98 protein-coding genes and 1 pseudogene (2 of these 99 cut by a window edge) are annotated in these 115,343 nt (G+C 45.1%); 35 read left to right on the plus strand and 64 right to left on the minus strand.

Annotation, left to right across the window (positions count from 1 at the left end; translation table 11 throughout):
• Nucleotides 1–763: the 3' portion of an O-acetylhomoserine aminocarboxypropyltransferase/cysteine synthase family protein gene (locus K339_RS0124890; RefSeq protein WP_037301870.1), read on the plus strand. The gene continues 530 nt to the left of window position 1, outside the view; only the last 763 of its 1,293 coding nucleotides appear in the window; its start codon lies beyond the left edge, outside the window; its stop codon occupies nucleotides 761–763.
• 307 nt (nucleotides 764–1,070) lie between these two features.
• Here K339_RS0124890 and K339_RS0124900 read toward each other — a convergent pair whose 3' ends face one another.
• From K339_RS0124900 to K339_RS0124935, 8 genes are all read right to left on the minus strand, one after another.
• On the minus strand, nucleotides 1,071–1,505 hold the full coding sequence (locus K339_RS0124900) for a DUF4395 domain-containing protein (protein ID WP_028526039.1): 435 nt from the start codon (nucleotides 1,503–1,505) through the stop codon (nucleotides 1,071–1,073).
• 13 nt (nucleotides 1,506–1,518) lie between these two features.
• Nucleotides 1,519–2,754: a peroxiredoxin family protein gene (locus tag K339_RS34715; protein WP_051398235.1), complete on the minus strand. Its 1,236-nt coding sequence runs from the start codon at nucleotides 2,752–2,754 to the stop codon at nucleotides 1,519–1,521.
• A 53-nt stretch (nucleotides 2,755–2,807) separates the two neighbouring features.
• A complete protein-coding gene (locus K339_RS34720; RefSeq protein WP_051398236.1) occupies nucleotides 2,808–4,295 on the minus strand; it encodes a tetratricopeptide repeat protein in 1,488 nt (495 codons plus the stop codon).
• A complete protein-coding gene (locus tag K339_RS34725) occupies nucleotides 4,283–4,738 on the minus strand; it encodes a hypothetical protein (protein ID WP_051398237.1) in 456 nt (151 codons plus the stop codon). The genes K339_RS34720 and K339_RS34725 overlap by 13 nt, the downstream gene beginning before the upstream one ends.
• Nucleotides 4,739–4,746: 8 nt before the next feature.
• On the minus strand, nucleotides 4,747–5,541 hold the full coding sequence (locus K339_RS0124920) for an SDR family NAD(P)-dependent oxidoreductase (RefSeq protein WP_028526040.1): 795 nt from the start codon (nucleotides 5,539–5,541) through the stop codon (nucleotides 4,747–4,749).
• 40 nt (nucleotides 5,542–5,581) lie between these two features.
• Nucleotides 5,582–6,394 carry a phytanoyl-CoA dioxygenase family protein gene (locus K339_RS0124925; RefSeq protein ID WP_028526041.1) on the minus strand — a complete coding sequence of 271 codons (813 nt, stop codon included), beginning with the start codon at nucleotides 6,392–6,394 and terminating at the stop codon, nucleotides 5,582–5,584.
• Nucleotides 6,395–6,482: 88 nt separating this feature from the next.
• Complete coding sequence (locus tag K339_RS0124930) at nucleotides 6,483–7,298, minus strand: serine O-acetyltransferase (RefSeq protein WP_028526042.1); 816 nt, start codon at nucleotides 7,296–7,298, stop codon at nucleotides 6,483–6,485.
• Nucleotides 7,299–7,367: 69 nt separating this feature from the next.
• Nucleotides 7,368–9,296: a family 2A encapsulin nanocompartment cargo protein cysteine desulfurase gene (locus K339_RS0124935; protein WP_028526043.1), complete on the minus strand. Its 1,929-nt coding sequence runs from the start codon at nucleotides 9,294–9,296 to the stop codon at nucleotides 7,368–7,370.
• Between K339_RS0124935 and K339_RS38135 the strand changes: the two genes are divergently transcribed.
• Nucleotides 9,295–9,357, plus strand: a complete 63-nt coding sequence (locus tag K339_RS38135) for a hypothetical protein (RefSeq protein WP_374754684.1) — start codon at nucleotides 9,295–9,297, stop codon at nucleotides 9,355–9,357. The two genes, K339_RS0124935 and K339_RS38135, sit on opposite strands and share 2 nt — an antisense overlap.
• On the opposite strand, the pseudogene K339_RS0124940 reads toward K339_RS38135, so the two are convergent.
• The 6 genes and pseudogenes from K339_RS0124940 to gldJ form a co-directional block, all read right to left on the minus strand.
• Nucleotides 9,349–10,206, minus strand: a pseudogene (locus K339_RS0124940) (family 2A encapsulin nanocompartment shell protein); the annotation flags it as partial. The gene K339_RS38135 and the pseudogene K339_RS0124940 overlap by 9 nt on opposite strands.
• A gap of 9 nt (nucleotides 10,207–10,215) precedes the next feature.
• Entirely contained in the window at nucleotides 10,216–10,818 is a 603-nt protein-coding gene (locus tag K339_RS0124945) for a redoxin domain-containing protein (RefSeq protein ID WP_028526045.1), read from the minus strand.
• Between the two features lie 6 nt (nucleotides 10,819–10,824).
• Nucleotides 10,825–12,051 carry a sterol desaturase family protein gene (locus K339_RS0124950; protein WP_028526046.1) on the minus strand — a complete coding sequence of 409 codons (1,227 nt, stop codon included), beginning with the start codon at nucleotides 12,049–12,051 and terminating at the stop codon, nucleotides 10,825–10,827.
• Nucleotides 12,052–12,062: 11 nt separating this feature from the next.
• Nucleotides 12,063–12,944, minus strand: coding sequence for a sulfite exporter TauE/SafE family protein (locus K339_RS34730; RefSeq protein WP_051398238.1), 882 nt, complete (start codon nucleotides 12,942–12,944; stop codon nucleotides 12,063–12,065).
• A 65-nt stretch (nucleotides 12,945–13,009) separates the two neighbouring features.
• Nucleotides 13,010–15,577, minus strand: coding sequence for a TonB-dependent receptor (locus K339_RS0124960; RefSeq protein WP_028526047.1), 2,568 nt, complete (start codon nucleotides 15,575–15,577; stop codon nucleotides 13,010–13,012).
• A gap of 295 nt (nucleotides 15,578–15,872) precedes the next feature.
• On the minus strand, nucleotides 15,873–17,177 hold the full coding sequence (gldJ, locus tag K339_RS0124965; RefSeq protein ID WP_028526048.1) for a gliding motility lipoprotein GldJ: 1,305 nt from the start codon (nucleotides 17,175–17,177) through the stop codon (nucleotides 15,873–15,875).
• A gap of 249 nt (nucleotides 17,178–17,426) precedes the next feature.
• Here gldJ and K339_RS0124970 point away from each other — a divergent pair, with 249 nt between their 5' ends.
• Nucleotides 17,427–18,842 (plus strand): prenyltransferase/squalene oxidase repeat-containing protein, encoded by a 1,416-nt coding sequence (locus K339_RS0124970; RefSeq protein ID WP_037301872.1) that lies wholly within the window; start codon nucleotides 17,427–17,429, stop codon nucleotides 18,840–18,842.
• On the opposite strand, the gene K339_RS0124975 is transcribed toward K339_RS0124970, so the two are convergent.
• The 3 genes from K339_RS0124975 to K339_RS37295 form a co-directional block, all read right to left on the minus strand.
• On the minus strand, nucleotides 18,836–19,846 hold the full coding sequence (locus K339_RS0124975) for a WD40/YVTN/BNR-like repeat-containing protein (RefSeq protein ID WP_028526050.1): 1,011 nt from the start codon (nucleotides 19,844–19,846) through the stop codon (nucleotides 18,836–18,838). The genes K339_RS0124970 and K339_RS0124975 overlap by 7 nt on opposite strands.
• Before the next feature lie 164 nt (nucleotides 19,847–20,010).
• On the minus strand, nucleotides 20,011–20,202 hold the full coding sequence (locus tag K339_RS0124980; protein WP_028526051.1) for a hypothetical protein: 192 nt from the start codon (nucleotides 20,200–20,202) through the stop codon (nucleotides 20,011–20,013).
• A 52-nt stretch (nucleotides 20,203–20,254) separates the two neighbouring features.
• Complete coding sequence (locus K339_RS37295; protein WP_157607738.1) at nucleotides 20,255–20,407, minus strand: lmo0937 family membrane protein; 153 nt, start codon at nucleotides 20,405–20,407, stop codon at nucleotides 20,255–20,257.
• Between the two features lie 193 nt (nucleotides 20,408–20,600).
• Between K339_RS37295 and K339_RS34735 the strand changes: the two genes are divergently transcribed.
• On the plus strand, nucleotides 20,601–21,461 hold the full coding sequence (locus tag K339_RS34735) for a TspO-related membrane protein (RefSeq protein ID WP_211243842.1): 861 nt from the start codon (nucleotides 20,601–20,603) through the stop codon (nucleotides 21,459–21,461).
• Here K339_RS34735 and K339_RS34740 read toward each other — a convergent pair.
• Genes K339_RS34740 through rpoN form a run of 5 tightly spaced genes read right to left on the minus strand, consistent with a single transcriptional unit; the run spans nucleotide 21,400 to nucleotide 28,386 of the window.
• The gene (locus K339_RS34740) at nucleotides 21,400–22,869 is read right to left on the minus strand and encodes a hybrid sensor histidine kinase/response regulator (RefSeq protein ID WP_051398239.1); all 1,470 of its coding nucleotides are present in this window, start codon (nucleotides 22,867–22,869) and stop codon (nucleotides 21,400–21,402) included. The two genes, K339_RS34735 and K339_RS34740, sit on opposite strands and share 62 nt — an antisense overlap.
• 15 nt (nucleotides 22,870–22,884) lie before the next feature.
• Entirely contained in the window at nucleotides 22,885–23,355 is a 471-nt protein-coding gene (locus K339_RS0124995) for a response regulator (RefSeq protein WP_211243843.1), read from the minus strand.
• A gap of 32 nt (nucleotides 23,356–23,387) precedes the next feature.
• Nucleotides 23,388–25,385, minus strand: coding sequence for a PAS domain-containing sensor histidine kinase (locus tag K339_RS36220; RefSeq protein ID WP_051398240.1), 1,998 nt, complete (start codon nucleotides 25,383–25,385; stop codon nucleotides 23,388–23,390).
• Nucleotides 25,386–25,417: 32 nt separating this feature from the next.
• On the minus strand, nucleotides 25,418–26,914 hold the full coding sequence (locus K339_RS0125005) for a sigma-54-dependent transcriptional regulator (RefSeq protein ID WP_028526053.1): 1,497 nt from the start codon (nucleotides 26,912–26,914) through the stop codon (nucleotides 25,418–25,420).
• 35 nt (nucleotides 26,915–26,949) lie between these two features.
• Nucleotides 26,950–28,386 (minus strand): RNA polymerase factor sigma-54, encoded by a 1,437-nt coding sequence (gene rpoN, locus K339_RS0125010; protein ID WP_028526054.1) that lies wholly within the window; start codon nucleotides 28,384–28,386, stop codon nucleotides 26,950–26,952.
• 149 nt (nucleotides 28,387–28,535) lie between these two features.
• Between rpoN and K339_RS0125020 the strand changes: the two genes are divergently transcribed.
• Nucleotides 28,536–30,044, plus strand: a complete 1,509-nt coding sequence (locus K339_RS0125020) for a sensor histidine kinase (protein WP_084332308.1) — start codon at nucleotides 28,536–28,538, stop codon at nucleotides 30,042–30,044.
• Nucleotides 30,045–30,053: 9 nt separating this feature from the next.
• Nucleotides 30,054–30,482 carry a response regulator gene (locus K339_RS0125025; RefSeq protein WP_028526056.1) on the plus strand — a complete coding sequence of 143 codons (429 nt, stop codon included), beginning with the start codon at nucleotides 30,054–30,056 and terminating at the stop codon, nucleotides 30,480–30,482.
• Here the strand turns inward: K339_RS0125025 and K339_RS0125030 are convergent.
• From K339_RS0125030 to K339_RS34750, 3 genes are read right to left on the minus strand one after another with little or no spacing between them, the layout of a single operon-like run.
• Entirely contained in the window at nucleotides 30,479–30,853 is a 375-nt protein-coding gene (locus K339_RS0125030) for a hypothetical protein (protein ID WP_028526057.1), read from the minus strand. The two genes, K339_RS0125025 and K339_RS0125030, sit on opposite strands and share 4 nt — an antisense overlap.
• Nucleotides 30,843–31,208, minus strand: coding sequence for a phage holin family protein (locus K339_RS0125035; RefSeq protein ID WP_028526058.1), 366 nt, complete (start codon nucleotides 31,206–31,208; stop codon nucleotides 30,843–30,845). The genes K339_RS0125030 and K339_RS0125035 overlap by 11 nt, the downstream gene beginning before the upstream one ends.
• Nucleotides 31,209–31,265: 57 nt before the next feature.
• Nucleotides 31,266–31,571, minus strand: a complete 306-nt coding sequence (locus tag K339_RS34750) for a YtxH domain-containing protein (protein WP_051398241.1) — start codon at nucleotides 31,569–31,571, stop codon at nucleotides 31,266–31,268.
• 271 nt (nucleotides 31,572–31,842) lie between these two features.
• Between K339_RS34750 and K339_RS0125045 the strand changes: the two genes are divergently transcribed.
• Nucleotides 31,843–32,205 (plus strand): response regulator, encoded by a 363-nt coding sequence (locus K339_RS0125045; protein ID WP_028526059.1) that lies wholly within the window; start codon nucleotides 31,843–31,845, stop codon nucleotides 32,203–32,205.
• A 103-nt stretch (nucleotides 32,206–32,308) separates the two neighbouring features.
• Here K339_RS0125045 and K339_RS37300 read toward each other — a convergent pair whose 3' ends face one another.
• Nucleotides 32,309–32,647 carry a hypothetical protein gene (locus tag K339_RS37300; protein WP_051398242.1) on the minus strand — a complete coding sequence of 113 codons (339 nt, stop codon included), beginning with the start codon at nucleotides 32,645–32,647 and terminating at the stop codon, nucleotides 32,309–32,311.
• Between the two features lie 26 nt (nucleotides 32,648–32,673).
• Nucleotides 32,674–32,892: a hypothetical protein gene (locus K339_RS37305; protein WP_157607739.1), complete on the minus strand. Its 219-nt coding sequence runs from the start codon at nucleotides 32,890–32,892 to the stop codon at nucleotides 32,674–32,676.
• A gap of 216 nt (nucleotides 32,893–33,108) precedes the next feature.
• Here K339_RS37305 and K339_RS34760 point away from each other — a divergent pair, with 216 nt between their 5' ends.
• Entirely contained in the window at nucleotides 33,109–33,603 is a 495-nt protein-coding gene (locus K339_RS34760; RefSeq protein ID WP_051398243.1) for a ferritin-like domain-containing protein, read from the plus strand.
• A 48-nt stretch (nucleotides 33,604–33,651) separates the two neighbouring features.
• Here K339_RS34760 and K339_RS0125065 read toward each other — a convergent pair whose 3' ends face one another.
• The gene (locus tag K339_RS0125065) at nucleotides 33,652–35,139 is read right to left on the minus strand and encodes a serine hydrolase domain-containing protein (protein ID WP_028526061.1); all 1,488 of its coding nucleotides are present in this window, start codon (nucleotides 35,137–35,139) and stop codon (nucleotides 33,652–33,654) included.
• A gap of 33 nt (nucleotides 35,140–35,172) precedes the next feature.
• Nucleotides 35,173–35,511 (minus strand): DUF6249 domain-containing protein, encoded by a 339-nt coding sequence (locus tag K339_RS0125070; RefSeq protein ID WP_037301874.1) that lies wholly within the window; start codon nucleotides 35,509–35,511, stop codon nucleotides 35,173–35,175.
• 75 nt (nucleotides 35,512–35,586) lie between these two features.
• Between K339_RS0125070 and K339_RS0125075 the strand changes: the two genes are divergently transcribed.
• Together K339_RS0125075 and K339_RS0125080 are read left to right on the plus strand one after the other, a co-directional pair.
• A complete protein-coding gene (locus K339_RS0125075; RefSeq protein ID WP_229598812.1) occupies nucleotides 35,587–36,246 on the plus strand; it encodes an RNA polymerase sigma factor in 660 nt (219 codons plus the stop codon).
• A gap of 230 nt (nucleotides 36,247–36,476) precedes the next feature.
• Nucleotides 36,477–36,962 carry a hypothetical protein gene (locus K339_RS0125080; protein WP_157607740.1) on the plus strand — a complete coding sequence of 162 codons (486 nt, stop codon included), beginning with the start codon at nucleotides 36,477–36,479 and terminating at the stop codon, nucleotides 36,960–36,962.
• Nucleotides 36,963–36,996: 34 nt separating this feature from the next.
• Here the strand turns inward: K339_RS0125080 and K339_RS0125085 are convergent, their stop codons facing one another.
• From K339_RS0125085 to K339_RS0125095, 3 genes are all read right to left on the minus strand, one after another.
• A complete protein-coding gene (locus K339_RS0125085) occupies nucleotides 36,997–39,426 on the minus strand; it encodes a TonB-dependent receptor (protein WP_051398245.1) in 2,430 nt (809 codons plus the stop codon).
• A 963-nt stretch (nucleotides 39,427–40,389) separates the two neighbouring features.
• Complete coding sequence (locus tag K339_RS0125090; RefSeq protein ID WP_028526066.1) at nucleotides 40,390–42,189, minus strand: serine hydrolase; 1,800 nt, start codon at nucleotides 42,187–42,189, stop codon at nucleotides 40,390–40,392.
• A 164-nt stretch (nucleotides 42,190–42,353) separates the two neighbouring features.
• The gene (locus K339_RS0125095) at nucleotides 42,354–43,256 is read right to left on the minus strand and encodes a helix-turn-helix domain-containing protein (protein ID WP_028526067.1); all 903 of its coding nucleotides are present in this window, start codon (nucleotides 43,254–43,256) and stop codon (nucleotides 42,354–42,356) included.
• A 138-nt stretch (nucleotides 43,257–43,394) separates the two neighbouring features.
• On the opposite strand from K339_RS0125095, the gene K339_RS0125100 reads away from it, so the two are divergent.
• Nucleotides 43,395–44,966 carry a Na+/H+ antiporter gene (locus K339_RS0125100; protein WP_028526068.1) on the plus strand — a complete coding sequence of 524 codons (1,572 nt, stop codon included), beginning with the start codon at nucleotides 43,395–43,397 and terminating at the stop codon, nucleotides 44,964–44,966.
• A 39-nt stretch (nucleotides 44,967–45,005) separates the two neighbouring features.
• On the opposite strand, the gene K339_RS0125105 is transcribed toward K339_RS0125100, so the two are convergent.
• The 9 genes from K339_RS0125105 to K339_RS0125150 all read right to left on the minus strand — a co-directional run bounded on the left by K339_RS0125105 (nucleotide 45,006) and on the right by K339_RS0125150 (nucleotide 53,442).
• Nucleotides 45,006–45,635 carry a porin family protein gene (locus tag K339_RS0125105; protein ID WP_037301877.1) on the minus strand — a complete coding sequence of 210 codons (630 nt, stop codon included), beginning with the start codon at nucleotides 45,633–45,635 and terminating at the stop codon, nucleotides 45,006–45,008.
• A gap of 71 nt (nucleotides 45,636–45,706) precedes the next feature.
• The gene (locus K339_RS0125110; RefSeq protein WP_028526070.1) at nucleotides 45,707–46,180 is read right to left on the minus strand and encodes a hypothetical protein; all 474 of its coding nucleotides are present in this window, start codon (nucleotides 46,178–46,180) and stop codon (nucleotides 45,707–45,709) included.
• Nucleotides 46,181–46,215: 35 nt separating this feature from the next.
• Complete coding sequence (locus tag K339_RS34765; protein ID WP_037301879.1) at nucleotides 46,216–46,938, minus strand: YiaD family glycine zipper/OmpA-like lipoprotein; 723 nt, start codon at nucleotides 46,936–46,938, stop codon at nucleotides 46,216–46,218.
• Between the two features lie 228 nt (nucleotides 46,939–47,166).
• On the minus strand, nucleotides 47,167–47,961 hold the full coding sequence (locus K339_RS0125125; protein WP_028526071.1) for a transglutaminase domain-containing protein: 795 nt from the start codon (nucleotides 47,959–47,961) through the stop codon (nucleotides 47,167–47,169).
• Nucleotides 47,962–48,015: 54 nt separating this feature from the next.
• The gene (locus K339_RS0125130) at nucleotides 48,016–48,474 is read right to left on the minus strand and encodes a hypothetical protein (RefSeq protein ID WP_028526072.1); all 459 of its coding nucleotides are present in this window, start codon (nucleotides 48,472–48,474) and stop codon (nucleotides 48,016–48,018) included.
• A gap of 32 nt (nucleotides 48,475–48,506) precedes the next feature.
• Complete coding sequence (locus tag K339_RS0125135) at nucleotides 48,507–50,324, minus strand: alpha-amylase family glycosyl hydrolase (protein WP_028526073.1); 1,818 nt, start codon at nucleotides 50,322–50,324, stop codon at nucleotides 48,507–48,509.
• Nucleotides 50,325–50,438: 114 nt separating this feature from the next.
• The gene (locus tag K339_RS0125140) at nucleotides 50,439–51,641 is read right to left on the minus strand and encodes an AI-2E family transporter (RefSeq protein ID WP_028526074.1); all 1,203 of its coding nucleotides are present in this window, start codon (nucleotides 51,639–51,641) and stop codon (nucleotides 50,439–50,441) included.
• Between the two features lie 172 nt (nucleotides 51,642–51,813).
• Nucleotides 51,814–52,683 (minus strand): sugar phosphate isomerase/epimerase family protein, encoded by an 870-nt coding sequence (locus K339_RS0125145; RefSeq protein WP_028526075.1) that lies wholly within the window; start codon nucleotides 52,681–52,683, stop codon nucleotides 51,814–51,816.
• Nucleotides 52,684–52,710: 27 nt separating this feature from the next.
• Nucleotides 52,711–53,442 carry a 3-keto-disaccharide hydrolase gene (locus tag K339_RS0125150; RefSeq protein WP_028526076.1) on the minus strand — a complete coding sequence of 244 codons (732 nt, stop codon included), beginning with the start codon at nucleotides 53,440–53,442 and terminating at the stop codon, nucleotides 52,711–52,713.
• Between the two features lie 120 nt (nucleotides 53,443–53,562).
• Here K339_RS0125150 and K339_RS0125155 point away from each other — a divergent pair, with 120 nt between their 5' ends.
• Nucleotides 53,563–54,330, plus strand: coding sequence for an NUDIX hydrolase (locus K339_RS0125155; RefSeq protein WP_028526077.1), 768 nt, complete (start codon nucleotides 53,563–53,565; stop codon nucleotides 54,328–54,330).
• 41 nt (nucleotides 54,331–54,371) lie between these two features.
• A complete protein-coding gene (locus K339_RS0125160) occupies nucleotides 54,372–55,757 on the plus strand; it encodes a DUF1080 domain-containing protein (RefSeq protein WP_028526078.1) in 1,386 nt (461 codons plus the stop codon).
• Between the two features lie 48 nt (nucleotides 55,758–55,805).
• Here K339_RS0125160 and ruvC read toward each other — a convergent pair whose 3' ends face one another.
• Nucleotides 55,806–56,393 carry a crossover junction endodeoxyribonuclease RuvC gene (ruvC, locus tag K339_RS0125165; protein ID WP_028526079.1) on the minus strand — a complete coding sequence of 196 codons (588 nt, stop codon included), beginning with the start codon at nucleotides 56,391–56,393 and terminating at the stop codon, nucleotides 55,806–55,808.
• Here ruvC and K339_RS0125170 point away from each other — a divergent pair.
• A complete protein-coding gene (locus K339_RS0125170) occupies nucleotides 56,392–57,390 on the plus strand; it encodes a lysylphosphatidylglycerol synthase domain-containing protein (RefSeq protein WP_051398246.1) in 999 nt (332 codons plus the stop codon). The two genes, ruvC and K339_RS0125170, sit on opposite strands and share 2 nt — an antisense overlap.
• Before the next feature lie 64 nt (nucleotides 57,391–57,454).
• On the opposite strand, the gene K339_RS0125175 is transcribed toward K339_RS0125170, so the two are convergent.
• Together K339_RS0125175 and nuoL are read right to left on the minus strand one after the other, a co-directional pair.
• A complete protein-coding gene (locus K339_RS0125175; protein WP_028526081.1) occupies nucleotides 57,455–59,041 on the minus strand; it encodes a complex I subunit 4 family protein in 1,587 nt (528 codons plus the stop codon).
• A gap of 9 nt (nucleotides 59,042–59,050) precedes the next feature.
• Entirely contained in the window at nucleotides 59,051–61,045 is a 1,995-nt protein-coding gene (gene nuoL, locus K339_RS0125180; protein ID WP_028526082.1) for an NADH-quinone oxidoreductase subunit L, read from the minus strand.
• A gap of 177 nt (nucleotides 61,046–61,222) precedes the next feature.
• Between nuoL and K339_RS34770 the strand changes: the two genes are divergently transcribed.
• The 10 genes from K339_RS34770 to K339_RS0125235 all read left to right on the plus strand — a co-directional run bounded on the left by K339_RS34770 (nucleotide 61,223) and on the right by K339_RS0125235 (nucleotide 70,748).
• The gene (locus tag K339_RS34770; RefSeq protein WP_051398247.1) at nucleotides 61,223–63,160 is read left to right on the plus strand and encodes a BamA/TamA family outer membrane protein; all 1,938 of its coding nucleotides are present in this window, start codon (nucleotides 61,223–61,225) and stop codon (nucleotides 63,158–63,160) included.
• Between the two features lie 149 nt (nucleotides 63,161–63,309).
• The gene (locus K339_RS34775; protein WP_051398248.1) at nucleotides 63,310–63,801 is read left to right on the plus strand and encodes a MarR family winged helix-turn-helix transcriptional regulator; all 492 of its coding nucleotides are present in this window, start codon (nucleotides 63,310–63,312) and stop codon (nucleotides 63,799–63,801) included.
• A gap of 150 nt (nucleotides 63,802–63,951) precedes the next feature.
• Nucleotides 63,952–64,566, plus strand: coding sequence for a YceI family protein (locus tag K339_RS0125195; protein ID WP_028526083.1), 615 nt, complete (start codon nucleotides 63,952–63,954; stop codon nucleotides 64,564–64,566).
• Nucleotides 64,567–64,697: 131 nt separating this feature from the next.
• A complete protein-coding gene (locus K339_RS0125200) occupies nucleotides 64,698–65,837 on the plus strand; it encodes a hypothetical protein (RefSeq protein WP_028526084.1) in 1,140 nt (379 codons plus the stop codon).
• 9 nt (nucleotides 65,838–65,846) lie between these two features.
• The gene (locus tag K339_RS0125205; RefSeq protein WP_028526085.1) at nucleotides 65,847–66,752 is read left to right on the plus strand and encodes a DUF72 domain-containing protein; all 906 of its coding nucleotides are present in this window, start codon (nucleotides 65,847–65,849) and stop codon (nucleotides 66,750–66,752) included.
• A 133-nt stretch (nucleotides 66,753–66,885) separates the two neighbouring features.
• A complete protein-coding gene (locus tag K339_RS0125210) occupies nucleotides 66,886–67,389 on the plus strand; it encodes a QcrA and Rieske domain-containing protein (protein ID WP_229598813.1) in 504 nt (167 codons plus the stop codon).
• 56 nt (nucleotides 67,390–67,445) lie between these two features.
• Nucleotides 67,446–68,348 carry a DUF5777 family beta-barrel protein gene (locus K339_RS0125215; RefSeq protein ID WP_028526087.1) on the plus strand — a complete coding sequence of 301 codons (903 nt, stop codon included), beginning with the start codon at nucleotides 67,446–67,448 and terminating at the stop codon, nucleotides 68,346–68,348.
• A 34-nt stretch (nucleotides 68,349–68,382) separates the two neighbouring features.
• Nucleotides 68,383–68,940 carry a YceI family protein gene (locus K339_RS0125220; protein ID WP_028526088.1) on the plus strand — a complete coding sequence of 186 codons (558 nt, stop codon included), beginning with the start codon at nucleotides 68,383–68,385 and terminating at the stop codon, nucleotides 68,938–68,940.
• A gap of 99 nt (nucleotides 68,941–69,039) precedes the next feature.
• On the plus strand, nucleotides 69,040–69,735 hold the full coding sequence (locus K339_RS0125225) for a 3-keto-disaccharide hydrolase (RefSeq protein WP_028526089.1): 696 nt from the start codon (nucleotides 69,040–69,042) through the stop codon (nucleotides 69,733–69,735).
• 263 nt (nucleotides 69,736–69,998) lie between these two features.
• Complete coding sequence (locus K339_RS0125235) at nucleotides 69,999–70,748, plus strand: DeoR/GlpR family DNA-binding transcription regulator (RefSeq protein ID WP_028526090.1); 750 nt, start codon at nucleotides 69,999–70,001, stop codon at nucleotides 70,746–70,748.
• 25 nt (nucleotides 70,749–70,773) lie between these two features.
• Here the strand turns inward: K339_RS0125235 and K339_RS0125240 are convergent, their stop codons facing one another.
• Nucleotides 70,774–72,066 (minus strand): hemolysin family protein, encoded by a 1,293-nt coding sequence (locus K339_RS0125240; RefSeq protein ID WP_084332309.1) that lies wholly within the window; start codon nucleotides 72,064–72,066, stop codon nucleotides 70,774–70,776.
• A 101-nt stretch (nucleotides 72,067–72,167) separates the two neighbouring features.
• On the opposite strand from K339_RS0125240, the gene K339_RS0125245 reads away from it, so the two are divergent.
• Entirely contained in the window at nucleotides 72,168–72,857 is a 690-nt protein-coding gene (locus K339_RS0125245) for an NUDIX hydrolase (RefSeq protein ID WP_028526092.1), read from the plus strand.
• Between the two features lie 36 nt (nucleotides 72,858–72,893).
• Here the strand turns inward: K339_RS0125245 and K339_RS0125250 are convergent, their stop codons facing one another.
• From K339_RS0125250 to K339_RS0125265, 4 genes are all read right to left on the minus strand, one after another.
• Nucleotides 72,894–74,276: an alpha/beta fold hydrolase gene (locus K339_RS0125250; RefSeq protein WP_028526093.1), complete on the minus strand. Its 1,383-nt coding sequence runs from the start codon at nucleotides 74,274–74,276 to the stop codon at nucleotides 72,894–72,896.
• 91 nt (nucleotides 74,277–74,367) lie between these two features.
• Nucleotides 74,368–75,135 carry an MBL fold metallo-hydrolase gene (locus K339_RS0125255; protein ID WP_028526094.1) on the minus strand — a complete coding sequence of 256 codons (768 nt, stop codon included), beginning with the start codon at nucleotides 75,133–75,135 and terminating at the stop codon, nucleotides 74,368–74,370.
• Nucleotides 75,136–75,193: 58 nt separating this feature from the next.
• On the minus strand, nucleotides 75,194–75,574 hold the full coding sequence (locus tag K339_RS0125260) for a response regulator (protein ID WP_028526095.1): 381 nt from the start codon (nucleotides 75,572–75,574) through the stop codon (nucleotides 75,194–75,196).
• Between the two features lie 226 nt (nucleotides 75,575–75,800).
• Complete coding sequence (locus tag K339_RS0125265) at nucleotides 75,801–79,136, minus strand: TonB-dependent receptor (RefSeq protein WP_028526096.1); 3,336 nt, start codon at nucleotides 79,134–79,136, stop codon at nucleotides 75,801–75,803.
• 307 nt (nucleotides 79,137–79,443) lie between these two features.
• Between K339_RS0125265 and selD the strand changes: the two genes are divergently transcribed.
• The 7 genes from selD (at nucleotide 79,444) to K339_RS0125295 (ending at nucleotide 86,029) form a co-directional block, all read left to right on the plus strand.
• Nucleotides 79,444–80,541: a selenide, water dikinase SelD gene (gene selD / locus K339_RS0125270; protein ID WP_028526097.1), complete on the plus strand. Its 1,098-nt coding sequence runs from the start codon at nucleotides 79,444–79,446 to the stop codon at nucleotides 80,539–80,541.
• Nucleotides 80,542–80,568: 27 nt separating this feature from the next.
• Complete coding sequence (rsmI, locus tag K339_RS0125275; RefSeq protein WP_028526098.1) at nucleotides 80,569–81,243, plus strand: 16S rRNA (cytidine(1402)-2'-O)-methyltransferase; 675 nt, start codon at nucleotides 80,569–80,571, stop codon at nucleotides 81,241–81,243.
• A complete protein-coding gene (locus tag K339_RS34780; protein ID WP_169731897.1) occupies nucleotides 81,212–82,588 on the plus strand; it encodes a lipoprotein N-acyltransferase Lnb domain-containing protein in 1,377 nt (458 codons plus the stop codon). The genes rsmI and K339_RS34780 overlap by 32 nt, the downstream gene beginning before the upstream one ends.
• 3 nt (nucleotides 82,589–82,591) lie before the next feature.
• Nucleotides 82,592–82,804: a hypothetical protein gene (locus tag K339_RS36780; RefSeq protein WP_084332311.1), complete on the plus strand. Its 213-nt coding sequence runs from the start codon at nucleotides 82,592–82,594 to the stop codon at nucleotides 82,802–82,804.
• Nucleotides 82,752–83,195 carry a nucleotidyltransferase gene (locus K339_RS0125285; RefSeq protein ID WP_051398249.1) on the plus strand — a complete coding sequence of 148 codons (444 nt, stop codon included), beginning with the start codon at nucleotides 82,752–82,754 and terminating at the stop codon, nucleotides 83,193–83,195. Before K339_RS36780 ends, K339_RS0125285 begins: the two co-directional genes overlap by 53 nt.
• Nucleotides 83,195–84,043: an inositol monophosphatase family protein gene (locus tag K339_RS0125290; RefSeq protein ID WP_028526100.1), complete on the plus strand. Its 849-nt coding sequence runs from the start codon at nucleotides 83,195–83,197 to the stop codon at nucleotides 84,041–84,043. The genes K339_RS0125285 and K339_RS0125290 overlap by 1 nt, the downstream gene beginning before the upstream one ends.
• 234 nt (nucleotides 84,044–84,277) lie before the next feature.
• Nucleotides 84,278–86,029 carry an SMP-30/gluconolactonase/LRE family protein gene (locus K339_RS0125295; RefSeq protein WP_028526101.1) on the plus strand — a complete coding sequence of 584 codons (1,752 nt, stop codon included), beginning with the start codon at nucleotides 84,278–84,280 and terminating at the stop codon, nucleotides 86,027–86,029.
• Between the two features lie 2 nt (nucleotides 86,030–86,031).
• Here K339_RS0125295 and K339_RS34785 read toward each other — a convergent pair whose 3' ends face one another.
• Both K339_RS34785 and K339_RS0125305 read right to left on the minus strand, forming a co-directional pair.
• Nucleotides 86,032–87,363, minus strand: coding sequence for a M64 family metallopeptidase (locus K339_RS34785; RefSeq protein WP_051398250.1), 1,332 nt, complete (start codon nucleotides 87,361–87,363; stop codon nucleotides 86,032–86,034).
• Between the two features lies 1 nt (nucleotide 87,364).
• A complete protein-coding gene (locus tag K339_RS0125305; protein WP_157607741.1) occupies nucleotides 87,365–87,817 on the minus strand; it encodes a hypothetical protein in 453 nt (150 codons plus the stop codon).
• A gap of 195 nt (nucleotides 87,818–88,012) precedes the next feature.
• Here K339_RS0125305 and K339_RS0125310 point away from each other — a divergent pair, with 195 nt between their 5' ends.
• Both K339_RS0125310 and K339_RS0125315 read left to right on the plus strand, forming a co-directional pair.
• Complete coding sequence (locus tag K339_RS0125310; RefSeq protein ID WP_028526103.1) at nucleotides 88,013–88,594, plus strand: RNA polymerase sigma factor; 582 nt, start codon at nucleotides 88,013–88,015, stop codon at nucleotides 88,592–88,594.
• Nucleotides 88,575–90,098, plus strand: a complete 1,524-nt coding sequence (locus K339_RS0125315) for a porin family protein (protein ID WP_028526104.1) — start codon at nucleotides 88,575–88,577, stop codon at nucleotides 90,096–90,098. Before K339_RS0125310 ends, K339_RS0125315 begins: the two co-directional genes overlap by 20 nt.
• 227 nt (nucleotides 90,099–90,325) lie before the next feature.
• On the opposite strand, the gene K339_RS0125320 is transcribed toward K339_RS0125315, so the two are convergent.
• The 3 genes from K339_RS0125320 to K339_RS0125330 all read right to left on the minus strand — a co-directional run bounded on the left by K339_RS0125320 (nucleotide 90,326) and on the right by K339_RS0125330 (nucleotide 96,332).
• The gene (locus K339_RS0125320; RefSeq protein ID WP_028526105.1) at nucleotides 90,326–92,755 is read right to left on the minus strand and encodes a TonB-dependent receptor; all 2,430 of its coding nucleotides are present in this window, start codon (nucleotides 92,753–92,755) and stop codon (nucleotides 90,326–90,328) included.
• A gap of 11 nt (nucleotides 92,756–92,766) precedes the next feature.
• Nucleotides 92,767–93,522, minus strand: coding sequence for a hypothetical protein (locus K339_RS0125325; protein ID WP_028526106.1), 756 nt, complete (start codon nucleotides 93,520–93,522; stop codon nucleotides 92,767–92,769).
• An 89-nt stretch (nucleotides 93,523–93,611) separates the two neighbouring features.
• Nucleotides 93,612–96,332 (minus strand): TonB-dependent receptor, encoded by a 2,721-nt coding sequence (locus K339_RS0125330; protein WP_028526107.1) that lies wholly within the window; start codon nucleotides 96,330–96,332, stop codon nucleotides 93,612–93,614.
• A 247-nt stretch (nucleotides 96,333–96,579) separates the two neighbouring features.
• On the opposite strand from K339_RS0125330, the gene fbp reads away from it, so the two are divergent.
• Nucleotides 96,580–97,581 (plus strand): class 1 fructose-bisphosphatase, encoded by a 1,002-nt coding sequence (fbp, locus tag K339_RS0125335; RefSeq protein WP_028526108.1) that lies wholly within the window; start codon nucleotides 96,580–96,582, stop codon nucleotides 97,579–97,581.
• An 8-nt stretch (nucleotides 97,582–97,589) separates the two neighbouring features.
• Here fbp and K339_RS0125340 read toward each other — a convergent pair whose 3' ends face one another.
• The 10 genes from K339_RS0125340 to K339_RS0125385 form a co-directional block, all read right to left on the minus strand.
• Nucleotides 97,590–99,635, minus strand: a complete 2,046-nt coding sequence (locus K339_RS0125340; protein ID WP_310586650.1) for a c-type cytochrome domain-containing protein — start codon at nucleotides 99,633–99,635, stop codon at nucleotides 97,590–97,592.
• Nucleotides 99,636–99,785: 150 nt separating this feature from the next.
• Complete coding sequence (locus K339_RS0125345) at nucleotides 99,786–101,240, minus strand: DUF1501 domain-containing protein (protein WP_028526110.1); 1,455 nt, start codon at nucleotides 101,238–101,240, stop codon at nucleotides 99,786–99,788.
• Between the two features lie 162 nt (nucleotides 101,241–101,402).
• Nucleotides 101,403–103,730, minus strand: coding sequence for a PSD1 and planctomycete cytochrome C domain-containing protein (locus K339_RS0125350; RefSeq protein ID WP_028526111.1), 2,328 nt, complete (start codon nucleotides 103,728–103,730; stop codon nucleotides 101,403–101,405).
• An 11-nt stretch (nucleotides 103,731–103,741) separates the two neighbouring features.
• Nucleotides 103,742–105,172: a DUF1501 domain-containing protein gene (locus K339_RS0125355; protein WP_028526112.1), complete on the minus strand. Its 1,431-nt coding sequence runs from the start codon at nucleotides 105,170–105,172 to the stop codon at nucleotides 103,742–103,744.
• 96 nt (nucleotides 105,173–105,268) lie between these two features.
• A complete protein-coding gene (locus K339_RS0125360; protein ID WP_028526113.1) occupies nucleotides 105,269–107,626 on the minus strand; it encodes a DUF1549 domain-containing protein in 2,358 nt (785 codons plus the stop codon).
• A 493-nt stretch (nucleotides 107,627–108,119) separates the two neighbouring features.
• Entirely contained in the window at nucleotides 108,120–109,619 is a 1,500-nt protein-coding gene (locus K339_RS0125365) for a RagB/SusD family nutrient uptake outer membrane protein (protein ID WP_028526114.1), read from the minus strand.
• Nucleotides 109,620–109,630: 11 nt separating this feature from the next.
• Entirely contained in the window at nucleotides 109,631–113,080 is a 3,450-nt protein-coding gene (locus tag K339_RS34790; protein WP_229598814.1) for a TonB-dependent receptor, read from the minus strand.
• Between the two features lie 195 nt (nucleotides 113,081–113,275).
• Nucleotides 113,276–114,358, minus strand: a complete 1,083-nt coding sequence (locus K339_RS0125375; protein ID WP_028526115.1) for a FecR family protein — start codon at nucleotides 114,356–114,358, stop codon at nucleotides 113,276–113,278.
• A gap of 100 nt (nucleotides 114,359–114,458) precedes the next feature.
• Complete coding sequence (locus K339_RS0125380; protein WP_028526116.1) at nucleotides 114,459–115,007, minus strand: RNA polymerase sigma factor; 549 nt, start codon at nucleotides 115,005–115,007, stop codon at nucleotides 114,459–114,461.
• Nucleotides 115,008–115,116: 109 nt separating this feature from the next.
• Nucleotides 115,117–115,343 carry the 3' end of a S66 peptidase family protein gene (locus K339_RS0125385; RefSeq protein WP_028526117.1) on the minus strand. Its footprint extends 799 nt past the window's final position, so only the last 227 of its 1,026 coding nucleotides appear in the window; the start codon falls outside the window, past its right edge; it ends in the stop codon at nucleotides 115,117–115,119.

A 115,343-nucleotide genomic window follows, 5' to 3' on the forward strand; every position in this document is an offset into this window, starting at 1 on the left:
AATTATTGTTGACAATACATTTGGAGCAGGTGGAGCGATTGCCCAACCTATCAAGTATGGAGCCCACGTAGTGGTCTCGTCGGCCACGAAATGGATTGGTGGACACGGAACTACCATGGGTGGGGTCATTGTGGATGCAGGAACGTACAATTGGGGAAATGGTAAATACCCGCAGTTTACGGATCCTTCGCCTAGTTACCACGGTTTAGTGCTGAATGACGTGTTCGGGGTAGGTGGTCCTTTTGGGAACATTCAATTTATCATTCGGGCGCGGGTGGAAGGTTTGCGGGATTGGGGGCCTGCTCAGTCGCCGTTTAACTCGTTTTTATTGCTCCAAGGGCTCGAAACGCTGACATTGCGCGTAGAACGTATCGGTGAAAATGCCCTTGCTTTGGCGCAGTGGCTTCAAAACCAACCGCAAGTGGAGAGCGTGAATTACCTTGGTCTGGAGGAAAATCCTTACCATGAACTGGCGAAAAAGTACTTTACGCGAGGATTTGGCGGGGTACTTTCGTTTAAATTAAAAGGTGGTCGCGAGCAGGCCGAAAAGTTTGTCAACAGTTTGAAGTTAATTAGTCACTTAGCAAACGTAGGTGACGCCAAAACGCTGATTATTCATCCCGCTTCTACGACCCATTCGCAGTTGTCGGCTGAAGAGCAGCGCACGGCGGGTGTTGACCCTAATTTGTTGCGTATTTCGGTGGGTATCGAACATATCGACGACATCAAGGAGGATATAAGTCAAGCACTTAGCCTAGGATAATTTTTTATTGAGTCTTTTTCATAGCCCTATATAGGGAGAGTGAAAGGGAATTTGGGAAATGAGTCAATTTGGGGTAATCGCTTGAATTATCCCAAATTTTATTTTCCAAAGGCCATTCCTCAAACTGAATTAACGGAACGGTCTGACTATCGTCTGACCGATTTAGCGTAATAAACGGTCAGACGATAGTCAGACCGTTTGAGTGTATAAACTGACTAAAATATTGTATAGAATTGGTGGGTTGAATAAAGCAAAAATCCCCGAAGCATTGCTTCAGGGATTTTTTTATTGCAGGCAAGAAAGTAGGCTACTCTAATCCTATTTTGCGCCATACTGGCAACAGCCAATCATACACATAGCAACCTGCGCAAATACCCGCCAAGGATTCAAGTGCGGCAAAAAAAGCCAAGACCCCCGCCACCCAAATCGTTGAAATACCTAGTACTTGTAAAACGGTGATTGTGACCGAGAAAGCAAAGCCAATGCGTGCGGCAAAACGTTTGGGAGGAAAGTAAATAGGTTTGGTTGGAAAAGAAAGACGTTGGACAATCTCGTCACTGAGGTGCGCCAAAGGGCTAAACTTGCCCGCATCAAACGCACGTAAACCAAAATCAACAACCAGTACAATGGGCAAAAACAGCCAGCCAGTGAATAAGTACCCGATGACCAATACCAACACTAAAAAAGCGATGGTACGAACTTTGTATTCGTTAATTTGGGCGATATGTTTGATTTCTGACATGGTAATAATGCGTTTATTTGCCTCCCGCTGCGGCCGTTGATTTGGGTGCTTCCGTGGCAAGCAGTTGATTCACATCAGCGTTAAACTCTTTCACAAATTCTTCGTAGTAAGCGCCTGTGGCAGGGCCTGTATAACCCGTGTGAATCTTGGTGACTTTGCCTGAACGATCAATGTAAATGGTGGTTGGGAAAGACAATACCTCACTGAGTTCGGGCAGCACCGAAGAAGCGTATTTTTTGTCGGCTACGCCCGCAAAAAGTAGGTCATATTCGACACCAAACCTGTTTTTAAGGGCTTCCAAGCGTGTTTTAGCAAAGGCGGGGTCGTTTTTACGTTCGAAAGATAACCCAATGATTTCAACACCTCTCGCGCGGTTGGCTTTGTACCAAGGGGCCAAAAACTGAGCTTCGTCCACGCAGTTGGGGCACCAGCTTCCTAGTACCGTTACAATCACGGCTTTGCCTTGGTATTTAGGGTCTTTGAGCGACACCGTTTTTCCCGTAAACGCATCAGGAAAAGCGAAATGAAGGGTAGAAGCGCCTTCTTTGAGGGTGGTCAAGTGGTAGGCATCAGGAAGGGCAGCTTTTTCATTGCGTACGCCTTTAATGGTTTGATTACCTCGGAAACCAATAAATTCCCCCGTTAGCTCATTTCCCGAAACTTTCCCTCTGATAAGGGTAGGGTTAGAACCACTAAAAGCGGAAAGAAAAAACTCTTCTCCTTTCACCGTGCCTTCTAAATAGCGAAAATCACCCGTGGTGGTCAGGAAGGTGCCCGTTAGTTTGCTCCCAACTTGGTCAAACACCCCCACCACCTGACGGGCGTTGCCTTTATCATCGCCGATGGTCACGTCCCATTTGCCTTTTAAGCTAACATTGGCTACGGGAGTGACTTCGAAGAAACGGTGTTTTTTCCCAAATTCGGCTTTAAACGGAATGCCTGAATCAGTGACACTTCGTTTAAATGCCCCCGAAAGCTGCGTTGGGGAGTCAATTTTGGCGGCTAAGACGGCGTCGTAAACTTCCACGGGAAAGAAAAGGGAATCTCCTTTTTGGGTAACACCTTTCAGTTCAAACCGTTCGGTTCCGTTGAGTAGGTAGGCGGTTTGGCCTTTCAGTTCAAAATTAAAGGGAGCTTCTTGCCCCGCTGGAAAGGCAAAGGTACCTCGCCAATGGCCTTGTTGGGGAGCGACTTGCGCTTGGGCAAGGCTTGCACCAAAGAGGGCGGTAATCATTGTGAGCTTTTTCATACAATTTTGCTGGTTTAAAGTTGATAAGTGCTTGATTATTAATTGTTAAAATGTTAGCTATCAAATCCCATTTCAGTGAGTGCAGCGCGGGCTTTGCTGTCAACGGAGCTTTTGTATTCGTGTTTTTTGTAGGAAATCGCCTTCTCAAAATAGGCTTTGGCTTGTTGGCGTTGTCCTTTTTCTTGGTAGTAATAACCAATCTGCAATGACGCACTCGGCGCGAAATACCAACTTTCCTTGGCCGACAATTGGATGGCTTTTTCAAACGAAGCCAAGGCTTTGTCACTTTGATGCGTACGTTGAAACACTTTGCCCGCTCGGAAATAATACTCGGCGCGCTCTTTGGGCGTTTCTAGGTCTTTTTCAGTGAGCTGGGTCAGCAATTCTGCCGCTTTTTCGTAATACCCACCGTCGGAAGCGTGTTTAATTTTGAGCAGGGTTTTGTTCGGAAGTTGGTGTGTTTTTGAATAGCTTTCGTAGAACTTCTCGGCGGCTTTGTCTGACTCAGCGTAAGCCACCCCCACCGACGGAATCCGAGCCAATGATTGTTGGGCTTTCGTCGAATCGCCCGTGAGCCAATGGCACAACGCTAGTTTGTAATAGGCTTCCTTGAGGTAAGATTTCCCTTTAAATTGGCGAATGTAAAGCGTATATAACCGACTCGCTTCGGCGTAGTCGCCTTTGAGCAAATGGGCGTCGGCGCGGTAGAGCGTAAAAATAGAAAGTGCAGGATAGGAGGGGTCAGATGGTGCTTTTTTGAGCAGTTTCAACGCTTGCTCATTGCGGGTACTTTTGAGCGAAATGGCCGTAGCCAACCAATGAAAACTCAGATTATCCGCTTGATTTTCAATTGTATTGAGCAGCTCGGTGTTTTCGCGTTCGTCAAACTTTAGAACAAATTCTTGAATAAAAAACGACGTAAGCATTGCTTCGTTTCCCCATTCTTTGTCTTTGGTAGCTCGGTGCAATTCAGAAACACCCTGAGCAATGTTTCCCTTTAAACCCAGTAGTTTGAGTACCCAACGGTGATTGTCGGGAACGGAACCAATGACAATATGCAGGCAGCCCAGCGATTTGTACGTTGGTAGAAATTGAGGAAACAGTTTTTGATTTTCTTCCAACAATTTTGCCGCTTGAATCACATTCCAAGCCGCTTTTACCTCATTGCCAAAACGAATGCGAACTACTGCCGACAATAGCTTGATTTCAGCCCGCAAAAACCGATTGTAAGGCGACTGTTCGTCGAGGTCTTCGATGGCGTCGAGGCGTTCATCTTCGTGGGTTAAGAAAGTATTATAAGCATCTTCGGTGTCGGTGTTGAGCAATTGAATTGTTTCGGCATAATGCTCCACGTAAACCCGAAACGGATTGGACGATTTTTCGGACGCGGCCAATTTTTTTGCACTTTCCAGCCGAAGTTTAAATACTTCTTGGTGGGCTTTTTGGAGGTTGGGCGTAAAGTCAAAATCTGCGGCAAATGCCGAAGAAATAGTTGATAAACAGGCTACTAGAAGTGCGAAATAGGTTTTTATACTAAACATAACTCAGTTCTGAATGCTTCGGGTAACACATACGGTTGTAGCGATGCTTCGACTTGGACTTCCAACGTTGCGTTGAACATCGTTGCGGCAACCAATTGAGTCGCAAAACTCACGAGCAAAATGACTTGCTCTTGCGAGTAGCGTTGGGTAAGGGCTTCGTATAACTCATCGGGGATTTTACCGCCTTCGGTGGCTATTTTTGAGCCAAATAAAATCACAAGCAATTCGTCTTCTTCCACTTCTAGTAGGTCGGGATTTTCTCCTAATTCCAGTAAGTTTTTCCTAAAAAAAGCCGAGAAAACCGCGCTTTGAGCGGATTGAGCAATGAGATAGCCAAACATCAAGGCAAGGCGTTTACCGAGCAGCTGGTGTACTTGCGTATATTGCTTATCGACAATGCTATGAATTTCGGAAGGGATAAGGACAGGAATGCTTTTTGACATCGGTTCGGTTAGTTTCGAGGTTCATAGATGTTGGCAGCTACCTTTTCCGTCAGTATTTTGGGGACGTACTTGGGTAGGTGCGCATTGAGGACGTTGAGAAAACCAGGGATGATTTCTGATTTTTTGGCGAACAAACCGTTAATGGCGATTTTGCCTACAGCTTCGGGCGTCATATTCACTTTGGACGCTGTTTTTTTTGTATGTTCACCCATTCTGGCCCGATAGACAAAATCGGTGTCGGTACTCCCAGGGCTGAGGGTCGAAACTGAAAGGTCTGTTTCTCTTAGCTCAAACCGAAGGCTGCGCGTAAACGACAATACCGCCGCTTTGGAGGCCGCATACACCGCTAAGTAGGGGACAGACTGGTAGGCAGTCGTGCTGGCTACGTTGAGCAAATAGGTCTCTCCGTTGTTTTTTAGGATGGAAACAAAGAGATACGAAAGTCGAACGACCGCTTTGAAATTGACATCAACCATGTTGAGTTGTTCCTCGATATTGAGGTCGGTAAATCGCCCCGTCAGTCCAAATCCTGCGTTGTTGATTGCCACTTTTAGCTTGTTTTTGAAAGGAGTTAGCCATTTTTCAATGTTGATGACTGCATCCGCTTCGGATAAATCCTGCACAAAGGTGTGAACACTAAGAGCAGGGTAGCGCCCGCGTAGTTCAGTTTGGGTATATTCGAGCACCTCTTGATCAAAATCGACCAAGAGGAGGTGGTACTGACGCTGCGCAAGTTCGTTGGCGATGGCCTTTCCGATGCCTTTGGCTGAACCTGTTACGAGGGCATATTGGGGTATGTTCATAGGGAAATACGAATGAGTGAATTACGATAAGCGATGGGGCTTATTTGACAACATATTTCGCAAGACGCTGGTAAAAAGGGGTTTTGCTATGTTCATTTTTAGGCACGTATTTTCCTGTCACGATGGGTACATACATGACGCGACGGCGTGACTGTTCGCCCTCAAAAACACTCGCTTCTACCCGATGCCACAAGTCGCCGTCGTGAATGGTCAAATCGCCTGCTTCAATATCGAGGCCTACTTCGTTGACATCGGGCTGGTGATCGATGAATTGTTTTTTGCGGAAAAGCGTCTGAAACACGCCCTGGGTGTGCGTACCCGGTAACACCTTGAGACCCCCGTTGCGGCTTAGGCAGTCATCAAGGTGCGTACCGATATTGAGCATTTTGTGAATCTTTTGTCCTAAAAACAAGTCCCGTGGGCTATCGGTATGCCATCCCATGGAGGTAAACTTGCTGTGTTTGTCTCGAACGTAATGATTAAATACCAGTCCATCTTTTTCGTCTTCACCCACGCGGGCATCGCCGCCGATTAAAGCGGTAAGCGATTGGATACGAGGGTCTTGGATATATTCTCTTAGGATGGGGCTGAATTTGGACGCAAAGCAAATTCGCTGAACCAACGGGCTGCCATCAAGGTCTTTACCAAACTTGAGAGGTACTCCGTTGATTTTTTGTTCGCCATCGGCCAAAATTTGTTCTTCAATTCGCTTGAATTCGTTGAGAAACAACTGAACGGCGTCTTTGGCAATGAAATTTTTGAAGTGCAAAAAACCGTTTTGATTGAAAAACGTGATTTGTTCTTCCGTCAATTTTTCGTTGAATGTAAAGGTCTGAGTGTCTAATCTTTTCATAATTGTATCAGGTTTTTGAATAAATATCAATACTATTGATTTTATAGATTAATTGATAAAAATAAAATGCTAGGCTTAAAAACAAACGTTAGTCAAACACCTCGTCTTTTACTTCGATTCGGAGTTGGTGGGTATTAAAAACGTGCGAATTGGGAGCTACGCTTTTGGTTAAAAATACGCTGCCTCCAATGATGCTGTTTTTACCAATGACGGTTTTTCCGCCCAGAATGGTGGTTCGGGCGTAAATGATGACATTATCTTCTACCGTAGGGTGGCGTTTTACTTCGGCCAGCTCTTTGGCTACTTGCAATGCTCCTAGCGTAACTCCTTGATAAATAGAAACGTTATTGCCGATGATGGCGGTTGCACCAATCACAATACCCGTACTGTGATCAATCATAAACGGGACTCCAATTTTTGCAGCAGGGTGAATGTCCGTTCCCGTGTTTCGGTGGGCATACTCGCTCAAAATCCGTGGCAAAACGGGTACTTTTAAGCGTGTTAATTGATGGGCAATGCGGTAAACAGCAATCGCGTAAAAGCCAGGGTATGAAACGATTACTTCGTGGATGCTCGTGGCGGCGGGGTCAAACTCATAGATTTTGGCGGCGTCGGCTCGCAAATGATGATATACCGTTTCTAATGATTGATAAAAGGCATTTACCGTACCTTCAATATCGGCTTCTGTAGGATCTAAGTAGCTCAATAAAATATTTTCAAGGTCGATTTGATTCTTCTTGAGGATGCCCACGTAGGTTGCTTTTTTGTGCAAACGATTGTTGGGAAAAAGAAACTCAAAAAGGTTAGTCAACCAATCAATCGAATCTTGGATTTTGGGCGTTGCTTCCCATTCGGCTTTGTGCGTATGGTGAAGTTTGTCGATAAATTCCTTTACGTCAGACATAATGAAAAGTTTCAATTCAGAAACCTTATAGGTTTTAAAAACCTATAAGGTTTGGTGGAGAATTTGGGGTTATTTTTTATGTTGTAAACGATAGAGCGTTTCTACCAATGTGTCGATGTCGGCACAGGTGTTGTAGAAAGCCAACGAAGGTCGAACGGTACTTTCCAAGCCAAAACGCCGCAAAATAGGCTGCGCACAATGATGACCCGTACGAACCGCAATTCCTTCTTTATTAAGGGCTTGTCCCACTTCGTCGTTGGTGTACCCCTTCAAGGTAAACGATAAAACACTGGCTTTGTCGGGAGCAGTGCCTACCAACCGAAGTCCTGGGACGTCTTTCAACAAATGGGTAGCGTAGTGTAACAATTGATGTTCGTACTGGTAAATGAGGTTCATCCCTAAGCCCGTGACATAGTCAATGGCGGCACCGAGTCCCACTGCGTCGGCGATGTTTCCCGTCCCAGCTTCAAAACGAGAAGGAGCTGGGTGGTAAACAGTACGCTCAAACGTCACGTCTTTGATCATGTTGCCTCCACCTTGCCAAGGTTGAATCTGATTGAGCAACTCTTCTTTGCCATAGACCACGCCAATACCCGTTGGCCCAAAGACTTTATGGCCCGAAAAGACAAAAAAGTCGGCGTTCAAGTAGCGAACGTCCACGCTCATGTGTGAAACGGACTGTGCCCCATCGACGAGAACTTTTGCTCCAATTTGATGAGCGAGTTCAACGATTTGTTTGGCAGGAGTAACCGTTCCCAAGGCGTTGGAAACTTGCGTAAAAGAAACCAGTTTGGTTCTCGAATTGAGCAACTTAACGTATTCTTCTAAGATTATTTGTCCGTCATCATCCACGGGAATTACGCGCAGGCGTGCGCCTTTTTTCTGCGCCAATTGCTGCCAAGGCACAATGTTGGCGTGGTGCTCAAGGTGGCTGACAATTATTTCGTCACCTGCGTTAATAAATTGTTCTCCAAAACTTTTAGCCACCAAATTAATCGCTTCCGTTGCTCCCCGCACAAATACAATTTCGTTGGTCGAAGCTGCATTCAAAAACGCCCTGACTTTTTCGCGGGCGGCTTCGTAGGCATCGGTAGCGCGAGCAGCTAACTCGTGGGCAGCGCGGTGAATGTTTGAGTTTTCGTGTTCATAAAAATAACTCAAACGATCAATGACCAACTTAGGTTTTTGGGTCGTAGCCGCGTTATCTAACCAAATGAGGGGTTTCCCGTTGACAGTTTCCTGAAGAATGGGGAAATCTCTTTTGATGAGCGCGGCGTCTAACGGGAATTTGGGCGCTGTTTGTAAGCTAGTGCTGGAGGGGGATGTTTGAGATACAGAAGGCAGTTGTGGGACGAAACCACCCTCTAACCCATGCAAAGCATTGCCCGAAAGAAAATAGTAAGGGCTGTCTTTTTGAGGGATTGAAGCAACGTGATTTGTGCCCGAAAGCGCTTCCAATGCCTTTTGTAATTCGGATTCAAACGAAAAATGGGATTGGTAGGGCAACTGTTCTGGGGGTGTTTCCCTTCCCGAACCAATGGAGGAAGGGATAGCGTCACTTTTTAAGTTTTCGTCGGGAAAACTGGTTTGTGGATTCTCCAGATTAATGTTGTTGCCGTGCTGAATCGCTGAGGGCGATGCACCGCTTCCCGCTACGGAGCTAGGAATTCGCCCACCGTTTGAGCTAATGCTGGCAGGTTCAACCACGTGGGGTGATGTCGGTTCTGCACCAGCAGCGACAAAAGCCGTTGGGTCGTGCAGGGTCGGTGAAATTCCAATTCCCCCTAGGGCAGGCGGCGCGGGTGCGCCGTCTGCAAAATAGAAAGGAACCTCATTGGGAGCTCCTGCGTGAACAGGTGCAAGGGCATGAATCGCCTGTTTGGCAAACCCTTGCGCAATCGGATGCTCGCCTGGCAAAGCAGCAAAAAACTGATTTGCCAGTGCTTCCAACGCTGCTACGTCGGGCAGTCCTGTCGAGGTATTAATACTTGTACTCATGGTAGTTGCCGATTTCAACGTCTTCCAAAACTGCAATGGCATCGTCCACCAATACTGCTAACGAGCAGTAAAGTGAAACAAGGTAAGAGGCGATGGCCTTGTCGTTGATGCCCATAAAACGAACCGAAAGTCCAGGGGTTTGCTCGCCTTGTAATCCAGGTTGGATCAGCCCTACTACTCCCTGACGGCTTTCGCCCGTGCGAAGCAAAATGATTTTGGTTTTATTGTTTTGGATAGGAAGCTTGTCCGAAGGAATCAACGGAATGCCCCGCCAAGTGATAAATTGTGAACCAAAAAGGGAAATTGTTGGCGGTGGTACGCCACGGCGGGTACACTCACGACCAAAAGCGGCAATGGCCAACGGATGAAGTAAAAAGAACCCAGGCTCTTTCCAAACTTTGGCAATTAGCTCGTCCAAATCGTCGGGAGTTGGGGCTCCGAGGCGGGTTTTTATTACTTGCGACGGAACGACGCTGTGCAGCAAACCGTATTCTTTGTTGTTGATGAGTTCGCTCTCTTGGCGCTCTTTGATGGTTTCAATCGCCAAGCGCAACTGCTCCGAAATCTGATTGTAAGGCTTGCTGTACAAATCAGAAACGCGGGTGTGAACATCGACAATGGTTTGTACGGCCGACAAGTTATACTCCCGAGGGTTATCAATGTAATCGACAAATGTTTGGGGAAGAACCCGTTCGTCGCGTGCTGAACAATCGACTTCAACGCTGTTGGCGTTTTTGACTTTGTTGAGACGATAAACGCCTGATTCTACAGGAACCCAGTTCAAAAGGCGGGTTAGCCAACGAGGGGTGATGGTCACCATTTGCGGCACGGTGCGGGTCGCAATCGCCAGTTGCCTAGCAGCTACGTCGCCTAATGCCGTTTGTTTGTTTTTGTTGGATGTGTCTGACATAAGATGGATTTATTTTAATGCGATTTTTACGGCCCGTTCAATTTCTTTTTCTGATACAGCATATTCAAAGTCCTTGTCAACGTAGTCATAGACGATGTATCGGTTTCGGCTTATGACAAATGTGGCAGGGAAAGGTACATCTTCCGAAATCCCCGCAATGCGGTCCCAAACGGGTTCAAATTCGGAATAGACCCCCAGCGCTTCACTGATTTTATTGTTTAAATCTTGGACTATGTTAAATTCAATGCCGTAATCTTGGACTGTATGAACAATGTGTTTGAATTGCTCAGTGCTGATAACGAGCATATTAGCTCCTAGTTTTGAGATGGCATCAAATGCTTTGTTGAGGCGGTCGAGGTGGGTTGCGCCGTATTTTTCCCAAGCAGGACTGTATGTACTTAGTACCAAAGGGCCTTCGTTTAGCAAATCGTGCAGATAGAAAAAACTATTTGATTCCAAATAGACGGGCAAGTTTTGCCATACACCTACCTCCGCATTGACCCGAATGTTGGGGAGAAGTCCGCGATTTTTTACGGGCTGTACTTTTTGATAAGAAGTTGGTAATGACGAGATAAAATAATCTTCTCCAATGTTTTTTATGATGGCTCTCATGTTGTATTAAGAATTTGGGAGGTAAATGTTTCCGTAGAGTAAGCGTAGGTATTGGCGTTCGATACTTCGTAGGTAAATCAATGCGGCTACCAACAAGCCCGCCGAAAGTACAAAAGTGGTCGGACTAGGGTAGTAGTAATAAACGACACTCATCAAACTACCAATCCGTAGGTATTCGAGGTAAAATACCCATCGGCGTTGTTCTAAAATGGCACCACTGTTGACCAGAGTCAATAAAATAAATAAAGAGATAGCGAGCTGCACTGGCAGCGGAACGTATTGTTCTAGCAACAAAAACCAAAAGAGTAAAAAGAGCGTAAAAGCCATTTGACCCAGTACATAACCCTTAAATCGGTGCGTGGGAGCTTGTACTTTTCGATGAGATAAAAAAAGGATTTCCGCTTTTGACCTCATTCGTTCATCAAACTCGGCAGGTTTCCCAAATACGACTTTTAGTTTGTTCCAGAACCCTTTTTGTGATGTCACGGCAAGTCCTAGTTCGACAAAAAAGTGAAAGTGTTGCCATAAAAAGCTGTGACTTCCGAGTGGTTTTGTCAAGCCATATACTGGCGCCTCGGTTTCCTTGGCAAACGTTCCAAACAATTTGTCCCAAATGATGAACATATCTCCGTAGTTTTTGTCGAGATACTGTTCATTGGCTGCGTGGTGAACGCGGTGGTGCGACGGCGTTACTAAAATATATTCTAAGATTCCTAGTTTTCCAATGAGCTGTGTATGCGTAAAAAAGGGATAAATTCCGTGAATGATAAGTACGACCGTAATCATTTCCGCTGGAAAACCGATGATGGGAATGATGGTCCAAAAGAATGTTCGGGCTACCGCCTGAATGATGGTGATTCGGGTACCCGTAGTTAAATTAAAATCTTCGCTTTGGTGATGTACGACGTGGGCCGCCCAAAAAATATTTACTTCATGGCCGAGCCGATGGTACCAATACCACAAAAAGTCAGTAAACAACAATAAAAGAATCCAATGAAGCAGTGTCGGTTGGATGTCAAGTAGTGCAAAATGTTGATGCAAATAGTCATAGACAAAGTAAAAACCTCCTGCGGTAAACAGGTCAATTAAGCGTTCGGCAATCCCAACGTTGAGGTTAGCAATGGTTTCATTAAAGTGAAAATACTTTTTCCCTGTTTTTCTAGCTATAAAGTATTCTAATGCAATAAAAAATAAGAAAAGGGGAACAGCAAAAGCAAAGATGTTGATGTTCATGGCGTTGAGCATTAAAACAAAGTCAAAATATTGCGTAGGCTAAGAAGTACAATAACGATTCCAACAATCACCATTAAGATTTTGGGGTTTACTTTCCCGCAAACATAAGCGGCAAAAGGAGAAGCAATAACACCTCCAAGAAGCAACCCGATAACGACACGCCAGTTATCAATGCCAATCATTAGGGTAAACATTCCAGCTCCAGCGGCTGCGATAAAAAACTCTGCGGTATTGACCGAACCAATTGTATAGCGAGGGTCACGTCCGCTACCAATCAAGGTAGAGGTAACAACAGGCCCCCAGCCACCGCCTCCTACAGCATCGACAAAGCCACCAAGGAGTGCCAACGGCCCGACGTATTTGGTTTTTGTTTTGGCTTTTTTCTTACCCAAGGCTTTACGAATGACGATGACACCCATCACAAGTAAGTAGATGGAAATGTAGGGTTTAATCAAATTGCCATCAAACGAACTCAAAATATAAGCACCCGTTACAGCACCTATGATGCCTGGGATGAGCAAAAGTTTGAACAGTTTTTTGTTGACATTCCCAAACTTCCAATGCGACAAGCCCGAAGCACCGCTCGTAAAAACTTCCGCAATGTGTACACTCGCACTGGCAGCTGCGGGAGGCACGCCCAAGCTCAACAACAGTGAAGTAGAGCTGATGCCGTAGGCCATTCCTAGAGCCCCATCAATGGTTTGGGCCAGAAAACCTGCTCCAATAAAAAGGAGGGTTTCGGAGGTAAATAAGTCCTCAAAACTCAGTTTCAGGTTGGCTCCCCAAAGCTGCCATCCTCCCAGACCCACAGCGGCTACTAAGATAAAAGCAAAAAGCCCGAAGAGAAGGTAATCACCTCCAAATACTCTCTTTTGAACGGATGTCTGTGCCATGGTTGTGTTTGTTTAAGGTTTGAACGAGGGTCAAAAATGAAACCCTCGTTCAAAATACGGTGAGATTATAGCGTGTATCGAAGCGTTACGCCGTAGGTACGTGGATCACCCAAAATACCCCCAATTTGTCCAGCACTTCCTGGCGCTACCAAAAGCTGCTCGTAGTAGTCTTTGTTACCTAAGTTTCTTCCCCAGATAAAGATAGACAAGCCATTTGATGCCCTGAAACCTACTCGGCCGTTGAGCAACGCGTAGCCTTCAATGTCTAAGAAAGCCGAAGGAGAAGGGCTTGACGAGAATGTAGAGCGGTAATACACATCAAGACCACCGAAGAAATTGCCTTTTAGTCCCAATAAACTTCCTTTGCCCGTAATTTCGGTACCAAGCGACCCTGCGTATTTTGAAATACCTGGTAACTGACCTCCTGAAACATCTTTGAAAGCTTGAGGGCCACCTACTTCTTCAATAGGAACTGGAGCGTTGGTAAATTTCACGTACTTTCCGTCGGTGTAAGCAAAAGCACCCGTAAATGAGATGTGATTGTTTGCTTTGATGTTTCCATCTATTTCCAAGCCAATTACTCTTACACGTTCTGCATTGGCCAAGTACCCTCTGTTTACCCCAGGTTCAGGGGTTTGTACTTGCGTTTGGTAATCTTTTATGTCGGTATTGTGAAATACGATGTTCAACACGGAGTTGGCAGAAGGCTTGGTTTTTACCCCAAATTCAAGGTGAGAAACTGCTTCTGGTTTAACAGTCGCCAATTCCGTCAATACCCGACCGCTTGCCGTTGGCAAACCACCTACGTTGACACCAATTGGTTTATAGCTCAGTGAATACGTACCGAAAGCATTGACGTTTTTGTTGAATTTGTACTGTACCGTTAACTGGCCAGAAAAATTACCCTCAGAGGCATCAATATCAAAGGTTTGGTTGCTATATACGCCGTTTTTGAGGGCCAATAAAGCGGCATCGGTGGTTTGTAAGCCGCCGTAGGTAACGCGGCTGTAGTTGGCTTTCTTGGTGTCGTTGTTGTATCTAATACCTGGTAAGATGTGCAATTTGTCGGTGATTGACCAGTCAGCTTGCGCAAATAATGCTACGCTGGATGACTTGATGCCGTAGGTAGTTTTGATACCAAAATTATCAAACAAGCCAGGAGTTTTCCAAAGCGCACTGGTAGAGCTTTGGGCAAAACGCCACTGTGCTGAACCTGCTTCTTCGGTATGCACTGGGTCTGTTCTTAGGTCTTGCCACAAACCAAAAGCACCAATTACACCGCTGAGTTTGTCATTGATTTTTCCTGAATATCTGAATTCTTGCGAAAACTGGTCATGGGCAGAGGTTCCTGATGATATGGTGAAAGAAGGCAAGCCAGTGTAGTCACGGTCGTTGAGCGGATCCCACTTCCAATAACGCCAAGCCGTTGTTGAGGTCAAAGTTCCTTTACCGATTTTAAAGTCTGCATTCAAGGACAATCCACCTAATTGGTTGCCAGCTCTTGACGGCGTATCTAAGTCTAATATTCTTTCAAAGGCACTTTGGTAAGGCAATTTATAATTCAAATCGGCAATGATGGCGTTGAATTGACGGTAAGCTGCGCGTTGGGTAGTGACTACTTTGGCGACTGGCCAGCCGTATCCCACTGGTTTTTGGTCGGTGATGTCGGCGATAAAAGTGATGTTTATCTTTTCAGTTGGTTTGTACAAAAACTGTGTTCTGACGCCGATATTGTTGATGTCATTGATGTTGGTTTGGGTGCGAGTATTATAAAACAATCCATCTCTTTGCGTACCCGAAAATGAAACCCTTGCCGCTAGTTTTTTACTCAATGGGCCTGAGATTGAAGTTTTTGCTTGAATGTAGCCGTAATTTCCGTAACTAAGTTCAAAGCTGGCGGTTGGGTCAAAAGAAGGAGCGCGTGAGGTTACGTTGAACGCACCCGCAGTGGTATTTTTTCCAAATAATGTTCCTTGTGGCCCGCGAAGTACTTCTACTTGGTCGATGTCAATAAAATCAAGGGCAGTAGCTGCTGGACGAGCGTAATAAACACCATCAACGTAGTAACCAACCCCAGGGTCGATTCCGTCGTTGGTTAATCCGTATGTTGAACCTAATCCTCTGATATTGAGGGTAGTGTTGCGGGCGTTTGAGGCATAAAACTGAACAGTGGGTACCAATTCTTTCAAACGGTTGACGTTGAATGCACCTTGGTCTTCAACGGATACACCGCGTATTACCGAAATCGGAATGGGAATGTCTTGCACCGACTCTTGACGACGACGCGAGGTAACCACCACGTCTTCAAGTTGGTTAGAACCTGCTTCCAAACGAATCTCAACTTTAGGTTCGTTGACGATAAGTTCGCGGGTTTTGTACCCAATGTAAGTGACAATGAGGGTAAATGGAAGTTTTTGTCCCGTAACGAGTCTGAACTCACCGTTAGCATCGGTAGAAGCACCGTTGGTTGTTCCCTTGATAGAGACCGAAGCACCAATGAGGCGTTCGTTGGTGACGGCATCGATGACGGTTCCTGATAAGGTAGCATTAATAATGGGGGTGTTTTGCGCTTTCGATTGAATTACAATAAATAGTAAGCCTATCGAATAAAGTACATTTAAAACGTGTTTCATAATCGTGGTGAATTGGACAGTTTTTGGTGGTTGTTATGTGTTTTTAAATAAATACTTATACCCTATCGAATATATGTATTATTAGGACTTTTAAATGGCCAGAGATTTTTTTCTCTGGCCATTGTTGCTGGTCGCAAAGGTCTAACAGCGATTAGTTAAATCCAAACATTTTATAAAAAATATTTTTTATATAGATTAGGTGATTTAATTAAAGTGCTTGATAATCAACAGGCTTTACACGAAAAGAGGCGACTTTTCAGCCGCCTCTTTTCGTGTAAAAATATAAAATTAATTACTACTTATTTCTACCTGTCGAAATCATTGCACAACGGAAACCAATCATAGCCGTCGAAGAATCTTGTGATAAGAAACGGCGCGTACCTGGCGACAACCAATAAGCTACGTCGTTCCAAGAGCCTCCTTTATACACACGGAGTTTGTCGTTGATTACTGAGTTGTTACCTTTTACGTCATAGCGTTTTTCTTCGTCCAAGAAACCATCACGACGCAACGGGTTCAAGTCTTTGAAGTCCATTGATGACAACGGGCGATAAACGTCATACACCCATTCGTTTACGTTTCCAGCCATGTTGTACAAACCAAAGTCGTTGGCAGGATATTTATAAACCTCTTCCGTGATAATGGCACCGTCGTTTGACTTACCAGCAATACCCGCATAGTCTCCTTTGGCACGCTTGAAGTTGGCCATCATTTCTCCTTTGTGTTTGCCACGTGGGTTACGGAGTGAAGAGCCATCCCAAGGGTAAATACGTTGGTTCGACTGGTTTTCATCGGCGTACTGTGTACCAATCATTGCTTTGGCGGCATATTCCCACTCCGCTTCGGTTGGAAGGCGATAGTTCGGTAGCACGTAGCCACTTTCTACCGCAGGACGAGCGTTGGTGCTCATCAATGCTTCTGACTCAGCCATGGCTTGGCCTTTTTTCTTCTTACCACCTAGCGACGATTTCTTTGGTTTGCCCGTAGCCTGTTTAGCTAGGTTATCGTTCACAAAGTTTGTACGCCAGATAGAATAGTCGTTTGCTTGCACCCACGAAACGCCCACCACAGGATACATACGGAAACCTGGGTGACGGAAGTAATACGTTACGTACGAGTCGTTGAACGACAAAGGATCGTACCAAACCGTTGTGTCAGGAAGTGCTTTAGAGGCTACCTCAGCCGATGAGTCGCGCTGTACGTAATGGAGGTATTCGAGGTAGTTGAGGTTGGTAATCTCGGTTTCATCCATGTAGAAAGACTGTACACTGACCGTACGCTCACGATTGTCACGAGAGTTCATCACATCCTCTTCCAACGCCCCCATGGTAAAACGACCTCCTTCGATAAACACAAGGTTAGGACCTACCACTTGCGATTTGTAAGGCATTACTGCGAAGCCTTCTGGTTCGGCAGACGTTGCTGCAACACCTTTCTTCCCTTTTTTAGACTTGCCACCGTTTTTGGTAGCAAAATCCACGTTCGTTGCTGTACTTTTCTTGCCTGGATTGAGGCTTGAAGGTTGTTTCGACTTACAAGCACTGAACAGCACTGTGGCTGAGAGCACCCAAATCGCCGCTTTCATACTGAATTTGACCATTTAGATTAAATAGTTAATCGTTATTAGTTATCCTTGTAATCGTTAATTACGAATTTTTGTACCTGAAATGTTTGTTTATTAACTCGGCAAAAGTACAATTATTGCCTTAAAAGAACTAAGAATCCGTCGATTTGTTGTCTATCAATAACTTTGCCAAACTTCAAAAAGGCCATTTTTCTTGTTTTTCCGTTCAAATAACGAATCCTATTTTGACCGTATTGTCATAAGTAAAAAAAGATTTTCAATAAAATGTCTCTTCGCTTTCCTCTGTCACACCTACGCTGTTTGCAGTTTCGCTACTTTTGGCTTGGCATCATTTGTTGGGGGGCAAGTACCACAACTAACGCCCAAACACCCGATTCGATTGCGTTGGAAGTGAAATTTGCCCTTAACTATTTGGAAAAGAGCCAATGTGCGTTCACCATTGAGGGCAAAGAATATGCAGGCGAATGGCCCGCATTCATGCAAATGCACACGCGTTTTGTCTTGTTAGGTACACGCCACAAGTACCGAGACTCAAACAGTTTTACCACAATAGGTATTCATAACCTGTTGGCTGAAATGTATTTGTCGGACACCGCTTTGCAAAAAATTCGCCCCATGCTGCTCAAAGCCTACCCCGAAATTTGTTCGTACGCGACTCATTTGGAATTTAATTTTTGGAAAAAATTGCCACCCAATCGTGACTTACAGCACGGGGCAGAACCGCAACCTGTGCCCTTAGTGCGGCGCCCAACGCAGTATAAATTAAATTCTCGCTATATCAATAATGCTGCCAACGTCGAAAATGATGCCGATGATACGGCTTCGGGGAACTTGGCGATTTGGTACCACAACCGCATTTTTGGAACGAATGACAGCTTGGTAAGTCATCGGCTTTTTGACGCGTTTTTGGACGAAAATCGTAAAAATCGCCATTGGTACAATTACCTATTTAATGGCATCCCTAACTCAAGTGCTTACATGACTTGGCTGGGAAAGGAGGCGGAATTTAAGCGTTGGAATATCTTAAAAACGATTGGACACAACCAGACGTTTTTTCTAAAAAGCAGTATTTGTTACCCAACGCCTTATCAACCCTACATTCCGTACGGTACCAACGACCTCGACGCCGTGGTGAATGCCAATGTACTGACTTATTTGGCAAAAAAAGGAGAACTGACCCAAAGCCGAGGGAGGGTAGGGGCAAAAAATTTTATTGAACACCAGGCAAAAATGCAGCGCTGGCGGCGAGCGGCGACGTATTATCCCAATCGCTACCATTTTCATTATGCGGTCGCAAAAGCGTTGGCTGCGGGCGATTCTTCGTTACGACCAACCGCCGAAATCATGTTAAGTCACCTCGTGGCGTCGCAGCGGGACAATGGAAGTTTTCGGAGTCGTCGAAAAGTAAATCACCGAGATGTGGTGCAGTCGTCGGCTTATGCGCTGTTGGCACTGTTGTATTTTAAAGAAGCAGGAGTCGATGTGCCTAAAGAAAAAATAGGGTTGTTGGTGCAGTTTTTAAGTCGCCAAAAACAGCAGGAAAAAGACCAAATTTATTGGAAAGGGGGCGTGTTTTTTTCGGGAGGAACGGTGGTGCGCAATGTGCTGTACTTTACATCCGATGCCTACACAACGGCACTGATTGCCTTGGGATTTCAGAAATTCCTCCAACTTTATTGAGCGCTTCCTACAGTGGGAGGTGCGGGTTGAATGGTGATTTTAAGCAGGGTTTGGGCGCTACCGATGGCTAATGCGGTGTTTTCGGAAGTAAAAACGGCTTCGTAAATGCTAAATTGGTCGTTGAGTTTTATGCCAAAACGTTTATATTTTCCTGCGTTGTCGCCCAATAAAATTTGGCCGTTACAGGCAGTATAGAGCTCGTATTTGTGGTTGGTCACGCGCCCCCAAACCAAGCCCGAAAGTGGGATTTCGGAACGCTGGCGATTACGATGAACCCGCCCTTTTTTACCAATCCACCCACCCATGGCTACGTACTGGGACGGGCTGTCAAACTGAATTTCGTGAAAAATACTATTGCCTATTTTTTCCTGACGTTTCCATTGGTCGTTTGACAGGGCGTACAAAAAAGTCTTGTTTGGGGTGTACATCAAGGCATATACTTGCTGATTATGAGGATTATACTTAACGCACCAAACCATTTGAAAAGGATTGCTATAGACTTTTTTCCAAGTGCGACCACGGTCAATGGATTTGAGAATAAAACCCAAAGGAACGGTTTTCTGAGAGTGGGCAATGGCCGAATTGCCACCGCAGATGAACGCCGTTGAGTCGTTGACGACGGCCATGTTGTAAAAACAAGCTTTTTCGTAGCCTTTCACCCGTATTACTTCCCACGTTTTTGACACTAAATTGTGTTTATAAATCACTCCCTTGTCGCCGCAAGCAATCAGATTTTGGTCGTCGAAGCGGTCAAACTTATAAATATCAACGTGTTGGTTGGGGTACGAAATGTCGGATAATTGGCCGTGGGCGTCGCTGGCTTTGAGGGTGCCGTATTTTCCGCCAATCCAAAATTGGTTGGCAACGGGAATAATATCATAAAAAGAAGAGTCACTAAAGGACGTTCCTTGTTGGAGAACTTGGATATTAACCTCTTGGGCACAAACGGCCAAGGCGGTTAAGAGTAGGAGGATGATAGACGTTATTTGGGCTGTAAATTTCAACTATACGAGTTTTTTCTTTCCTGCAAAAATACGCAGTGGGCGGTTCTTTCCCAACTATCCTAAAGACAACTTACTGGGCTTTTACCACTATGGAAAGAATAAAACAAAAAAACGCGCTATTCCAAGGCAGATGGAATGGCGCGTTTTCCTTATGGTACTATCTATTAGTGAAGAGCGTGACGCATACGGGTGGCGTTGTTTTTGACTTTGCGAAAGAACAAGTCACGGTGTGCTTGATCTACGTTTGTGTTGAATCCATCCTGTTTGGGATGATAAGTTGAATAAAGCAACGCCGATGAAACTGCAAGTCCGATGAGTCCGACGCCCATGATTATTAACAAAATGAGAGCTTCCATACAATTGAACAGTTTTTAAGTGAAACATCAACAAAAACGTAGTGCAGGGGTGCTAAACCGTTCCTCTACGGATAAGTCCTATGAGAAACGAGATAACGGCAAATACCAAGAGAATGTGAATAAGACCAGAAGCACTGTAGGCAAAAGCGCCAATTAACCAGCCTATTACTAAAATGACAGCGATAATATACAAGAGAGAGCGCATGATTGAAAATAGTTTTGGGTGGAAAAATTGATTGATGCTCAGTGAGTTAAAAACGTCGTTCCAAGGCTAAATAGCCCAAAAAATGGGGAAAATGAGGTAGGTAGTGTGGGGAAATGTGGAAGAAATGCCACAGTTGGGGCAAACAATGGCTTTGGAACGCGTGTTTTACCAATAATACAAAACATGAAAAACTATGAAAGCACAGATGAATAACCTAGGCGTCAAGACTTTACAGTTGCTTAACTGGGTCTTTTTTGTAGTAATGATTGCGGCCAACTACCTTGCCGTAGCGCTACCTTTAAACCATAAAACCACGGGACAGCTTTCTGACCAATATCCCAATTTGTTTGTCCCTGCGCCCCTCACATTTTCCATTTGGGGAGTGATTTATCTTCTCCTTTTTTGGTTTTGTGTCAAGCAAAGTAAGTCGATGTTTCAAAGAAATGTGGGTCCAGCCACGGGCGAAACAGTCAGAAGTATAGGGTTAGGTTTTGTAACGACCTGCTTTCTGAATGCCTCTTGGATTTGTTTGTGGCATTTTGAGTACATCGCCATTTCGGTAGTCGTTATGGTGTTGTTATTGGCCCAATTGGTTCAAATCAACCGTAAAATAGATGGTATTGCCCCTGCGCTTACGCTCGGAAGTCGGGTAGCACTAAAAGCACCATTTGGGATGTATTTGGGCTGGATTTGTATTGCCACCATTGCCAACGTGACGGCCTATTTGGTGAGTTGGGGCTGGACAGAAAACGAAGTGTCGTGGGCAAGTACGATGGTTGTTATTGGGGCCATTGTGACGGGTATTGCACTCAACCTACTGCGTAATGGTTACCTGAGCCTTTCAGTTTTGTGGGCTTTTACGGGCATACTCATTGCACGTCATCAAGCAGCAGAGTACCACCGTATTTTGGTGTGGGCCACGGTGTTTGCTATGCTGCTTGTGGTGGGTGCGTTGGCGATTGAGCTATTGCGGTCGTTGTTCCGAAAAACAATCATTCGGCCATTTCCTCCTCAGCAAAGGACGTATATTTCGCAAGTGGAAACATCACAGTAAAAGTGGTGCCTTTCCCAAGCTCAGATTCGACTTCGACCGTCGCTTGATGCGAATGTAAAATGGTAAGCGTAGCGGCCAATCCCAGTCCTAAACCGTTTGTTTTTGAGGTAAAATAAGGCTCAAACAAACGGTTTAGGTTTTCTGGACTAATGCCCGAGCCATTGTCTTGGACTTTGACAAAACAGGTTTCGTCGGCAGTATGGGAAACGATGGTCAGCACGCCCGATTCGGGTTCCATGGCCTCGATGGCATTGATAATAAGATTGAGTAGGGCAATTTTAATCTTTGACGCATCCAATTCTAAAAAGCACGCTTGTCCAAATTCTTTAACGAGCGTTATTTTTTTCAGATTGATGCGGTCGATGGCCTCAGCGAGCGCTGCTTCCAAAATATCTTGGATAGAAACGTGTTTGAGAATCGTCTCTTGGGGTTTAAACGAATTGAGGAGTTCGGTGATGAGGCCGTTGATTCGGTGGCCGTTACGTCGAATAATGTCCGTAAAAAGGCGCAAATCTTCGTCTTCAAGCTCGGGTTCTAGCTGGTCAAGCGACAAGTGTATGTTGGTAAGGGGATTCCGAACTTCGTGGGCAAGCGTACGTACAAGACGGGCGGTAGAAGCGGCTTTTTCGGCCAATAATCGGTCTCGCTCAAGTTTTTTTCGGGTTGTAATGTCCTGAATAACAATCATAATGTACGGAAGTCCTTCGCTGTCGGTATGTTTGCTGATGTGAAGCGAGCACAGTATCCGTTCATTGTTTTTTCGGATCAAGAGGGCATCGAAATGGTCCAGCGAATCGCGGTGCTCCAGGGCTTGTACGTAGCGATCATAATCAGAAATGGTGACAAACAACTCACGAAAATGGAGCTGTCGAATGTCTCTTTCGTCAAACCCAAGGAGGGTGAGGGCAGCGGTATTGTGGTAAAAAATGAGTCCATTTGGGCGCTTCAAAAGAACCGCATCTTTCATGTGTTCAAAGATGCTGCGCAGCCTGGTTTCGCTTTCTCGCAGCCGCCGAACACTTTCTGCACGCTCCAACGAATACCGAATACACCGATTTAATTTCTCAGAATCCAACTCACTTTTAACCAGATAATCCATCGCCCCAAGACGCATGGCTTCGAGGTCGATGTGCTGGTCGCCTTTGCCCGTAAGTAGCACAATGGGACAGCTTACGCCCCTTTCGAGGGCCATTTTGAGCAAGTCGATACCCGTTTTTGCCCCCAACAAAAAATCAAAAAAACACAGATCGAAGTTATCCTGCGTGAGTTTTTTGATGCCCTCATTGAATGAATTTGCCCAAGTGATGTCAAACTTCTTGGAAGGTATTTCTTTGATATAATCGGAGGTTAAATAAAAATCGTCTTCGTCGTCATCAACGATGAGGAGTTTGAGGGTTTCGGTGCTCATGTGCGTTAAAAAAGCTTACTTACGATTTTGAGGAAGTTGAACAATATCAAGCCAGTAGTGGCCGAGGGTTCGGGCTATTTCGGTAAATTCGGTAAATGTTACGGGTTTGGTAATAAAACTATTTACCCCCAATTGATACGTTTTTAAGACGTCTTGTTCGGCTTTGGACGTAGTGAGGGCAACGATTGGTATGGTACGCAGCGTTTCGTCTGACTTAATTTCCTTGAGAGCTTCGCGACCGTCCATTTTGGGCATGTTGAGGTCAAGCAAAATAAGCGAAGGCCGTGGTGCATCGGCGGGTTCGGCGTATTTGTTGCGTTTTTTGAGGTAATCAAGCAACTCAAGACCGTCGTTTACGAAGCGAATATCTATATAAGAACGGGCTTCTTCAAAGGCTTCTTTGGTGAAAAGTTGGTCGTCTTCGTCGTCTTCAGCGACCAAAATTAATGCTCGATTTTTGCTGTAGTGGGTGTCTTGTGTTTCCAAAATAGTTTTTAAATAGGGTTAATGAGAGGTAGTTATTTGACAGGCAAGTAAAAGACGAACTCGGCGCCTTGCTCTTCTTGGCCTTTGGCTTCGATATATCCTTGGTGGGTTTCCACAATTTTTCGGCAAATGGCCAAGCCCAAGCCCGTTCCTTCGTATTCTGAGCGTCCATGAAGCCGTTGGAAAATCCCAAAAATGCGTTGATTGTATTCGGGCGCAAAGCCAATGCCGTTGTCTTTGACCGAAAATTTATAATAATTAAGCTCGGAATTAAGCTGAGGATTGTACTTTATGTCATTTTTACTGACTGCAACTGCCGAAATTTCAATAATTGGTTTGCTGTCTTTTTTGCTGAATTTCAGGGCGTTGTCGATGAGATTTTGAAATAATTGACGCATCTGAACGGGTTGGGCGTCCACCGTTGGTAAGTCACCAATCGTGATGGTGGCTTGTTTTTCTTGGACTTTCAGTTCTAGGTCTTCAAGTACTTGTTTGATAACCTCTTGTAGCGAAACCGTTTGTGGCGATTCCATCTGACGCGATGCCCGCGAATAGGTCAGAAGCCCTTCAATGAGGTTGTTCATCCGTTGGGCGGCATTGGTCATGCGGCCGAGCAAAAAACGCCCGTCGTCACCGAGACTTTCTTGGTATTTCTTTTCGAGACGTTCGCCAAACGCAATGATTTTGCGCAGGGGTTCTTGTAAATCGTGGGACGCTACGTACGCAAATTGCTCCAACTCACGGTTACTTTTATTGACAGCTTCGAGCTGTCGTTCAAGTTCGCGTTTATAAATTTCAAGCTGAGTGACGTCAATGCAAACCCCAACGATTTTTTGGACTTTCCCGTGTTCGTCAAAATGGCTTTTTGCCCGAATAGAAATGTACTTTAAATCACCATTTTTATCAACCAAGCGGTGGTTGAGTTCGTTGATGGCATTTTGTCCAGCCAATAATTCAGCCGCAAAATCATCAATGGCCTTGATGTCGCTAGGGTGTCCAAACTGATTATAAAATCCTTCGGGAACAGTGTGGCTGGGGCAAGTGCTTGAGTCAATACCTAGCAAGTGAAACATGCCCTCCGACCAGCGAAAACTTTGTTCTCCCAACTGCCATTCCCAACTTCCAAATTTAAAAATAGATTCTGCTTCTTCCATCTGCGCTTGCTGACGTTCGAGCTCGACTATTTTGGTGGCGAGTTCGTCTTCGTAGCGTTTGGTCAGGGTAATGTCCGAAACGGTTCCAATCAGCGAAAAGCTTTGCTCATTAAAAAAAGCATGGGTGCGAAGCAAAACTTGTTTGTGATGGCCATTGGTGTCAATCATCCCGTGTTCTATTTCATAGTACGGGTCTTTGGAAGCGAGGTGGGCTTGGGCAATGGCTTGGACGCGCTCACGCTCCTGAGAGGGAATCAGCTCCGAGTAAGTTTGATACGGAACAAAGCTGTCGGGGTAGTCTTTGACGGACAGCCCCGTAATATCAAAAACACCGTTGGACCAATACACCTTGTCGTTGGCGGGGTAATTGCTTACAGCCCATGAGCCAAACCTAAGCGCGCGTTCGGTATCTTCAATGTGTTGTTGTTTTTTATAAATTGTTTGCTCCCTGAGTTGCGACTGAGTGACGTCTTCGGCAGTGAGAATCAGGTAGTGGTTGTTGCCTTCTTCGTCTTTTTTAAGGACAGTGCCACGGTTACGAAGCGTAAGAATTTCGCCATTTTTGTGGCGAAATCCCATCATAAATTCTACATTTTCTCCAATCTGAAGGTTGTTGAATTTTTCTGAGATTTGCTTTGAGAAATTAGCACGGTCTTCAATAATCATAATCGGCCCAAACGTGTCGCCCATTTCGTGAATATCGTCGAGCGAATACCCCAGCAATTCGGTGACTCGGTCACTGACAAATGCTAACTTGTTGATTTTTAAATCAATCACGTAAATAAGGTCAGGTAGAATACGACAAAGTAATTCTACTTGGCTTCCAATCAAGTCGAGCTGAAATGTTTTAAGCGGATTATCGTAGGGTACGGTCATGGTATCTTAAATGCCAAAAACAGCTAGGAGTCCTAGCTGTTTAAGTTGAGGCTTTTCATTTTGTTATAAAGCGTTTTTCGGTCGATGCCCAAAGCGGCGGCGGCTTTACTTTTATTGAAATTAACCTGCTTCAACACATTCAAAATCATTTCGTATTCGGCTTCCAACGCGGCGGCTTTTAGGTCGGTTTTGTTAAACGCGGCTTTCGCGGCTACGGGTACCGCAACGACGGGTTGGGGCGGTGCATAAATGGGTACTTCCACGGGCGACGACGGTACTGGGGCTACCGCAGGGGGACTGGGTTCCAAAAATAGCAATCGGCTGTAATTCAGCAATTCAAACGGGAGCGTTCGGGCTTCTATCATATTGCCCTCGGAGAGGAGCGTGGAACGTTTGATGACGTTTCGCATCTCGCGGAGGTTGCCAGGCCAAGGGTATTCTTCAAACGCCTGAATCACTTCGGCCGAAAAACCACGGACATTTTTCCCCAATTCTTCGTTGGTTTTATCAAGAAAAAACTGAGCAAATGCCATGAGGTCTTGCTTGCGATCACGAAGTGGGGGAACGTCGATGCTAAACTCGTTGAAACGGTAGTACAAATCTTCGCGGAATTTTCCTCGGCGGGCGGCTTCGATGAGGCGCTCGTTGGAGGCGACAATGATGCGTACGTCCACTTCGAGTTCGCGATTTCCGCCGATTCGGCGCACTTTCCGTTCTTGCACCACGCGCAACAACGACACCTGAACATCGTAGGGCAAATTGCCGATTTCGTCCAAAAAGAGCGTGCCACCATTGGCCATTTCAAAATGACCTATTTTTTGGGTGAGTGCGCCCGTAAAAGACCCTTTTTCGTGCCCAAACAACTCACTCGCAGCCAAGTCACGAGAAATAGCCCCGCAGTCCATGGCCACAAACGGTCCGTTGGCACGCTTGCTCCGACGGTGGATTTCGAGGGCAACGGCTTCTTTTCCTGAGCCACTTTCGCCGTAAACGAGTACGCTATAATTGGTCGGGGCAACCAAGTCAACTTGTTTGTACAAATGCTGAGATTCGGGGCCATTTCCTAAAATGTAGGCAGGAGCGGGGCCGCTGCTTTTTTTACGGGGCGAAGATGGGTTGTTGGTTTCTTCTTCGACCGAAGCCGCCGTAGGCACAATGTGGTGGGTGGGCTGGCTGAGGGCTTTTTTGATGGTCAACAGAATTTCGTCGGGAAAAAGGGGCTTAGTAATGTAATCATAAGCACCCTGTTTCATGACGTTGATGGCCACTTTTATGTCGGAATAACCCGTAATAATGAGCACAGGAACGTAAGGAAACCGCTCTTTGATTTGGGCTAAAATTGTAACGCCGTCCATATCTCCTAGCTTGAAATCCGTCAAAACAAGGTCTGGACGAAAGTCGTCGAGGGTGGCCAAGCCAGTGACACCATTGTGCGCAATGGCCACATCAAACCCATTTTTACTTAAAAAGCGGCGTAAAAGTAAGCAGATGTCGGTGTCGTCGTCGATGACTAAGATTTTTTGTGCCATGAGATGCAAAAACTAATTAAAATCAAGTAAGTACGTTATAAAACTCGCCGCATGGTTGCGGACGGAATATCGAGTAAATCGCGGTATTTGGCAATCGTTCTACGGGCCAATGAATACCCTTGTTGGGCCAAGAGCTCCGTCAATTGGGTATCGTTGAGCGGCTGCGATTTGTCTTCTTGCCCCACCAACGTAACCAAAGCGGATTGAATCTGGCGATTTGAAACTTCTTCGCCGTTGTCGGTTTTAACCCCCTCGGTAAATAAGTCTTTTAAATGAATAATTCCAAACGGTGTTTGGGCATATTTTCCACTTGTGGTTCGCGAAATGGTTGATACATCCATTTTGATGCGTTCGGCAATATCGCGCAATACCATTGGTTTCAAGTACCGTACATCACCCGTTAAAAAATAATCGCGCTGCAAATTAACAATGGTGCGCATGGTTTTGAGCATGGTCGCTTCGCGTTGCAAAATGGCTTCGATTAACCACTGGGCCGCCGAAATCTTTGAGTTGACGTAACTAGCCGCCGAGCGCGATGTGCCCACGGATTTGGCATAATCGGTATTGACCTTCAGCGGAGGAATCCCGCGTGTGTTAAGTCCAACTTCGATGGCCTCGTTTTCGACTGTTATGATATAATCTGGCACAATGGTTTCTTTCAGTACCATGGCCGAACTGCTGCCGCCGTCCACAATTGGGTAGGGGCGGAGGGTACTAATGAGCGCAATTGCCTCTTTCAATTCGTGCTGTTGCAGGCCGCTCATGCGCATAATTTTATCATAATTACGGGCCGCCACTTCCTCAAAAAGGTCATCGACCAGCCACGAAGCTACGCCCGCAGCGGGGCTTTTTTCGCGGGCCAACTGCATCAACAGGCAATCTTTTAAATCGCGTGCGCCCAAACCAATGGGCTCCATTTTTCGAAGGCAATCAACCAAAAAATGCACATCTTCTTCTTCCACAAATACCCCCGTCGTAAACGAAACGTCATCCGCTAGGGTACTTACCGAAGCGGGCAAATAGCCTTGGTCGGTGAGGGAATCTATCAGAAAATCAGCAAGTTGTAGTTGTTTTTCTGAAAAAGGTAACAAGTGAAATTGTTCTTTTAATTCACTTCGCCAATCGGTGGTTTCGACCACTACAGGCGTATATATTTTGTCGTCGTCGGCGGCATGGTCAATGCGCGTCCGATAATCAGGTAAGTCATCGTTGCTAAACTCGTCCCAGTCCATGTAGTCTTGGGTACGGTCTTCGGCTTGTGGGCTCGACGAAAACTCCGCGTCGTTCGCCTCTCCGTCTTGTTCGTCGTTTTGGCGTTCTTCCAAGAGCGGATTTTCTTCCAACTCGTTTTTGATGTACTGCTCAAGCTCCAGAGAATTCAATTGCAAAAAATTGAGCAACTGAATTTGGGAGGGCGAGATTTTAAGCGTTTGCTTTTGCGATTGTAACAGGTTAAAGGCAGGTGCGGCCATGGTGTGGTATGGGAATTGTTCTGTGGTTGTGGTATTAAAAAAATATGCCCAAGTTTCACTTTTGGGTATTTTTTTTGAAAAATGGGGTAGCAAATTTTAGTTAATTCTAAAAAAATGCTGAATTTTGATAGACTTGGTAACAGTTTCGCATGAGAACAAGAGCGCAGAAAATTAAAGTGTGGTTTTTGATTCGTTTTTTACCCAAATTGGGGAAATATTTCCACAGTTTTTCGGGTAAAAAAATTCCCAATTTGAATCCATTGTATTCCGTCCCCAGTGCTCTTTTTACCATTATTTTGGCGACGTCTGTCAGCTTACTTTTATTGGTTTTTTTGAGCTGGGTTACCTTCAATCACTTTGAAGAGATGGGAAAACGGACGAATGATGTGGCGCATTCGTACCAAATCCGATTTGTGAACAAAGAACTAATCAAGACATTAGTTGATATAGAAACAGGTCAGCGAGGTTTTCTACTGTCGCATCAGGAGCATTTTTTAGTGCCTTACCAAAAAGGACTCGATAATATCAAGCAATTTCAAACAGATTTGAGGGAGCTTGTTCGCGACAATGAGGTGCAATTGAAGCGGCTAGATTCACTCGACATATTTATAAAGCAACGTTTGATTTTTATCAAAGGGAACATTGCCCGTGCGCAAGAAAATATCCCAATTGATCTAAAAACCTTGAATCTTGGAAAAGGGTATATGGATAAGATTCGGGCTACCTCGGAGCGTTTTGATCAGCAAGAAAAAGGTTACTTAGATGTTCGCATTGAATTACAAAAAAGTGCTGACCACAATATGTCGCTGTATCTTTTGGGGCTCTGTGGGTTAGCTTTGGCTTTTTTGGCCGTCTTTTTCCGCCTTTTGTACGTTGAATTAAGCCGTCGGATTGGGTTTCAAACGGAATTGGAAAATAAATTATCAGAACTCGAACGTACCAATGCCGAATTAGAACAATTTGCTTACGTAGCTTCGCACGATTTGCAAGAGCCGTTGCGGAAAATTCGAGCATTTAGCGAACGGTTGCAGGTTCGACATGCGCCACAGCTCAACGAAGATGCCCAAAATAGCCTAGTGAAGATAAGTCAGTCGGCGATGCGGATGCAAAATCTCATCAATGACCTCTTGGCATTTTCAAAAGCGACTAACCGAAGGGAAGAAAATTTTGAAAAAGTGGACTTAAATAATGTACTAAAAAATGTACGAGAAGAACTATCAGAGCGAATTGTCCAGAAGAACGCACGCATCATAAATCAGCCACTTCCTGAGGTATTGGGGGTACGAAGTCAGTTTGAACAATTGTTTACTAACCTGATTTCCAACTCAATGAAGTATTGCCACGAGGGAGTTGCTCCGATGGTGACAATTGACTACCAACAGGTAGCGGGGGGAGAAATACCGAATGCGGGCGATTTGCAGAGTGAAAATATATACCACCGAATTACGTTTATAGATAACGGGATAGGTTTTGAACCTCAATATGCTGAGAAAATTTTCGTAATTTTCCAGCGATTACACAGCCGTAACGAATTTGAAGGAACGGGAATTGGCCTTTCGTTGTGCCGTAGAATTGTCACCAATCACAACGGATATATATTGGCCGAACCTCGTCAGGGAGAATCGGGGGCCATTTTTCACGTTTACCTTCCCAAATAACCTAAACGAATGAACAAAGCAATAACGATTCTTATTTGCGACGACGACGAGGACGATGTGTATTTATTGAAGTCGGTCATGGAAGAATGTGGTATAAAAAATCCGATTGTGTATGCAAAAAATGGTCTTGAAGCAATAGCAAACCTCAATTCTCCTGCGTTGCAAAACAGAATTGGGTTGGTACTGCTCGACCTAAATATGCCTAAAATGGATGGGAGGGAAGTGCTAAAAGCCGTAAAATCGGATGGATTGTTACGGCGTATTCCTATTGTGGTTTTGACGACTTCGAGCGCCAGTGAAGACATTGATAATTGCTATTCGATGGGTGCCAATTGTTTTATCACGAAACCTGCTTCGTACGAAAACTTCAACGATACCGTCAAAACACTGCTCAAATTTTGGACCCAACTAAGCCGTTTGCCCGTGGGGGCTAATTAGCGCTTGTCGGTTGCTTTTTTAAACCACCGTAGTCCTTTTTCTAGGAACGACGTGCTGTTGCGTTGAATGACGTTGGCGGCGGCATTTTGAACTAAGAAAGGCACAACTAGCCGAGGCAACCAGCCTGCTTTTTTGAGCAAGCGACGGCGCAGCAACAGGTCAACGCCAATACCAACGCCCACGTAAAGAAGTCCTTTGCGGGGTCTAGCAAACACATCTTTCACGACACCCAAGGCTTGCCGAGCAGGGTTAAGCTCTTGTTGAATGGCTTGTACGCGGGTGTGCATGTGAAGTTGTGACAAGGCCAATTTATTCTTCAAATTGGCGCGTTCGGCCTGAATATCTTCGATGGATTGGATGCTATTTTTCATAATAAAATTGTTTGATAAAGGCATTGACAACAGGAACCCGAATAAATTGGTCTTTGACCCAAAACAGAACGAGTCCTACAATTCCATAAAAAAGACCAACTAGAAAAAAGCCTTTGGCGGGGCTATGAAGCCATTCGCCCAGCAACCAAGCTACTCCTAAGCTGAGAAATAGCAGCACGATGGTGCCAATAGTACCTAAAATCAACAACGACACGACGTGAGAAGCGGCGCGGGCTGATTTTTCAGAGAGGTCGAGAACACCTAAGTTCCAGCGGGCTTCGAGGTAGGTAGTGGCGGCGTCGAGCCAGTCGGTGGCGTTATCTTTGATTTCATGGGCTGATTTGATGACTTCCATGGCGGTAAGGGAAATGACCAAGCGAGCTGCCTCGCTTGGTCGTGATGAATGAAGGAGTTATGATTTGAAAGTGTGGGCCAACTGCCCTGCTTCCGATTCTACTCGGTCTTTGATTTCAGCTACTTTTCCTACTACTTTCGATTTTGCATTTTGCGCGGCGTCTTCTACTTCTTCGGCGACTTGGGCGTATTGTGTACGCCCGTTTTGGAGCGCATCAAGTAAATCCGAAGCGAAATTATTCGCAGTTTCGCGCAGTTTCTCACGGATATCACTTCCTTTTTCTGGCGCAAACATCATTCCGATAACGGCACCTGCTGCGGCTGCCGCAGCTACGCCCAATACTACTTTTGAATTGTTAGTCATGGCAATTATTTGTTTAAATGATTTGTGATGATTTATTCATTTACTGATGAATTCGAGCAATAAGATAAAAACGCTGTTCCAAGGCCGATAAGGGGGATTTGAGTGGAAAATTGAGGCATTTTTACCCCGATTGGGGAGATTATACCAAAACCAGCCCGTATTTCTACGTGTTACTGGCACGGTTTTTTAATGTTAATACATATATTGCTTACAACTACCGTAAGCATACCCACTACTGAAAGATTAGCCTTTTATTTAATGATTTATTGAAATGGATAATGCGAGTTTAGATAAGGTCTATGAGAGAGCATTGATAATCGACGACGAACTAGATACGTGTCTATTATTAGGAATGTTTCTCAAAAAATACGGTATCGTGTCGATGCGGGCCCACAGCCTTGCAGATGGCCTTGCCAAGCTGACCGCCGAAGCCCCTCAGTTGATTTTTTTGGACAATAACCTTCCCGACGGAACGGGCATTGATTATATCGCACAAGTAAGACAGCAAATGCCGCAAGCCAAGCTCGTGATGATGACGGCCATGAGTGCCTTGCGTGAACAAGCCCTGGCACTTGGAGCAGATGGTTTTGTTGAAAAGCCGCTGGATGTGAAGAAGATAGCGAGTGTTCTGTAATGATAGTTTTCTGAATGAGCGATTGGCGTTCATTCTTTTTTTTTGCTAAAAAAAAGCCTGCGAGCATTGCTCACAGGCGTATTTGTTTTAAGACGTTTAGCTATTAAGCTGATACATCTTCTTTGATTTCTTTGGTTTTTTTCGAGATTTTTTCGCCTACCTCGTGGGCTTTTTCTTTGGTTTTATCCCACGCATCTTCGGCCGCGTCTTTGGCATCTTCCCAAATATCTTCGGCTTTTTCTTTTGCATCTTCCCAAGCGTCTTCTGCTTTGTCCTTAAACTGTTCCCATTTGCTGTCGGCTTTTTCAGCAGCTACTTCAGCTTTGGCTTGTGCTTTGGCCACGGCTACTTCCACTTTGGCTTCTGCTTTTGTGGCGGCTTTTTCCATTTTTTCGATGCCTTCTTGGGCGGTTTCTTTGATTTTTTGTTCTGTGGTTTTCATGTTAATTGAGCTTTATGGTTTTACATTTATTTTCCAATGGTGGTGTCACTTTCGGTGACGATGGCGGAGTCGGTAGGCTGCACTTTGCCAAAACGCTGTTCGTCTGGTCGGGTTATAAAACCTGCGAAATACGCGGCTACCATTAACCCAATGCCTACTAATAAGACGGTAAGCGTAATTTTGGAGGCGGAAATCTTCCTCGACTCCGCCGAGTCTCTTGCACTTTCTCTTTCTATGTTATTCATGATTGCTGTCTTTAATTTGTGGTCATAACTGTTTGGTAATGAATTGTATAAAAAATAAATACCATGCTTAGTTGTGAGAAAAAATGAGGTGTATTTTCCCCAATTTGGCCTTTTAGGGACTTTTTTAGCGTCCCAATTCCCCAATGTGCTTCCTAAAAACGGGTGGAACTGTTTTGTTGGCCTATTGAGTACTGATTCACTAAACAAAGCAACGCCATGATACAGAACGAAGTAATAACACGGACGCTCAATGAGCTTTTAAGAATTAATAACGACCGTCTTTCGGGGTATCAAATTGCTGCCTCTGACACCAAAGACGAAGACTTGAAAGTCATTTTTTCGAGTATGTACAACGAAAGCGTCAATTTTGCGGAAACCCTAGCTGCTTACATACGCGAAACGGGTGAAATCCCTGCGAATGAAGGAACGTTGGTAGGGATTCTCCACCAAGCTTGGCTCAATTTTAAAGCGGCTGTGGTGGGTAATGACCGAAACGGTATTTTGGGCTCCTGCGAGTTTGGGGATGAAGCGGCTATTGAGGCGTACCAAGCGGCACTGGAAGTGGAAGACATTCAGGCAAATGCGGAAATCAAAGGAGTATTGCTGGGGCAAAAGGGGGGTATCGAACAATCACTCAAAGTGATTCAATCGCTTCACCATAGCCAAGCCGCAAATACTTACGAACAAGACACGATGAAGCTGATGGAATAAGTGAATTAGGAGTTAAGAATTAGGAATTATCTTATTGTAATTCCTAATTTATTTTTTCCCCATTTCAATGTCGATGATTTGTTTTCCTTTGTCTTTCAAGTAACTCCTTACTAACAGATCGTAGGCTTTGTATCCGTCATCGGCATTGGTAAAAATAATGAGTCCTTCGCGGGTTTTGGGCAAGAGAAACACCAAGGTTTTAACGCCTTCATCGGCTCCTCCGTGCGAAAGCGCATAGTCTCCATTGGCCAATTCATAAATTTCCCAGCCTAGTCCAAAGTATTTGTTTTCTTTGGTTTTAACTTGGTGTTTCACCATTTCTTCGGCGACGGCTTTGCTAATACCCTCGTTGTTGAGTACCGAAACCAAAAACTTTCCATAGTCTTCGATGGTCGTCACCAAGTCGTCGGCGGCACTAGGTGCGGTGGTTTTATTTATTTTGTAAGGAATACCTTGCGTATTATAACCCACGGCAAAACGACTTTCGTTAAACGAGCCATCCCAGTAAAAATGCGTGTCTTTCATTCCAACGGGCTCCAGTACCCATTCTTTGGCAAGTTGGTCCAGCGGCTTTTTAAATTTCTTTTCCAATGCTTTGCGGAGGTATTCCAAACCCTCGCCCGAATACCCATATTTGGTACCTGGGTCGGAGTTAAAGGCTAATTTTTTGGTAGAGTGATTCCAACGCCAGTTTGGAAAGCCCGTTTGGTGCGTCAAAACGTGCCGCGTGGTCAATTGGGCGTGGCGCGGGTCATCTTTAAGGTCGGGGTCAATCCAATAATTGGCCAACGGTTCGTCCAAATTCCATTTCCCCGCACTCACCAAGCGAAGCGTCAAGATGGCGGCAACAGGTTTGGTCAACGATGCCACGTTAAAAAGGGTATTGTAGGGAGCCGTTTCTCCTTTTTTTATTTCCCCATAAACGTTTACTTCTTTCAATTTCCCATCACGAATAATACCTACACCCAGGGCTGGAATGTGATTTTGGGCAAGCCATTGTTTTATTCCTTCTTCGTTTTCAAAGGTATTTGCTTCTTTATCAGCTGCATCGGTGGTTTGGTGGTCGTAGCTAAGGCCGCGTGCAAACCGCCATTTTCCCTCTTCCAATAGCCACAAATGCGTAAATCGGGCAATACTTGCAAAGCGTTCGGTTTGGCCTTTATTGGTTTCATAAAACCGATGTCGTCCCGACTGAATTGCTCCATAAATGACGCCATCTTTAGCCAGTGGATAGACTTCCATGCTGCCTTTGACCAGCTCGCGGCGCGACTGATAACGCTCAGGGTGAGCACAAAGACCATTTTTAAGACTATTGATGAAAGCACGTTTACCCATCGTAATGCCACCTTTGTCGTGGTAAAACTCAAAGTTTTCACTGACGAGTTCTTCCAACGGGCCTAAATCGCAGGTGTTGAAAGTAATGTTAAACATAATACTATCTTGGCCTTGGATGGCCTTGAAAAGATTATCTGTTTGGGCGTTGGCAGTGAAGAAGCAGATGATGCTCGACACAAGAATTAAAGTGATACGTTTCATGGCTGTTTTGGGAAAAAAAATGAATTTGACGTTTTATTTGTTCAACTTTCGTTCGATTAAAAAGCTGATAATTAGGCTTATGCCACCAAAAAGGAAAATCATGGATAAAAAAGCACCTTGTTGGGGGACATCGAAATGATGGTGGGCAAAATTGCCGAACAAAATGCCGACGCCAATGCCAATGAGCAATAAACCATACCTTAGGGTAGCAGATAACGTACTTTTTTGGTTGAAAAACTCAGCCGTAGAAAGTCCGCGTTCCATGAGCGACATGCGTTCGCGGTGGCGGGTCATGAGCAATACGTAAAGAGTTCCGAATACAGAACCAAAGGCCGTAATTGACACAATACAATCTCTTAATATCTCGTCCATAGCAGTTAATTTTTAGGTGACTGCTCATAGGACAGGAGAAGTTCAAGAGTGGTTACAAAATTCTATGGTTATTATGTGAAAATTCTGAAGTGCTTTCTGTATTTTAGAATGAATGTCCCTAAATTCCGCATTATAATTCAAGAATCTGTAACCAATTTTATCAATCGCCTGTCAGATGTAGGAATGGAACAGCAAGACTACAAATACATTGACCAAGTTCTGAAGGGCGACCATCGCGCGTATGCGTATTTGGTGGATAAGTATAAGTACATGGTTTATACGATTGCGGTAAAAATGGTAGAAAATGAAGCCGAAGCCGAGGACATTGCCCAAGAGGTTTTTATCAAAGCGTATCGTCAGCTTTATCAGTTTGAACGACGGTCAAAGTTTTCGACTTGGCTATACACCATTGCATACCGAACGGCGGCATCAAAGTTGAAAGAAAATGCGCTGGATATGACTCCGTTGACGGACGAATTATCGGATACCTATTGGTCGGAAGAAACCTCGACGGAAGCACCGCCGATGGAAGCCTCTGAGCAGCAGCGGTTTGTTAGAGATGCCATTGGCCAATTGCCTAAGTTAGAAGCAGTGGTTGTAACGCTTTATTACTTGGATGAACGTTCGGTTAAGGAAATTCAAGAAATTACGGGTCTGACGGCCGAGAATATAAAAATTAGGCTGTTTCGCGCCCGAAAAAAACTGGAACATTCTTTGCGTTTTTTGTTGGAGTAGGGACGAACTTCTGCATTTAGACTTATTCAATAAAAAAATACTATTTATTGCTCCAGAGGAGCCTAATCTTAGTAGAAAGAAATAATCAGGTCTCAAGCAAAGCCCCATCGGGGTGGCATATTTTACCGAGTATCGGTCATACCGATGGGGCTTTGTTGCCCTTTTTCTACTAAGATATAGCCTCCCTAAGGCTATTTTTTAAATGCGTTTAAGCTCATTAGGAAACTAAGATGATGGAAGAGGAAAAAGAAAATAAACTACAAGAACTTCTGAAAAAAGCCGATTTGGACGCACCAAGCCCGCTTTTTACGGACAAACTTATGCTAAAAATTGACGCAGAAGCAGCGTTGTCGGAAGCAAAAGAACCTGCGCTTCGGGCGTTGTTGCAGCAGCATGGCCTCGAAACAACAGCCCCTGATTTTACGAAAAATGTGTTAACACAAATCGCACCTCCCAAAACCGTATTTAAGCCCATCATACCCACCTACGTGTGGTACATGGTGGCGACTTTTGTGGGTGCATTGCTGGTTTTTGGATTATTTTTTCCACAAAAAAACTCCTCAGGAAGCGTGCCCCGAGGAGTGAAGTGGATTGCCTTCGACGTTTCAAAACTTACTTCTGCCATACCCGACCAATTGTTGCTGGGAGCAGTGGCTGTTTGTGTTTTGTTGTTGGTAGATTATTCGTTGAGGTTCCGCGTGGCCAACCCCACCTAAATCCTCCCCTGTTAGGGAGGACTTTTTTGTTTTCCTACGCTTTTACCCGACTCTTTTCGCTGTCGGAGCCACCTGTTTGGCGAAGGTTGAGCGTTTTTCCTTTGTTGAATCGGTACGAAAAGGAGAGGGTCGCTACGCGGGTATCTAAGTAGCTAAACCAGTTTGCTTCGGCATTGGCAATGTTTCGGATGTCTCCTTTGATTTGATTGGTATAAAATATGTCGCTGACGTTCAATTTCAGCGTGCCTTTGTTCTTCATAATGCGCTTGGAAACCCCTGCCCGAACGTTTCCAATGGGATAAATAAGCAATTGACCTAACAAAAAGGTGGTTTGGTATGAGCCTGCCAACTCCGCCGCCCAGCCGCTTTTGAGTTGAAATTGGTTGGTTGGCACCACAGCCCAGTAAAATCGTGAATCATCCAATTTTTGTCCGTAAAGTGTAGCTTTGAAACCATTGCTAATGTATTCTGTGTAGAGGTTGAGCGACCACCATTTGGCCAACTGAAAGCTGCCGTTTACCGAAATACCGTACGAAATTCGTTGCCCAAAATTCCCAGGGCGACTGTAATAAATGGTGCCACGTTGTTCGTTGGTTTCGGAAATGACGTTTTTGGCTACGCTGTATTGAAGCGTCGTCGTAATGCGTTGTTTGAAGGTGTGTGACAACTCAAAATTATACGAAAAAGTAGGCTGTAAAAATGGATTTCCACCATAGTACGTAAAACGGTCGAGCGGGTAGGAGAAGGGATTCATGTCCTGATAATTAGGACGTTCGATGCGTCGCCCAAACGAAAATCCTAACAAGTGTACCGCCGCTGAGTCCAACCGATACTGCATGTACAGGGTAGGAAACAAGTTGTTGTAATTGCGAGTAAACGTCGAATCTTTGGTTTGTTTATTTCCCAATTGATGCCCGCGAATGTTGGTATTTTCAAACCGAAGTCCCGCCTGAATGGTCAGACGATTCAGCTCTTTGGCGTAATTGAGGTATCCTGCGTTGATGTTTTCGTTGTAGTTGAAGCTATTGGTAAATTCATAATTGGGAAAAAGTTTACCGTCAACTTGGTCAGAAAAATCAGCGACGTTGCCCGTACTGATAAAACTTGTTTTGATGCCCGTTTCAAATTTTCCGCCGCTGATTAAAGGAGCTACGTAGTCGATTTTGGCCGTGCCGATGTCGATGTTTGTGGGCAAAGAAGAAACCAAAATCGACTGACTAACGAATTTATTTTGGGCATCAAAAAGCGAATTGGTAAGCGACTGAGCCGTAGTAGCTTGGTAATGGATATAGTCAACGTTGGTGGAAAGTTCTTTGCCCGTGCTGTCAAGTTTGTAGGCGTAGTTGAGGTTGATGCTTCCGTTTTTTAGGGTTTTGTCCGTTGGGCTGATGGCTTCTACCAAGCTAGTAACTTCGTTGGAGGCGTTGAAAACCTTGGCTTTGTTGGTAACGTCCACGTGCGAAGGATTAATAAAACCCGTAAGAACAACCCCGAATGTGGCTTTTTTAGAGGCATAATAATCAAACCCAACTTTTGCATTATTGCCGCCAATGTTCCGTTGAATGTAGGAGTTTTGGGTAAAAGCAGAAGAAAAAATGGTTGTATTAGGCTGAAAATACCGCCGCCAAATGGTCAAATCTTGGTAGCTATTGTTTTGATTTACACTTAGATTACTAAAAAAATTAAACTTATTGATGCGGTAATTGAAGTTAAAGCTGTTGTTGGAACGACGATACGTGCCTTGTCCGTAGCTCAAGCTGAGTCCGCCATTAAAGCCTTTGATGGTATTCTTTTTTAGACGAATGTTAATCACCCCCGCATTGCCAGCGGCATCGTATTTGGCGGGAGGGTTGGGCATAATTTCGATGGTTTCGACCGAACCCGCGGCCAATGATTTTAGGTAGTTCGATAAATCTTCCGCCGACAAATAAGTGGGTTTATCGTCGATAAAAACCACTACCCCCGTTTTCCCTTTGAGGCGAATGCCGCCGTTGGGGTCAATGGCCAACCCTGGGGATTTTTCCAAAACATCCATGGCATTGGTACCTGCGTTGCTGATGAGGGCATCAACATTAATAACAGTGCGGTCAATTTTGGTTTCTACAAAGGGTTTTTTGCCTGTTACTTTCACTTCGGCGAGCATTTTTTCACCCTCACTGAGCTGAATTGGGGGCAACGCAAGGTCAGATTGCCCCACTTCAAAGGCTTTACTTAGGTATTTTTGATAGGTTAAGTGTGAAATGCTTATGAGGTAAGCGCCTGCTTTGATGTTTAGAAATTCAAAATTGCCGTTAGGCTCAGTAATGGCTGCTTTAACGAATGTGGAATCTGTGGATTTTAACAACGAAATAACGGCGCCATCGAGGGGCTGTTGGGAGGTATTGGCGACGTTCCCGCTGATTTTGACAGTCTGAGCGAGTAAGAAATGAGTGGATAGCAACAGTAGAAGGATAGCTCTTATCATTGGAATTTGGTTTGTTGAAATAATGATGTGTCACTAAAGTTGTGCCAAGATTAAAAATGGTTTGATATACAGGTAGTTGGGTGAATATGTGAATGGCTTCTTGTCCGAAATTGAACAATTTGTGTGCAAAATCGGACGCTGCTCTGTGCCCTTCTCGTGCCTCAGAGGTCGGATATGAGTATCCTCCTGCACGGTTGGTCGTGCCGTTGGTTTCTCCAAACCAACGTAGAGGTTTCTCAAAACCTCGTGAATCGTTATTGAAGGTTTTGAGAAACCTTAGAGGTCGGATATAAGCATCCTCCTGCACGTGTTGGTCGGATATGAGTATCCTCCCGCACGGTTGGTCGTGCCGTTGGTTTCTCCAAACCAACGTAGAGGTTTCTCAAAACCTCGTGAATCGTTATTGAAGGTTTTGAGAAACCTTAGAGGTCGGATATAAGCATCCTCCTGCACGTGTTGGTCGGATATGAGTATCCTCCCGCACGGTTGGTCGTGCCGTTGGTTTCTCCAAACCAACGTAGAGGTTTCTCAAAACCTCGTGAATCGTTATTGAAGGTTTTGAGAAACCTTAGGGGTCGGATATGAGTATCCTCCTGCATGGTTGGTCGTGCCGTTGGTTTCTCCAAACCAACGTAGAGGTTTCTCAAAACCTCGTGAATCGTTATTGAAGGTTTTGAGAAACCTTAGGGGTCGGATATGAGTATCCTTCTGCACGGTTGGTCGGATATGAGTATCCTCCCGCACGTGTTGGTCGGATATGAGTATCCTCCCGCACGTGTTGGTCGGATATGAGTATCCTCCCGCACGAGCAGGTCAGTGCGTGACGCGGTGCAGCCACTGCCCAAAATCATACCCACTTCCGAAAATTTTAAATAGGCAAGCGGCTATAAATACCACTATAAAAACCTTGAATAGCCTGGATTTTACGAGCTGAGAAGTTTCCATCGTTGTGAGGCGTTTAGATTATGCTTTCTTTTTGAGGGCTTTGAAGATACCATTGGGTTGGGTGAGCAAAAACTCCTTTGCATCTTGGCTGAACGAAATCGAATAGCCGTTCAATCCCTTTAGCCGAAATTTCCCTTTACCGAGGGCTTCTAATTCGCGGGTAGGTTGGTTGGGGAGCGATAGGTATAAAATTTCGTTGGCATTAAGGCCGACTTTCATGGCCATACCATTGAGATTATACTCTCCTACGTAGCGTTGAAGGACAACTTTGGGTAATTTTTTGACTTTAGGCAACCACGTAAATTCCAGTGGATGAATCAATTCAGGTTCAAAAGCAATGGAAGCACTGGCGATTTCGGCTTCGGTATTTTGGTTAAATACAATCCGCTGGATACTGGCGTCGGACGCTACTTTGCCATGTTTATCGATAGGTAAGGCGTCAAAAACATCGTGTCCGTAGGGGCGTAAATACCATTGTTGTAACGGAAAAACGGCAAAAAGCGAGTCGTTACGGTTCACAATTTCAAACGTCCCGTATCCTTTGTGTTGAAAGTAACCCTCGTACTCGTCTGCTGGATGCGCGGGCTTGACGTTGGTTTTGGTAAGGCTAGCCATTTGGCTTTTGGCACTTTTGACCGCGTTTTTAGCCGCCATATCGGAGGTGTAAAGGTAGCTTTGCCAATCTTTGTCCGGGAGGCCGAGCATGCGGTCGGCGAGGATGTTTCGAACAACGGACGGAACCCGCGACACGGCTTGGTTGCAGAAAACCACAATGCCTATGCCGTCGGTGGGAAAGAAACAAGTATTGGTCGAAAATCCAGAGATATTTCCGCCGTGCTCGACCCGATAATGCCCGCGATAGGAAGATAAAAACCAGCCAAGTCCGTAATTTTCAAAGTGTAATGAGGGGTTGCTGGCCGAAGGTGCGGCGTCACGTACAATCATTTGGGAACTGATGGCTTCGCGAACGTAGTCGGCAGGGAGAAGGCGTTTGCCTTTGTAAGTACCGTTGTTTGCCCACAACATGACCCATTTGGCCATCTCACTGACGGAAGTGTTGATACCTCCCACCGCCGACATCACATCTAGGTTGAAGTAATCCAAGGGTACAATTTTGTCATCTTCAGAAACGGTATAGCACAACGAACGATCGTCGTATAGCGTCATGCTATCGACCGAAAAAGTAACGTCTTTCATTCCCAAAGGCTGAAAAATGCGTTCCCTTACAAAAGCACGGTAAGATTGCCCAGAGAGGTTTTCGACCATTTTTCCTTGGGTGGCAAACATAAAGTTGTTGTATTGCCATTTTTCACGAAGACCATAATTAGGTTCTAAATACTGAACCCGTTTGAGCAACGTATCAACGGAATTGGTGGAAAATAGCGCCCATGCTTGGTCGTGGCGAGGTAAGCCCGTTCGGTGGCACATCAAGTCACGAACGGTGATGTTTTTGTTCATCTCCTCGTTGTAAAACGACAATTGAGGTAAATATTCGCGGACAGAATGGTTAAAGTCTATTTTGTTTTCGGCCCTCAACAAGCCTAAAGCGGCGCAGGTAAAGGGTTTGGTACAGCTTCCTGCGGCAAATTGGGTGTGTTCGGTGACGGGACGCTTGGTGTCGATATCGGCATAGCCAAAACCTTTAGCATAGATAATTTTGTCTTTTTCCACCACTGCTACGGCAAAACCTGCGCATTTCCATTCGTTGAGGACGCGGGCAAACAGGGTGTCTAGTCCTGCAAAACGGGCGTCGGGAGTGGGTTGTTGGGCAAAGGCAGTGCTTACTAAAAGCGTCAAAAATAGGATAGTTTTCTTCATCGTAGTGTGTTTTCAAACTGTGGGGTAAAACTACGGCGAAGCTGAGGAAAGGGTTTGTCAAATCCTGCTAATTCGTAAAGACGACGGCTTTTTATGGAGAAAATAAATTTTTCACGCAGATGCGCACAGATTGAAAAAACACAGAGGCACGCAGAAATTTAGCGCTAGAAACTTTCTCTTTGAAGCCAACTAGTAGGGGAAATGCCAAAGTGTTTTTTAAAGGCTTTGCTAAACGAATGGATGTCAGCAAAACCAGAGGCGATTGCAGCTTCTGTTACGGATGCACGTTCGCAGTGAAGCAGCTGAGTGGCGTGATTTAGGCGTTTTTGGTGGAGGTACTGGTGGGGAGTTTGGCCAAAAACTTGTTTAAAAAGACGAAAAAAATGATATTCTGAAAGGCAAGCCTCGGTAGCGACGGTTTCAATAGTCAGTGGAAATTGAAAAAGCGCATCGATGCACTCTTTGCCCCGATGAAGTCGGCGATAGAGGTCTTTTTTTGTGGAGGGTTTAAGGCTAGGGATGGAATGAAGTTGCGTAAAAACAGGTATTTGGTCGGCAACGATTAGTTCCGAAAGCTTATAAAAAAACTCATTTTCAATAGGAGCGCTCAATAGGTCATTCTGTAAAAAATCAGTGTGAAGTTGCCGTAAAAGACGCCCTAAGTGGGTGTTAGTGGCCGAATATTGTTGTTCCAAAAAAAGATGTGAGCTAAAAAAATGGCCTAAATTCGCGTCGGGATAAGCCGTATCTGGTCGCTGGCGACTGGCTACGACGTCGGCCAATAACTCAGGTACTATATTGATGCAAATTCCTTTCACAAATTCGCCTTTGTCTATTTCTACGTGACCATCGCTGGTATTGTTAGATAGCAAATAGTTGCCCGCTTCCACGGGGTACGCCTGCCCGTTGAGGGTATAATGTTCGACCCCGTTGAGTACATATTTGATGGCAAAACCGTGGGATTTGATGGGATGGTAAAATTCTTTCAATGACGAAACCACCAGCAAATTGTTGCGGTAATTGACCCCCTCCAGTACATTTTTGTTTTGCTCCGACAAATGAATCATGGCGTTTTAAAGCGATAATTTCTCAAATAAAGTACTTATCCATTGCCAACAACCGATTATTTGATGAGTGGTGTAATTTTAATTTTTATGTACATTTGAACGTCCACCTACCCATCACGCAACAAACCTCTTACAAATATGATTGAACATTTTCCTTTTTTTCTCGCGCTGATTGTCGTCATTTTGTTACTGATTATGCTGGCCGACAGGATAAAAGTAGCATACCCTGTGCTGTTGGTCATCACGGGCTTAATCATCAGTTTTGTTCCTGGTATCCCGAAAATACAAATCAAACCTGAGTTAATATTTATCATTTTCCTGCCGCCGTTGTTGTACGATGCTGCCTTTGCAATGTCGTGGAAAGAACTGTGGCGTTGGAGGCGCATTGTCGGTAGTTTTGCATTTGTTGTGGTATTTCTAACGGCCTTTTCGGTGGCGTTGGTTGCCAATTGGTGCATTCCTGGTATTTCGTTGGCATTGGGCTTTTTGTTGGGTGGTATTGTTTCTCCGCCCGATGCAGTGAGTGCCAGTGCGATTTTGAAGTTTGTCAAATTGCCACGACGAATGTCCTCAATCATGGAAGGAGAAAGCCTACTCAATGATGCTTCCTCGCTGATTATCTTTCGTTTTGCCATGCTTACCGTCGCTACGGGTCAGTTTGTTTGGCACGAAGCCGCGCTAAGTTTTGGGTGGATGGTCATTGGTGGTTCGCTGATTGGGTTAGCGGTAGGGTGGTTGTTTATGAAAGCCCATCAACTATTGCCTACCGAGGCCAACATAGACATTGTGCTTTCGTTTGTGACGCCTTATGTGATGTACATCGCGGCCGAAGAAGTCCACAGTTCGGGGGTCTTGGCGGTGGTGAGTGGTGGGTTGTTATTGGCCAATCGCAGACATCTCTTTCTCTCAAGTTCGTCACGTTTACGGGGGGTAAATGTTTGGCAAAGCTTTGTTTTTGTGCTCAACGGCGTGGTCTTTTTACTGATTGGCTTGGACTTGCCCGAAATCCACGAAGGGCTCGAACAAGAGGGAATCGCTTTCCCGCTGGCCATTGGATATGGCTTGGTCATTACCGCCGTGCTCATCATTGGACGAATTATCGCTTCATTTGGCGCGGTGGTTACGACCAAAATAATGAGCCATTTTATACAAGTAGCCGACCCCAACCCAGGCTGGAAAGCACCCGTTGTTTTGAGTTGGTCGGGGATGCGTGGCGTGGTGTCGTTGGCGGCGGCGCTTTCCATTCCTGTAGAGATAAACGGCGTTCCTTTTCCCCACCGAAACCTTATCTTGTTCATTACGTTTGTGGTGATTCTTACGACGTTGGTACTCCAAGGACTTACACTACCGTGGCTGATTAAAAAACTGGAATTGCCCGATTATGGGGATTATTTGCCCGAAGAAGAAACCGAAGCAATGTTAAAGAGGGGAATGGCCGAACATTCGTTGCAGTATTTTCACCAAAACTACCGTAAACACCTCGTTACGAATGAAATACTACGGACTAAAGTGGCATTTTGGGAACAAAAAAGCCATGAAGAACCTGAAGAACTGACTGAAGAAACCAAGCGCATTTACTTGGATGTATTGGAACAACAGCGGCTTTGGCTACAAAATAAAAACAATACAGATGATAAAATCGACGAAGAAGTTGTGCGAAAACTGTTGCACGGAATTGACCTAGATGAAGAGAAATTGAGGTACTCGTAACAGCGTGGGGAGGATGTAAGCATCCTCCCCACTGGCTATCTAAAAAGTAAAACCTACGCTGATTTGTCCCACGGAATTTTTGGCATTACCCATAAATACCTTGGCGGCATCGCTCGTTGCTACTGGGCGAAGCCCGTAATTGTAGCGCGTACCAATCATTAATTTGCCAAAATAAATACTCAAACCTGCCGAAAGTCCGTAGTCAATTTCGTTGAAATTGCCCTTGCCAAGTTCGATTTGACTTGACCCTACGTCGCTTTTACTTTTGGTGTTGGCATTGAGCAAATAGCCCCCGTAACCACCTGCGTGTAGGTCAACAAAATTGCCAATTTTATACGTTAGCAAAACAGGAACTTCTACATAATCGAGGCTAAAAGTGTTTTCTCCTTGAAAAGTATTGAGAACGTTGTACCTGGCCGTCGTTCCTTTGTTGCTGTACCCAATTTCGGGCTGGAGGTACAATTTGTTTTTCACCAATGGTAATTGGGTAAACAAACTCGCGTGAAAGCCGTAGCGAGGATTGCGGTCGGTGACTTCGTCGATGTACATATTCGAGGCGTTTAGTCCACCACGGATACCTGTTCTTGCTCTGTTTTCGGAGTCTTGAGCGAATGAAGTAAGGGCTGATGCTACAAAAGCAATGGCTAAAATGATGTGTTTGCGATTCATGGCGATTGTTGATTTTAATGTTTAATAATGGTTGAATTTGGGCAAAAGCGGGTTGCGAGTGACCCGTTCCACTAAAATGTATATCGGATTGAAATGGCGGCTTCGTCGCCCCAAAAACCATTGTCCACGCTGAAATTGAGGGTTGGTTTCCAGTCAATGCCGATGTTGATGGGTACTTCACGGAAGTTGTACTCTAGCCCTAAAATCGCATCTAGTCCTGCGATGCTCGACCGCTGATACGGGGCGTAGCCACGGTTTCCTTCCCCCCAAATATAGACGTGGGCTCCCGCGCCATAGATGAAATTGAGGCGATTGACACCCAAAAAGCGGGTGTGTCCTTCGATAAGCCCCGTCAGACCTACACCCCGCCAACGGGTAGAAACAATTCCTTCAAGGGCGACATTCCGCTTGGTAAAGTGCTTGATGGTGATACCGTTGGTAGAGCCTAAACGTAGTCCTACGGCAGTGCGGTAGTCTTGGGCAGAAGCGCTAAAGGCAGTGGTGAAAGCGGCTAATAGCGCGATGATGAAGATGCGAGTTCTCATGGTTTTGGTCTATTAAAATAAGTTAGGTATGGTGATTACTGGGCATTAAAGGCCGATTGAGCGGCTTGTTGTTTTAATTTTTCGTTGGCAAAAATTCCAATTTCTACCCGACGATTTTGCTGGCGTCCCGTTTCGGATGCGTTGCTCGCTACGGGATTTGCTTCGCCCAAACCAATCAGTTTTACCCGATTTGAGGCAACACCTTCGCCTACCAAGAAATTGGATACCGCAGCTGCGCGTTGTTCTGACAAGGTTTTGTTGAAGGCTTCGCTGCCCACGTTGTCAGTGTTTCCTTCAATAAGCAAATTGGTGTGGTCGTCGCTTTTAAGGGTGGCGGCCATTTTTCTCAAATTACCGAGTGTTTCGGGACGAAGCTTGGCCGAGCCAAAGTCAAACAGGAGTTGGTCGTTCATCGTGAGTTTTACACCCTCTCCAACGCGTTCTACTTTGGTATCAGGACCCAAATCTTGGCGAAGTTTTTCAGCCCTCTTGTCCATCGACTGTCCGATGATGGCACCTGTTGCGCCGCCGACGGTTGCGCCAATGATGGCTCCAATGGCGGTATTTCGGTTGTTTTTACCAATGATTCCTCCAATAACTGCTCCCGCTCCTGCACCAATCAAAGCGCCTGACTGCGTTTTTTTGAGCTTGGTTTTGGTCGTTTTTTTCTTCGACGATGTTTGTGCTTGCGAAGGTATATAAAGGCTCGGTGCTAATAATCCGAAACAAAGTAAGTAGGTGATGATGCTCGTTTTCATACTGTGTTGATGTTAAAGATTGACACAGTAAAATCTAAAAAAGCTGTTCCAGTTATTATTGAATTTTATGTTAAATATTTGATGTTCAGTATTTTGCGTTGATTTTTATTAAATTTTTGAGTGAGTAAAAAATGTAGAATATTTTCCCCGTTTTTCCCAAATGGCCACAAAAAAAAGCTACACCAAAATTGATGCAGCTTTCGAAACATATAAAAAGCGGAAACCTTATTATTCTTGAAAAACTTGTACGTTGACCGTGAGCGATTGCAAATTGGCCGCTCCAAACTGTGTGACCATGGCTACGTCGGCGGCATCACGGCCGTAGCCAAGTACGACCCGACAGCCTTGCGTTTGAGGTTGAACAGCATCAAAGGTGTACCATTGATTCCCAACGTACGCTTCAAACCACGCGTGGAGATCCATGTATTCGAGTTGGTCCAAAAAGCCTACCGTCATGCGGGCAGGAATGGACAAACTTCGGCACAATGCAATGGCAAGGTGGGTAAAGTCACGACAAACTCCCACGCGCTGTTGGGCAATATCGAGGGCTGTGGTAGTGGCGTTGGTGGTGCCATATTGGTAGCTAATCGACTGATTAATCCACGTTCTAATCGCTTCCACCTGGGCATAACCCAGTTCAGAATTTCCAACAATTTCTCTTGCCAGATTCTGAATATCAATTAAATCAGATTGGCAATACCGACTAGCCAACAAATACATCATCACTTCATTGGGAAGTTCGGCCACGGGCACGTACGCGGGCAAAGGAAGTGCAGGCGCAAGGTATGGCTGCACAAGTGCTTCAACGTCGGTTGTGATAGTGACATCGCCAGCGGGCAAAATCGCACGTTGACATTGATTGCCGTAAGCATCAATGTATTCGGTAAACTGCACACTTGGCTGGATATTAAATTGCTCTTTTACAATAGATTGCCCGTCGTGGCGATACGGGCGAAGCATCATCTGAACAGGAACAGGCTGGGGAATTTGGTAAATGAGGGTACTTTGGCCTTGGAGTTTCATGAGAGGAAGTGAAAAAATCCAGCTCCTGAATGGAGCTGGATAGGGGTGTAATGGCTAGTTCTCAAAATCTTTTTGCATGGCGTCAATGCGGTCGTTGAGGTCGCGTTTAAACTGCTTCCAGTCGCGCTTAACGTCTTTTTTTACCTCCGCCAAATCATCGTTAAGGTCGTTCAAGTTTTCTTTCAACTTGTCACGTCTTGCTTCTAATTTATCTTTTTCTTTGGCCGAAGCCTTTTTGATTTTTGCGTTTAGCTCGTCAAGCTCACTGTTGATGATTTGGCGGCGATTTTCAATTTTAAGCGATAGCTCTTCGCGCGCTTCTTTTATTTCTTCCGCCGTTTCTTCTTTGGCTTCTTTTACGTCTTCGGCTACGTTGTCAGCCGCATCTTTTACCTCATCTTGGGCATTTTGTACGTTGTCGGCTACATCGCGTTTTTCTTCGCGTGAGCAGCTTGACAATGAGATTGTTCCGAATGCCAACATGGCGGCGACGATGATGGTTACTTTTTTCATGATTTTGTGATGTTTATGAGTGAAAAGTGTATTTAATCCAATGAATAAATCAGAGCGCAGTAAGGCCCGAGTGGAATATTAACGAGTAAATTTTCGTCGTTATTGGTCTTGTTTGCGATTACGTCGCTCGCAAAATGATTACCAAATTCGGCATCATATCCCTCCCAGTCGCTGTTAAATTGAAGTCGCCAAAGTCCTTGTTTGGGAAATCGGAGCGTCAAGGGGTTAATAGCTTTTTGGGAAAAATTGATAATGACGATGGTATTATCTTTACTACCGCCATTTTTGAAACGGTAGAAGGCAATGATTTTCTGTTCGCGGTTGAGATAGAACGGTATGGCATGTTGACCAGTTAGTCCCGCCGTGGTTTGTCGTTGATTCAACCGCAAATGAATGAGGTCTCTATAAAGTTTTGAAATACCTTTATGCGCCGAAAATAGGCTCCAATCAATCGGGTCGGTATCATCAAACCATTTGTCTTCGAGCAATGCCTGTCCTTGAAAAAGCATCGGAATGCCTGGCGAAGTGAGTGTAAGCACGGCCCCTAAAATGGAACGTTTCTTGGCATACCAGTTATCGACGTCGCCTTCTCCCGCAATTTCCTGAACGACCCGCGCCTTGCCGTTGGCTACCTCATCGTGCGATTCGGTATAAATGACCCTTTGAAAAGCGTCGTTGTTGTATTTGTGCGTAATAGCATGGACAATTGCATCCATGTTTCGGTCGGCGTCGTGCATGGCAATGATGGCCTCTCGTACGGGATGGACAAACTGGGCATCCCATTGGCTACTGTACCCAAGCCCACCGTTTGTGACACTATCGGTGATGGATGAAAGGGTGTGGAGGTCTTCGGCAACGGTAAATTTGTGGGGAAATTTTTCCCTGATTTCCGAATTAATCCACTGTATCAATGAATAGCCTTCTGCTAAATCGTTGTCGGGATTTCCGTCGGCGTTGACATTTCGCATGTACGGAATCATGTCCATTCGGAGGCCATCCAAACGGTATTCTTCGAGCCACATCAGGGCGTTGTCACGAATATACTGGCGCACTTCTGGCCGACCGTAATCGGGACGGGTGTCTCCCCAAGGGGTATTGGCTCGCCAATCGTTGTAAAAATAAATTCCTCCAAGATTGTTTTCACTCCAGCCATCAAACTGCCATAAGTCCATGTCAGTGGGGCCAAAATGGTTATAAACGACGTCCAAAATAACGGCAATGCCTTTTTCGTGGGCGGCTTTTACAAAACTTTTTAATCCCAATGGGCCACCATATTCCGACTCCACGGCGAAGGGATGCGCGGGGTTATATCCCCACGAGTATCCGCCAGGAAATTCGGCAATGGGCATAATTTCTACGGCATTGATTCCTAGTGCTTTAAGGTAGTCGAGGCGTTCGATAGCTGAATAAAAATCGCCAATTTGACCTTCTCCTTTTACGTTAAAAGTCCCAATGTGCAGTTCATAAATGACCATTTCGTTCCAGTTGTGCATTTGAAAAGAGTCGTCATTTTCCCAATCAAAATGTGGGTCATGCACGATGCTGTTGCCAACCGAATTAGTCAATTGTCGGGCATAAGGGTCGTTACGCATCAATTCGCCCACCTCGGTGAAAAGCACGTATTTGTATTCTTGTCCAATTTTTGCGTCTGAAACATTGACCGACCAATACCCATTTTCTTCGTGCGAAAGGGGCATTGCTTCATTGTTCCAACCGTTGAAATCTCCAACTACCGATACTGCTTTGGCGTTGGGAGCCCAAACCCGAAACGAAACACCTTCCGAATGTGGTACGGCTCCCATGCCAGCAATGGTACTTGCTTGTATGTCTGAGATTTCAATTGTTTTCATGGCGTAAGTATTGTTTTCTAGTGGTTTACAATCTTGCTATTTGATATAAAAATCGTATGCCAAGTCTATTCGATACCAATATTGGGCAAAAATTGGGGAATTTATTCCCCGATATTACGATGCTTTTTTGACGGGTTTTTTCTTGTGGAAAATAGCTTTTACTTCATCGGTAGTTTCGTGGATGGTTTCTACCAGTTCCCGTTCAAGGGCCTGAATTTTGGTGCTTTTCAGTTCGCGTTCTTTGTCCACCTCAGGTTCTCCCAAGACGTAACCGTAGGGTTTTAGGTAAGAAACCGAGTCAAAAATGACTTTCAGGATGGCTGTCAGTGGTAAAGCGAGGGCCATTCCTGCAATACCCCACAGCATTTCGCAGAGAAACAAAGCGACAATGGCAGCCAGTGGGTTGATGCTGATTTTGGAGCCTACGATGTAGGGTGTAATAAAATTTCCTTCTAAAATTTGGACAAAGAAAAAGATGCCCGCCACGCCAAGGGCATACATGGGTGATTCTTTGGTGACAAGTGCCACCACGATGGGGAGAATAGAGCCAATGAGTATTCCAAAGTACGGAATGATGAGCAAAATGGCCGCCAAAAAACCAAAGAAAAAGGCCGATTGAATACCCAAAGCCAACAGGCCAATCGAATTGAGCATACCTACAATCAGCGTCACCAGAAACAAGCCGTAGAGGTAGTTGTGTACTACTTCATAAATTTTGCTAAAAACGCCGTTCAGCTTCGACTTTGGGGTGTGACTAAAAACCTTGTACAAAAACTGCGTAAGCATGTTGCGGTAGTACAACACAAAAAAGATAAAAACGGGAACTATCGCGAGCATTCCGAGCATCGACCCCGTGGTTGTAACGGCCGACCCTACCATATCGCCGCTTTTGGAGCTTAGGTTTTGGGTATATTCTTGCAGCTTATTGACTTGCATTTTGTGCGAAATCTTCAAATGCTCGTATGCCCATTGCTGCATCTGCGCCGCATACGATTCTACCTTGGAAAGCATCTGAGGGAGCATTTGCATAAATTCGTTGACCTCGTACCCAATCACAAACCCAACCCCTACAAAAACAGCCGTAAAGGCTAAAATAGCGAGGGTGATGGCAAAGGCACTCGGAAGTCCTTTTTTTTCGAGCCATTGGGTAAGGGGAAACATGGCCATCGACAAAATGATGGAGAAGAGCAGCAGGGTAACAATAGACCCCAAAACGTGCATCCAGTACACCAATAATGTGATACTGAGCAATACGAAACCCAAGCGAGCAACGTACGGAAGCTGAAACGTGGTAGGCGGTGTGGTAGTCGGTGGCATACGAGTAAAGGTTAAAAGACCTGTACTGTATGCTTAAATCATTGTTCCACTGTTTTTTGGGAAAAGTTCGTAGATGTTTTTCCCCAACTTCCCGAAAGTTTAAAACTTTCGGGAAGGTTACTCGCTAAGGGACTCCTACTATGTATTATTTGATTTTGGTATCATTTGATTATCAGATTGATAACGTCTTCATGTAGGTTGCATCATTTTTCAAACTGGCTAAAGGAGATACTGGATACTGTTCTTGTTCAACAATATAGTGCTTAATCCCACTGTTTAGCGCTATATGTATTGTCTTTTTAAAATCAACCGTTCCTTTACCTAAATCATCCTGAACAGGTTTGCCGTTTTCTTTTCGGTAGTCCTTAATATGGCATAGCTCATATCGTTGTCCATATTTTTTTAGATGTGATTCGGTATCTACGCCAGCCACATCAATCCAGCAAAGATCTAGCTCAAAAATGACATTTTTAGGGTCGGTATTGGCCAACAGATATTCCTGAGGAAGCTTGCCTTCCAGCGGTTTAAAGGAATAATCATGGTTATGATAGCCAAATTTTAGGCCTGCTTTGCTCACTTCTTCGCCTACCTGATTTAGTTGGTCGGTTACCCTTTTCCAATCATCCCAGGTCTTTTGAGCGCCGATATAGGGGCATAGAAGGTAGCTCAAGCCAACTTTTGCGGCCATTTCAATATTTTTTTTCAATTCATCAGGTTTGTCTTTGATGCCCATGTAGTTGAAGTGGGTGCTTATCATTTTTACGCCGATACCATCCAAAAACGATTTGGCTTCTGCGGGCTCCATGCCCCACAAAAAGCCTTTGGCACCGCTAAAGCTCTCAAATTGCCTATAACCCATTTCAGCCAACTCGGTCATCACTTTTTTGGGGTTTTCATTGATAATGGTTCGTACACTGAAAAGTTGTACTCCAAATGGGCTGATGTTTTTTTGAGGTGCATTGGCTAATCCATCCAAATAAGAAAGTGAATATGCTCCTGCGGTGAGTAAGCAACTCTGTTTAAACAAATCTCTTCTTGTCATGTTATTTACTTTAATAATAAGATTGATTTAAAGTTGTTTTAACTTAATATTACGAAATGAAATGCCCTTTGCCCAATCCTGTAAGGCAATTCGCCCCTGAATGTATTTACCAAATTCAGGAAAATTCTTGAAACCACTATTGGCAATCATGTCTTTCCACCCTTGTGAGGTTAAATCTACTTGGGCGGTCATCACCCCGTTTAAATAAAACTCCACTTTCCCATTTTCTTGTTTGATTTCCGACTGATTCCATTGGCCAGCAGGCTTGGGTTCAACAGGGTTTTTGGGCGAAAAAAAGCCGTACAAAGTCCCTGCCCACTTTTTGTCACTTACTTTGTAATCAGGGTTCGTATTTTCTAATAGCTGATACTCAGGGCCAGATGCCCAAACGAGAGGGATTTCTGGTTTTTCTTGCACATTGAAAAACACACCGCTATTGCCCCCTTCTGAAATACTCCACTCAAATTTTAAATAATAATTTTTGTATTCTTTGTCTGTGACTAAGTCACCGTGCTCCGATTTGGCATCATTCGGGTTGCAATACAAAACACCCTGTTTCACAATCCAGGCAGATTGTGTTTTGTTGGTATTATAGAGGTGCCATCCTTTCGTCGTCTTTCCATCAAATAACAACATCCATCCTTCTTTCTTTTCTTGGGGCGTAAGTTGATTAATGGGATCTTCCTTGTGTGAAAAAGAGGTTAATAAACAGCTTGTAATACCCATAGCGATTACAAGAGAACTCAGGTTTGTTTTCATAGTGTTAAGGTAATTGTTGTTTCGTTGTCATCTATTTTGAGCTTTTTTAAAAAATCGCGTACTTTATACGCAAAACTACACAAACTTTTCGCGTAAAAAATACGCGAACAATAATTTTTTATGAATTTTCAAGAAGAAGTACAAAAATTTATACAAGAGCACTTTCAGAATACATTGCCAACCATTGCGTTGGATTTGGTCATTTTTGGATTTCACGAAAATCAGTTGAAAGTCTTGCTACTCCGATGGAAAGGGGGGGACTACTGGATGCTGCCTGGTGGCCGAGTGTACAAGAAAGAAGACGTCGATGACGCCGCCACTCGCATTCTTCGAGAGCGTACAAAGCTGGAAATGCTATTTTTACAACAATTTCATGTCTTTGGGAAGTTGAATCGTTCGTCCTACTTTTCTGCTCAAGAGACCTATAAACTTTTAGGTATTGAAAATTTGTACAGCCCTGATTTCAGGGATGTGTCCGTGGGTTACTATGCTTTAGTTGAATATACCAAAGTAAACCCAGTGGCTGATAATTTTTCTGATGAATGCCGTTGGTGGTCTATTGATGAGCTTCCCTGTTTGCTTTTTGACCATAACGACATTATTCGGGTAGCCCTCAAAACACTCCGACGACAACTGAGCTATCAGCCCGTGGGATATAACTTACTGCCTGAGATATTTAGCATGACCGACTTACAAAGTCTGTATGAAACCATTTTAGGGCGTCAATTGGATCGGCGTAATTTCTATAAACAGATGATGACTTACGGTATTTTAGAGCTTTCAGAAAGCAGCCCCAAAATTGCAAGCCGTAAAACGCCCTATTTATACCGCTTTAAAAAAGAACGATACGAACAACTTTTAGACGATGAAGAACTAACAATTGGTTAAAATGGCTGTACCTACTTTTTCTAACTCCCAACCTTAATTCCATGAAATTTTCCCTTATTGTAGCGCTTTTTTGTAGCCTATTAACCGCATCATCTTGTTTGACTTCGGTTGGACAAGTACCGATAAAAGACCTCAAAAAACAAAACTGGTTTACTTCTGGAGAAACCAGTTTTCAGAGCAATGTGCTTACCCTTGTTGGGACTGACAGTTACGCACGACTCAAAAAAGGCAATTACCAAGATTTTGATTTATCTCTCGAACTTCGGACGCGCCGAGGAGGCAAAGGCTATGTCAGTATCCATACAGATCAAACGGGCAAAGGCCATCGTATTGCCATTGATAATGACCTAAACAACGCTGTCTGGTGGAAAAAAACGGGCAGTCTAATCACCGTTCGAAATCTGACTAAAAGCCTGGCAAAGGATAATGAATGGTTTCAACTGAGTATTAAAGTTCAAGGTCAGCGTATTACTGTGGAGGTCAACAGGCAGCTTGTCGTCGATTATACAGAACCCGTCCAACCCCTTCGATTGAAACCGAACCGTGCCGCTCTATTGTCGGCAGGAACGATTGCTATTACCAGTACAGGCAAGGGGGAAATAGACCTTAGGCGTGTCTCCATTTCAGAATTGGACAGTAAAAATCTAGACAAGGCGGCGCAATTGGCGGAGGCGATTGATGAGCAAACAGACCCCATTATACGGTTGCACCAAGAAGATTTTCCTGTTTTAGATTACCATGTGCATCTAAAAGGAACCCTCACGAAGAATGTTGCAGCAGCCCAATCCCGTAAAATAGGAATTAATTATGCCATTGCTCCTAATGCAGGCGTAGGATTCCCTTTACACGACGACGATGGTATTAATCGCTATTTGGATACGATGAAAAATGTACCCTTCCTATTGCCAATGCAAGCAGAAGGTCGTGATTGGGTAGGCGCTTTTAGCGAACCTGCTTTAAAACGATTTGATTTCCTTTTTACGGATGCTGAAACATTTACTGATTTGAAGGGGCGAAAAACTCGTTTATGGGTTGAAAACGAGGTGTTTATCGACAATGAGCAAGCGTATATGGAGTTGATTGTCGATAAAATTATTGGGGTACTTCAGGAGCCAGTTGACATATACGTTAATCCGTTTTTTTTGCCTAAGGTTTTGCAAGCCAGGGCCGAGGAATTATGGACACCCGAGCGAAAGACAAAAGTAATTACAGCTTTGGCTAAAAGTGGCAAGGCAATGGAGATAAATAATCGTTATAAAATCCCAAGCGCAGCGATTATTCAGGAGGCAAAGGCGGCTGGTATAAAATTTAGTTTTGGGACAAATAACGTAACGTCAGAATTGGGTAAGCTTGAGTATTGTCTTCAAATGAAAGAGAAATGCTTAATTCAGGCTGAGGATATGTATAAACCAAGGATTAGTAACTAATTCTTCCCCACCCGAAAGTTTTAAACTTTCGGGTGGGGAAGGGAAAATTTACTTGATTCGAGTGGGATTTTCACTCACAAAAGCTGACCAACCGCCCTTCTTAGCCCCTTTCTTTTTGGCTGCGGCCGAAGGTAAGGCGTTGGCGTGGTAATGATGGCAAATGGCAATGGCTACGGCATCGGTGGCATCGAGGTATTCAGGTTGTAGTGGCATCTTTAGAATACTTTCCAACATAAAAGCTACTTGTTCTTTAGAGGCGTTGCCGTTGCCCGTCACCGACATTTTTACGGTCTTGGGCGAATATTCCACAATCGGAATGTTTCGGTTGAGCGCAGCGGCCATCGCTACCCCCTGAGCACGCCCCAATTTCAGCATGGATTGGGGGTTTTTTCCGTAAAAGGGGTCTTCTATGGCCATTTCGTCGGGCAAAAATTCCTCAATAAGTTGGGTGATACGGTCAAAAATTTTCTTCAGTTTTAGTTCATGGCTACTATATTTGTCGAGTTTTAAGACGCCGTATTGAAGTAAGTCGATACGCGCACCGATAATACGAATGACACCATACCCTGCGATACGGGTTCCAGGGTCAATCCCTAAAATAATTTTTTCAGTCAGATTTGATTGTTGATCTTGCATGACGCAAAGTAACAGCCCTTCGTGGTTTTCTCGGCTTTCTTCGCTCAAAAAAATCACTTGGGTGTTCAAATGGCTCCTTTTTTTTGGGATGCTGCTCTACCTGTACGTCAGCGTGAAGGCCAAAGGGCAAAGTTTGGGGGAAGTATATCGGCTCTTGCTTTTTCATTTGCAGCAAGGTCATTGGGGAATCCTCGGGTTAGCCCTTTTCTTGACCCCCATCAACTGGGCTTGCGAAAGCCGTAAATGGCAACTTTTGGCCCAAAAAATCGAAAAAATCAGTTTTGGACAAGCTTTTCAAGGGGTTCTTTCGGGGCTGGCTTTGGGGTTTTTAATGCCCAACAACGTCGGTGATGCGGCAGGAAGGGTACTTTCGTTACATAGCGACCAACGGCTGTCGGGGGTAGGGGCAGCGCTGCTTTCCAATGGATTACAGTTTTTTGTGTCCCTGTTTTTTGGTACGTTGGGCTGGGGTTTTTGGGTATATCATCAACCTACTTTACAACAATGGCCGCAGCTATTGCTTCTACTGGCCTTGGTGATGACCCTTGTTTTTGGCGTAGTATTGGTGGCCAAACGTGGCGAAGCCGAGCAGTTCTTGGTTCGTTTTCGATTGTTTCGATGGGTGGATCCTTACGTAAAAGTCATTGCAGAATATACACTATCCGAAATTGGTCGGGCGTTTCGTTGGGCAATCTTGCGTTATGGTGTTTTTACCCTTCAGTTTGCGTTGCTACTTTGGCTTTTTGAGATAAATCTCCCTTTCGACGTAGCCATAGCGGGTATATTTTTGGTGTTTTTTGCCAAAACCCTCATTCCTGCCCTCAATTTTTTGGGCGATTTGGGTATCCGCGAAGCTTCTTCCCTTTACGTTTTTAGCTTTTATGACGTCGAGCCAACTCGAATTTTAGCAGTAACGCTGACCCTTTGGTGTATAAATATCCTTCTTCCTGTACTGATAGGAACGATTTGGACTTTTAAACTAAAATGGTGGAACTGAGGTGTTATGTGAGTCAGGTTGCTCACAACCTGACCTAAGTATTGTTCTGATTAAAAACTATTGTTTATTCAAAAACCTTCAGCAATTGACTCACTGTTTTGTCCGAAAGCTGGAAAAGGCTATTTGGTAAAATCCCAATGAGGAACGCCAATAAACCAAGCGGCACCAACATCCATTTTTCACGCGCATCGAGGTCATACAAAACCACCAAATCGTCTTGATTTTTGGCCCATAATTTCCCCAAAAACATTCGTTGGAGTGTCCATAAGAAATAAGCAGCGGCTAAAATAATACCTATCGTACCAAGGGCTGCTACCCAAGTTGGAACTACTGCTGATTTGAAACCTCCCATAAGAGTAAACAATTCGCCCACAAAGCCCGAAAAACCTGGTAAACCCAGCGAAGCAAAAAAGGCCACTCCCGTAAGCACAGTATAAATAGGCATGGGACCAATCAGCCCACGGTAGCTGTCGATGAGACGGTTGTGGGTACGGTCGTAAAGGACACCCACCACCAAAAATAACATGGCCGAAAGTACCCCGTGGCTCACCATCTGGTAAATGGCACCGTTGATACCTTCCGACGTAAGCGAAGCAATTCCGAGTACCACAAAACCCATGTGCGACACCGACGAATAAGCAATCATTTTTTTGAGGTCGTTTTGAGCAAGGGCATTAAAACCCCCATAAACAATCGAAATGACGCCCAAAAGTGCCAACACAAAAGCGTATTCGTTGGCCGCATCGGGGAAAATAGGGTAGGCGATTCGCAACAAACCATAGCCCCCAATTTTCAGCAAAATCCCCGCAAGCACCACTGATACAGGCGTTGGTGCCTCCACGTGGGCGTCGGGTAGCCACGTATGCAAAGGGACAATGGGAAGTTTGATGGCAAAACCAATAAACAACAACCAAAAAGCCAACATCCGAGACGGAATCCCAAACAAATTGACTTCACCCGATAATGACAATAAGCTATTGGGCAAATAGTTGCGCATATCAGTCATGTAACGAAGGTCGAAGGTATGCACCATCGTTTGGGTCAACTGTGACTCAACAGGGTCGATAACCGACATGTATAACGCAATCATTACAATCAGAATGAGCAATGACCCAACAAGCGTATAAAGGAAAAATTTAATCGACGCATATTCGCGGCGGGGTCCTCCCCACAGCCCAATCAGAAAATACATGGGCAGGAGCATAAACTCAAAGAAGAGGAAAAACAGGAAGAAGTCGAGGGCGATAAAACAGCCTGTGATACTGGTAGTTAACAGTAAATACAAGGAAAAATAAGCCTTTTCGCGTTTGTCGATGTGCCACGAAGAAATGGCTCCCACCAGCATAACTACCGACGTCAGCAAGACCATCGGAAAACTAATGCCGTCAAGTCCCAAAAGATAATCAATGGAAACGGTGCCCATATTTCCCAACGAAAGCGTAATCCAATCTGCTTTTTCCACAAATTGGTGGGCGGGGTTGGAGGTGTCGTACATAGAGTATAAAACCCCCGATACAAGCACTTGACAAGCCGTAAAAAACAACGTAATCCATTTGTACGTATGCTTAAAACGGTTAGAAATCAGTAGAATAGCAATCGTACCTACCAAGGGGTGAAATACAAAAAAAGAAAGTAGATAAGGTATCTTCATAACTTAGTTTCAGTGGAGTACCCACAGGATAACAGCGATAATTCCTACGAGAACGACTACAAAATAAGATTGGGCTTGGCCATTTTGGAGGTTGCGGGTTCGGCTACCGACAAACCTTGCCAGCCAGGCCGCACCGTTGACTGCTCCATCGACGACCATTCGGTCAAAACGACCAATAATATGAGCGACAATGACGGTTAAATAAGCAAATCCATTGACGGTTACATCCACAATTTTATGATCGAGATGATACAGCCATTGTCCAATTTTTTGGAGAGGACTTATTAAAAATAAAAACTGCTCCGTTTCGGGGTCATGCTCTCTCAGGATTTGGAGTTGATGCTTGACCGAATCCCAACCCTGTTCGTATGCTTTTTTGATGGTATCGTGCAATGTCCCAAATTGCTGAACAATAGATGGAATGTTGTGATTAAAAGTACAAATGTATCCCAAACTAATGCCTATTGCTGCGACAATTACTGATAAAGTAGCAACGATGGTATGCCACTCATGACTAAATTTACTAGGAAAAAGTTGGAAAAACCAACCGTGTGCGGCGTCTAAGGGGTTGATTGAAAACCACACAAAAACCGACAATCCTGCCAACAAAACCATCGGTAGCTGCATGAGTTTATCGGCTTCGTGTATTTCGTGAGAATGAATCACGGCTTCAGAAGTAGGTCGGGATAGAAAGACCAAACGCCATTGTTTCGTAATATAAAAGGCCGTTAGTCCAGCTGAGAGAAGGGCTGCAACGGGTAACACGTACGCAATGGCAGTTCGTTGCGAAGCCCAAGCAAATGCTTCAACCAAGATTGCGTCTTTTGATAAAAAACCAGAAAAGAATGGCAAGCCTGCCAGTGCAGCGGCGCAAATCGAATAAGCGATAAAAGTAACTTTCATTTTGGGGCGGAGATTGCCCATCTGTCGCATGTCTTGGGTATGTACGGCGTGGATAACGGCTCCCGCGCACAAAAATAATCCTGCTTTGAAAAAAGCGTGGGTCAGCAAGTGAAACAGCGCTGCTTCACGCGCCCCAATACCCATCCCGAGTACCATCAAACCAAGTTGAGAAATGGTGGAGTAGGCCAAAAGTTTTTTGATGTCGGTTTGAAAAATAGCGCGGTAAGCGCCCAACACCATGGTGATTCCGCCAATGATGGCGATGATGGTAAGGGCGTCGGGCGTGAGTAAAAAATAAATTCGTGCCAACAAAAAAATCCCCGCAGCCACCATTGTTGCGGCGTGAATCAGTGCCGAAACGGGCGTTGGGCCTTCCATGGCATCAGGTAGCCAAGCCGAAAGGGGAAATTGCGCCGATTTTCCCACCGCTCCGCAAAAAAGTAAAAGTCCAATGAGTGTTACCTCATTACCAGAAACAGCAAACGGCAAACTGTTGACCGTAAACTGCGAACTTAGCACCGATAACTCGCTCGTCCCGAAATACCAAAATAGAAGCAAAATTCCCATTAAAAAGCCTGCGTCGCCAATTCGGTTGAGGAGAAAAGCTTTTTTTGCCGCCCAAACAGCCCGTGGTTTTTCGTACCAAAATCCAATTAGTAAATAGGAAGATAAACCCACCAATTCCCAACCTACGTACATTAAAAATAGGTTGCCAGCGAGCACAATCAATAACATCGAAAAGACAAACACGCCCAAAAAGGCAAAATATCGCCAACGACCCGCATCGTCGTGCATGTAGCTGATGGAGAAAAGCTGAACCAACAACGCCACAAAATGCACAAGAACCAGCATGATGAGCGTAAGGTTGTCGGTTTGAAGCGACAGCGTAAATGATTTTTCTTTGAGCACAAACCACTCAACGGAAAATTGCTGCGGAGCATGAACCCACGATTGAAACAAATAAAGAGAGATACCAAGCCCGAGGAGAGAAACAAAGGATGCGACCCAACCTGCCCAAGCATTGGCTTTTTTGCCTACCGACAACAGCCCGAGGCAACTAACCAAGGGCAAAAAAAGAAGAATGAGTAGCTTTGAAAACATTCAAACGTTAGCCTTTTGCGAGGGCAAAAGTAAAAACTATCTGCCAACTTTCAGAAGTTTACTGCAAAGCTGTTTCTAAAATTTAACAGAAGAGTAATGATTTTGACTAAGTTTCTTTAATTTTCAACTGAATTTACTCGTATGTAGTACTACGAATCGCAAGTGGTGGTTAGGGAAATGGCTTTTATGATCAAAAATGGACTTTTGTGGGTGGTATTTGTGCTGATGACGGCGTCGTTGTGGGCACAGAAGCCCACTATTGAACGTCCCGACACCCGAAAACCCCAGAAAGTCAAAGATACATCGCGCGTTTCTTCCCCCATCGACAGCCTGTTTAAAGCGAAATTAGATGCCCCTACAGCCAAAGATACAGCCTTTGGAAAAACGGCTAAAAAGGTGATTCCCAAGACGTTCTATAATGTATTGTTTCGAGATATTGATCGGCACATTGACTCGGGACAAGTGGCCCAAATGGAACAAAATCCGCACTTGCCGTTTGCGGGCCGTTGGATTCGCGAAATTTATATCCATAGTTTAGATGTTTTTGGTTACAGTGTGCATGATACCTTACAAGTGCCAGGAAATTGGACTGAACGCACAGGAAATAAATTGCACCGAAGTACCCGCGAACGAACCATTTTAAGAAATTATCTTTTTTTTGAGGAAGGCGACGTGATTGACCCCGAAAAAATGCGCGACAATGAACGTTATTTGCGTCAACAGGGGATTTTCCACGACGCACGCATTGTCATTGTACCCTTTCGTAATGCCAAAGATGCCGTCGATGTCCACGTTTATACCCAAGATTTGTGGTCGTTGCTGCCCGATGGGTCGGCCTCAAATTTTGACAATTTTACGATTGGCATAGAACAACGGAATTTTCGCGGCTTGGGGCAGTCGTTCAAAAATACGGTTTCTTACAATGGCCGCGACGAACGACAGCGTTTGGAATATGCAGGGCGCTATTTTATCCCTTCTTTTGGCAAAACGTTCGTAGCGGGGGAGGGGATACTCAACGTGCAACGCGACCAAAAACAACTTTCTTTTAAAGCCTATCGTCCTTTCCTAACCCCCCAAATGAAATATGCGGGAGCGATAGAATTAGGATACTACAATCGTCGGTTGTTTGAATTTACCCTCGATTCCCTGACTGGGCGCTCCGTTAGGAATTATTTCTGGTCGCAGTATGTATTGTTTGATGCGTGGATGGGGCGCTCTTTTCGTATATTTTTTGGAGATGATAAACTGCGTGAACGGGCTCGGTTTGTGGTGGCTTTGCGGCATACACGCCAATCTTTTTATAATCGTGACCGCAGCGTGACCGATAGCACCAATCAGCTCTTCCAAAATACCCGCCCAACTTTGTTGAGCATTGGGTACTCCAACCGCCGATACCAGCGCGATTTGCTCATTTATGGTTTTGGCCGAACGGAAGACGTGCCCGTGGGAGATTTGGTGTCGTTTGTTTATGGCAGCGACCCCGCCGAATTGGGCGACCGAAAGTACATCGGGTTAAAATATTCGAGGGCGCGTTACATTAAAATCGGGTACTTATACAACCTCACCAACCTTGGTACTTATATAAAAGAAGGGGCTACTGAGCAAGGGGTTTTTAGCACCGAAAACAATTACTTTACCCCTTTGCATCGCTTTGGAGGGGAGTGGTACGCGCGGCATTTTATCAACTTAAAATTCGCTTGGGGGTTCAATCGGTTTGCGAATGAATATTTTAACATAAGTGGCAACGAAGGTATTAAGGGCATTTCCAGCGACGAGCTGCGCGGTACCCGAAAATTGGTCATTGGTGCGGAGACGGTTTTTTTTAGTCCACTCAATTTTTTGGGTTTTCGGGTAGCGCCTTTTACTTTTGCCGATTTGGGATGGACTGCCTTTAGTGGACAATATCTGTTCCGAAACAAACCTTTTGCTGGTTATGGACTCGGATTTAGGTTCCGAAACGAAAACTTGACGTTTACCACTTTTCAGGTTCGGTTGAGTATTTATTCGGGAATCCCAGACATTGGGCAGCCATTTCGGGCCAATTTTGATGGTGTTCCGCCGTTAAGATTTAGAGATTTTGACATCTCAGCACCAGAAATCGTTCAGTTTAAGTAAGTAGTTGAAATTTTCACAAAAACATAAGTTTCTTATAATCAATGAGTTGAGTTTTTTGTTTTAAATTTTTCTAAAAAAATAAATTAAATGTATTGACATATAATGTAAATACATCATATATTTGCAACGTCAAATATGACACACGTACCATGTCTATCGAAACTGACATCAAACAAACAAAGTTTAAAAACCCGTATCAGCGAGTCGCGATTAACTTGCTTTATACAACAAACTGGTTATCAAATAGTCAGGCTTGTCTATTGAAGCCTTATGATTTGACACCTCAGCAGTACAACGTATTACGCATATTGCGAGGTCAACATCCGAAGCCAGTACGAGTGAATGACATCATTGAGCGGATGCTTGACAAAATGTCGAACGCTTCTCGCTTGGTCGATAAGCTACTGGCAAAAGGGTACGTTCGCCGTACGGAATGCCCAAGTGACCGCCGAGCAGTAGATGTGGTAGTTACTGACGAAGGACTAACGATTTTGTTGGAGCTGGACAACATGCAGGAAGAATGGGAAAGCCAGCTCAAGCGGTTGACCGAAGAAGAAGCAAGCACACTAAGCGATTTGCTTGATCGTCTTCGGGGGTCATCCGCTGCTGAAGAAGGCCAGTGCCCATCTGTCGAAGAATAGGTTGATGCGAACTAATTTTGCGCGTTTGACTGTTGTAAAGTCAAAACCTATTAATTCGATAAACCTAGTTTGTAATTTAGTACATCTTTAACGTTTAAAACTTTCAAAATTCACAATAAACACTAATTTTTTTAACTACAATTAAGTACAATGAAAACAATGAAAATGATTGCAAGTGTATTGGTAGCTGGTTTGTTGGCCGTTAGCGGTGCTTCTGCTACTGAAAAAAATAGCTCGAAAAAAGCAGTTGCTTACAAAGTAGATGCGTCGAAAAGTGTGGTAAAATGGCACGCTAAAAAAGTAACTGGTGAGCACTACGGAACAGTAGCATTGGCTGACGGTTCTTTGTTGGTTGACGGCGCTAAAGTAACTGGTGGTTCTTTTGAAATTGATTTGACAACCATCAAATGTGATGACTTGACTGATGCAGGTTACAACGCAAAATTGGTTGGTCACTTAAAGTCAGATGATTTCTTCTCGGTAGAAAAGCATCCAAAAGCGAAATTTGTCATCAAGAAAGTGGACGGAGCAGGTGCAAACATCAACATCACTGGCGATTTGACAATCAAAGGAATTACTCAAAGCGTAACTTTCCCAGCTACAGTGAAAGCAGATGCGAAAGGGGTAAGCGCTACGGCGAAAATCACACTTGACCGTACAAAGTGGGATATTCGTTATGGCTCAAAAACATTCTTTGCTAACATCGGTGACAAAGCGATTTATGATGATTTCGCTATCGACTTGACATTGGCTGCTGCAAAGTAACTTGACCTATTTTGAGAAAATCAAAAAGCCTCTCCTGAGTTTTGGGAGAGGTTTTTATTTTTTCAGGGGAATGTAATTTTTGAACCTACCCAACGTTTTTTCAATAATGCGATTCCTGACTGCGACCACTTATGAAACGCCTAATCTGCCTATTAACAGCTCTTTCAAGTTATTCGTTTGCCCAAACCCCTGCGGCAACCCAAAAAACTGACAACTCCGAGGACGATGCCTTCGTTTGTCATTATTTTGGATTCAAACAACTCCAATCCCCCAAAGACATTTGTAACTACCTGAGCTTTCGCTCCAACCAACATGCCGAAGCGGTCGTGGACCGAATCTTAAAGCAAGTGGGCTTGTTGCGAAACTTTATCGTGGTCGAGTGTCCCAACACCGAAAACTGCTTTGCAACGGTGGTGGATGGGCAACGCTACATCGTTTATGACGGTGCGTTTATGAAGCGGGTTGAAAACGTAACCCACACCGACTGGTCGGCCATCAGTATTGTAGCCCACGAAATTGGGCATCATTTGCAAGGCCACACCATTGACGGGAAAGGGGCACGTCCGCAAAAAGAGTTAGAAGCCGACCGTTTTTCAGGTTTTGTAATGCAGCGCCTTGGGGCTTCCTTAGAAGAGTCGCTGGTGGCCATCAAAACCTTGGGCGACGACAAAGCCACCTATTCTCATCCTGCCAAAACATACCGCATTGACGCCATTCGGCAAGGCTGGATGGATGCCGCAGGGCTAACGACGGCCACCACACCGTCGAAATCAGAAGCACCTCTAACGGCCAAAAATCAAAGTAAAATTCCAGTAACTGTCGCCTCCACAAGCACGGGTTCGTTTCCTGCTTCCGACGATGACGAAGAGGAAGAAGAAGACGAAAAGGTAGGGTGTACTGCGGGAAATTGTGAAAATGGTTACGGCATTTACATACACGAAAGCGGCGAGCGATACGAAGGAGATTTTCGGATGGGACGTCGTCATGGCATTGGCGTTCAATATTATCCCGACGGAAAAATGAAGTACAAAGGTGATTTCCAAGCCGATCAACGTGCGGGCTACGGCGCTTATTATTTTCCCAATGGCGATAAGTACGTCGGAATTTTCCAAAATAATTTGCCCAATGGAAAAGGTACTTATTATTACGTGGATGGTGATCGATTTGTGGGTATCTTTGCCAACGGAAAACGCAACGGACAAGGCGCATTTTATCACCGTAATGGACGCAAAGAGGTTGGGGTCTATACCAACGACGAGCGGGTAAAGTAAAAATTTTAGATGGATTTTGGCAAACTAACCGACATTTCAGGGGTCGATTTTACCTTACCAAACGACCCTGCTTTCAATAAAACAGTACTCACAGCAACCGCTCAGGGAGCAAAGCAAGTGTATGTCGGGCCACCCATTTGGGCTAATAAAGAATGGGTGGGGAAAATTTATCCCACTACGGCCAAAGAAAAAGATTTCCTTTACCACTACAGTCGTCAGTTTAATACGATTGAATTAAACGTAACCCATTACCAAATTCCGTCGGAGTCCACCATTCAGCGGTGGAAAGAGTCGGTGCCTGCCCATTTTAAGTTTTGCCCCAAATGGCCCCAAGAAATAAGCCACGACCGCCAATTGCGCGGTTGTGAACCTTTAAGCGACGCATTTACTAAGTCGGTGTTGGGCTTAGAAGCTAACCTTGGCACGACTTTTCTTCAATTAGGGCCGTATTTTGACGCGCGCCAATCCAAGGTTTTATCGACTTTTTTAAAACAACTTCCCCCTCAATTTCCCATAGCGGTTGAATTTCGTCACCCCGACTGGTTTGCGCAACCAATGATTTGGCAGGAAACCTTGCAGATGCTGCACGAGTTGGGCGTGGGCACGGTCATGTCGGATGTGGCAGGCCGCCGTGATGTGGTTCACATGGGACTTTCAAATTCAACGGTTACGCTCCGTTTTGTAGGCAACGAACTTCATCCTACCGACTACAGCAGGGTGGACGAATGGGTACAACGTTTAAAAAGTTGGTTTGAAACGGGGCTATCAACTGCCTATATTTTTGTTCACTGTGGCGAAAATCTGAATGCGCCAGAGCTATCTAGTTATTGGATTGAACAAATAAATAAACACTGCCACTTTTCGCTCTTAGCTCCTCGTATTCAGCCTAAAGTAATCCAAGGCTCGTTGTTCTAATTGCTTCTCTTTTGTTACAAGGCATAAAAAAAAGTGCCATTCACGCAACCATATCGGTGGGAGACTCGTAAATAGGTTCAAAAGGAGTTTTTAACCAACAATCCATCTTTCTTTTAACATGAAAAATCAAACCATGAAACGAGGACAATTTTTGCGCAATTTAGGGCTTAGTAGCAGTGCGTTAATGGCATTTTATTGCATGGGAACTACTATGACGGCTTGCTCAAGCGGGACTGTTGACCCAAATACCTCTGGAACGGGCTCAAACACGGGGGGGACAAATACAGGTACGACAGGCTTGACTGGCAATGCAGATTTGAGCAAAGGAGCGATTAGTTTTACCCTTGATTTAACTGCAAGTACGTATTCGACCTTGAAAACAGAGGGGAAATTTGTGATTGTTGGTAGTGTAATTGTGGCCAATGCCAAAGGTACTATCGTTGCCCTTGCAAAAACGTGTACCCACGAAGGTACTACCATTGACTACCGCCCTGCACAAAATGATTTTTATTGCAGTAACCACGGCTCAGAATTTAGTACAGCTGGTGCAGTTGAAGTAGGCCCCGCCACCAAAGCCCTGACAGTATATAAAGCCCAACTAAGTGCCAACGGAAATACACTCACGGTAAGTGCCTAATTGCCGAAGTTCCTCAATTAATAAAAAGCTTGTTACACATTTGATTTTCCCAAAATATGAAAGTAGTTGCTAAAATAGCCCTGTTGTGGCTAGTGATAGGTATGGTCAAGGCAAATGCCCAGGATGACTTGACAAAATTGCTGGAGCAAGAAACTCCAAAAACAACCGACTATACCTCTGCGACCTTCAAAGGGACACGGATTATCAATGGGCATTCGGTTGAAACGGTGAAGAAAAACCACCTTGATTTTTTGATTCACCACCGTTTCGACCGCCTCAATTCTGGTGCCTATAATTTGTTTGGGCTTGATTATTCTACTGTCCGTTTGGGGTTTGAATACGGCCTGACCGACAACATAATGGTTGGAGTTGGGCGTAGCAGTGTCCAAAAAACCTACGATTTTTTTGGGAAAGCCAAGTTGTTGCGGCAGGCAAGTGGAACAAAAAATATCCCCGTGTCCATCACAGGTTTGGTGAGCGCAGTCATCGAAACCCAAGATAAGACGCTTTCTACCCAAGACAAAACTTCGTACTGTACGCAATTGTTGATTGCGCGGAAATTTAACGATAAGTTATCGCTGCAATTGAACCCGACGTTATTGTACCGCAATCGAGTGGCTACGGCCGCGCAAGAACGCGCGTTGTTTGCCCTTGGTTTTGGAGGACGAATGAAAGTCAGCAAGCGCGTCTCGTTGAATGCCGAATACTACTGGGCTTTCCGTGATCAAGATATTATCAATGACCTTGGCGATAAGTACAATAACTCGTTGGCGATTGGCTTTGACATCGAAACGGGCGGGCACGTTTTCCAACTTCACTTCACCAATTCATCAGGCATGGTCGAGAAACAATTTATTGGAGATACGGCAGGGAGTTGGGGCAAAGGCGATATTCGCTACGGATTCAACGTCTCGCGCACGTTTAGCTTTGACAAAAGAGCTAAAAATACGATGAAATAAAAGAAAAAATCATCTCAAACCTATTTGAATGGCTATGAAAACACGCATCAAACTTTTCTTGGGCTGCCTGCTCCTTGCGGGTTCGCTGCAAGCCCAAGGGATATATCTGACCAATAAGGGAGAAACCACTTTCTTCTCAGAAACCCCCGTCGAGGACATTTCGGCAGTGAATAAGAACAGTGTAAGTATCATCAATACCGCAACGGGAGACGTAGCGGTGCAAATGGTGATGAAGCAGTTCGATTTTCCCAATAAGTTGATGCAGGAGCATTTCAACGAAAACTACATGGATTCGGACAAGTATCCCAAAGCCGTTTTTAAAGGAAAGTTGGTAGAAAAAATTGATTATACTAAAAACGGTACTTACGACGTCTCTGCCACGGGCGATTTAACGATTCATGGAGTAACAAAACCCCGTACCCTCAAGGGAAAACTCACTGTTGCTGAGGGAACAATCTCCATTAATTCTGAGTTTGATGTTGCCTTGGTAGATCACAATATAGAGGTGCCAAAGATGGTTTTTGTGAAAATCGCGCAGGTAATTAAGGTAAAATGTAAGTACAGCATGGCGCTACAAGCTGCTAAAAAATAAAGTAAAATAAGTATAGGTGTCGCACAGATTCCTTTTTATGAGTGGTCTTAACCAAGACTACTCATTTTTTGTTTCTCTTAATTTATCACTTTTAGTATCATGACAAAATTAAAATTCACACTCGTTTTTGCAGCAGCAGCGCTTATTTTGACCTGCGGATTTGTGCAAAAAAAAGGAAAATGGCAAAAGCTTTTCAATGGTAAAGATTTCAGCGGTTGGCACAACTTTAACAAGCAAGGTCAGCCCGTGTCGGATAAATGGAAGGTAGAAGATGGCGCAATGACCCTTACTGCCAGAGGCGGTGGTGACTTAGTAACTGACCAGGAGTTCGAAAATTTTGAGTTGGAAATGGAGTGGAAAATCGCCGAAAAAGGCAATAGCGGCGTTATGTGGGGTGTGGTAGAAGATAAGAAATACTGCTGTCCTTACAGCACAGGGCCAGAAATGCAAGTATTGGACGATGCCAAACACCCAGATTCGTTTGCTGGTAAAAATGGCAATCACAAAGCAGGTTCATTGTATGACATGATTCCACCCGCAGACCTGACGGCCGTGAAGCCAGCAGGAGAGTGGAACAAGGCTAAAATGGTCATTTCAAACGGACAAGGCACGTTTTGGTTGAATGGAAAACAAATGGTGACATTCCCAACCAAAGGCGAAGGATGGGATGCCTTGGTTGCTAACAGTAAATTTAAGACTTGGGAAGGATTTGGAAAGTTTGCAAAAGGCAAGATTGCATTGCAAGACCACGGCGACAAAGTATGGTACCGCAATGTCCGTATTCGTGAATTGTAGATAAAAACACAAACCCAGCCGAAACAGCTGGGTCTGACGTTCCTATCCACATCATTTTAAAACAGATTTTTGTAAAACCTCGCAGCTACACAAACCCCTAAGGTAGCGCGAGGTTTTTTCATCATAGGTCAAGTTGTGATTGAATCAACAATGCAAAAATATGCAAACTTTTTATTTCAATGCAACTTTTTTTTGCATTTTTTTGCAAAGAATTTTCAATACTTTGCAAACGATACTTGGATACCTGTCAGACACGTTAACCTATGATTAAAGAAGAACGCCAACGGCTCATTATTGAGAAGCTCAATCGTGACCAAAAAATCAATTTGTTGGAGTTGAGCCAATTGTTGAATGTCTCCTACGATAGCATTCGCCGCGATGTTATTGAGTTAGAAGATAAAGGACTTTTAAAGAAAGTCCACGGAGGTGCGGTGGCCAACTCGTATTTATCGTTTAAAAATACGCACAACTCTAGCGCCGACCAGCAAGAGGTAGTGATGCTGACCCGAAAAGCCCAAAAGCTTTTTTACAATCACCAGACAATACTCATGGACGGTGGTACAACCAATTTCCATATTGCGGAGCAGTTTCCTAAAAATCTGGAAATGACAGTGATTACGAATAGCTTACCCTTGGCTGCGGTGTTGAATGAACATCCCAAAATCGAAACCATTTTACTGGGGGGCACATACCATAAACGCTATCAAATCACGATTGGAAACCAAGTAATGAAGCAACTTGAGCATATTCGGGTGGATTTGTACTTGATGGGTTTTAATGGACTAGACCCTGAAGTGGGCGTTACGCTACGCCATTATGAAGAGTCGGTTTTGAAACAGAAAATGGCGCAAGCAGCCAAAAAAGTAGCTATTTGCGCCATTACTGAAAAGCTGCATACGGTAGAAACCTATAAAGTATGCGACTTACAAGATATTGATATTTTGATAACAAGTTTAAAGCCTTCTGACGTTACTTTAAATGCGTTTCGGCAGCAAGGTATTGAACTCATCTAAAAAACATTGCAAAAGTTTGCAGTTTTTAAAGAATACCTTCGTCAGGGGTGCGTTGTACCAGAATTTTGTCAATGCGACTTTTATCCATGTCGATGATTTCAAAGCGATATTCCTGCCAGGTAAAATATTCACCAGTGGTAGGAATATCCTTGATAATGTGCAAGGCAAACCCGCCGAGGGTATTAAACCCAGTCAATTCTTTGTTGTCTTCGACCACAATGTCAAAGTGGTCGAGGAAGTCTTCCCACGGAAGCTGTGCATCCACCAAAAAGCTACCGTCTTCGCGCTCAACGATGTCGTAGTTAAACTCATTCGTTTCTGACAAATCACCCACCAGAACGTCCATAATGTCGTTGAGGGTGGCAATGCCTTGCATGGCGCCATATTCATCGACGATGATGCCAAAATGCACGCGCCGCTCCTTAAATTTTTCTAAAGCTTGGTACGCTTTTATATTTTCGGGAATGTATAAGGTTTCTCTCGCCAACGTCTCCAACCGTCGAAGTTGACCATCGAGGTCTTCGCCAAGCAAGTCTTTGACATAAATTAAACCAACAATATTGTCGATTCCGTCATTACAAAGGGGATATACCGAATGTTTGGATTCTAAGATTTTTGCCCTATTCACGTCGGGTTCATCGGCGGCATCTAGCCAAGTCACTTCTTGGCGATTGGTCATCAATGAAACAATTTTGCGATCGCCGAGGTGAAATACATTTTCAACAATTTCTTGCTCGATTTCATCAATGGCACCTCCCGTGGTTCCTTCTTGGATAATGGTTTTAATTTCTTCCTCCGTGATTGCTTGGTTTTGTGGCGTAATGCGCAGCAATTTCATGATCAAATCGCTCGATTTTGCCAACAACCAAATAAACGGGGCCGTAAGGGTAGAAAGCCAGTTCATCGGTGCTGCCATAAACTTGGCAATACCTTCGGGGTTGGCCATCCCGATTCGTTTGGGAACAAGTTCCCCAAGTACCAACGAGAGATAGGTGACAAAAAGGACAACACCCCCAACGGCAATGCTGTGGGCGTAGGGTTTAAGCAACTCAAACTGTTCGATGTACGTTTGAAAATCATTTGTAATGCGTTCGCCACTGAATACCCCGTTGAGGATACCGATGAGCGTGATACCAATCTGGACTGTGGATAAGAAGCGATTGGGAGAGTTGGCAAGTTCAAGCGCGTGTTGGGCTTGACGGTCACCACTGCGGGCCGCGGTTTCCAATTTCGACTTTCGCGATGAGACAAGCGCGATTTCCGACATGGAGAAAATTCCGTTAATGAGAACGAGTAGAACGATTACAAGTAGTTCCACGAAGGGGGGATGGTTGGTACAATTGCAAAATTATCAAAACTATTTGCTATCCAAAACAATCGCATTTGCTAATTTTGTCAAGTTTTACTTTCCATAGCAGAATGATTATTTTTATCAAAGACCGACCTATCCGAATTTTAAGCGAAAAGGCTGCCCAAAAGCTTCCCGATAGAAGCACTTTTGACAAGGTAGTGGATGCTAACCTAGAGATGTTGAAAGTGGCTAGTTTGCGCGGCCATTTGCTGATTTTAAACGCCACTCCCATCACGGTTGAAAAGTTGTTTCATTTTTTGAACAACTTTGATTTGCCTGATTTACAGTCGGTTTATTTGGTGCCAAAAGATAAAGAGGCCGTAGAAAAGCGTCTCAAAAAGATGTTTACGGTCGTAAAAGCTGCGGGTGGGGTAGTGACCAAAGGCGAGCAGTTTTTGATGATGTTTCGGCGTGGTTGTTGGGACCTACCAAAAGGAAAGCTGGACGAGGATGAAAAGTCCAAAAAAGCGGCTTTGCGGGAGGTAGAAGAAGAAACGGGCGTGAAAGCCGAATTGGTTGAAAAAATTTGTACTACTTGGCACACCTACAGCCAAAACAATCAAAAATACCTCAAACGTACAAAGTGGTACTTGATGCGCAACGTCAATGATAAAAAAATGGCACCGCAACACGAGGAAGGAATTGAGCAGATTGTATGGATGACCGAAGCGGAAGCGCGGCAAGCCCTCGTCAACTCTTTCAGTTCAATTCGCTACGTGGTGGATTGCTTTCTGGGCCTAGAAGTGGACATGGATTAAATACAGCAGTAAGAAACCCATAACTTAATGGGTTTTTTACTGCTGTTGCATCCAGTTGACGGTCATTTCGATAATAGCAGCGTTGAAATTGTGAGAAGCAAAATCTTTGTATTTCCCTTTTTGTTGGAGCTGTTTATATTCTGTAAATGAATTTACCCTTGCCATAAAGTGGTCGGCATTTCTCAGTAATTTATATGTGCCTTTGTTAGGCAACGACTCATTGACGATTTGGGCAATCTGCTGCGCTGCTTCTGGACTAATCGCTTGGCTGTCGAATTCTCCGTAGATGGCCAAGGTCGGGACATTGGCTTGTGCCCACGTTTGTAGAAGATTGATGCGGTTTAAATCGGCAAAGTATCCCGCCGAACGTCCCCAAAATGTCCCTCTACGATAACCGAGCGGGTTTTCTTTGGAGGTGAGTATGGCTTCAAAATCGGGGACACTGAGCAAATCGGTGGCACTACGGCCTTGCACTAGCCATTCATACAAGAGCGGTGTCATCATGCGGGCATTGACATCTGAAGGCAAAAGGGATTCTTTGTAGAGAAGGGGTTGCTTGCGAAACACATCAAGCATGTGCTCAAACCAAGGTTTTACTACCGTACCATACACCATCACGCCACGTGGCTTGAGCCGCGCTTTCAGTGCGACAATAGGGACGGCCGTTCCGCCGATTGAATGTCCAAAAATAAAAACCTTGGAACTGTCAACAAAGGGGAGTTTTTGGGTAAAACGAAACGCATTCTGAAAAGCCGCGAGTTCTTCTTGGTAATCTAGCCTTGCACAGTCTTTGGTGCCCGCACTTTCGCCTACACCAGGCTTTTCGACCCGCACTACGGCATAACCTGCTTTCACCCAGCCATCCACCAATTGTTTGGTAGGAGAGAGGCTATCCTTTGAAAAATCAATGGAACCACAATCAAAATCTTGGATATAAAAAACGGCAGGAACTTTGTCGGTGTTGGCGGGGCGGTGTACGATGGTGCGCAAATACCCACGTTGGTACGGCACTTCATCATAAAATACTTCGCCTGCCGAGTGTTCGCGGGGGGCAGGTTTGACGATGCCCACAGCGCGCGTTTTGCGGTTTTTACGGAGATAGGTAATGGAAATAGGGTCGTTCTCTTTGAGCTGTTGTTCGAGGTTATGGAAGTCAAAAAGATAGAGGGAGTCTGTTTCGTTGATTGATACTAAAATATCGTCAGGACGGATACCCAACTGTGCGGCTGTTGATTCTGGATGAACGCTTTTTACCCAAATACAATGCGCTTCCTCTATTTTGAGGGCATTGAGGAGTGAATCTGGTGCTTCGACGTAGTCAATTCCTAATGATCCTTTGCGGTGAAGGTGTTGTGCCTGAGCGGTTGACACAAAGGCAATCAACATGATGAAAATTCCGTGGCTGAGTTTTGCGTACATCTGAATCTAGTGATAAAAGTAAAGTAGGGCTACACTGCTATTTTGGTGCAAAATTTACGCCAAAAATTTTGATAGAAAAAATCACTAAAAATTAGTCTTCGAGCTTAATTTTTAGCCCATCGAATCCCAACCTAATGTGGGCGGGTAATTCTTTTTCTACTTCGGCATGGCGGCCCATTTTATGACTCAGATGGGTAAAATAGGTCACTTTGGGCTTTAAAATTGACACAACATCAATGGCTTGTTGCAAATTAAAATGCGAAATGTGCGTTTCGCGCTGCAAGGCTCCTAAAATCAGAACATCAAGGTTTTGAAGTTTCGCCAGTTCTGCTTCGGGAATATGATTAACGTCGGTTAGATAGGCAAAATTGCCAATGCGGAAGCCAAAAACGGGCAAGCGATGGTGAAGTACGTCGATGGGGGTAAACGTAACTCCCAAGACGTCAAAAGGGGTATTGGTAATTTCGTGGAGCTGAAGTCGTGGAATACCTGGGTAGCGGTAGTCGGCAAATACGTATTCAAACTCGCGTTTTAGCTGTTCTAAGACCTGCAAACGCCCATAGACGGGCATGTCTTTGTTTTGAAGAAAATTAAAGGCACGGACATCGTCTAAGCCCGCGGTATGGTCTTTGTGCTGGTGCGTAAAAATGACAGCATCCAGTTGGGTAATGTCTTCACGCAGCATTTGCTGACGGAAGTCGGGGCCTGTGTCGATTACAAAACACTTGCCTTGTGTTTCGACATAGACAGACACCCGTAGGCGTTTGTCGCGGTAGTCCAACGACCGACAAACGTCACAACGACAACCAATCAATGGAATTCCCGAAGATGTCCCTGTCCCAAGGAGCGTAATGACCATTCGTTATAAAATAGTGGGGATGCGTAAAAATGCTTTTACACATCCCCATCGTTCGTTATTATTCTGCGGCAGTCAGTTCATTAACAATTTCAACGAGGCGGTCAAAATTGAGCGGTTTTACGAGTACATCGTTGAATCCTGCGGTAGTAAAATCTTCTTCAGAGTAGTTTTTAGCGTTTCCAGTAATAGCTACCACTGGAAGTTGAGCTTTAGCTTTGTTGGCTAGTCCCCGAATTGCCTTTACACATTCCATACCATCCATGATAGGCATGTTAATGTCGAGCAAAATAATCTCAAAATCTTCTTTATCCAGAATCTGTAGCACTTGCTCGCCATTTTTGACGGCAGTAATTTCGAAGTTTTGGAACTCCAAAATTTTCTTTGCTAGGTTTTGGATTACAGAACTGTCTTCGGCAATAAGTACGCGCTTTTGCGACATGGTAATAGGAAGTTTTTGGTGGTTTAAAGCTTTGCTTGGCAAACGTTCAAAGAAATGAGACACTAAGTAAACCGAAAAATTTTAAACTGAAAAATGTAAAATGTAAAAGTTAGCGCTTTTCTTATTCAATACAATTTTACCAACAAGTTTTAACGGGTGAGGAGAGGGGTAAAAACAAAAAATCCCGCACCTAAGTGCGGGATTTTTTGGTATGAGAATCAACCGATTAGTTGAAGATATAGCGGATACCGAATTGGCCTTGCCATACGTTGTTTACGTTGATACTTTTCACGAAAGCATCTTTCAACAAGATTGTTTCACCGTTAACAACTTGCGTTGCCATACGATATACTGGAACACCTTGAGCGTTTACGCTTGCCATTGTCAATGGGTTTGTACCAGTAGTTGTGTAAGCTACACCCCACTTGTTGTTAAGCAAGTTACCTGCGTTAAGAAGGTCAAAACGGAAACGAAGGATATTTTTCTTGCCTTTTGAACCTACAGAGATGTTGAAATCTTGCTCAACTGTGAAGTCGAAACGAGTCAACCAAGGCACAGCAGCACCGTTACGTTCTGCATATTGACCACGACGAGTACTCAAGTAAGGGTGTTCTGCGATGTATGTGTCAAAAGCCGCTGCTTGTTGTTCTGGCGTAAATGTTTTACCACCTGAAGTAAGCGATGTGAAAGTCAAATCAGAACCTTTGTTAGGAACGAAGATAAGGTCGTTGTTCTGGCCGTCACCGTTGATATCGCTACCAGAAGTATAAGATACCTTGAAACCGCTGTTAGAAACCATACCCAATGTGAACATGGTAGAACCACCCAATTTGCCACCGTAGTTGATACGGTAGTTCAAATAACCTACGATACGGTGACGAAGGTCGTTGTCAGACCATGATGGCGTCAAATAGTTTTGACCAGCTACTGTTGGAATGTTAGCCAATACGGTACTTGCCACCGACTGAATGTCTTTTGCTTTTGCGTAGGTGTAACCCAACATACCGCTCAGACCTTTCGTAGCTGTTTTTTCCAATTTACCTGTCAATGAGTAAGAATATCCTTCTTTCGTATTCGTCAAAATGAAGGCGTTAGTGTTAGCAGCGTTGATAAAACGAGCTGGGTTCACCGCAGCACCCGATAAGCCTGACGCAGGGAAACGACCACGGGTATCTGGGCCAGTGAAGGTAGTGCTTGGGCCTTTCAAGTTAGCATCGATGTAACGAAGTGCTTGTACGTTTTTGTTGTAAATACCTTCTACAGTAGCAATTAAACCGAAAGGAAGTTTTTGGTCAATCGCCAAGTTTGTTTTCCAAATCACTGGGTTTTTCAAACCGTCCACCGAAGCATTGATTACGTAAGCAGGCAACTTCGTGATGTCAGTAGTAGCAGGCTTGTAGCGGCTTGGATCGGTTGTGAAAGGATAGGCCGTAGTGTTAGTGAAGTTAAGAACGGCTGTGTTTACCCCGTTGTTGCCCAATTGGTTAGATACCAATACTTGTGGGATACGAGATACAAAAATACCTGTTCCTCCACGTACCTGCGTCGTTCTGTCCCCTTTTACGTCGTAGTTAAAACCAAGACGAGGAGAAACCAACAATTTGTTGCTTGGGAAAGCGCCAGTGCTTACTTTAAGGTCTTGTCCGTTTTCGTCTTTGTAAGTCAAACCAGCTACTACTGGGTTGTTAAAGTCTTTGGCCAAGTCATCATTGTAATCAAACAAGTCGAAACGAACCCCACCTGTCAATTTGAACTTGTCGCTTACTTGGAATTCATCTTGAATGTAAGCGGCATACGTCGATTGTTTCAATGTCTGCAATGGTTCTGCACCGTCTGGCAAGAGCGAATAGCGGTAGTTAAAACGTGCTACTGGAACAGGAGAAGTTGCTAAACTTGGATTTGCTTTGAAAGCCAAGGCTGCCGTTTTGAAATCTGCAATTGAGTTAAACACCCATACCCCGTTTGATGAAGGGAAGAACACGTTGTTTGATGTGAAGTGTTCGTACGAAAGACCTAAAGTGATGGTGTGCTTACCAGCGAAGTAGCTCAAGTTGTTGGTAAAGTTCAACGTTGAGTAGTTCAGCTTGTTATTAGGCGTAAATGGGTCGAAACCTGTTGAAGTATAAGTACTACCGTCTTTTAAGATGTCAATCGTTGGGAAAATGTCATTTTTGTACTGACGATCTTCGATTTGCTTGTTGTAAGTAGCGATGAAGTTGTTGGCAAATTTACCACCGAAGTTAGAGTTCAATTCAGCTACAAACGAACGAGTGTTATCAGCAATCAAGTAACCTGTGTTTTCTGGGGAAAGTGCCAATGCTGAGTTGGCGCGGTTACCGTTACCTGCCGTGTTACTACTGTTACTGTTACTGATGATAGAGCCAGATAATGAGTTGTGGTGTGAATAACGAACCGACAATTTGTGGTTGTTATTGATGTTGTAGTCAAGACGAACAAGTCCTTTTCTGCTGGTTACATCATTGTTGAAGTTATCAATCGCACCCGATTCATAGTTGAAGTTGGTCTTCATGAAGTTGGCAAGGTCGTTTAAGTCATCTGCTGTTACGCGAGATACGTTACCAGTGGCACCAGAACGGTTGGCAACCCATGTCAATGCTGGCGTTGAGCTTACGAAGTTCTCGAAGTTAGCAAAGATAAAAAGTTTGTCTTTGATGATAGGAGCACCAATGCGGAAACCGAACGTTTTTTCGTTGATGTTGATGGTTGGAAGTGACTGTCCGTCTGCTTTTTTACCAACGAGGCTGCTACCTCTTGTCAAATAGTAGGCAGAACCTGTTACTTCGTTTGTCCCAGAGCGAGTTACGGCGTTGATACCCGCGCCTGCAAAACCTGACTGACGAACGTCGAAAGGAGCGATGTTGATTTGAACCTGCTCAATCGCGTCCAAAGAAACGGCTGTTGTTCCTGTACGACCACCTGCTTGTGATGAAGAACCCAGACCGAAACCGTTGTTGAACACCGAACCGTCGATGGTAAAGTTGTTCAAACGGCTATCTTGACCACCAAATGAGCGGCCGTTGCTGTAAGCGTTGTATTTTGTAATATCGTCGATGGTACGACCGATGGTTGGCAAACTGTTAACAGCATTCAAACCCAACGTCGTGGCAGCACCCGTACGGCCAGATGAGAAGATGTCCGAACGACCGCTTGTTACTACTACTTCTTGGAGTTCTTTTCCGTCTTCAACCAAGCTGAAGTTTGCATCGGCAGAGGCTCCTAAGTTGGCGTAGATATCGTCTTTAGATTGCTCTTTGAAACCGACAAATGTGACAACAACTTTGTACGGACCACCTACACGAACTGAAGGAAGCACGAAACGTCCTTTGTCGTTGGTAACAGTTCCGTATTTAGAACCTGATGGTGTGTGGATAGCCACGACAGTAGCACCTGGCAACTCAGCGCCTTTAGTGTCTTTGACAACACCTCTGATTGAAGAGGCCGTCACCTGTGCGTTGGCGGAAGATAAACCCATAAAAACAGCGGCAATGACTGCGAAAAGTCCAATTACTGCTTTGCTCTTTCGTAGAAATTGAAAGTTCATACAATTTGGGAAGTTGGTTAGAATTATGATTTGGTTTTTAATTGCTGATAAGCAATGAAATGCGGTGCAAAGAAACAAGAAAATTGGTTGACAAACAAAAGCCCATTCTTAATATAATACCAACTTAACATTGGGAACTGCTTGATTTATTGGAATAAAACAATTTTTTAGCTCAAAATTTCAAAAAAAGTAGGTTAAAAAATTGTTACCTTCTGTTTATTTCTAAACCTAATTGTTTGAACATACAACAGTGTCACGTAAAAAATGTTTACTTGCACTTCTTTTAGACCGAAGATTTGAATCACTGATGACAACTGACTTAAAATCGTACAAGTTGACCCAATACAGCCACGGAGCTGGCTGCGGCTGTAAAATATCCCCTAAAGTGTTGGATGTGATACTCAGCCCCCCAGCCCGCGCGGCGTACCGTCCCAATGGGGGAGTTACTTTAGCTCCCCCATTGGGACGGTACGCCGCGCGGGCTGGGGGGCTGCTGGTAGGAAACGCTTCCCGCGATGATGCCGCAGTGATGGATTTAGGAAATGGGGAAGCGATTATTAGTACGACCGATTTTTTTATGCCCATCGTCGATGACGCCTTTGATTTTGGTCGAATTGCTTCGGCCAATGCCATTTCGGATGTCTATGCCATGGGTGGAATGCCGCTTTTGGCCATTGCTATTTTGGGTTGGCCTATTGACAAACTTCCCCCCGAAGTGGCAGCGCAGGTAATAGAAGGAAGTCGGTCGATTTGTGCGGAAGCAGGTATTCCGTTGGCTGGTGGGCATAGCATCGACAGCCCCGAACCCATTTTTGGTTTGGCCGTAACGGGAAAAGTAGCGATTCCCAACCTCAAGAAAAATGATACCGCCACCGAGGGCTGTCTGTTGTATTTGACCAAAAAACTAGGCGTGGGTATTCTGACAACGGCGCAAAAAAAAGGGATTCTCAAGGACGAACACGCCGATATTGCACCTCAGCAAATGATGCAACTCAACCAAATCGGGGCAGTGTTGGGTACGTTACCCTACGTGACCGCCTTGACCGACGTAACGGGTTTTGGATTGCTAGGGCATTTGATTGAAATGGCCGAAGGAAGTGGGCTGAGTGCTGAAATTGATTTTGACAAAGTACCCAAATTGCCTTTTATTGAAGATTATTTGGCCCAAAAGTCGTTTCCAGGCGGTACGGTTAGGAATTGGGATAGCTACGGCCATAAAATAGGAGAGGTATCCGAATTGCAAAAGTTCATTTTGGCAGATCCTCAAACCAGCGGCGGATTGCTAATTGCGGTAGAAGCGGATACCCAAGAGGAGTTTGAGGCGTTGATGGAAGAAGGTGGCTTTGAACTACAAACCTTTGGAAAACTGGTAGAAAAACGTGAGAAAGTTGTTTATGTGAAATAGTTGAATCTTAGTATTTGAACTTCATTTATGGTAAGTCCGAAATTATATCTTGTACCCACGCCCATTGGCAACCTAGAAGACATCACCCTGCGCGCCATTAATGTCCTCAAAAGCGTGGATGTGGTATTGGCAGAAGACACGCGCACCTCGGGAAACCTGCTCAAACACCTCGGGATTTCAAAACCCATGCAGAGCTACCATATCCATAATGAGCACCAAACTGTTCAAAAAATCATCGCCCGAATCTTGAAAGGGGAAAGTATGGCCTTGGTGTCGGATGCGGGAACGCCTGCGGTATCAGATCCAGGATTTTTGTTGGTACGCGAATGTTTGAAAAGCGGCGTTGAAATTGAATGCCTCCCTGGCCCGACGGCTTTTGTTCCTGCCTTGGTCAATTCGGGACTACCTTCTGACCGTTTTACTTTTGAGGGGTTTTTACCCCACAAAAAAGGCCGACAAACGCGCTTGACTGAACTCAAAGAAGAAGAACGAACGATGATTTTCTACGAATCACCGCATCGACTTTTGAAATCGTTGGAACAATTTGCGGAGTATTTTGGGGGCGACCGTCAGGCGTCGGTTTCGAGAGAATTGACAAAAATGTTTGAGGAAACAGTCCGAGGAACATTAACAGAAATAATTGCTTACTTTACCGAAAAAACAATCAAAGGTGAAATCGTTATTGTCATTGCTGGGAAGTAGAGGTTTCCTGTTTCCTGTTTGGAGTTTCCAGTTTGGGGTTTCTAGTTTTTATCATACCGACAAACCCTTTTGTCATACCGACGAAGGAGGTATCCAGTTTCCAGTTTCCAGTTTGGGGTTTTCTGTTCGGGAATTACTTGTTTTGTCATACCGACGAAGGAGGTATCTAGCGCCATTCCTCTCCCTGCTGTTTGTTTCTTCCCTCACTGCTCAAACCCTTACCACAGATGCCAAAATCAGCTTGGTGACCATTGCCCCTGGTAACAGTGTGTTTGAAGGAAGTGGTTTTGGGCATAGTTCGTTGTGGGTGTCAGACCCAGCCAATGGTATCAACAAAAACTACAATTACGGGACTTTCACTTTTCAAACGGGTAACTTTTTGGTGAAGTTTGTGCAAGGTACGTTGCCATATACTCTTTCGGTGATTCCGATGGAGTACGTTGTGCCGCATTACGAAGCCGAGCGCAGGGACATGACCGAACAAGTGCTGAACCTCTCGCAAATGCAAAAACAGCGTTTGTACGATTTTCTCGAAAATAACGCCTTGCCCCAAAACCGTGAATACCAATACCGTTTCTTTTTTGACAACTGTTCCACGCGCTTGCGCGACGCGCTCACGGCGGCTTGCGGCGATAGTTTGGTCTATTATAACCAACCCATCGAAGGAGAAGCTAAGAGTTTTCGGGAATGGATGAACGACTATTTGGTGGAAAAACCTTGGGAACGTTTCTTAATGAATTTAGCCCTAGGGCTTCCTTCTGACGATGTAGCTACGCCCATGCAGGAAATGTACTTGCCGTACAATTTGATGCACCATTTCGACAAAGCCAAAGTAGGAGGCAAGCCGCTCGTCAGTGCAACGCAGCCTTTGGTGGTGACCAATTTCTCGCACATGGCCCAGCGGTCGCAACCTTGGTACCTTAGTCCGCTGTTTTTGTTGATTTTGTTGGTATTAGGCACCATTTGGCATACCCGCCGACAACAACAACAGGTAAAGATTGGCTATACTTTTGATAAAATACTTTTTACGATTGTTGGACTCATGGGATGGGTTTTATTTGGATTAGCCACCGCCACCAACCACGGCGTTACGGCTTGGAACCCGCACATTCTCTGGATGTTACCGCTGCATTTGCCTTTGGCTTTTTTCTTTAGTGGCGTTCAACAACGGAATTGGGTCGTAAAATACCTCCAAATCAGTTTTGGACTGGTGGGGCTTTACTTGTTGGTAGTAGCAGTAGGAAGCGTTATCAAAGGCTCATTTGTTGGGATGCCCGTCGAGGCTTGGTTACTCATTTTCTGCCTTGTCCATCGGTTGTTCTTTTTACTTAAAACAAAGCGTTAAGAGATGGCAATTTTTAAATCACAGAATCCAGAAAATATTCCTAAATATGACAAGGGATATTGGCATAGTAAAACGCCACAAGAACGTTTGTCTGCGGCCTTGCAATTAATCCTTCACGCCAAAGAAATTTACAGTGCTAATCCTTTAAATCCGCCATTAGATAATGGAACCAGAATATTTAAATCTCGTACGCCTATTAAACGAAGAAAAGGTTGAGTATGTAGTTCTAGGTGGCCATGCTGTTATAGCTCATGGGTATTTGAGAACGACGGGAGATATTGATATTTTTGTGAATCCTACACCTGAAAATGCAGAAAAAATTGTATTGGCATTGGAAAAATACGGATTTACTAATGGAGAGTTTGAAGTTTCGGATTTTACTTTAGTGCCTAACTACTTGTCTTTTAGTCGATACGATGGATGGATTGATTTAATGACTTTTACAGTTGGGGTGACGTTTGAAGAATGTTATCAAAACAAAATTGAGTTGGAAGTACAAGGAGTCAAAATCAAATTTATTAATTTGAGAGAATTGATAAAAAACAAGAAAACATTGGGGAGACCCCAAGATTTGAATGACCTACAAAACTTAGAAAATTTAGAGTAATGAACCTCGAAAATATTACATTACAAACCATAGAAATTGTCCGCCAAGCGGGAGGATTTATAAAACAAGAAGCGGCAAAATTTGACCGTTCGCAAACCGAATACAAAGCCGCCAATAACCTCGTTTCGTACGTTGACAAAGAAACTGAAAAAATGTTGGTTTCTGGTTTGCGCCAAATTTTACCCGAAGCAGGATTTATTACGGAAGAAGGCACGGCAGGTGAGGAGTCCAATCCCGATGAATTGTACTGGGTGATTGACCCGCTTGATGGAACGGCCAATTTCATCCACGGCCTACCCGTATATTGCGTAAGTGTGGGATTGGTGCAAAATAGCATCCCTATTGCTGGGGTGATTTATCATTTAGGAACAGAAGAGCTCTTTTATGGATGGCAAGGCGGAGGAGCGTGGAGTTTGAGTTTACGATATATGTTAGGAGGACTACCGCTTGAGGAATCGTTCTTGCAAAATGCCACCCGTCTAAAAGTCTCTACCGCATCCACCCTCGGCGATAGTCTTCTGGCCACGGGTTTCCCTTATTATAAATTTGAAAAGCAAGACCGTTACCTCAAAATCTTAGAAACCCTCATGCAGCGTTGCCACGGTTTGCGACGCATGGGAGCTGCTGCCATTGATCTAGCCTACGTTGCGGCGGGTCGTTTTGAAGCTTTTTATGAATATAACCTCAATTCGTGGGACATGGCGGCGGGAGCACTGCTTATTTTAGAAGCAGGTGGGCAAATTACCGACTTTTCAGGTGGTCAAAATTGGTTGTTTGGAGGTGACGTAATTGCGGGCTGCGCTGCTCAGGCCGAATTGCTAGAGGTGATTCAAGAACATTGGGGATAACTCCTGAATGGCGTGTTAGCTAAGTTTGTTAAAAATTTTACCCGCTGATTAGCGCAGATTGAGAAGCGCAGATAATCACAGATGTAATTTCTTTTTCAGCGAAAATCTGCGTTTGTATTAATCTGCGGACTTCTGCGGGCGAAACAATGAAATTATTTGCTTAACAATGTGTTGAATTACAGGTAATTGTTCTTTAAAAAAGGCTTTCATGGGTAACTCACAAACGTTACCAACATGAAAGCCTTTTTGATAGTTAGTCTCTTTCTCGTAAGCTTTTCGCTTTACTCCCAAGTACCCGAAGAGTATCCCGTTCACCCCGATGCAAAAGTCAAAGAGGGGACACCTAAAGGGGAAATTCTTAAATTCACTTTCGAAAACTCGAAATTCTTCCCAGGAACTTGGCGGGAATATTGGGTGTATGTTCCTGCGCAATACACGCCTTCACAACCAGCCTGTGTTTATGTCAATCAAGATGGGGTTCAGTGGCAAGCGCCTACGGTTTTTGACAACCTTATTCACCAAAAAGAAATGCCCGTTACGATTGGGGTGTTTGTGATGCACGGGCGAGTGAAAGCCGAACAGCCAGAGAATGCGCTAGACCGTTTTAATCGCAGTTTTGAATACGATGGACTTGGGGATACCTATGCTCGTTTTTTATTAGAAGAACTCCTTCCCGAAGTAGAAACCAAAAAAACGTCGGATGGAAGAGCTATTCGACTGTCGAAAAATGGCAATGACCGTGCCATTGGCGGGTCGAGTAGTGGGGCCGTTTGTGCGTTTACCGCTGCTTGGGAACGCCCTGATGCCTTTTCAAGGGTTTTTAGCGCAATTGGTACGTATGTGGGCTTGCGTGGTGCAGACCGTTATGCAACGCTAGTTAGGAAATATGAACCTAAACCTCTCCGCATCTTTTTACAAGACGGTACGAATGACTTAAATATCTACGCGGGCGATTGGTGGATGGCCAATCAGACGATGGAGCGGGCGTTGATTTTTTCTGGGTATGAAGTGCAGCACATCTGGGGCGAAGGAGCACATAATGGTAAGCATGGGACGGCTATTTTTGCGGATGCCATGCGTTTTTTATGGAAAGACTGGCCTCAAACGCCAAAAGTCGGCCAAACCAAGAACCCCATGCTCAACGATATTTTACTCCCCAACGAAGATTGGCAATTGGTAGGCGAAGGGTATAAATTTGCCGAAGGCTCCACCGCGAATGCCAAAGGAGAGGTGTTTTTTGCCGATGGCGATGCAGCTACGCTTTGGAAAGTGGGTGATAACAATCAAGTGGGGTTATTTGCCAAAAATTCGGGAAACTCTTATGGGTTAGCTTTCAATCCCGATGGGAAAATGTATTCTTCTACTTTAACAACCAAAGTAATCAATGCGTACGATGCGGGCGGAAAACGTACAAAAATCACAGAAGGGTTTGCAGGAAATGATTTGGTGGTCGCCAGCAACGGAAATACCTACGTAACGAGTCCGTCGCCCGATCCAAAAGTGCCAAGTAAAGTGTGGTTAGTGCGTCCAAATGGGCAAAAATTGGTGGTGGACGAGGGATTAAAATTTCCGAATGGGATTACCCTTTCACCCGACCAAACATTGCTGTATGTGTCTGATACGCGTTCTCATTGGGTATATAGCTATTCGATTTTACCCGATGGTACGTTGGCCAACAAACAAAAATACTATTGGCTACACGCGCCCGACACCGCCGATGACGCAGGGGCAGATGGGATGAAGACCGACCGAGATGGCCGCTTGTACGTGGCGACACGTTTGGGCATTCAAGTGTGCGACCAAGCGGGGCGGGTCAATGCCATCATTCCGACTCCCAACGGTGATGTTTCTAATCTTTGTTTTGGGGGCGAAAATTTTGATGTCTTGTACGCGACTTGCGGCGATAAGGTTTACAAACGCAAAGTCAAAGTAAAAGGAGCAAACGCTTGGGGGCAACCCAACAAGCCCGCCCCTCCGAGGCTTTGATCTTAATTACACGGATTTACCTTGACTTCGGCCGTAAAAACAGTGGTGTTTTCGGCCGTGAACCCTGGCTCTAACGTAATCGCTTGGCCTGCTCGGTAGATGACATTGGTGGCATTTCCACTGATTTTATTGGTGGCCTTTACCGTTTTGCTGGCTTTCTTGGTGGTGCTTCCTGCGGTGAGGTTGTCGGTAGGGCTTGCCATCACGATGGCATCGGGGCAGGGTGTGTATTGAATATTCCACGAGACCAAGTACTGATGGGTGGTTGGGTGAGTGTCAGACTTAGATAAGGTAGTTTTATCAATCACTTTTGCCACCAAGGTATTATTACCTGACGCGAGGGTGCTGGTGTTTAAAAGATAGGTGTCGCTATTGGTTATCAACGAATTGCCGTTGAGCGTCCAAGTGATTTCGAGCGTATTTGGGACTGGTTTTAAAGTTGATAATGCAAAGGTGAGGTTTGAATTGGCCGTAAGGGTGGCACTGTTGGCGGGGCTAAAACTTGTGATGGAGCTGGCCAAGTTGTGGATTTGCTCAACGATGGCTTCTCGACACACCGAGCAAAAATTGACGCCCAAAAATCGCATCTTGCAATTTTGGTGGGGGCGATACCAAAGGGCTTGGTTGCCGCTTGTACCATGTTGAAAAATTCCTACGCTGTTGATACCATACCAGTTTTTCCATTTAACCAAACTAGGGTTGGTTTGCTGGGTCATGTTGGCCGCTTCGCGGGCGTAAACATCTCCTGCCCAATATTCGTCAGAAAGAGCTGAAAAAGAGTGGCCTAGCTCATGTACTGCAATTTCAAAAGCACTAGCATTGATGGAAGTAGTGGCATAAGCACCTCCCGAACCGCCGTATTCGGTGGAGTTGACAATGATTAAAACTTGGTCATAATCGGGAAAATTACTGGCCAATACCGAAGAAATAGCGGCGTATTTGGTAGAAACTAAAAGTCGGTGAATGTTGGCATAGTCAAAAGTTGAACCGAAATAATTGTCTGGGTTTGAGGCAGGAATAACGGGTTCGTTCACATCGGTGGCCGTCGCAGGGTGTTTGGCTCCCGATTGATTGGAAGGCACCTTGACAATATCGACGTTGAAGTAGTTTTTGTACTCTTTAAACGGGGTAACTGAGAATAAGTAATTGGTGATGTTTTGGGCATCGGTTTTAAATTGGTCTTGTTGCGCGGCGGTATATCCGTCGCCTAATAAAACAATATTTATCAGCTTACTTCTGTCGCCGTTGTTGAGCAAAGATTCCGTCGGAAAAGTTTGGGCAAACGAGAGACTAGCACCTACCAGCCACCCAAATAGGAGTATAAATCTTTTCATTTTACAAGTCCATGCTAAAAGTGGAAAAATTTTGTGCCCTTGCTCGTTTGTTTTGGGGCTGCAAGGTGAGTTTTTTCATCTGGCTGGCGTATTGAAAACGTACTATAAACTCGGAGGACTCTTGCGTAGCAACGTGCCGATGAATGGTGCCATCGGGCTCAAACGACTCTATGGAGGTGCTCAGTGGGTTATCAATTTCAAGGCTTTTGGCCAATTGCTGTTGCGCATCCAGAATGGAAAAGACAAGCTTGTCGGGAGTATGCGAATGCACCTTTTCGTTTTTGATTTTTCCATTCACGATTTTTTTGTCCAGAAGTTGAATTTGAAAGTCATCCCCGTTTTTCACTTTGGAGATTTTAAACGTCAAAAACATAATCTTCGCCTCTTCTTGCGCTCGTAACTGCGTAAAAGCGCCAGTGAGCATAAATAGTAGTAATAGCCTCCTTGTTTTCATGGAAAGGACTGTTTGTTAAAAATCAATGTAAGGTATCAATAGTTTAGTCAGCTTGCACTCCAAACCATTGAAAATTATCCTACGGTTTTGTGGGAATTTACCTAAAAATGTCTTAACTTGACCATAGATAAAAATTTTGTTTTTTTTCAATCCTGACGCAACCTTTCCCACTTCCTCTCCGTAACGCTATATTGAATGTTATTTTCTCGTGCGTTGAAAACATTACCGGAACTTCTTGAGGGCTGCTTGCGCAATGACCGTAAGTGTCAAGAATTGCTTTACAAGCAATTTTATGGCTACGCTATGGGAGTGTGTATGCGTTATGTGCCCAATCGAGATGAGGCGCTGGAGGTTGTCAACGATGGTTTTTTAAAAATTTTCCAAAAAGTGCAGATGTATGACGCCGATAAGCCTTTCAAAGTGTGGCTCAAAAAGGTCATGATTAATACTGCCTTGGATTTTTATCGTCAAAACGTGAAATTTCAAAATCACGATGACATTAGTAGCATTGAAAACACGGCAACAGCGTCGGAGAGTCATTCTGCCCATAGCCAATTGGAATATGAGGAATTGGTTGGGTTGATTCAACAACTCACACCTTCGTACCGAGCCGTGTTTAACTTATACGTAATTGACGGTTATTCACACGAAGAAATTGCCCAAAAACTGGGTATTAGTGAGGGAACTTCCAAGTCTAACTTGGCACGGGCCCGCGAAAATTTAAGAAGTATGTTATTGAAAAAGGGAAACGATGAGTATGCAAGAGTTACCAGATGACAGACTGGACGAACTCTTCAGAAAGTCGTCTGAGGAGTTTGAGCCAACGTTTGACCCAAAAGCATGGGAAGCCATGCGCCGTAAGTTGGACGACGAGGACACAAAGCCAGGGGCTTGGTGGTGGCGCCGCGCAGGGGTCATTGGAGGCATTGTGTTGCTTTTAGGCTTGGGAAGTTATTGGTTTTGGCCTAATACAAGTAAAATTCAGGCTGTTTCTACGAAAATTGAAACGAAGACAGCGGTGTCTCAACCAAATGCCCCGAAGGTAAGTGAGCCAAGCCAATCGAAAAAGGTAGCCTACGAAATCAATGTTTCTGAAACACAAAAAAACAACCCCGATGCAGCGCAAGAAGAAGCCCCTACACTGGATGAAAAACCGCGTCTAGCATTAGAGAAAAAAGAAAAAGAGCAGTTAACCCAAATTCAACAAGCTAAAAAACAGTCCATTGCGTCTATTAAAGCGCGTTCTGGTGCAGTAGATGTAACCCGTAAAAAATCGCTTGCCCTTAAAAACACGCGGGAGCCTGTTTTAAAACAAACCGAAGAGGATGGCCAAACGACCCGTTGGGTAAAGGATTCAAAGAACAAACGAGTTACGACTGAAAAGGTAAGCTCGAAGTCTCCGTCGGATGTTTTTTCCTCAGAAAGAAAGCAAGATAAAAAGAGAGATACGATGGTTTCGGTTGTGCTAAAGGATACCGAGTCCGACGAGCGTGTGCCTCAGGCTTCTTCCAATGAACCTCAAGGGCTCACAAATTTCAATATTACGTTGAATGAACTTGTGGCTAAAAACTGGAAGCTGCTTGCCGTATCTGTTGCAGAACCAACGGTAACGTATTTGCCACCCGCTCCGCCTCCTGTTGTAAAGAGAAAAGAATCGGCCGAACCTCCCACCGCTTTTCAGAAAGGACTGAGCACGCGTGTGGTAGCGACGCCCGATTTGAGTTTTATCTCGTCGAGCGAAATGCTTAAAAACCCTCGTTTGGCGTTGGGTATGATGTTGGAGTACCGTTTTGCGCGCCGCTGGAGCATTCAGTTGGGCGTTATAAAAAGTGATAAAGTCTATACAGCCACGGGCGAGCAGTACAAATGGCCTGAAATTTGGAACTCACAAAAAGCCAGACCAACGGAAGTGGCGGCCAATTGTAAGGTATTAGACATCCCAATCAATATCCGTTTTGATGTTTTGGAAGGCCGTCGAAGTCGGTGGTTTGTATCGTCGGGTGTATCGAGCTACAAGATGATAAATGAAAGGTATGATTATACCTACCCACTGCATTCATATCCAAAATGGATGAGCTGGGAAGGTTCAACGGGTAGTTATTGGTTGGGCGTGTTGAATGCTTCGGTGGGAGTGGAACGACAAATTGGTCGTAATTTTTCGCTCCAAGTAGAGCCATTTTGGAAAATTCCCATGGCCGAAGTGGGCTTTGGGAAAATTAGACTTCAGACTTCAGGCATTTTCATTTCCGCTAAATATCGTTTATCGCGAACAGGGTTTTGAGAAACCCTTGGCGCTGGTACTCGGCGTAGTGGTCGGGTTTTGAGAAACCCGACCCACCGTGCTGAGGGTTTCTCAAAACCCGAATAACAGTGTGAAGGGTTTCTCAAAACCCGACCAAAACCTGCGCCGCCGTGTGCTGAGGGTTTCTCAAAACCCGAATAAACCTGTGCCACCGTGCAAGAGGGTTTCTCAAAACCCGACCCAAACAGCGAATCAAGGCTGATTCCTTAAAAATCAATCCGATAAAAGAACACAGGTAAGAACCCAAGCTGATATTCTTGCTTAAAGTATGGCGCTTGCGGGATATAGCTTAGGCTCAGTTGATTTTTGCTACCCAGTACATTCACGATGTCCACCGCAATGGTGTGCGTCAAACGATTTTTATTGATTTTGTATTCTGTTTTTAGGTCAAAACGCTTGTAAGGGCTGAATTGCAGTGAATTACGTGTGGCATCAGCATAAATAATTTCCTGTGCCAACCGCGATTGCGCTGCATCAACGGGGCCGTACCAGCGCCCACCCGTGGCCGTAAACTTCGCGCCGATGTTGAGACTTTTGCGTTTGTTGAACGTAAACTCTTTGGAAAATAGCGCGTTGAAGGCATATTTTCCGTTAAAATCGGTATTTCTCCAAATCTTATCCGAGCCTTGGTATTTTGCATCAAACAACGACGCCGTTACCAAAAAATAATAGCTGTTGCTGAAAAACTTTTCCAAGGTCATTTCAACTCCGTAGTTCTGCCCGATGCCACCATTTTGAAGTTGGTTGGGGAATAACCGAGAAAAGCCCGCCCCCGAGTTGACCAAGGAATACGAAGAAATGGTTTTTTCAACGGGAATATCGAAGAGATTTTGGTAATATGCTTCTACGAGCAATCGCAAATTATCCGCGAGCATTTTACTATACCCAGCCACAAAATGCCAACTTTTGGAGAAACCTACGTTTTTGACGGGGAATCGCGTACTGGCATTTGCTCCTCCTTGGTCGTAAAAATAAAGGTAAGAAGGCACCCCCTGGCTATGTAAGCCCGTGGCAAACGTGAGTTTTTGGCGTTGGGGAAGTTCCAAAGCAAACCCAACTCTTGGTTCGATAATGGAGTAACTATTGGTATTGATTGAACTGTAAAGGCTACTAAGCCCCGCGTTGAACGAAAAGTTTTCGGTGAGGTAATGTTTGAACTGAACGTAAGGCTGTAGTAACACATACGTCGCATTATTGGTGTTCCAACGGGTCACCCAAGCGTTCCATTTTTGGGTGGTTTCATTAAAAGAGCGAGCTTGGTCAAAAGCTGTAAAGCTATATAAATCAGCCGTTAATCCTACTTTTAATGTGCTTTTTGCACCCCATTTTTTGTTCAAATAAGTAGCCAACGAATATTTGTTTTCGGTAAACTTGTAATCCAATAATGGCCGAAGTGAGTCAATCACAAAGCGTTTGTTCTCGATGAATGGCTCTCCTTGGGCATTTTTGCGTAAAAACAAAAAATCGTGGTTAGCGTCTTGGCTGTTGGCAGAAACGGCTACGGTTGCTTTAAAAAATGTACGCTTATTGATAGGTTTATTCAGCGTAATTCCGCCCACTGCAATGTTGGTAGAGAAGTATTGATCTCGGTCGTTTTGTCCAAAAATATTGCGGTCAGATGCTTCTTGTTCACTGATTAAAATGTCAATCGTGCTGGCGCCGCCTACGCCCCAAATAGCAACGTTCCCGCCTTTTTTCAATGGAAAATTAAAACGTGCAAAGCCGTCAGCATAGGTTGGGGTGGCTTCCGTGCCGATGTCGATGCCCGCTTTTTTGAACAGCCATAAGTTGGCGTAGCGGCCTGTCATCAAGTAGGAAGCTTTGCTTTTTTTCGACAACGGCCCTTCGGCTAAAAACTCCGTGCCCAAAAAACCAAATTGGGCCGAAAGTTGGTGCTTTTCGTCGTTGCCGTTGCGCAGTTTTAGGTCAAAAACGCCTGACGTTGTGTTGCCAAATTCGGCAGGAAAGGCACCCGTAAAAAAGTCAGAATTGGCCAAATACTTGTTGTTGATAATCCCCACGGGTCCGCCCGACGTTCCCGAAATGGCAAAGTGGTTGGGATTGGGGATATTGATACCTTCCAGTCGCCAAAGCACTCCCGAAGGTGAATTTCCCCGAATCACGATGTCGTTGCGCGAATCATCCGCTCCTTGTACACCCGCAAAGTTGGAGGCCATCCGAGCGGGTTCTCCGCGGCTTCCCGCGTATCGCCCCGTTTCTTCTACCGAAAACTGACGCGCGCTAACCGTGGCCATTTCGTTGGCGGCTTCGCCGTTGCGTTTGACTTTCACGACTACCGTATTGAGTTCTGTCACAGATTCTTCCATTTCGAGGTTCAAAACCGTTTCGCGGCCTGCTTCTACGACGATGTTGTTGAGCAAAATTTCTTTGTAACCTACCAACGTAAAACGCAAAGTTTGTCGGCCTACGGGGACATTGGGCAGTCGAAAATTACCGTCTATGTCCGTCACCGTTCCCACGGGCTGGGCAGCATTATTGACCAAAAGGGCAGTCACGCCTATCAATGGAAATTTGGATTCTTTGTCCACCATTTTTCCACGAACAGTTTGAGTGGGTTGGGCGAAAGTGGAAAGAGTAACTAATAAAAGAAAGGTGGATAGAAGTATGTTTTTCATTATCATTAACTTTATGAAAGCGCGGAAATCAACATTAAAAAAGCGGTTGCTAAAACAGTCCCTAAGGCCGTGCGCCAATACCGCCGTTTTTCTCGTTTTCGCTCGTCAGGTGTCATTTCTTTGAAGGGTTTCATGTGTTTGTCAATAGCCCGTCCTAAGAAATAAAAACCGCCCGCCAAAATGCCTAAACCCAACAATAGCACCGCTACTGCTGCCCAACCAATACCCGCACAAGCAAGATTACAGGCAAGGATTGCACTTATATAAGCAAGCGCCACACCCGCCACAAAAAGCAAAATATAGCCCAGACGCAACAACCCCTCGTTCGATGATTTTGCTTTTCTATCTTCTTCTTTTGGAGATAGTTTTTTTGAAAAATTGGGACGCTGCTCGCTTGTTACCACCGTCATACTGCTGTGGAGGCTGGAAGTGGGTTGGGGTGACTGCACCATGCTGCCTAGTACAGCGCCACCCAAGGTATAAATCCACAAATTGAGACAAAAAAGGCTAACAAAAATTCGCTTTTGAAACAAAAAGCGAGTGGTTGAACGAAGGTGCTGAAATTCCGTTTTTTGATACTGTAAAATCAAAGTTCGAACCACAAAAGCACTTCCGATGAGCACCGACAGTTGTAAAGGTAATAGCCCCGCCAATAAGGCACTACCAACCGCAATTCCAATACAAACATTGGTTAGTTCACAGAGTACAATGGCCAGCATGGCTGGCCGAGCGTGTTGAGAGGCCCAGCGGGCTACGTACGATTCCATAGACGGCAGTGGTTAGTGTGAATAAAAAGAGCGAGTTCTAGGATATAAATATCGCAAAACTCGCTCGTCTTTCAAGTGAATGGGGAAAATTACTCAAACACCCAGCCTACATATACAATACGGCCGATGGGCGCTGCTCCATACACTTGCACGGCGTTGGTGTTCAGTAAATTGGTGCCACCGAGGCGAAGGGCACTTTTGATTTTTGGTAAACGGTAACTCACTTGTCCGTCCAACGTTCCAAAAGCTTGGATATAACCCTCATCAACGGGCATAAAATAAGTGTATCCGCTGGTGTGGCGGTAGTTAAATGCGTACGAAACGTTTTTCAAAGGCTCTCCTTGCACGCCTACGTTGAATTTGTGCGTAGGGGTATTAAATCCTAAAATCAAGCCTGGTACATCGTTTTCGTTGATATTCGACCAAGTGTAGTTGGTGTTGATGTTTAATTTTTTGGAGAAGAAATACTCAAGACTCACGATGGCTCCTTGCGTATGCACTTCTTTATCGGCATTGGCCCAGGTTTGCATCAAACGCCCACGGGTACGGTCGGTGGTAGGTTTGGCAAAATCACCCGTGGCCGAAGGCAGTGGAACGCCCGTTGGAGCCAGCCCATCTTCCCGACCGTAAAAACGCAGGGTTCCAATAAAATTGTTGTAAACCGAACGGTAATAACTCGCGTCCACGTACAAGCCTTTGGCAATCTGACCTTTATAGCCAATTTCCCACGTATTCATCTGCTCAGGAGCAATTTTCTTGAGCGTGATGGGTTTCAAGAAATCAGGATTTGCTTGTCCATTGGGCAAGGCTGAAACAGCATTCAAACCTTGGTAGCCGTTTGTGACGTTTCCTGCCACCAACAATGTGCCAAAATCGAGGTAAATAAATTGGTCTAACTGAGCAGGCTGGCGAAATGCTTGGGCGTAGTTGACGCGGAAATTATGTTGGCGGTTGTCACCCAGCGAAAGTACGGCCGAAAGGCGCGGTGAAAAACGACCACCAAAATTGCGGAATTGGTCAAAACGTCCTGCGGCGGCTAGTTTCAAGCGATTTTTCCACAGGCTATAACGAAGCTGTCCGTAGGCTCCTCCGTCCCAGTTCACGATGCGGTCGCGGTATTGAACTTCGTTGGTATTGGCGGCAATGGGCGAATTAGGTCCGTCGGAAAACAACGTTCCTGCCGATTGCAACAAATGGGTACGGTACGATGCCCCAGCGATGGCGTTGAGTTTGCCAATGTTCCATTCGCGTTGGCCGCTAATATCCCAAAAACGAGCGGTGTTGGCAAAAGCCGCCCCCCGTACCGTTTTGGTGCCGTTGACGTCAATCAAACCAATTCCTGCCACCACTTGCTCTCTAAGTTGCTGGAAAAGCGGGCTTCCAACGGGTAATTGGGCACCCGCAGCGAGTTGGGTGGCCAAGGCTTGAGCAGCTTCTATGCTTTGGTTTCCAGCAATTGACTGAGAAAGAACGTACGGATTTGGCGTTCCTCCCGCCGAATTTGGAGCAAAGGCGTTTAAGGCTGTGCCCGCTGCTAGGCCATTGCTACGTGCAGCGGTAAAGACTTGGTTCCAAACCGAAAAATAGTTTTGGGCAAAAGTAGGATAACGTGTGCCGCTGGGCTGGTTGCCTGCGGCCATGGGAGCGTTCATCAAACCGCTGGCCAACGAACCCAAGTCGTAAGCTTTGCCGCCGTAATCGAATACCGTGTAAGCCCGCAAAAACCATTTGTCGGTTTTAAGTTCGACCCGATGCACGTCGTATTTCATGCCGCGCTGGGCGTAGCGACTGGTACTTTGAAAAATACCGTTGCTGACCGACAACCGATATTCATAAACCGCGCGAAGTTTGGGGGTAATTTGCCAATGAAACGACGGGTTGATGCGGTAATTTCCTGCTTTGTAATTGCCATTATTGAACAATTTAAACGGATTCCCCGACGACTCGGGCCAGTTGGCCATTTCGGCTTCGGTGTAGCCTCTTGTGTAAATGCGGTAGCTTTGATTATTGTTCAAAGCCGTGAGTGCTGGCGTGGTGATGGTGCTGCCAACCTCTCCGTAACGGTTGATGGCGTTCCAGCCTGAGTTGCTTCCTTCGGCGTTGTTTAGAGGGTCAGAACCTGCCAAACCACCCGAAGTGACGCGTTTGATGGCGGCGCTGTTGGAAGCCAAAAATTCGTCGGCTTCAAAGTAGTTGGCACTGATTTTAAACGCAAAACGGTCACCAAACACTTTGGCGTAGCGGAGTTGGCCGTCAATCATGCTGCGATTCCCGCCTCGCAACGAAGCCGAAAGTCCTTGGTATTTGAACGGGTCTTTGGAGTGCATGAGCAGTACGCCGTTGAAGGCATTGGAACCGTACAAAGCGGAATTGGCACCAAATACCACGTCCACACTTTCCATGTCTAGTTCAGAAACACCTACCCAGTTTCCGTAGTAAAGCGAGGCCGTTGGAGACGCTACATCGACGTAGTCGGCGAGTTGAACGACGCGTTCGGCTTTTGAACTGTTGAAACCACGGGTACTAAAACTGGTGATTAGCCAGCTCGATTGGCTTACGTCAATGCCTTTGAGGCGGGCGAGCGAGGAAATAAATTCGGTGGAAGGCAGACGTTTGAGTTGAGCAGCAGTGAGGCGTTCGACCGAAACGGGGGTTTCCATGAGCGGCTCGGCGGTGCGGGAGGCCGATACAATCACCTCTTTTAAATAAAGAGTGTCTAATTCGAGGTTTTTTTTCTTGGTTGGGACTTGCGCAAACGAAAATTTAATGGCACTTAAACTTAGTAAAATGGGAGTGAAAAATTGTTTCATTTTTCGTTTTTCGTGGGATAGTTTGCTGCAAACTTAGAGACAAACATTTATGATTGAGCAAAAACGCTTAAAATTTCTCCTCAAAATTTCACTTTTTGTCTTCAATAAAATATTTCTTTAATACAACGTGAGTTTATAAAAAAACAAAGAAATAGATTTAAAAAGTACTTGAAGTATTGTATTTTACAAAGTTCGGGTTTAGCTTTGTTAATCTCTATTTTACCAAAAATTTACACATCAGTTTAGAATGGAAACCAAGATGGATCACCACCTCGCCGTGCCTGTGGGTGTGACGCTCGATCGTTACATCATGCACAACCAAAATTCCTTCGCTTTTGCTACGGGAGAGCTTTCTCAACTTCTTCGAGACATTGCTTTGGCAGGAAAAATTATTAACCGCGAAATCAATCGTGCGGGATTGATTGACATTACGGGGGGCTTCGGGACGAACAACGTTCAAGGGGAAGCTCAACAAAAACTCGACGTTGTTGCTAACATTCGTTTTATCCGTGCGCTCATCAATGGCGGAGAAGTATGCGCCATTATTTCGGAAGAAGATGATGGCATCATTTATACGGGCAACAACAACGCCAAATACGTGGTGGCGATGGATCCGCTTGATGGCTCGTCGAATATCGACGTCAACGTGTCTATTGGTACAATTTTCTCCATTTACCGCCGCATAACGCCGCTGGGGACTCAGCCTTCGTTGGAAGATTTTATGCAGGGTGGCGAAGAACAAGTGGCGGCAGGTTATATTTTGTACGGTTCGTCCACCATTTTGGTATATACGACGGGCAATGGCGTCGCAGGTTTTACGTATGATTCGTCGTTGGGAGAATTTATTTTGTCGCACCAAAACATCAAAAGCCCCAAAGACGGAAAGATTTTTTCGTACAACGAAGGGAATTACAATCAGTACGCCGAACCGATTAAAACGTACCTCAACCACTGCCGTGACCGAGGTTATTCGTCGCGTTATATTGGGTCGTTAGTGGCTGATTTTCATCGGAATTTGCTCAAAGGTGGCGTGTATCTCTACCCGCCTACGCACAAAGATGCCAGCGGAAAACTTCGCCTTTTGTACGAATGTTACCCCTTGGCGATGATTGCCGAACAAGCAGGTGCCAAAGCCTCCGACGGCTCGCAGCGCGTGCTTGATATCAAGCCTGATTCTCTTCATCAACGCGTACCGCTCTATATCGGCGCCGAAACGATGGTAAAGGAATTGTTGGGGCTGCTGAAATAGAAAGCTATTTAATTCAAAAGCAGTTCATCAACCAACAGCAACGCAGTACGTCCCTTGCTTCCGTGCCAATCGGGGATTTTTTGCAGGGGCTTGGCTACAATTTTTAGATAGGTAATGTTTTGGGGTTTTACTGGACAAGTAACACTCAATAAAGAATGCGTTCTGACTTGCGTTGGCATCGTCGGTTTTAATTTACCGATGAGTTTCAGTTGGGTGGGGCTAGTGCCGCCCCACACTTCAATTGATTCGGGGGGAAAAATACCTGTTTCGGTTTCTTCCATAATACGCAACCCTACGGACGAGAGCAAAATGGGTTTTTTAAACTCCGAATACACCGCCAAATCGTTGTTCCGAACTCCCGTCCAATTGTTGGCCCAAGCGGGGCTATTGGCATTGAATGTTCCTAAAATCCCGTCAAAATAAGACTTAGCACCCGCTGCTTGGTGGACTCGGTTGAGGGGAAATAACAAGCTGATGCTGTCGGGTTGGTAGGTGTTTTTGTAAAAATCAAAAACCACTTCATCGCTGCCAAACCAGCCTTTTTTAAACGCTTTTGCGCGGATTTTTGTGCTGTTTTTTAACACCGTTTGGTTGGTGAAAAGTGGCGAATGAAGGCTATCAGGCGCCGTTCCGTCGGTGGTGTAACGGATTTCTACGCCTCGGATGGGGTGGTGCAGTTTCACCGAAAGTTGCTGATTAAACACCATTGAGCTGTTTTTGACTTGCGGGGTGTTCAACTTGATGGGGTTACTGCCGTCGTCTTTAAAACCAGCAATAAATTCAATGTTTTTGTACATTTTCTGTAATTGTTGAACTTCAGTAGGCGTCAAGCCCGTATTCCAAACCGACATACTTTTGAGGCTTTTTAGTTTCACAATCGACGCTTGAAGTTCTGCCAACGTAATTTTAGTTCCTGAGATGTTCAAGGTTTTAAGCTGCTTTAAACCAGTTAGTTTTGAAAGCCCTTTGCCCGAAATGTCAGTAAAGTTTAAGTCTAACTTTTGCAAATTTTCAAACTGAGTGACCGCTTTTAGGTCGCCATCTTTGACGGGTAATTTGTTCAGGTTGAGGGAAACCACTTGGGTTTTAAGCTCGCTCAATTCTTGGATTTTTTCGGGAGAATAGGCGGCTTTGTTGTACAAATTGACCGATAGCGCAGGGGATGAAAGCGACAGCGGCGCAATGGTACGGTCGTTGTTGCTCAACTTTTTGATGGTTTCGTCGTCGGCCGCCCCAAAATCAAACTTGTCTTCGGGCGTTTCGGTGGTTTGAAAGAGATTGGCCGCTACCAAGCGCAAAGAGTCCCGCGCGGGGAGGTCGATTACTTTTTTGTTAAATACGGCGTTTGATTTTATCCAAAGCGCCAACAAGAGTTGTTCCGAATCGGTCAACTGGGCTTTGCCCACGGGAGGCATGTGCTTTTTGTCATCGTTGGGTAAATGAATGCGCTGGAGCAACAAACTTATTTCAGGTTTGCCAGCCACAAAGAGTTTTCCCGATTTACCGCCTTTCAAAAGCGCAGCTTCGTTGACCAGCGATAACTCACCTTTCAATTTTTCAGGATTATGGCAACTCACACATTTTTGTTCTAAAATAGGCCGAATGACATGGTCAAATACCAAGGCTTTGTCCAACGGCACGCTTTCGTTGCGCGTGAGTGGTTCTGAAACAAAGTTTTCGCCGTGGGTGAGGGTTGCTCCGTAATGCCCACCAACCAGCAGCGCAATGGCCACCGAAGCCGCACCAATACGGGCAAGGGTAGGGGTGTACCAAGGTGCTTTACGGAAAAAATAAATAGCCGTACCCGCCCACAACGTGCCTATTCCCAGCCATTTATGTGTAGTAAGTGTGTTTCCTGCGTATCCATCTTCTTTGGCCAAAAACAGCCCCATAACGACGGTGATTGCGGCCGTAAATGTACCCGCTAACCAAAACGACGACAGAAATTTTTCATAAAAATCATTGGCGGAGTTTTCGGTTTTAAACCGAAACACTTCCATTCCAAGCGCCAACAACAGTAGGACAATCGGAAAGTGCAAAAGCAGTGGGTGCATTCTCCCAATGGGCTGAATCCAGAGGGGAACAACCCATTGGCTCTCAAAAAAAAGTAAGAATAAAATGAAAATATTCGCAACAATCAATAATTGCTCTGCTATGCCTTTGACCTTATTGCCCATGCTACTTGTGTGAAATTGCTTGAATGATTAGCTGATAATGTCGCGCACTACTCTGCCTGCCACGTCGGTGAGGCGGTAGCGGCGACCCAGATGTTTGAAGGTCAGTTGTTCGTGATTAAGACCAAGAAGGTGCAGTACCGTGGCGTGAAAATCGTGTACGTGAACGGGGTTACGGCTAATGTTGTATCCCAGCTCGTCGGTTTCACCATAAACGGTGCCAGGCTTGATGCCACCTCCTGCCATCCAAATACTAAAGCAACGAGGGTGGTGGTCGCGGCCATAATTGTCAGCCGTCAGTTTGCCTTGGCTGTAGCTTGTGCGGCCAAACTCTCCACCCCAAATGACAAGGGTTTCGTCGAGCAAACCCCGCTGCTTGAGGTCGGTTACCAAAGCCGCGGAGGCTTGGTCCACGTCTTTGGCTTGGCTGGTTATTTCAAAAGGAAGGTTACCGTGCTGGTCCCAACCTTGGTGGTACAATTGCACAAAACGAACGCCGTTTTCGGACAATTTTCTGGCTAACAAGCAATTGGCCGCATACGTACCTGGAACCAAGCAATCGGGGCCGTAGAGTTTGACCACATCGTCGGGTTCTTTGGATACGTCCATTACTTCGGGCACGGCCGTTTGCATCCGATAGGCCATTTCGTATTGTTTGATTTTGGCGGTGATTTCGGGGTCGCCAAACTCCTTGTAAGACAGGTCGTTGAGTGATGCTAAATTGTCTAACATATCCCGACGTTCTTCGCGGTTCATGCCTTCAGGGTCGCGCAAGTACAAAACGGGGTCTTCACCTTTACTAAATTGAACTCCTTGGTGAATAGAATCCAAAAAGCCGTTGGTCCAAAGTTTGGAATAGACCCCTTGTCCGTTGCCAATTCCGCGTGAGAGCAACACCGCAAAATCGGGTAAATTTTTGTTTTCGTTGCCCAATCCATAACTCAACCAAGCCCCCATACTCGGGCGATTTCCTTGCTGCGAGCCTGTTTGCAAAAAGGTCAGCGCAGGGTCGTGGTTGATGGCTTCGGTGTACATCGAACGCACGATACAAAGGTCATCGACGATTTTGGAAGTATAGGGCAATAAGTCACTTATCCACGCGCCCGATTGGCCGTATTGTTTAAAGTTGGTGAATGAGCCTGCCAACGGAAACGATGCTTGGTTGGCCGTCATACCCGTCAGTCGCTGCATACCTCGTACCGAAGGCGGTAATTCCTGTCCCACCATTTCGCGGAGTTTGGGCTTGTAATCAAACGTTTCCATTTGGGAAGGAGCTCCGTTCTGAAACAAATAAATGACCCGCTTGGCTTTGGGGGCAAAGTGAGGAATGCCTGGAACAAAATTTGCCCCGTCTTGGTCGCCGCCGTTCAATAAATTAGGAATCATCAACGAACCTAGCGCCACGCTTCCTAGCCCCAAACTCATGGTGGACAAAAAGCGGCGGCGATTGAAGGTCAGGCCATGTTCAAGGATTTGTTTATCAATTTTGCTCATGAATCTCAAAGAATAAGTTCAAACAGGTTACTTTATTCGCTTTTTTTACCCGCAGAAAGCGCTGATTTAAAACCGCAGATTGACTCAGAAGACTGATTTTGTGCATTTCTGTGTGTATTTCATCTGTGTCGTTCTGTGAGCCAAAAATGATATTTACGTCTTCATCAATGTTTCTTCCAAATTGTAAATGGTATTCACAATCCGCATCAATGCCGCCAATTGCACTTTGTCCATCTGTACAGGAATAGGATATTCGCCGACGGCAAGCGCCTTTTCTGCCCGTGTTGGGTTGAGTTTTTTAAGCTCTTTTTGGTAATAACTTTCCAAAATTTCGACTTCCTTGTCCGTAGGTTTGCGGCACACGATGAGGCGGAAAGCCTTGGTGATTTTCTCTTTGGTGACCGATTTTTCTTCCAAAAGTTTGGCGGCCAATACCCGTGAAGCTTCCAACACCGTGGGGTCGTTGAGCATGATGAGGGCTTGAAGCGGCGTGTTGGTTCTCAATCGCTTCACTTCGCACATGTCGCGGGTACTGGCATCAAAAATGGTTAGCATCGGAGGAGGAACAGTGCGTTTTATCAAGGTGTACATACCTCTACGATAAAGCTGATTGCCATGGTCTTGCACATACATCGACAGCAGCCCACGGCCCGACGTCGCTCCTTCCCACAGCCCAGGCGGCTGGTAAGGTTTCACGCTCGGTCCACCGATGGTGCGAACCAACAAACCGCTGCTAGATAAAACAACGTCCCGCACAAACTCGGCATGAATCCGATAGCGGGGTGCGCGCGCAAGATAAATATTGTCGGGGTCTGCGGCCAATTTTTCAGGAGAAACCACGGCCGATTGGCGATAGGTAGCCGACATGACGATCTGTTTGACGAGGCGTTTGATGTTCCAATTATGTTCCATCAAATCCACCGCCAACCAATCGAGTAGGGCAGGGTTGGAGGGCAGTTCGCCCTGCATTCCAAAATCCCCCGTTGTTTTTACGATACCTTTTCCAAAAAACTCTTGCCAGATTTGGTTGACAAACACCCGAGCCGTCAGTGGATTCTTTTTATCGAATAGCCATTTGGCTAACCCAAGGCGGTTTTTGGGGTAATTTTTGTTAAAAGGCAAAATGATATTGGGCGCATTTGGCTCTACCACGTCGCCTGGGGCATCGTAGGATCCCCGCCGCAAAATGTGGGTTTTTCGTACCGTGTCCAAGTCCGTCATTACCGATACAATCAGCCCGTTGGTATCGGGTTTGTTAATAAATTTCAGGATGCTTTTAACGTCTTGATTGCTGATTTGCATCAATGGTTTTTTGGCGTAAGTTTCGGGACCTCCAATCACCGATTCGATACCCACCTCGTTGACGTTATTAAAAAAGGCAAACAACTGGTAATAATCTTTTTGGGAAAAAGGGTCGTACTTATGGTCGTGGCAATGGGCGCATTCCATCGTAAGTCCTAAAAATGCTTTCCCAAACAAATCATTTCGATCGGTGACGTAGCTAATCCGATATTCTTCAGGAATCACCCCGCCTTCTTCCGTGATTTTGTGGTTGCGGTTAAAACCCGTTGCCAGTAAATGCTCTTTGTTTTCAGGGTCGTTGGCGGAACTTGGGAGAAAATCACCCGCGAGCTGCCACGTGACAAACTGGTCGTAAGGCATGTTTTTATTCAGCGCATGAATCACCCAGTCACGCCAAGGCCATTGGGTGCGGTAGCCGTCGTCTTGGTAGCCGTGCGAATCGGCGTAGCGGGCTAAATCGAGCCAATAAATGGCCATTTTTTCGCCGTAAGAAGGGTTTTTTAACAACTCGTCCACCACTTTTTCGTAGGCGTTGGGACTGTTGTCGGCTAAGAAACCCTCCATCATTTTTAGGGTAGGAGGAAGGCCCACTAAATCAAGACTAACGCGTTTCAACAAGCGTTCCTTGTCGGCTTCGTCGTTGGGTGTCAGCCCTTTTTGTTCTTGTTTTTGGAGAACAAAGTAATCAATTTCGTTTTTGACCCATTTTTCATTGTCCACCTCGGGGAGTACGGCTTTTTTGGGAGCCACAAACGCCCAGTGTTTTTCGTACTTAGCGCCTTGTTCAATCCAGCGTTCGATGAGAGAAACTTCGCGAGGACTGAGTGTCAAATTTGACTCCTTCGGCGGCATCATCTTGGCAGTATCTTTGGTGGTAATCCGCAAAAATACTTCTGACTTATTGGGCTTTCCTGCCACAAGTGCGTGGGCCGATGGGTTTTCCTTCAACGCGGCAAAAGCACTTACGGGATCGTCCAGACGAAGTCCTGCTTGGCGTTTGTTGGCGTCGGGGCCGTGGCAGGCCAAACACTTGTCGGAGAGAATAGGCCGAATGTCAAAGTTGTAGCTTATCTCATCGGGTAGTTCTTCCTCAGTGGGAGTCGAACTACCCTTGCAGGCTTGCAGGTACGTAAGCATACCAGCCACCACGAAGGTCAAGAAAAACGTTTCTTTTTTCATACGGAAACACATTACGCAAACAAATCCATTACAGCTTTTCCTTTTCCGTCGGGGGTAGTGTAGAACGGACGCTTTTCAATTTCGTATTGAGTATCAGGAGAAATACCAAGTGCGTGGTAAATCGTTTGGTGGAGACCGTCAATTTTGATAGGATTTTCAATGGTTTTGCAAGGGCGCTCATCGGCGGTTTTTCCGTAGGCAAACCCGCGTTTGATTCCTCCTCCAAACATCAACACCGAGCAGCCGTCCGTAAAGTGGCGGTGCATTCCGTAGAACTTCATATCCGACAAAATCTCGGGTTGATTGACCTGCTCTTGCACCTTCGCATCGGGGCGGCCTTCCACCATCATGTCGCGGCTAAATTCGCTGGCCAAAATGATGAGCGTACGGTCGAGGTGACCCGATTTGTCGAGGTCTGTAATCAACTGTGCGATAGGGCCATCAATCATCTTTTTCATATCCACCAAACGCGTATGGCCATTTTCGTGGGTATCCCAGCCAAAAAACGGCTCGTACTCAGTTGTCACGCTGATGAAGCGAGCGCCTTGCTCGGTTAATCGGCGCGCCAACAAGCAACCCAATCCAAACCGCCCAGTGTTGTAAATGTCAAAGCTTTCTTTGGGTTCTGTGCTGAGATTGAAGGCTTTGGACTCAGGCGAATTGAGCAACATATAAGCCTGTTCCATCGACCGACGAAGCGATTCTTTTTGGTAGTCGCTGCCAAATTCGCCAAAAGCGCTGTTGCTAATAAGGTCGTTGTACAACTGATTCCGACGCTCAAAACGTTTGGCATCCATCCCGACGGGCGGACGAACACTTTCTAACCCTTGGCTGGGGTCAGGAATAAAGAATGGCCCGTATTCGTTGCCCAAAAATCCTGCGGTATGAAATGCCTTTAACTCTTCGGCTTCACCTACGGTAAAACGTTGACCAATGTCAATAAAGGCAGGAATGACGGGGTTTTTGGGGCCTAGTTCTTTGGCAATCCAAGCCCCAATGTGCGGTGCTGCCACCGTTTGTGGGGGTTCGTAACAGGTGTGCCAGTTGTATTGGTGACGAGAGTGCAAGATATGCCCCAAGTCGGCCGCGACGTACGACCTAATCAGGGTGCCTTTGTCCATCACTTTACCAATAGATTGCAACCCTTCCGAAAAATGAATGCCGTCGAGTACTGTTGGGTGTGATTTAAAAGTACTCAACACCCGATTGCCCTCCATACCTTTTTCAAAAGGAGTATATCTTTTGGGGTCAAAAGTCTCGGTATGCGCCATTCCGCCCGCCATCCACAGTAGAATGACGGTATCGGCAGTGCCGTTGGTTTGGCCTATTTTCTTGGTACAGCCCGATAATAAACTAGGGAGGGGCGCGCTTGCGGCCATGGCTGCTAAGGTCGCGGCACTTGTTTTTTGGAGAAACTCCCTTCTATTCCATCTATTTGTCATTTTCTGTTTCCTGTTTTGAATTTTCGGTTCTTTGTCACCCCGACGAAAGGAGGGGGCTGTTTCCTGTCTTACCGACCAAGGACGGGGCTCTATCCATCAATAAATTAACTGAAATTCAGGATGTAAAGCAATGGCCCAGACCAAATCTTGAATCCCTTCTACGCTCGGTTTTGTACCAACGATTTTTTGCGCGACGCTCAACTCCTTGGGCTGAGGTTCTCGGCCCAGTGATTTTCGATATAATTCTTTTACCAACAAATCAGAAGTTGGGTACTTTGCCTGCCATTTTATCGCACCATTTTTGAGGGTGGAGTTAAATTTGGTACCGTTGGTCAATTCCAATGCTTGCAGCAAATTGGCTTGCGAATTTCGGCTGGTACTTACAGTTTCGCGGTTGGGGCGACCTAAAGCCGTCATAAAAGGATCGTTGATTACCAACGAAGCCCGGGGGAAAGGTATCTCCGATTTAATGGTTTCGGGTAAGCGTTTTAACGCCATTACCGAATCGGCATACATTGGATTAAAAGCTACGCTGATGGCATCCGCAAACTGTTCGGCACTCATCCGACGACGAACCATCCCCTGAAAAACAAAATCGTTTGACGTAAGCAAACCTGCATCTTTTATTCCAATGGAAGGGAGTTGGTAGGTTTTGGAGGTCAAGATGTTGTACAAAAGTTTTTTGATGTCGTGGCCATTTTGGTCAAAATCGTAGGCGAGATAGTCCAATAAATCTTGACTCCAAGGAGCGTTATCCATCATATCAACGGGCTCCACAATACCACGACCCATCAACTGTGCCCACACCCGATTGACCAACGTACGGTACAAACGGCCGTCTTTGGGTTGTACCAAAAAGTCGGCAAGTTCTTTCAAACGCTCCGCCGTAACGGGTGATTCTTTGATTTCGCCTAGCTCTTTGAACAACAACCGACGCCCTGCCATTTTGCCCGTAGGCTTGTCGCAACGGTGGATTTCGAGGGTAGAATCGGCAAAAATATTGGCAAAAGCGTAGGCATCTTCCAGTTTCCAGTCGCTAATAAAGCTGTCGTGGCAGGAGGCGCATTTGAGGTTAAGTCCCAAAAACACCTGAGCTACGTTTTGGGCTGCTTGCATTTCGGTTCGCTGGCTTGCGTTAATTGTTCCGCGCCATTTGATTCCTTTGATAAATCCTTCCGATTCTTTGGTTGGGCTGATGAGTTCTTTGACAAACTGATTATAAGGTTTATTGCTTTTTAGCGAAGCATACAGCCATTTGGTTATATCAAAACGCCCACCTGTGATGTACCCCGTTCCTGAATAATCGTTGCGAAGGGCATCGTTCCAAAACGTCAGCCAATGTTGGGCATAATCTTCATTTCGGTTGAGCAAAGACGTAACCAAAAGCTCACGTTTGTTAGGGCGAGCGTCGGTTTCAAAGGTTTTAATGGCTTCGGGCGTGGGTAGCAAACCTACCACATCCAAATATACCCGACGAATATAAGTGCGGTCATCAACGACACCTTTCCACGTAATTTTATTTTGTTGAAAATACGCATTCACAAAGCGGTCGATGGGTTGCGTGGCGTCGGCAGTAGCGGGTGGGAGAGCAGGCAAACGAGGAACCAATTCCGCTACGCGATAAATACTTTTTTCGGGGCCGTCGGGCCAAGGGGCACCTTGTTTGATCCAAAATTCTAAGGTAGCCACTTCTTTCTCAGAGAGGCGTTTGCCTTTGGTTGGCATGGCTTCTTTATGACCTACAGGAAGCGTAATACGGCGAATGATTTCGCTTTTTTCAGGTTTCCCCGCCACGATGATGGGGCCGTGTTCGCCTCCTTTAAAGATAAATTCTTTTTTATCGAGACGAAGCTCTCCTTTGGTTTTGGCTTCGCCGTGGCAACTGTAGCAATTATGCGCCAAAATCGACCGTACTTCCACGTTGAGTTCGCTCAGTTGCTGTTCGTTCAAGGGTTGACCATTGTTGGCGAACGTAAAGTTTGTACCGCCAGAAGGTTTGTTTTCTGAGGACTTATTAAAAGGTAAGACTTCGCTAAGGTAGGTTTCGCCGTGGGTCAACAGCGCACCATAATGCCCCGCCACGGTAATACCCAGCACCGTAAAGCCTAAAAGTCCACGGAAAAGCTGTTGTTTTTGGGCACGCAAAGCCCACACTGCTGCCAGTGACAAAGCCATGGTAGTTAGCCCTGTCCATTGGTGGAGGCTCACAGTGTCGCCGCCGTAGTCTTCAAAATTGATTAAAAATAGCCCAAAAATAGCGGCCAATACGGCACTACCTGCACCGATCCAGACCAAGGCTTTGATGCCTGCTTGAAGCTCGTTGGATTTGCGCCGCCAATCGAAAAGCTCTAATATAAAAGCCACGCAGAGTAGGCCGATTGGGAAGTGGACAACCAAGGGGTGTAGTCGTCCTAAAAAAAGCCAAAGCCAGAAGGTTTCTGTTGTTTCTTGCACGATATTAATTTAGAAAAGAGGGGGGTGGAACCTGAGTACTCTCCCCACCAATGAAGGGTTTGCCCAACATACGGTGGGGGAGTAATTATGTACTACTTAAAAACTCAAAGACTACAAAATTCTAATCACTATGTGTATCAGATTCTCAAAATCTGAAAGACGAGGTTTTGAGAAACCTCTGGTGTGGGTTAATAGTAACCTCCACCACGCTGTGTTTTCAGATTCTCAAATCTGAAATATGAGGTTTCTCAAAACCGAATGATGGAGTCGATTTTTTTATCGTTAGCCCCAAGACGAGGTTTTGAGAAACCTCTGGTGTGGGTTAATAGTAACCTCCACCACGCTGTGTTTTCAGATTCTCAAATCTGAAATATGAGGTTTCTCAAAACCGAATAATGGCGTCGATTTTTTTTATCGTTAACCCCAAGACGAGGTTTTGAGAAACCTCTGGTGTCGGTTAAGAGTAACCGACACCACTAACACGTACTGCTGCCTAATAACCAGGGTTTTGAGTTAACTTACTGTTAATCAAAATTTGGGGCGCTGGAATCGGGAAATAATACTCGAAATCGCTATACACATAGTCCAATGCGTTGAAAGCAATTCCTCCACGCGATACGGTCGGATTGGCTTTTTCTTTGGCGGCATAAGCGTTCATAAACGTGGCCAATTCGGCGGGAGTTTTGGTGCGCTGGAGGTCAAACCAACGTTGATTTTCAAATGCTAGTTCTACGCGGCGTTCTTTGAGAACGGCTGCTCGGAAAGTATCTTTTGTTAACCCCGTTAATTCGCCTAATCCTGCCCGTTTACGCACTTGATTGAGGTAACCCAACGATTCGGCGTCAGGGCCAGTGGCTTCGTTGATGGACTCAGCCAACATCAACAACACATCCGAATAGCGGAGAACAGGCCAGTTGTTGTCTGTCCGACCCGTAATGGTGTGTGGGTAACGGTATTTGTTGACAAACGGAATCGCTACAAAGTTTCCGCTGAGGGTATAGCCCAACTGAAGCGAAATGTCTTTGCGTAAGTCACCCGTTTCGTAGGCGGCAATCATGTCGTTGGTTGGAATATTACGACCCGCTGGGGCTGTATTGGCAAAACCCGTCACGGCACCTTGCGACAAGCGTGGTGCAAACACATAGACAAAGTTACTTTGCTCACCCAAGTCGTTACCGCCTTGATACTGAATCTCAAACACCGACTCAACGCCGTTTTTCTTGGCAGGGTCAAAGTTGTCTTTGTAGTTGGCATAAAGTGAATAACCCAACGGCAACACTTGTTTCAAGGTGCTTACCGCTTCTGGATAGCGTTTGAGGGTCAAATAAACTTTGCCTAATAAACTCAAAGCAGCTCCCTTGGTCACACGGCCCAATCCCGTCGCTGGATATTTAACAGGAAGAAGATTTACCGCGTCTTTAAGGTCAGTTTCGATTTGCTTATACACTTCAGCTTGGGGAGTACGAACCAAATCAAACGCTTCGTTGGGGTTGCTGAGGGTTTTGGTTGCCAAAATAACATCCCCAAAATAGCGGGTTAGGTTAAAATAATGGTAAGCCCTGATGAACTTGAGTTGCCCTTCAATTTCTTTTTTTGCAGTGGCATCAATCGTCGCAGGTTCTAATTTTTCCAACGCATAATTGATGTTGTACATCGCGGAGTAGTGGATATTCCATAAGTTGGCGATTTCACCATTCCCAGGGTTGACGGTCGAAAACTCAAACGCTTCCCAACCTGCCGCTCCCCCACGGTCGAGGGGGTTGAAATCAAGCGTGGTATTGTCCGACGTAAATTCCTGAAAAATGTAAGCCGTGCTTGTAATACCTTGCAATTGACCATAGACACCGTTGAGGGCTTGCTCAAACTGCGGTTGGGTTTTATAAAAAATGTCAGTTCCGATGCGGGTAGGGTCAGTTGTTACCAAGAAATCATCCTTACACGACCATTGCACCAAACCAAGAAAGAGAATACAGAAAGAAGTTATTTTTTTCATTGTCGTGAAGATTAGAAGTTAAACTTAGCGCCTACTGCCCACGTTCTTGGCACAGGGTACGATTCGTCGTCGTTGTTGAGCTCAGTACCACCGCGTACCCCAGCGTCGGGGTTGTTGCCTGGGTATTTAGAGAACAAAAGCAAGTTGTTGGCGGTCACAAAGACCCGCGCGCCACTAAGCACCGACTTAAATTTAGGCAATGTATAACCCAAGGTGACACTTTTCAACCACGTATATGTACCGTCATAGACGTAGCGTTCGCTACTCTCGCGTGACCATTTGAAGTAGTTGGTACCTCCTTGTGAGTTTTTGGCATCAGGATTAGAGCCTGGGTTTGATGGCGAGCGCCAACGGTCTTTGGCTTTGTCCAACACGTTGAATACGCCGTCCATGTTCATTGTGGATGCTTCGATGTTGCGATAAATGTCAAAGTCATAAGCGCCTACAAACAATACGTTTAAGTCGAAATTGCGGTAATCTGCTGCGCCTGTCCATGCCCACGTGAAGGCAGGGTTCGGGTTGCCGATTTCTACCATGTCTTGGGTATCGTAGGTAATCACGCCGTCGCCGTTGGTATCAGCAAACTTCATCCCGCCAGGAATTACCCCATCTTGTTTTGCCCACGCGTCGATTTCTGCTTGGGTATTGAAGATTCCCATTTTTTTGTAGCCATAAATCATCCCGATGGGGCGACCCACTTTTTGTACGTTGTACCCGCCGTAGAAGCCACCGTACCAAAGCATGTCGTTGACGCCTTTGATGGCTAAGATTTGGCTACGGTTGAAGGTGATGTTACCGTTGGTGCGGAAATTAACAGCGCCAAGGCTGGTGCGAAAGTCCACTCCAATTTCTACACCACGGTTACGCACTTTCCCGATATTATCCAAACTCGTTGTAAAGCCCGAAACCGCTGGGATAGACACTGGCAACAACATGTCGTTGGTGAGTTTGTTATAATACTCAAAGGTGAAAAGCAGCTTGTTGTTGAAGGTCGAAACATCCAAACCGATGTCCAATTGGTTTGATTTTTCCCACTTTAAGCCAGAGTTAGCAAACGAGCTAATCACTTTCCCCGCCGCAAAGGCATTGCCTAAAATATAGTTGTTGGCACCCACGAAGGCCAAACTTGGGTAGTTGCCGATGTTATTATTACCCGTTACACCCCAGCTTGCGCGTAGTTTTACGTCACTCAACCAAGAGAATTTAGGCATAAACGACTCTTCCGACAAGCGCCAGCCCACCGAAGCCGCAGGGAAGTCTCCGTATTTGTTTTGCGCACCAAAACGAGAGCTTCCTTCGCGACGAAATGAGGCTGATAAGAGGTATTTGTCTTTGAAAGCATAGTTGACCCGCGCAAAGTAAGCAAGCAGCGACCAACCGTTTTCGTAAGAGTTAGAGGCACGGATTGAGCCTGCACCCAAATACTGCACCAAATCATCAGGAAAAGTGTTGGCACTACCCGCTGTTCCGCGCAAAATTTCGCGTTGGCTTGTAAAACCAGCCATGGCTTCAAGGGTTTGGTTGTTTCCAATTTGGGGTGAATACGTCAGAAGCTGGTCAAAAGATAAGTTTTGCAATTGTTCTACCACTTCTTGGGCGGTTGCAATGCGCGGAGGAGCCCCCGCCGTACCCGATGCCACCGACAAACCGATGGTAGAAGGTACGTATTCTTTAAAGGTGTTATAATTGAGTTTTATGTTGGCCGATGTCCGAAATTTGAGGTTTTTCATGATTGAAACTTCGGCAAAGGCATTGGTCAAAATGTCGGCGATGTTGCGTCGGCGAAGCACATTTTTCAGCACATACAGTGGGTTAGGGAAGCCAAAAACGCCATCTACCCCGCCAATGTACGGACGAAGCGAGCCATCTGTATTATAAACAGGTTCGCGCGGGTCCATCAACAAAGCCCCTCCCACCAAGGCGCTACGGCCGTCGGTATTGGCAATGTTTTGTTTGGTATAACTTCCGTTGACGTTTACGCCCACGTTGAGGAATTTGTTGACCTGACCACCAATATTGCTACGCAATGACAAACGGTCGTAGTTGGTATTGATGATGGTACCTTCTTCTTTATAATAACCTACAGAAAGCATGGAGCGAAGTGGCCCTTTCCCCGATGAAATAGTTAAGTTGGCATCGGTATAAGGTGCGTTGTTGTGCATGATGGCCCCAAACCAATCGGTTGAATATTTGGTTTGCTCAGGATAACGGAAACCAATGGGAACTTCTTCAAGTGTTGGCTCCCTGTTCTGAAAATAGCGGATGCCGTCTTCAAATACATCTTTCTTAAATTGGGCAAATTCTACCCCGTTAAGCATTTTTACGCGACGGGTTGAGGGAACGTTTTGGATGCCATAATCGAGCGAAAGATTGACGTCAACTTTGCCTTCTTTGGCATTTTTGGTGGTAATGAGCACTACCCCGTTTGAGCCACGCGCTCCATAAATCGCGGTAGAGGCGGCATCTTTTAGGATAGAAATACTTTCAATGTCGTTGGGGTTGAGGTTTTGACCAACCGACGTACCCACCGCAAATCCGTCGATAACGTACAGTGGGTCGCTACCAGCACCCAATGAGCCGATACCCCGCACGCGCACTTCAAAAGCACCGCCAGGTGTACCACTTTTTTGTTTGACAACGACCCCCGCTGCCCGTCCCTGAATCATCTGATTCATGTTGTTGGCAGGTTGCTCGCCGATGTCTTTCATGTTGATGACCGAAATGGCCGACGTAATGTCTTGTTTGCGTTGAGAACCGTACCCTACAACTACGACTTCGCCCAAGGCTTTTTCGTCGGTCAAAAGAGTGACATTGATAGAAGAACGGTTGCCCACAATCACTTCTTGGGGTTTGTAACCCACAAAACTAAATACCAATACGGATTGTGCGTTGGGCACGGCAATCGAAAACTTGCCGTTTTCGTCGGTAGTTGCGCCTTTCTGCGTACCTTTTATAAAGATATTTACGCCAGGAAGTGCCCCGCCTTTGTCATCCACGACTGTCCCTGAAACCGAAATATCCGCAAGCGCTTCTAATGACGGGTTGGGCTCGAAGTTTTTTTCTTCGATGGGCGTGTTGAGTTCAGTGGAAGAGGAGGCCGATAGCCTGGACAAGATGATTTGATTACTGATGACTTTGTACTTGATTTTGTACGGAATAAACAGCCTGTCCAACAACTGAGCGAGGGGCTCGTTGGTGGCATTTAACGAAATTTTTTGTGTTGATTCAACAATTTTAGGACGGTAGGTAAATTTGACATTTGCCTGTTTTTCAATCATAACCAGCGCCGAGGACATGCTTTGGTTGTCGATTTGAATGCTGATTTTACGGCTCAATAATTCTTGAGCTACTACATCTCGTGCGAGCGAGACACCCACAAAAATCATCGCAATGCAGCATTGTATTAGCGAGAACTTCATAAGGCGAATCAGGTTTTTTTGGATTTGTAATCTTTTCTTCATTAGTTTACTAAGGTTTTTGTGATTTGGAAAAGCAAAAACAACCCTTTCACATCCGCTGGAATCGGATGTGGTTTGGAAGACCATCAAAAGGGCTTTTGAAAGCCGGTAACGCTGGAATCGTTATCGGCTTTTTTAGTGTACTAAGTCAAGTTTTATATTCATGCGATAAGGGTTTGAAATGAGCGGATAGTTGGTTTAGTTACAGCCTTTGCTTGTGATAATAACCTGAGCATCAACTACTTTGTAGGTGGCTTCAAGTGCTTCACAAATTATGTCTAGTTTCTCGAAAAGGGTTTCGTTGGACAAGGTAGTGGTGAGGGTACAGTTGGCCATCAATTCTTCATCAATGACAATGTCAACACCATAGGCTTTCTCCAGGGCCGCGAAAATGTCGGTGACAGAGGCATTCGTAAAAGAGAATTGTTTAAGTTCTTGGGGCGACAACAAAATCACGGGTCTCTCAATCAATTTACGGGTCAATCGTTCGTCTGCTTTGCCAAAAACTACCTGCTGATTAGGCGTTAAGACCAGCCCATTGGTTTCGGGGTCAGGATTTTGGGTGTTTTTTTGGGCAAAAACCGAGACCCGCCCTGTTTTTACCAGTACGGTTACTTGTTTATCTTCTTCGTACGCTTTTACCCAAAAACTTGTGCCTAGTACTTTGGTAATCAGTCCATTGGCGTAAACAAAGAAAGGCTTACTGGGGTTTTTGATTACGTCAAAAAAAGCTTCGCCCGAAAGATACACTTCGCGGATATTGCCTGTGAATGATTTGGTATAACTCAGTTTACTTTCGGGTTTTAGGATAGCGTGACTCCCGTCGGGCATATTAACTGTCAGGTTTGTGGAGGTGGTATTCACTACCTCTTCAAGGGGACTTTTTGCCGCTGAAATGAGCTGATCATACTTGCCTTTTGGAGTGCTTTGGTACCATCTCCATCCCAAACCAAGTGCTATAATAACAGACGCCGCCGCAAGGGCTGGTTTCCAAAAATTTAGAACGATTTCAACTATACGTTTTGGCGGTTCTTCCAGTTCCTCAGCGATTTGCGACCATATTGCAGGAGTTTCGTGGAACGGGACTTCGTGCTTTGCTGCTACGGAAAGTTGTTCCACGCCCAATTTGGCTCTGTGTATATTTTCATTCAAATGGGGATATTCCTTTATTACATTGGCCCAATAGGCTTCAGAATCTGGCGTAGGGTGTTTTACCGACTGAATGAAATAGTCATCAGCGATAAAATCTTCAATGGTATAGGAAGCGTATGATGTGTTCATAAGTTCTTCATTCACCCCCTAAATCGGCGTAGTTTAGTTTTGTACTCATTTTTCTTGAAATATTTTTATTTATTTTTTTGAAACCTCAAAAAACGCTGTTTCAGACCGAAAAACATTCCCGAAGTTCGGTGATGGCTCGGTGGAGGAGGTTGCGAACCGATTGGGGATTAATGTGCATCATGTCACCGATTTCATCTAAACCGAAATCGTGGTAATAGCGGAGCTGGATGATTTCTTGCTGCCGACGAGGAAGTTGGTGAATGGCGCGTTTGAGCCGTTGGTGTTGTTCGCTAAGTTGCTCATTGGCAATCAAATCGTCCTCAAATGACAATTCTCCGATGATATTTTCAAATAACCCTGCGGAATCAATGGGGGAGTGGTTGTTTTTTTCGCTATTTCGTACAATTCTGTTTCGAAGCGAGCGGTAGAGGTAAAATTTGATGCTATCAGTATCGGCTAAGTTCTGACGACTGCGCCAAAGGTGTAAAAAAAGGTCTTGGATGCTGTCTTTGATAAGCTGCCTATCGGACGTGACGCGGTAGCCATAACTCAACAAATCTTCGATATGAAGGTTGTAAAGTTGGGTAAAAGCGGCTCTATCGCCTTCTTTAAAGGCTTGCCATAGCTCCGAATCGGTTGCGTACCTCAAGGTGTTGGTCTATAAAAAATAGCGTAAATAGAATAGGTTGGTGGGCAAATTTTTTTTAAAGCAATTGCTAACGTATCCTGTACTTACCTGTCAGTGAACAATATGGCGATCATACCACTGCTTTTTCTAAAAATTGAATGACTCCCGTAACGGCGTCCATTTCGGCTTCAATGCCAACGGGAATGGTGAATTTTTGGCGAATGTGCCCAATCATCGAGCCTGAAAAGGCAGGTTTCTGAGCAGGTTGGAGATGGTCTGACCACAGGTCTTCGAGCGTAAGTGAGCCATAGCTTCCGTTGCCAGGTTCGCATTCGGTACATTTTCCAAAAATAAAAC

The organism is Runella limosa DSM 17973, from assembly GCF_000482465.1.
Classification (GTDB): Bacteria; Bacteroidota; Bacteroidia; order Cytophagales; family Spirosomataceae; genus Runella; species Runella limosa.

Coding starts and splice junctions, on each gene's coding strand:
- K339_RS0124900 (WP_028526039.1), bottom strand. CDS start 1,505: ATGTCAGAAATCAAACATATCGCCCAAATTAACGAATACAAAGTTCGT.
- K339_RS34715 (WP_051398235.1), bottom strand. CDS start 2,754: ATGAAAAAGCTCACAATGATTACCGCCCTCTTTGGTGCAAGCCTTGCC.
- K339_RS34720 (WP_051398236.1), bottom strand. CDS start 4,295: ATGTTTAGTATAAAAACCTATTTCGCACTTCTAGTAGCCTGTTTATCA.
- K339_RS34725 (WP_051398237.1), bottom strand. CDS start 4,738: ATGTCAAAAAGCATTCCTGTCCTTATCCCTTCCGAAATTCATAGCATT.
- K339_RS0124920 (WP_028526040.1), bottom strand. CDS start 5,541: ATGAACATACCCCAATATGCCCTCGTAACAGGTTCAGCCAAAGGCATC.
- K339_RS0124925 (WP_028526041.1), bottom strand. CDS start 6,394: ATGAAAAGATTAGACACTCAGACCTTTACATTCAACGAAAAATTGACG.
- K339_RS0124930 (WP_028526042.1), bottom strand. CDS start 7,298: ATGTCTGACGTAAAGGAATTTATCGACAAACTTCACCATACGCACAAA.
- K339_RS0124935 (WP_028526043.1), bottom strand. CDS start 9,296: ATGAGTACAAGTATTAATACCTCGACAGGACTGCCCGACGTAGCAGCG.
- K339_RS0124945 (WP_028526045.1), bottom strand. CDS start 10,818: ATGAGAGCCATCATAAAAAACATTGGAGAAGATTATTTTATCTCGTCA.
- K339_RS0124950 (WP_028526046.1), bottom strand. CDS start 12,051: ATGAACATCAACATCTTTGCTTTTGCTGTTCCCCTTTTCTTATTTTTT.
- K339_RS34730 (WP_051398238.1), bottom strand. CDS start 12,944: ATGGCACAGACATCCGTTCAAAAGAGAGTATTTGGAGGTGATTACCTT.
- K339_RS0124960 (WP_028526047.1), bottom strand. CDS start 15,577: ATGAAACACGTTTTAAATGTACTTTATTCGATAGGCTTACTATTTATT.
- gldJ (WP_028526048.1), bottom strand. CDS start 17,177: ATGGTCAAATTCAGTATGAAAGCGGCGATTTGGGTGCTCTCAGCCACA.
- K339_RS0124970 (WP_037301872.1), top strand. CDS start 17,427: ATGTCTCTTCGCTTTCCTCTGTCACACCTACGCTGTTTGCAGTTTCGC.
- K339_RS0124980 (WP_028526051.1), bottom strand. CDS start 20,202: ATGGAAGCTCTCATTTTGTTAATAATCATGGGCGTCGGACTCATCGGA.
- K339_RS37295 (WP_157607738.1), bottom strand. CDS start 20,407: ATGCGCTCTCTCTTGTATATTATCGCTGTCATTTTAGTAATAGGCTGG.
- K339_RS34735 (WP_211243842.1), top strand. CDS start 20,601: ATGAAAGCACAGATGAATAACCTAGGCGTCAAGACTTTACAGTTGCTT.
- K339_RS34740 (WP_051398239.1), bottom strand. CDS start 22,869: ATGAGCACCGAAACCCTCAAACTCCTCATCGTTGATGACGACGAAGAC.
- K339_RS36220 (WP_051398240.1), bottom strand. CDS start 25,385: ATGACCGTACCCTACGATAATCCGCTTAAAACATTTCAGCTCGACTTG.
- K339_RS0125005 (WP_028526053.1), bottom strand. CDS start 26,914: ATGGCACAAAAAATCTTAGTCATCGACGACGACACCGACATCTGCTTA.
- rpoN (WP_028526054.1), bottom strand. CDS start 28,386: ATGGCCGCACCTGCCTTTAACCTGTTACAATCGCAAAAGCAAACGCTT.
- K339_RS0125020 (WP_084332308.1), top strand. CDS start 28,536: ATGAGAACAAGAGCGCAGAAAATTAAAGTGTGGTTTTTGATTCGTTTT.
- K339_RS0125025 (WP_028526056.1), top strand. CDS start 30,054: ATGAACAAAGCAATAACGATTCTTATTTGCGACGACGACGAGGACGAT.
- K339_RS0125030 (WP_028526057.1), bottom strand. CDS start 30,853: ATGAAAAATAGCATCCAATCCATCGAAGATATTCAGGCCGAACGCGCC.
- K339_RS0125035 (WP_028526058.1), bottom strand. CDS start 31,208: ATGGAAGTCATCAAATCAGCCCATGAAATCAAAGATAACGCCACCGAC.
- K339_RS34750 (WP_051398241.1), bottom strand. CDS start 31,571: ATGACTAACAATTCAAAAGTAGTATTGGGCGTAGCTGCGGCAGCCGCA.
- K339_RS0125045 (WP_028526059.1), top strand. CDS start 31,843: ATGGATAATGCGAGTTTAGATAAGGTCTATGAGAGAGCATTGATAATC.
- K339_RS37300 (WP_051398242.1), bottom strand. CDS start 32,647: ATGAAAACCACAGAACAAAAAATCAAAGAAACCGCCCAAGAAGGCATC.
- K339_RS37305 (WP_157607739.1), bottom strand. CDS start 32,892: ATGAATAACATAGAAAGAGAAAGTGCAAGAGACTCGGCGGAGTCGAGG.
- K339_RS34760 (WP_051398243.1), top strand. CDS start 33,109: ATGATACAGAACGAAGTAATAACACGGACGCTCAATGAGCTTTTAAGA.
- K339_RS0125065 (WP_028526061.1), bottom strand. CDS start 35,139: ATGAAACGTATCACTTTAATTCTTGTGTCGAGCATCATCTGCTTCTTC.
- K339_RS0125070 (WP_037301874.1), bottom strand. CDS start 35,511: ATGGACGAGATATTAAGAGATTGTATTGTGTCAATTACGGCCTTTGGT.
- K339_RS0125080 (WP_157607740.1), top strand. CDS start 36,477: ATGATGGAAGAGGAAAAAGAAAATAAACTACAAGAACTTCTGAAAAAA.
- K339_RS0125085 (WP_051398245.1), bottom strand. CDS start 39,426: ATGATAAGAGCTATCCTTCTACTGTTGCTATCCACTCATTTCTTACTC.
- K339_RS0125090 (WP_028526066.1), bottom strand. CDS start 42,189: ATGAAGAAAACTATCCTATTTTTGACGCTTTTAGTAAGCACTGCCTTT.
- K339_RS0125095 (WP_028526067.1), bottom strand. CDS start 43,256: ATGATTCATTTGTCGGAGCAAAACAAAAATGTACTGGAGGGGGTCAAT.
- K339_RS0125100 (WP_028526068.1), top strand. CDS start 43,395: ATGATTGAACATTTTCCTTTTTTTCTCGCGCTGATTGTCGTCATTTTG.
- K339_RS0125105 (WP_037301877.1), bottom strand. CDS start 45,635: ATGAATCGCAAACACATCATTTTAGCCATTGCTTTTGTAGCATCAGCC.
- K339_RS0125110 (WP_028526070.1), bottom strand. CDS start 46,180: ATGAGAACTCGCATCTTCATCATCGCGCTATTAGCCGCTTTCACCACT.
- K339_RS34765 (WP_037301879.1), bottom strand. CDS start 46,938: ATGAAAACGAGCATCATCACCTACTTACTTTGTTTCGGATTATTAGCA.
- K339_RS0125125 (WP_028526071.1), bottom strand. CDS start 47,961: ATGAAACTCCAAGGCCAAAGTACCCTCATTTACCAAATTCCCCAGCCT.
- K339_RS0125130 (WP_028526072.1), bottom strand. CDS start 48,474: ATGAAAAAAGTAACCATCATCGTCGCCGCCATGTTGGCATTCGGAACA.
- K339_RS0125135 (WP_028526073.1), bottom strand. CDS start 50,324: ATGAAAACAATTGAAATCTCAGACATACAAGCAAGTACCATTGCTGGC.
- K339_RS0125140 (WP_028526074.1), bottom strand. CDS start 51,641: ATGCCACCGACTACCACACCGCCTACCACGTTTCAGCTTCCGTACGTT.
- K339_RS0125145 (WP_028526075.1), bottom strand. CDS start 52,683: ATGACAAGAAGAGATTTGTTTAAACAGAGTTGCTTACTCACCGCAGGA.
- K339_RS0125150 (WP_028526076.1), bottom strand. CDS start 53,442: ATGAAAACAAACCTGAGTTCTCTTGTAATCGCTATGGGTATTACAAGC.
- K339_RS0125155 (WP_028526077.1), top strand. CDS start 53,563: ATGAATTTTCAAGAAGAAGTACAAAAATTTATACAAGAGCACTTTCAG.
- K339_RS0125160 (WP_028526078.1), top strand. CDS start 54,372: ATGAAATTTTCCCTTATTGTAGCGCTTTTTTGTAGCCTATTAACCGCA.
- K339_RS0125170 (WP_051398246.1), top strand. CDS start 56,392: ATGACGCAAAGTAACAGCCCTTCGTGGTTTTCTCGGCTTTCTTCGCTC.
- ruvC (WP_028526079.1), bottom strand. CDS start 56,393: ATGCAAGATCAACAATCAAATCTGACTGAAAAAATTATTTTAGGGATT.
- K339_RS0125175 (WP_028526081.1), bottom strand. CDS start 59,041: ATGAAGATACCTTATCTACTTTCTTTTTTTGTATTTCACCCCTTGGTA.
- nuoL (WP_028526082.1), bottom strand. CDS start 61,045: ATGTTTTCAAAGCTACTCATTCTTCTTTTTTTGCCCTTGGTTAGTTGC.
- K339_RS34770 (WP_051398247.1), top strand. CDS start 61,223: ATGGCTTTTATGATCAAAAATGGACTTTTGTGGGTGGTATTTGTGCTG.
- K339_RS34775 (WP_051398248.1), top strand. CDS start 63,310: ATGTCTATCGAAACTGACATCAAACAAACAAAGTTTAAAAACCCGTAT.
- K339_RS0125195 (WP_028526083.1), top strand. CDS start 63,952: ATGAAAACAATGAAAATGATTGCAAGTGTATTGGTAGCTGGTTTGTTG.
- K339_RS0125200 (WP_028526084.1), top strand. CDS start 64,698: ATGAAACGCCTAATCTGCCTATTAACAGCTCTTTCAAGTTATTCGTTT.
- K339_RS0125205 (WP_028526085.1), top strand. CDS start 65,847: ATGGATTTTGGCAAACTAACCGACATTTCAGGGGTCGATTTTACCTTA.
- K339_RS0125210 (WP_229598813.1), top strand. CDS start 66,886: ATGAAACGAGGACAATTTTTGCGCAATTTAGGGCTTAGTAGCAGTGCG.
- K339_RS0125215 (WP_028526087.1), top strand. CDS start 67,446: ATGAAAGTAGTTGCTAAAATAGCCCTGTTGTGGCTAGTGATAGGTATG.
- K339_RS0125220 (WP_028526088.1), top strand. CDS start 68,383: ATGAAAACACGCATCAAACTTTTCTTGGGCTGCCTGCTCCTTGCGGGT.
- K339_RS0125225 (WP_028526089.1), top strand. CDS start 69,040: ATGACAAAATTAAAATTCACACTCGTTTTTGCAGCAGCAGCGCTTATT.
- K339_RS0125235 (WP_028526090.1), top strand. CDS start 69,999: ATGATTAAAGAAGAACGCCAACGGCTCATTATTGAGAAGCTCAATCGT.
- K339_RS0125245 (WP_028526092.1), top strand. CDS start 72,168: ATGATTATTTTTATCAAAGACCGACCTATCCGAATTTTAAGCGAAAAG.
- K339_RS0125250 (WP_028526093.1), bottom strand. CDS start 74,276: ATGTACGCAAAACTCAGCCACGGAATTTTCATCATGTTGATTGCCTTT.
- K339_RS0125255 (WP_028526094.1), bottom strand. CDS start 75,135: ATGGTCATTACGCTCCTTGGGACAGGGACATCTTCGGGAATTCCATTG.
- K339_RS0125260 (WP_028526095.1), bottom strand. CDS start 75,574: ATGTCGCAAAAGCGCGTACTTATTGCCGAAGACAGTTCTGTAATCCAA.
- K339_RS0125265 (WP_028526096.1), bottom strand. CDS start 79,136: ATGAACTTTCAATTTCTACGAAAGAGCAAAGCAGTAATTGGACTTTTC.
- selD (WP_028526097.1), top strand. CDS start 79,444: ATGACAACTGACTTAAAATCGTACAAGTTGACCCAATACAGCCACGGA.
- rsmI (WP_028526098.1), top strand. CDS start 80,569: ATGGTAAGTCCGAAATTATATCTTGTACCCACGCCCATTGGCAACCTA.
- K339_RS36780 (WP_084332311.1), top strand. CDS start 82,592: ATGGCAATTTTTAAATCACAGAATCCAGAAAATATTCCTAAATATGAC.
- K339_RS0125285 (WP_051398249.1), top strand. CDS start 82,752: ATGGAACCAGAATATTTAAATCTCGTACGCCTATTAAACGAAGAAAAG.
- K339_RS0125290 (WP_028526100.1), top strand. CDS start 83,195: ATGAACCTCGAAAATATTACATTACAAACCATAGAAATTGTCCGCCAA.
- K339_RS0125295 (WP_028526101.1), top strand. CDS start 84,278: ATGAAAGCCTTTTTGATAGTTAGTCTCTTTCTCGTAAGCTTTTCGCTT.
- K339_RS34785 (WP_051398250.1), bottom strand. CDS start 87,363: ATGAAAAGATTTATACTCCTATTTGGGTGGCTGGTAGGTGCTAGTCTC.
- K339_RS0125305 (WP_157607741.1), bottom strand. CDS start 87,817: ATGAAAACAAGGAGGCTATTACTACTATTTATGCTCACTGGCGCTTTT.
- K339_RS0125310 (WP_028526103.1), top strand. CDS start 88,013: ATGTTATTTTCTCGTGCGTTGAAAACATTACCGGAACTTCTTGAGGGC.
- K339_RS0125315 (WP_028526104.1), top strand. CDS start 88,575: ATGCAAGAGTTACCAGATGACAGACTGGACGAACTCTTCAGAAAGTCG.
- K339_RS0125320 (WP_028526105.1), bottom strand. CDS start 92,755: ATGAAAAACATACTTCTATCCACCTTTCTTTTATTAGTTACTCTTTCC.
- K339_RS0125325 (WP_028526106.1), bottom strand. CDS start 93,522: ATGGAATCGTACGTAGCCCGCTGGGCCTCTCAACACGCTCGGCCAGCC.
- K339_RS0125330 (WP_028526107.1), bottom strand. CDS start 96,332: ATGAAACAATTTTTCACTCCCATTTTACTAAGTTTAAGTGCCATTAAA.
- fbp (WP_028526108.1), top strand. CDS start 96,580: ATGGAAACCAAGATGGATCACCACCTCGCCGTGCCTGTGGGTGTGACG.
- K339_RS0125340 (WP_310586650.1), bottom strand. CDS start 99,635: ATGCACCCACTGCTTTTGCACTTTCCGATTGTCCTACTGTTGTTGGCG.
- K339_RS0125350 (WP_028526111.1), bottom strand. CDS start 103,730: ATGAAAAAAGAAACGTTTTTCTTGACCTTCGTGGTGGCTGGTATGCTT.
- K339_RS0125355 (WP_028526112.1), bottom strand. CDS start 105,172: ATGACAAATAGATGGAATAGAAGGGAGTTTCTCCAAAAAACAAGTGCC.
- K339_RS0125365 (WP_028526114.1), bottom strand. CDS start 109,619: ATGAAAAAAATAACTTCTTTCTGTATTCTCTTTCTTGGTTTGGTGCAA.
- K339_RS34790 (WP_229598814.1), bottom strand. CDS start 113,080: ATGAAGAAAAGATTACAAATCCAAAAAAACCTGATTCGCCTTATGAAG.
- K339_RS0125375 (WP_028526115.1), bottom strand. CDS start 114,358: ATGAACACATCATACGCTTCCTATACCATTGAAGATTTTATCGCTGAT.